This window comes from Microbulbifer epialgicus, assembly GCF_041447265.1.
In the GTDB taxonomy this organism is placed as follows: domain Bacteria; phylum Pseudomonadota; class Gammaproteobacteria; order Pseudomonadales; family Cellvibrionaceae; genus Microbulbifer; species Microbulbifer epialgicus.
The window spans coordinates 57,672-173,014 of the sequence record NZ_JBGMEK010000004.1 but is presented as its reverse complement, the minus strand read 5'-3'; the positions used below and the strand labels follow the sequence as shown (position 1 = coordinate 173,014).

Here is a 115,343-nt window from a genome sequence, read left to right as displayed (position 1 = left end):
TGATGCAAATGTTCGCCGAAAATATGGGCGTGCGAGTGGTTCGCGCCGATGCGGAAGAGGACTTCCTATCGCGTCTGGCGGGCGTGGATGAACCCGAAGCCAAGCGCAAGATTATCGGTAATACCTTTATCGAGATTTTCGATCGCGAAGCTTCCAAGCTGCAGGATGTGAAGTTCCTGGCCCAAGGCACTATTTATCCGGATGTAATTGAATCCGCCGCAGCCAAAACGGGCAAAGCCCATGTGATTAAGTCTCACCACAATGTGGGTGGCCTACCGGAAGATATGCAGTTTGATCTGGTAGAACCACTGCGCGAATTGTTTAAGGATGAAGTGCGTAAGATCGGCCTGGAGCTGGGTCTGCCCTACGATATGGTGTACCGCCATCCCTTCCCGGGACCGGGCCTGGGAGTACGTATTCTCGGCGAGGTAAAGAGAGAGTACGCCGATATCCTGCGTGAAGCAGATGCGATCTTTATCGAGGAGCTACATAAAGCCGACTGGTATCACAAAACCAGTCAGGCGTTTGTGGTGTTCCTACCGGTGAAATCTGTTGGCGTGGTGGGTGATGGCCGTCGCTACGAATATGTGGTGGCACTGCGCGCAGTGGAAACCGTGGACTTTATGACTGCGCGATGGGCGCACCTGCCTTACGAGCTGATTGAGAAGGTCTCCAATCGTATTATCAATGAGATAGAGCATATCTCCCGTGTAGCCTACGATGTCTCCAGTAAACCGCCGGCTACTATTGAATGGGAATGAGTCATTATTTTCGCGACTCTGGTTGGGGTGCTTGTCACCCCAGCCCAACTTTTCCCCCGCCAAGCGTCCCACTTTCCACAGCAGTGTCTCTTCTTTCTGTTTCGATCATTTACTCCGGGTACTTTCCAAACAGGATTCGTTTTTTTCTGTAACTCGTTGTTTTTTTGAGTATTTCCAACTTTGGTTATTTTTTCTTCAGGTTGTCACAATGACGCAACCATGGGCCTTTGCGCCTCGTACTTCGCAGTTAATCACAGAGATATCCACAGATTCTGTGAGTAGAGACTTTTGGCGGGTAAAGGCTGTGGGGAAAGTGCAAGGTGCACGGTTTGGAGTTGGACAGCTAAGGTGCAGGTCTCCAATTCCAAAGGGGTGGGGGAGTTCCCCCACCCTGGCCAAATTAGAGTTGTCGCCGGAAACTGATTAAGGCAGCGGTGACCGCTACGTTCAGGCTCTCTACATCATTGTGCATGGGAATACGCAGTAACTCGTTACACTGCTCGGCCACAGTATCGCTGACGCCGCGTGTTTCATTGCCAAGAACAAAAATCGTGGGCATTTCCCCAGAGACCTCAGCCAGGGTCATAGCTGCATGGGAGGAGAGGCCGCAAACTCTTGCGCCAGCCTCACGAAAATCCGCCAGAGATTTTGCCAGGGTCTCGCAGCGCAGGATGGGGGTTTTAAACAGGGCTCCAGTGCTGGCTTTGATCACCAATGGATCAATCTGAGCACATCCTTTGCGTGGCAGGATAATACCGTCCATCCCACCGGCGCAGGCGGACCGGATAATCATGCCCAGGTTCTGCGGGTTGGTAATACCATCCAGAGCTAAGAGTTCGAAGGGCTTTTTTTCGCTGTTATTTTTATATTGGCGAAGAAATGCTTCACAGGTGCCGTAGTGGGGCAGGGCCAGGTCAAGTGCCACTCCCTGGTCCTGGCGTGAGTTCTTGGATATTCGTGAGAGCCCTTTGCGGTCCCAATGGGCGATTTCTACCTGGCGTTCCTCGGCCAGAGCTTCCATGCGGCTGATTAACTGGTCACGGCGATTACTACTCGCCAAATGTAATTTGTGCACAGGTAGGCTGGGGTCTTCCAGCGCTTCGAGTACCGGCTTGCGCCCGTAAATGGTCAGAAGGCTGTCGTAGAAGGCTCTTTTTTTCAGGTACTCAGAGGAGTCTTTCACCGCATCGGCTCACTCAGTAATTCGATCAATCTGGCCGCGCTCTCATCTGATAACTGGCCGCGTCGCGCCAACTCTACACAGGCCAGGCCCAATTGGCGATAGTGATGTGCCAGTTGCGAGTCCACCGAGGCCAGGCTTTCGGCCTGGGTGGCAACAGTTTCCAGGTCACCCCGCGCAATAGGGCCTGTTAAGGATTTCTCAGGGCCCAGAGTCATATTGTTCTGGGCAGTTTGCAGCACGATGGGTTCGAGAAGCTTAAGGGCGCTGTGGCGATCAATGCCGGCTGCGGCGAAACTGCGCAGACTGAGATCCATCAGTGCGGTAAGGTAATTGGAGGCAATTACTGAGCCCGCATGGTATAGAGATTTGCGCTGTGACTCGATGGTGAGTGTCTCACAGCCGATGGCTCTGAATGCACTATCCAGCGCAGCTATCGCGAAACTGTCTCCTTCCAATGCTACGCTGCTTCCGGACAAGGTGGAGAGGGAGCGCAGCGGTTCTGCGAAGCTATGAACCGGATGGGCACTGGCGATGGAGGCCGGACGCAGAACTTCTAATACTTGTGAACTGAGCGCGCCGCTGCAATGAAAAGCGATAATACCCTCGCGCTGTGCCAGTTTGTCGGCAAGGCGCTCGGCAGCCGCCGCGATCTCGCTATCAATGCAGGAAATCAGCCAATAATCGGCGTCGGCCATGGATTCAATGGTGCAGGAAGCCTGCCCCGCACCGATAAACTCAACCGCTGCAATCGCACTGTCGAGGTTGCGATTATAAATAGATTGAGCCCGGAAAAGTCCTGCCTCCTGCCACAGGCGCCCGAGGGTCTTCCCCAGGCGACCTGCACCAATGATATTGAGTGTCTTCATCAGTTACCGGCAAGGCAATCGAGGTAGGCTTTAACCGCATTTTCCAGGCCCATCGCAATGGCATCTACGGTCATTGCATGGCCGATGGACACTTCCTGCAGCCCAGGCAGGGTACGGTAGCGAGGCAGGTTGACCAGGTTGAGGTCGTGGCCCGCGTTAACGCCGAGGCCAAGTTGGCGCGCGTGCTCGGCGGCGGCGCAGTGGCTGGCAAAGATATCGTCCAGCTCTGGACTCTGTCTAGCTACGGCTTCGGCGTAGGGGCCGGTGTAAAGCTCAATACGGTCGGCGCCAATGTCCCTGGCCAGGCTGATCTGCTCCAGGTCGGGTTCCATAAACAGACTGACGCGAATTCGAGCGTTCTTCAATTTTGCAATCTGTGGGACCAGGCGCGGTCCGTCGAGTTTGAGGTTAAAGCCGTGGTCTGAAGTCAGCTGGTCAGTGCTATCCGGGACCAGAGTACATTGATCGGGTTGATTTTCCAGGGCGAGTTCCACCAGACCGGGATAGTCTCCCATGGGGGCGGCGAAGGGGTTGCCCTCAACATTGAACTCTACATCTTGCCGCTCCCGGCACAGGGAGGCCAGCTCACGCACGTCGCCGGGGCGGATGTGGCGCTGGTCAGGGCGTGGATGCACGGTAATGCCCTGAGCACCTGCATCCAGGCAGGTGCGACCGTGAGCAATAACATCCGGAAAATTTCCCTCGCGGGAATTGCGGATCAGGGCAATTTTGTTGAGATTTACGCTGAGAGCGATCACTGTTTATTCTCCCTTGCTGTTGTTGGCCACAGTTTCATCACCGCCACTGACTCGTTTGGCGTTGAGGATACGGATGGGGATGTTGGGGGCACTCGGGTGTTGACGATAGAGGCCACGTGGCTTCTCAACCATTTTTTCAACGACATCCATCCCCTCTATGACTTTGCCAAAGACGGCATAGCCGGGCTTGTCTTCTTTAGCATCGAGCCGGGTGTTATCCACAAGGTTGATGAAAAACTGCGAGGTGGCGCTGTCGGGGTCATTGGTCCTGGCCATAGAAAGAGTGCCGCGCAGATTTTGCAGCCCATTGGTGGACTCGTTGATGATGGCGTCGCGGGTTTCTTTTTTCTGAAAGTCGAATGTAAAGCCACCCCCTTGTACTACAAAGCCCGGCACGATTCGGTGGAAAATGATTCCATTATAAAAACCGCTATCGGTATAGGCGAGGAAGTTTTCCACGGTGAGCGGGGCCTCTTTGGGGAAGAGTTCGATACGGATTACGCCTAAATCGGTCTTCAATTCCACCTGAGGATTTTTTGCCAGCGCGGGAAATGCAAAAGAAATAAAGAGCAGCAACACAAAAAGTTTACGCATCATCCTTGTCCTTTGAGTCTGTTGTAGAGAGTCGGACACCACGGCGTGCCCGCCCGAGTATGGGATGTGGGGCGATAGGGGGACGGTCAATGCCGCTCCCCTGGATCTTATAGTATGCGATTTCCGCGTCTGTCAGTGAGATCAGTTGGCCCACTCGGAATGGCGTTTTCGAGGACGGAGATGAGGCGCGAGCATTGCAAGAATGGCGCCGACGGCCACGGATAAGGCACCGTATAAATACCATTTGTGCGATTCACTGCCGGACAGGCGTTGAATCTCCGCTTCTGCCATAGTTTTTTCCTGTTTGAGCAGCTCATGCTGGTGCAGGAGTTTCTGGTGGCGCTCATTGAGGGACAGGGCGTCAGCTGACAGAGTTTTGAGAGCCTTCAACTCTGCGGCCAGTTCCTCTGATTGCTGTTGAGCTGCGCTCAGGGAGCTGGTCAATTGGCCGTTCTCCTCCTCCAGGCGACGGACCTCTCCGCCGAGATTACCTTCCATTTTTTCAAAGCGAGCTAAGTTAGCTTCGGCTGTTGCCAGTCTGAGTTTTGCCACTGGTTCGGAAACCAGATATTGGCGTCTTACCCAGCCCTCAGTGCCTCCCGGTGTACGCACACGTGTCCATCCTTCGGACGCAGCATCCTCCAGAATCGTAAGTTCGGTGCCACTGGGCAGACCCCGGTGGAGAATACGAAACCCATTACCCTTACCTGAGCGCATGGGTACGTGCAGCTGGTCGGTGATATATCGGGTTTCCGCACTTACTGAAAAGGGCGCCACATTGAGCAGTGTCGCGGCAAGCAGGCTCGTCATTAATTTTTTCATGGTCATACAGCTTCTGTTTTTTGTATTGTTATCAAGGCAGTACTAATTTAAATGGCTTGACAGTCACAGATGCGTAGACCCCGGCTTCGATATATGGGTCGCTGTCGGCCCAGGCTTTTGCATCTTCCAGAGAGGGAAACTCTGCAATAACCAGGCTGCCGCTGAAGCCGATTTCGCCGGGGTCTTCGCTGTCCACTGCCGGGTGTGGACCGGCGGCCAGAAGGCGGCCTTCATCTTTCAGGCGGCTGAGTCTGGCCAGGTGATCGGCGCGTGCTTTTTTGCGCAAAGGGAGACTATCGCTAACATCTTCACTGATGATTGCGTACCACATTGTGAATCTTGCTCTTGTTGGTTTGATAGAAAAGCTTGTTATTGGGCGACCATTACTTCTTCCAGCTTCAGCCCGGTGAGTTTGCCGATGCGGGAAAACAGGAAGAAGAGTGCCGCCATCAGGATCAGCGCTGACGGTACCGCGATAACCAGGTATCCATATGCGGTCATTTCGCCAAGCTCTGTTGTGTAGGCTTCAGTGCCAGGAGGACTTTTTACAATCATCTTGGCGAGAATGTAATTGAGCGTTGAGGAAAAGAAAAAAGAGCCTGCAACAATCCAGGATGTCTGTTGCAGGGTTCTGTCAAACGCTGGTTGATTGCCATTAGACTGCAGGGTCTTGGCAATTTTTGCAGTATCGAGTATCTGATCGTTATACAGCAGGGTCTTTACCAGGGGCCAGCGCGAATAGGTGGAGCCGATAACGGCAAGGCCGAGCAGGCCGGGGATGGCGGCCTCCTTGATGGCGATGTACTGGGGGTCCAGCTCCAGCAGGCTGATACCGCCGGTGAGCAGGATGCCGATGATGCCCAGTGCGGAAAAGAAGTTGACCTTGCCGAGGCGCATAAGATCGCGCAGTCCATAGCCCAACGGAAATGCCAGGGCCACTACTATGGCCCAGGTGGCGCCCAGCCACTGATCACCAGAGAGTTTTGTCATTATCAGAGTGGGGATAATGACATTGAAAGCTAAATTGCTGAGCAGCCCTTCTTTTTTGGGCTTCTCATTGTTTGGCAGGGTCGAATTCGTTTCGCTCATACTCAATTCCGGTGATAATGCCCGCTGAAGCTGTCTGGGAGGTCGTATAACGATGCCTTCCATCACAAAAAGACTTCCGCACTGACAAAACTGCTGTCAGACTCCGGCCCTTTATTGTCGCCATAAGCTGACTACTGGTCCGGGGCCTATCCCTGAAAACGCCGGATGCCGATGAGACAGTTATGCCGGCAAATTGTTCCTAAATGACGGATACCGTGTCGATATCCGTTGCCAAGCTGAGTGAGAGCCGCTGTTGAGAGCCCTGTCAGAAGACTTGAATACAGACCTTGTTGACTTGCACAGCCACAGTACCGCATCCGATGGTATTTTAAGTCCTGCGCAGCTGGTGTCGAGGGCGAAATTCCAGGGTGTGACGCTGATGGCACTCACCGACCACGATACCGTCGATGGTTTGGCGGAGGCGCAGGAAGCCGGTGACCGCCTGGACATGACCGTGATAGCAGGCATCGAATTTTCCAGTCGCTGGGGACGCCGTCCGGTACATATTGTGGGGCTGAATATAGATCCGACGTCGAAATCACTGAATGAGGCTATTAGCCAGCGCATGGAGTTGCGTTGTGAGCGCGCTGAACGTATTGCTGAGCGTTTGCATCAGCGGGGATTCACCGGCGCCCTGGAAGGGGGGCGCGGTATTGCTGGGGACTCGGTATTGGGGCGCCCCCATTTTGCCCGCTGGATGGTCGAGGCGGGCCATGTCGAAGATACGGGACGCGCCTTCAAGCGTTACCTGGGGAGCGGAAAGATTGGGGATGTGCGCGTAGAGTGGCCGCAGATGGCGAAAACAATTGAGACCATTCATGCAGCCGGTGGAAGTGCGGTGCTTGCCCATCCACTTAAATACGGCCTATCCCGTACCCAGTTGCTGCGCCTGTTGCAAGAATTCCTAGGTTGCGGTGGTGATGCGGTGGAGTTACTTTGCGGTCGCCAAAACCCAGTGCAGACCCGGGAGCTAAGAACATTAATGGTTTCGGCTACAGGGGGAATAAATGGCACTCTGCCACCCTGTTCCCTGGGGAGTGACTTCCACCAACCTGAGCAGCTTTGGCGCGAGCTGGGTTGCGTACGCCTGCCAGAAGACGTCGAGCCGGTGTGGAATCTGTGGCACACTCTGCACCGGGATCAGCCCGGTCATATTTTGATGGCTTAATCCAGCATCCATTTTCTGGGGCGTAGGAAGTGCTGTCGAGCGGAGATCCCCTGCGGGCCTGCCAATGCCCGTAAAGAGGTTTCAATTCATTAAAGGCTTGGGGGGCTTTTGTGGCGCAGTTTTTTCAGATTCATCCGGATAATCCTCAAGGGCGCCTGATTGCGCAGGCTGCAGACATCGTAAACGCAGGGGGGGTTATTGTTTATCCTACAGATTCCGCCTATGCCATTGGTTGTCGCTTGGGAGAAAAGCTGGCGGTGGAGCGTATTCGCGCACTGCGGCAGCTGGATAAACAGCACAATTTTACCTTAATGTGCCGGGACCTATCGGAATTGGCCACCTATGCCAAGGTGGATAACCAGATGTTCCGCCTCCTCAAGAACCACACGCCAGGCTCCTATACATTTATTATGCCGGCCACTGCAGAAGTGCCGCGACGCCTGATCCACCCGAAGCGAAAAACTATCGGTATTCGGGTACCCGACAATAAGGTGGCCCTGGCCTTGATTGAAGCGGCAGGAGAGCCCTTGATGAGCTGCAGTTTGATCATGCCGGGAGATGTGCAGCCCCTTACTGACCCCTACGATATCCGCGATACCCTTGAGCACCAAGTGGAACTGGTAATCGATGGGGGATTCTGCGGTATGGAGCCTACCACCGTGGTCGACCTTACTGGTGATGAGCCCAAGCTGATTCGCCAGGGCTGCGGAGCGACTGACGAAATTCTGGGCTGAATAGTGCCGCGCTAGTGTATAATCGCGCGTTTGCACTTTCGAGGGGCGGGCAGGGTGTCCAGTGAAGAATTACTAGCCGAGGTGGAAGAGCAGGTGCTTGCCGAAGTTGCGGCGAGTGAGGGCGACTCTGCTGAGGCTCCCCCGGAGACCGCGCAAATTCAGGCAGGCGATACGGAAGAGGCGCCTGTAGCACTGGTGTTGGGGGAAGCTTTTACCGACCTTCCCCCCGATCTATTTATTCCGCCTGATGCGCTGGAAGTCATTCTGGAGGCCTTCGAAGGACCTTTGGACCTGCTTTTATATCTGATTCGTCGCCAGAATTTGGATATTCTCGAAATTAACGTATCGGACATCACTCGCCAGTATATGGCTTACGTAGAGATGATGACGTCGATACGATTTGAGCTGGCGGCCGAGTATCTGGTGATGGCGGCCATGCTTGCCGAGATCAAGTCGCGTATGCTGCTGCCACGACCTCCGGAAGCTGAAGAGGAGGAGGGTGAGGACCCCCGTGCCGCACTGATTCGTCGCCTGCAGGAGTATGAGCGCTTCAAAACCGCGGCGGAGGATCTCGATGAAATTCCGCGCATGGGGCGCGATATTCACCAAGCCAATGCTGAGGGCCCCGACCGCAGTATCACCCGTCCCGACCCGGATGTAGAACTCAAAGAAGTTCTGGTCGCCTTGGCGGATGTGCTGCGTCGTGCAGATATGTTTGAAAGCCACCAGGTTGAACGAGAGAAGCTGTCTACCCGCGAGCGGATGACCCAGGTGCTGGACCAGATTCGTCACGGCCAGTTTGTGCCCTTCGTCAGCTTATTTACTGTTGAGGAAGGCCGGCTCGGTGTGGTGGTTACCTTCCTTGCGGTAATGGAGTTGGTAAAAGAGTCTCTGGTCGAGTTGGTGCAGAATGAGGCTTTCGGCCCTATTCATGTGCGAACCGCTGGCCAGGATGATGATGCTGGTCGTAGTGATGACCAGAGTGAACAGAGCTTGGAGGTTGATAGTGGCGCAGAGCTGGAAATGGGCGAGATGCTTCCCGCTGACGAAGAATTATCGACGGCAGAGATAATCGGACTACCAACAGAAGAATTAGTGGACGCGTAAATAGTGGCGCGCGTCGGATAAATTTCCGTGAAAGTATCAGAGTTAGAAATTAGAAGATGACAATCGCTCCGGAATTGCTGCGCAGAATTGTAGAGGGCGCCCTGCTGGCGGCCGGACAGCCTCTCAGTGAAGAAAAGTTGTTGTCGCTGCTTGACGAAGAGGAGCAGCCCTCCAAGACAACCCTGAGAGATATTCTTGAAGCTATAGCGCAAGATTGTGCGGGGCGCGGTTTCGAACTCAAGAAAGTGGGCACAGGCTGGCGATTCCAGGTACCCGAGGACTTGGCACCTTGGGTGAATCGCTTGTGGGAGGAAAAGGCGCAGAGATATTCGCGCGCGACCCTGGAAACCTTGGCGATTATTGCCTATCGCCAACCGGTTACCCGCGGCGATATTGAAGAAATTCGCGGTGTTGCGGTGAGTTCGCAGATTGTCAAAACTCTGCTTGAGCGCGGTTGGATCAAGGTAGTTGGCCATCGTGATGTGCCTGGTAAACCATCGCTGTATGCGACAACGCGGGAATTTCTGGATTACTTTAACCTAAGCTCCCTGGACGATTTGCCAACCCTGGCTGAGATTCGCGATATAGAGAGCCTCAACAAGATCCTCGAAGCGGAGGGGTTGTCCCCAGAGGAGATTGCCACGGCAGAGACTGATAGCGCAGGTAATGAGTTGTCGCAAATTAGCGGTGAGGTTTCCGCAGAAAGTGGAGAGCTGGAAGCCCAGGAGGATTCTGAAGAAGAAGTTGTTGATATTGTTGCTGAGGAGTCAGTGGGCGATATTGATAGCGAGCCTGAATATATTGATGAAGATGTGCGAGTTGAAGCGCTAGTAGAGGAAATTGTCGCAGAAACGGATGCTCCTGTTGAAGAAGTTGAACTACAGGAGCCAGTGGCGCGGGATGAAATTGATGAAGAAATAGCAGTTGGCGATCTGGATGATGCGGTGGAGGCCGCAGCATCTCTGGTAGCGATGGAGGTAGAGCGGGACCAGGAAGAAGAGGCGTCAGGGGATTTGAATGCTGTTGATACAGAGGCACCTAGCGCAGACCCGCAAGTAGAAAAGAGTGAGACTGAACAGGTGATGGAGGCGCATAGCACAGCCCCGATAGCGGCAACACTGCCGCCAAGCAGCCTGTTTGGCGATAACGACACAGCGAGCGAGTCCGGCTCAGGAGAGCGGGCCGAAGACAGTGCTGACGTCGATGAAGATTCCCAAGATGTAGTGCAAGTGGAAAATACCACCCCATGAGTGATGGCACCTCGCCAGCAGGCGAAAAATTGCAGAAGGTATTGGCGCGCAGTGGCCTTGGTTCACGGCGCGAGATGGAGCGCGCGATCGATGCTGGCCGCGTGACGATAAACGGAAAAGTGGCGGAGCTCGGAGAGCGGGTAACGGATCACGACCAAATCGAATTTGATGGCCGGCGCCTGCCCTCGACGGAAGGTAATCGCTGCCGGGTCATACTTTATAACAAGCCGGTCGGTGAAATTTGCTCACGCCACGACCCTGAGGGGCGGCCGACTGTCTATGATCGCCTGCCAAGGCTGAAGACCGGACGCTGGATTTCTGTGGGGCGCTTGGATTTCAATACCAGTGGCCTGCTGCTGTTTACCAATAGTGGTGAGTTGGCCAACAAATTGATGCATCCTTCCTCAGTGATCGATCGCGAGTATCTGGTGCGTATCCAGGGCGAGGTGGACGATGAGATGAAAAAACGCCTGGTTAAAGGAGTGTTGCTGGATGATGGTCCGGCGCGCTTTACCGATATTGTCGAGAGCGGTGGTGAGGGCAGAAACCGCTGGTTTTATTGTGTCGTTATGGAAGGGCGCAACCGCGAAGTACGACGCCTATGGGAGTCCCAGGGCGTGCGTGTGAGCCGCCTCAAGAGAGTGCGTTACGGCAGTGTATTTATTCCCTCCCACGTGCGCGTGGGTCAGTGGATTGAGATGGAACCCCGCGAAATTGATGATCTGTGTGTTACCGCCGGCCTCCCCAAGCTTGGCCAGCGCCCCCTGACTCAGGGGGAAAAGCAGACTCTGGAGCGCCAGCGCCGCAAATTGCGCAAGTCGCCAGTGCCGGCACAGCGCCGTGACAAACCTTGAATTGCATTGAGAAGGCCCGCGGTCAGCGGGCTTTTTTATTGGGAGGCTGTCATTTCGATGCAGGCTCAAGCTATGGTTCATTCTCCGGTGTTTCCCCAGCCTCTTCCTGCTGTTGATTTTGCATTTCTGACTGCACACCCTGTGGACCGCCCCCCATGGCGTCGTCCACATCCGAGGGAATATCCGAGACGGAATCGGTGGTGTCGTTACTTTCCTGGCTGGCGGCTTCTGATGTGTCTTTTTTGCCCGTATTGTCGCTGGACTCCAGGAGGTTCTTGAGTTTTGTCAGTCCCTGCTCGTAGGACTCGCCCACCATTTTTTTCACAGCCAGGCCCATCCAGCGCTCCCGCGGGCCGCCACCGGTATCGCTATTGAAGCCCCAGGTGATCTGGGTGCCATCTCCCTCCGGTAGCAGCTTGAATTCGGCCTCCGCTGTGCTGCCGTCACCGAAAGCCAGCTTGGTGCGAACCATAGAGTTTGGCGTGCTGGCGATAATAGTTTGACTACCGCTCCCCTCCTTGGAATTTTCACCACGCCAACTCATTTCGGCACCCACTCCCTCTTCTGGTCCACTGTATTTGTATTGCATTGATGGGTCGATATTCCGCCAGGGGGACCAGCTGTTGAATTTGTGAAAGTTGTTGACGTAGGGAAAGACGGCCTGGGGCGGTTTGTCGATATAGATGCTGCGCTCGAGGGTTACTTCGCGAGGGAATAGATATCCGGCGAGTAGTAACAATACCAAAAAGATCAGGATATAGATGATCCAGCGCATAGCGGGTTCCTTTGCTATTGGCGGGCACACAGCCGCGATCGCCAGCAACCCACTGGCGATAGACTGGTTATAGCAGTTTTTACGCCGCTTAATCGTCGGCTATATGTAGAAGTGGCAGTTTAATCTCGACACATAGGCCCGCACCGGCACTATTGCGTGCCGTGATACTGCCTCCGTGGTGCAGTAAGGTCCGCTGGGCGATAGCCAGTCCCAGGCCAAAGCCACCGCTCTCACGGGTTCGTGCGCTGTCTGTGCGGTAGAAGGGGCGGAATATGGCACCCAGCTCATCCTCATCCACCCCAGTCCCCGAGTCGATTACTGAGATGCAGCAGGAGTCCCCGGTTTCCCTCACAAGCACCCGCACAAGCCCGCCCGAGGGACTGTACTTAATGGCGTTACGCAGGATATTTTCCAGTGCTGCAGTGAGAGAGCTTCCGCGCGTGGCTACGAGTAATTCCTCGCCATTGGTACTCACGTCGAAGCTCAGGCCTTTTTCTTCAGCTTCGTTGTGCAGGTCGTCCATTAATGCTGAGAGCAAGCTGTTTAGCTCGACGACATCATCCAATGGGCGCTGTTCTTGACTACTGACTGGGAGGGATAATACATCGGCAATGATATCTTCCAGGTAATCGGCGGCCTTGCCGATCTTGTCAAGCTCAGTGTCAAGAGCGGCCACTTGCTTCTGGCGGGCAATGGCTAAGGCTACCTGAAGTCGTGCTAGTGGTGAGCGCAATTCGTGCGATACGTCTTTGATTAAGCGGCGCTGTTCGGACATGGACTCCTGCAGTTGTGCGGTCATAGAATCAAAATCCAGTGCCAGGTCGGTCAGTTCATCGTTGCGGGTGCGCAGACTGGGGGCAACCCGATAGTCTAATTCGCCGGCGGCTACTCGTTGGGTGGCGGCCCGAAGTTGCTCCAGGGGGCGGCTCAGATAGCTGGCCAGCCAGTAGCAGGCGACGCCAGAGGCGATCATGGAGAGCAGTAGCATGGGCCAGAAATTGCGCCACAGGAAGCGCAGCAGCAGCCCCTCTTTACTGTCTCCGGCTACCAGGGCGATGCGTAGGGGGTCGCCGGTACGCATTGGCAGAAAGAAGCCCACAGTGGGTTTGTTATCCACCAGCATGTGCGCCTCGCGATTGCGGTAATCCAGGCTGTTGATCAGTGGTTCCATACCGGCGGGAATCGGGCGGCCCATCAGGTCATTACCCAGGTGGTCTACTGCGTAGACCCGCCGTTGTACCTTCCTTGGGGCTCTCTCAAGCCAGTGTTGGAACTGCTCGGGTCCATGGCGGCGGGCAATACGCATATTGCGCATTACTTCGCGGAATAGTGCGGGTCCCTCCCAGCGCTCCTCCTGGCGGGGGTCACCGAATTCGCCAAAGTGAGTAATGTAGATGGCGGCAACCACCATGACCATGGCGGTAATCCATGCGCCAAAAAACATTTTCCAGAAGAGGCTGCGCATTGCAGGAACTACCTATTGCTTGCCCTGGGTGAGCATATAACCGGCGCCACGGATATTGATAATCAAATCGCGACTGGCGCCCTTGTCTGCGAGCTTCTTACGGATATTGCTGACATGCACGTCAATTGAGCGATCATAGGGCATCAGCTTGCGCCCCAGCGCACTTTCGGTCAGGACCTCTTTGCCCACCACATCTCCGGCGTGCTGCACCAACACCTTTAGAACGGAAAACTCGGCGCCAGTGAGGGATAGGGGCTGTTCGCTCCAGTAAGCCTGGTGCTCAGCGGGCAGCAGTCGCAGTTGGCCACTATTGAGACTGTCGTCACTTTCCTCCATCTCGACCCGGCCACGGCGCAGTATTGCGCGCAAGCGCGCAGCTAGTTCCCGTGGGTTGCAGGGTTTGGGCAGGTAGTCATCGGCCCCCATCTCCAGGCCAACAATGCGGTCAACCGTATCACCTTTGGCGGTAAGCATAATGACTGGTAGTGATCGACTGCTGGGAGAGGCCTCCTCGCGCAGTTTGCGCAGAACGTCAAAACCGCTGTGCACTGGTAGCATCACATCCAGCACCAGAGCGTCAAAGCATTGGCTCTGGGCCAGTTCCAGCCCGCGGCCGCCATCGTTGGCCGCGGTTACCTCAAACCCCTCGCCGGTGAGAAATTCTTTTAGCAGGTCGGTCAGTTCAGTATCGTCGTCGATCAGAAGGATTCGGCTCATGGCGTTCACTCAGTTACTGTTGGGCCATTATATGCAAAGTGCTGGCGCTAGATATCGCCGCCCAATGGGCTTTTTACCGTTCTTAACAAATGTTTACCGCGGTTTGCCCCTGTTTACACTGGCCAGACTTATTATGAAATCACTGTATGTAAACGAGAGGATGGAGCGATGAAGAACTGGAAACTGGCAGTAGGTAGTCTGGCCTTGGCAGGTGTTTTGGCCTTCCCCGCAGCGAGCATGGCATTTGGCGGGAGTGAGGACCACCATAAGCGCGGCTTTGAGCACATGGCCCGTGAACTACAGCTGACTGAGGGGCAGAAAGCCCAGCTAAAAGCCAATCGCGATGGTACCCGTGAGGCGAGTAAAGTTCAGCGTGAACGGCTAAATGAACTGCGTAAGCAGATCCATTCTGCCATCGAATCCGGCGCTGACCAAGCCAACCTGGACCAGCTAGGTGTCGAATTGGGCAGGCTGAAAGTACAGCAGATGCAGAATCACTACCAGATGCGCCAGCAGTTCGAGGCGATCCTCACCGATGAGCAGAAAGCTAAGCTTGAAGAACTGAAGGCAGAACGCAAAGAGCGCCGGATGAAGTGGCGCGAGCAGCGCCGTGAACGTCGATCTTCAGACTCCTGACCCCCCAGCCATAGACTCCTTGTGCGATCCGCCGGGCGTACCCTTCCCAGAGGCCCGGTAGGTTCAATACCCCTTGCCCCCATTTCGGGGGCCTTTTTTGTCCCCTTTTCCCATCTTTCCTGACTCCGCTTGCCGCATCCAGCCATTGCTGGGAGAATACGCCGCCTCGCAAATAGGTATCTAGTGTGGCCCGGTAAGGGCGGAGAGGAATGACTGTGAGCAAAATCGGCTTGTTTTATGGCAGTGACGAAGGTAACACCGAATCCATAGCCCTGCGCATCCGCGCCCGCCTGGGCGAGGAGAGGGTCGACCTGTTTGATATTGCCGATGTCACCCAGCTGGATATCGCCAATTACCAGCAGCTCATTTTCGGTATTCCCACCTGGGACTTCGGTCAGATCCAATCCGACTGGGAGGAGTTCTGGGAGGACGTGCAGGAAATCGATTTCAGCGGCAAGACTGTGGCCCTTTTCGGCTTGGGCGACCAGTTCGGCTACGGCGATTACTTCCTCGATGCTATGGGCATGTTGCACGATGTGATTGTCGGGCGAGGAGCGACCATTGTCGGTTTCTGGTCTACTGAAGGCTATGAATTTGAGGCCTCAAAAGCGGAAATTGAGCGCGAGGGCAAGTTTATGGGCCTCGCTATTGATGAGGACCAACAGGAAGAGTTGACTGGCGAGCGTCTTAACCTCTGGTGCAAACAGATAGCCGACGAGTTTAACCTTGAAGGCGGTGCCGCCAGTGTCGTTGAGCTGGATGACTAAATCTTCATGCCACAGACGATCCCCTTTAAAGAGTTCTGGCCCTGGTTGGCCGAGCATCCCAACTGCATTCTCCGGGCCGGCACTCCAGAGAGCGTCGTTTACGATGATGATGACTACTACTGGCGCTTTGCAGAGGAGGATACCCGCACACTGCTTGTACAAGTGATGCGCGGCAAGCGCCCGGTAGCGGAATTTTTTATCGAGCCCTCACATATTGCTTCTGTACAAGTGGGCCCAGGGGAGAGGGGCGAGTTTAACTTCGACCTGATGACAGAAATCCACGGGCAGATGCAGGTCATTTATTATTTTGTACTGTCACATGGCTTAGACGAGCCAGTGAGTCCCGTCGAGGAGCCCCCCCAGGCTTCAGGGCAGCTTCATTAAAAGGTCGTTTCTTTGTGAAAGCACCAGTTGATAGCTCAACTGGTGCTGGAAAATCTGGGGTGGTATTAGCTTATTACTGGTTTACAGCTGGCTGTTTTTCTACTGACCCAACACCGATGTGCTTATCAAGAAAAGCTAGCAGTTCTGTATAAAGTCTCATATTGTTTTCCTCGCTATAAAACCCGTGCCCTTCATTGGCGACAATAAGGCTTTTTGCAGGCTTCCCTTCTTTTTCAAGTTTTTCTAATAGCTCCTCGGCATGTTCAATGGGGGCTCGTTCATCAAGCCTGCCATGTATGATAAATAAGGGAATATTGAGTTTGTCAGTATTGTGGATTGGGGAGTTTTCCTTAAGGAAGTTCTTATCTTTACTCAGCTCCCTTTTAAGGTAGGCTAGCCCCCTATCGCGACGCTTGATGTCCCCCTTCTTGTACATCATCTCCAGATTATAAACACCCACATAGCCTGCGGCACACTTATACAAGCCTGGGTATCTGATCGGATTCATTAGGGCGGAGTAGCCCCCAAAGCTGGCACCGTAAATACAAACTCTCTCTGGGTCTGCATAGCCTTTTTCTATTGCCCAGTGAACGGCGTCGGCTATGTCCTTTTGAATTTTTCCTCCCCACTCTCGTTCTCCAGCAGTATAAAAGTGGTCGCCGTAGCCTGTTGAACCGCGAAAGTTAACCTGAAGGACTAAGTAGCCATTCTGGGAGAGTATCTGAGCTTTCTGGTTGTATTTCCAATAATCACGAGAATGGGGGCCTCCATGTGGTATGACTACCATTGGGAGTTTCTCTTTTGAGTTTTTAGGAAAGGTTAGATAAGTGCCTATCCGGAATTCATCTTCTGAAATGAAGAAGTCAGCCAGCATGGGGTTTAATTCAAGTGGATCTAACCATTTAGAGGAAGAGGCAATAAAATCAATCTTTTTTGTTTTTATGTCAACTAAAAAGTAATCCCCAGGAAGCCGGTCACCGTAAACCTCCAAGATTCCTTTGGTGCCATCCGAGGTGAAACTGGTAAACCTGACTCTATACCCTTCGAAAGCTTTCTTGATGCCGCGAAAATAAGCTGCAAAGCCATTGCCTTCATCAAAAAAATGTTCGGTAGGGTAGGTAGGGTGTAGGTATACACCTATTGGCTTTTTGTCAGGGCTATAAATAATGCCGTTAATGTCAGTGATTTCATGACTAAATACATTAGTTAGGTTGTTTGTTTCTGGATTGAGTTTTACTAGTTGCTCTGTTTTCTGGGGGCGGTCAATCACAAAGTAAAATTCATTGTTGTCATGGTCTATTCCAACCGGTCTACCCTGGGCTAGAGTTTTATCTTCTATTCTAGTCCAGCCATCCTCTGCTTTCTTGTAGAGCTGATAATTATTGTTTTTATCTGTTCCTGTAGCAAAAGACAGATTACCTCTTCTATCTGTGTAGGCTCTTCCAGAGGCCTGCGGAAGCCCGGCGACTTTTTTCTTTACACCACTGTAAATGTTAATCCTCAGAACTTCTCCCGCAGTTTCCCGATCCCTTACCCAAGGAGTAGTGGATACTAGGATTTCATTCTTTTTGTGAGGAAGGGGGTCTATTATCGTGGCGTGAGCATTTGTTGATTTGGCTTTAGGGATGCGAGTTCCCAGCTGTCTTTCACCTGCTAAGTATCCAAATATATTTTTCCCGCGTTTTCCATCGTAATTGATAGCCCAAAGATTACCATAGGATACTGGGCTTTCTAGGGCACCTCTACGAGACCATATCTCTGCAACAACTCTTTCATCATTTGCCCAGTAGAAATTGCCTACTTCCATATCTCCCCATAAATTCAAAACACCGGTTATGTCAAGTGGGTTGAGTGACATGAAAACAAGTACTCTCTTGCCCTTGTGCAGTCTTTTGACCGCAATGTGAGTGCCAGCAGGTGATATTTTTATTTCTTGGATATTTCTATGGCGTACCAAATCTGAAAGAGGCACTTGAGTACCAAAGGCCTGAGAAGTCCAAAAGAAAACTAAAAATACAATTAACTTGTGCATTAGTACTGTTCCTGTTATTCAGCAAACTAATTATGCGCTACGATGTTAGCTAAAGAAACTAGTCGGGCGGACTCTTGGATCCCGCCCGTAGCTAAAAATACAGGAAGTACAATTTAGTTACTTACTAAGTCCTCACTCTCCCGCTCAGACTTATGCTGATCAAACCAGTACAAAATAGAAGCCACTTTCGCAATCATCTGGCTGGGTCTTGCGGCAATACTGTGAGAGGCGCCTGGAATTCGTACCATTGCAGCTTCCACATCGTTCAACTTCAGTGCCTGGTAAAACTGCTCTGTTTCGGACATCGGTGTGCGGTAGTCCTCCTCTCCGGTAAGCAGCATAGTTGGCGTAGTGACATTGCCCACATAAGTCAGCGGTGAGCGGCGGCGATATTCCTCCGGTTTTTCCCAAGGCATGCCTGAGAACCAGTATTTGGTAAAGAACCTGGAGTAATCTGCAGTTAAAACGAAGCTCTCCCAGTTGATTACCGGTTTGGCAACTACTGCTGCGCGGAATCGGTCAGTTTTGCCGATAATCCAGGCCGTCAGGGTGCCGCCGCCGCTGCCGCCGGTAACGAATAATTGCCCCTCATCAATATAACCCTGGTCGATTACTGCATCGACGCCGGCCATTAAATCGTCATAATCCTGGCTCGGGTAATTGTGATGAATCAGGTTGGCAAATTCATGCCCGTAGCTAGTGGAGCCCCGTGGGTTTGTGTAGAGAACTACATAGCCGGCGGCGGCAAAAAGTTGCACCTCGGCGGCAAACCGGGGGCCATAGTTAGAGAAGGGCCCGCCGTGAATTTCCAACAGCAAGGGATATTTTTTCTTCGGGTCGAAGTTAGGCGGGTAGGCGACCCAGCCCTGTATATCGCGGCCATCAAAACTGGACTTGTAATTGATCTCCTCCACGCGGGCCATATTGCGCAGCGGCATCACATCGTTATTGAGGCTGGTCAGCGCTTTTACTTTGCCATTGTGGGCCAAAGCCAGCTCTGCCGGATGTTGCGGATTGGTTTGCGTGTAAGCAATAGCTCCGCGCTTGGATGCGGCAAAGTTAGTGCCAGAGTAGGGTCGCCCCAGCGATAGACCTCCGGCATCACTGACTACTACAGTGTCACTGCCACCAATTTTTTTAATGGCAATTTTTGTGGAGCCTTGGTCGTCGTAGCTATAGGCGATGCGCTTGCTATCGCCGAGCCAGTAGAAGTTGGAAATACTGCGGTCTTTGGCGGTTTGCACTTTGCGGGACTCGCCGCTGTCGAGGTCAATGATACGCAGGTTGTGCTGCTGGTAGCCGAGCCGTTGATCCTCAAACCCCAGGTAGGCCAGCTTTTTGCCATCGGGTGACATCTGTGGATGATGATCGGGTCCGAACCTTTCGGTGATTTGCTCAATGTTGCCATCCTTGAGATCCACTCTATAGATTTCAGAGTTCATCAACTCGATCTCATGATCGGGGTGGCGGTTTGCGGAAAAGTAAACGGCGTCGTTGTTTTTACTCCAGGCGAGACTGCTGCCGTGATCGAACTCACCGCTGGTGAGCTGGCGCGGCGTACCGCCCTCACGGGGGATCACAAATACCTGGGTGTGCCCCTGCTTGAGATAACCCATGCCGTCCGCACGATAAATGCTATTGTCGATAAACTGGGGTTGTTTTGCCCACTCGGCACCTTCGGGAGCACCGGGTAGTTCAACCGGTAGCGGTTTACTCTCTGGCACAAACATGGTGAACGCAATTTGTTTGCCGTCTCGCGACCACTGGATATTTGAAGGGGATTTGGGCAGGTGGGAGATCTGCAGATTTTGGCCGTTGTCGAGCCACAATAGATGGATCTGCGGGCTGCCGCTACGAGAACTGATAAAGGCGATTGTTTTACCGTCCGGGGATAGGCGCGGTGAATAATCAGAGTAATCCCCTGAGGTCAGTGGGCGGTGGTCCTTGCCATCGGCGCTGATTCGCCACAGGTTTGCCCGTTTGTTATCCGCCATTTTGTTCATGGAGTTGCGGACGTAGTAAATACTCTTTCCGTCGTTACTGAACTGGGGGTCGCTGGCATACTCGAGATTAAATACATCCTCATAGCTAAAGTTGGTGGATTGCTCTTCAGCGAGCGCAGGGCTGGCGATCAATATCGCCGCGGCTATTTTCAATAGTCTGTTCATTATCTGCGGGCTCCTCCTTTTTGTTATCGGGAAGAGCATACCGCAGAGGCAATCGGGTAGGAGGCCGATAAGCCGATCCGTGTATTTAGCGGGACAGTCCGTGTAATTAATAAATTATTATCGTACCGGACTGTAAATACAGCTTAGCAGTTCCCTAAGTACTTCCCGGTAGATATCCTTAAGTATATCCAAATGGTCGGCTTCGACCCTCTCATCAACTTTGTGAATAGTGGCATTGACCGGTCCCAGCTCCACCACCTGCGCTCCTGTCGGGGCGATAAAGCGGCCGTCGGAAGTGCCCCCTGCTGTCGACAATTCCGTTTCTTTCCCGGTGATTTTTTGGATTGCCCGCCCTACAGCGTGCACTAATGGGCCCTCGGTTGTGAGGAAGGGGAGCCCGGACAAATTGAAATTCGCCTCATATTTTAGTTTGTGTTTATCCAGGATTGCGCGGGCACGGGCCTCCAGTTCTTCGGCGGTGGATTCCGTAGAGAAGCGCCAATTACACAGCAGATCCACTTCACCGGGAATCACATTGGTTGCTCCGGTTCCCCCATTGATATTGGAAACCTGGAAGCTGGTGGCAGGAAAAAATTGGTTACCACTATCCCACTCTTCTGCAGCTAGTTCGGCCAGTGCCGGGGCTAGGTTGTGAATTGGGTTTTCCGCCAGGTGTGGATAGGCTACATGCCCCTGTACACCGAAGACTTTTAACTCAAGGCCCAGGGAGCCGCGTCTTCCGTTTTTGATAATGTCGCCGACGCGCTTACTGCTGGAGGGTTCACCGACAATACAGCAGTCAATTTTTTCTCCCTGTTCCTCGAGCCATTCAACGACTTTGACTGTGCCGTTGGTCGCCGGTCCTTCCTCGTCGCTGGTGATCAAAAAGGCGATACGACCACTGTGATCAGGATGCTGATGGATAAACTCCTCGCAGGCCACCACCATTGCGGCGAGGGAGCCCTTCATATCGGCCGCGCCGCGACCATACAAAAATCCATCGCGAATTTGTGGTTCGAAGGGTGGGCTGCTCCAGTTTTCCTCCGGCCCACTCGGCACTACATCGGTGTGGCCAGCGAAGGCGAGCAGAGGGCCTTCCCTTTGCCCATTGCGCACCGCCCAAAAATTATCGGTATCGCCACGGCGCAGCTTTGTCATCTTGAAACCGACTTTTTCCAGTCGCTCAATCATCAGGTCCATGCAGCCCGCATCTTCGGGGGTTACGGAGCGGTGGCGGATGAGGTCAAAGGCCAGTTGCAATGTGGGGGTCACAGAATAATCCTTTTAGTCGATAAGGTGCGCTGTTATCGGAATTTATGCAGGCGAAGAGTGGGCGGGGCCGGGGCCCCGCAGAGTCAGGTTTTAATTGCTGTGCAGGGCTGCATTCAATTCAATAGCACTCTTATTGGTCAGGCATTCAACGGCGCCATTGGTGGAATTTCTACGAAACAGCAGGTTAGATTTTCCGGCCAGATCGCGGGCTTTGATATGCTCGACAAGATTGCCGCTGCCGTCCAGCAGGGCCACTTTGGTCCCGGCAGTGATATAGAGGCCCGCTTCCACGGTGCAACGGTCTCCCAGGGGAATACCGATACCGGCATTGGCTCCCAGCAGGCAGTTGTCGCCCACGGAAATAACTATGTTTCCACCGCCGGAAAGGGTACCCATGGTGGAGCTGCTACCACCCAGATCGGAGCCAGCGCCGACAAATACGCCTGCCGAGATACGGCCCTCGATCATACCTGGGCCCTCGGTGCCCGCATTAAAGTTAACGAAGCCCTCGTGCATGATAGTAGTACCTTCGCCGAGATAGGCGCCGAGACGCACGCGCGCGGTGTGGGCGATGCGCACTCCCGTAGGTACCACGTAGTTGGTCATCTTGGGGAACTTGTCGATGCAGGAAACTTCCAGGTGCTCTCCTTTTAAGCGCGCTTCCAATTGTCGCTGCGGCAGTTCCTCCAGATCGATGGCTCCCTGGTTGGTCCAGGCCACATTGGCTAATTTACCGAAGATGCCATCGAGATTAGTTTCGTGGGGTTTTACCAGGCGGTGAGAGAGTAGATGCAGTTTCAAGTAGGCTTCGGGAAGCGATTGTGGTGCCTGGTCAGTGGAGAGCACTACCGCCGCCAGAGGTCGCTGGGTGATAGTAAATTGTTGTAGGATATCTGCTTGCTCGTTGGCACCCAGCTGACGCAATTTCTTCTCCAGGGGATGCAGTTGGGCTGGGTCCAGAGAAAGGCTGTAATTGCCCTCGCCGATGTTCAGGGTTTCCTTGATTGCAGCGGCTACACCCGTATCGGGCTTAAACAGCGGCCTGGGGTAGTAGACTTCCAGCCATTCCCCCTTATTGTTGCAGGTACCTACGCCAAATCCAATACTGTAAATATCGCTCATACTTTCCTCCTAATTGGATTAGCTAGCGAGTTGGGCGAACTCGGCCTCTTTAAAACCGAAATGGGTGTTGTTGTTGCTGGTGGTTACCGGGCGTTTGATCAGGGTTGGAGTTTTGCTGGCTAGCGCTAGGGCGGTGTCATTATTCATGCCGCTTTTCTGGTCGTCGGTAAGTGCTCGCCAGCTGGTGGAACGGCGGTTTAGCACTTCCTGCCAGCCGAAATTTTCCAGCCAGTCTTTAAGGGGTACATTGTCCATTCCGTCTTCTCGGAAATCGTGAAATTGATAATCAACCCCATTTTTTTCCAGCCATTTACGGGCTTTCTTTACGGTGTCGCAGTTTTTAATTCCGTACAGAGTAATCACAGTTACGCCTTTTTGGTTTTCTTGGGATTTTTGCGGTTGGGATAACAAGTAGTGCAGATTTCGCATACGGTGCCATCACAGCCTCGTGCGGAACAGTATTCCCGGCCGTAGAAAATAATCTGCAAATGTAATTTATTCCACTTTTCCTTGGGAAACAGCCGCTTCAGGTCTTTTTCAGTTTGGGTAACATTTTTTCCGCTAGTGAGTCCCCAGCGCTGGGCTAGTCGGTGAATATGGGTATCCACCGGAAATGCCGGATGTCCAAATGCTTGTGACATTACCACACTGGCGGTTTTATGGCCGACGCCGGGCAGGGTTTCCAGCGCAGCCATATTTTCAGGTACGGCGCTGTGGTATTCATTGACCAGAATTTGTGACAGTTTACTGATGGCCTTGGATTTCTGCGGGGACAGGCCACAGGGGCGGATGACCTCCTGGATTTTTTCCACCTGTACCTGTGCCATGCCTACCGGGTTGTCTGCCAGCAACCAGAGTGCGGGCGTTACCTGGTTGACGCGCTCATCGGTGCACTGTGCCGAAAGCAATACGGCCACCAGTAGTGTGTAAGGGTCTTTGTGGTCAAGGGGAACCGGAGTTTCCGGGTAGAGTTCATCCAGGCGCTGCAGAATAAAATCCACTCGCTCCTGCTTTAGTAAGTTTTTTACTGCCATTCTTTGTTGTGCCTGGGGCTCCGGGATGTATTTTTTGTGTCTGAGTGTTTGTACTAGCTGCAAAAGGTTTTGATGCGCCGAGCGGCTTCCACGCATTCCTCAAGCGTCGCTACCAGGGCCATGCGTACGTATTCACTTCCCGGGTTTAAGCGCTCATTTTCGCGTGCGAGGAAGGCGCCTGGCAAAACGGTAATGTTCTGCTGGCAAAATAGCTCGCGGGCAAAACTCTCTCCATGACCGACGCGCGGCCACAGGTAAAAGCTTGCCTGGGGGTAACCCACTTCGAGGCAACCATCGAGAATATCAAGTACCGCATCAAATTTCTGTCGATAGAGTGTACGGTTTTGTCTTACATGCTCTTCATCCTGCCAGGCTGCGATGGACGCATGCTGGTTTGGCAGAGGCATAGCGCAGCCGTGGTAAGTGCGGTAGAGCAGAAATTTATCCAGTAGCTGCGCGTCACCGGCTACAAATCCCGAGCGGAGGCCGGGCAGGTTTGAGCGTTTGGAAAGGCTGTGAAATACCACACAGCGGCGATAATCGTTGCGGCCGAGATCTTTGCATGCCTGTAGTAATCCGGCGGGTGGTGATGCTGCATTGAAATAGAGTTCTGAGTAGCATTCATCTGAGGCGATAGTGAAATCGTAGCGATCAGCAAGCTGGATCAGTTGCTGTAAATCTGTTACTTCCAACAGCGCGCCAGTCGGGTTTCCCGGTGAGCAGATATACAGCAGTTCGCATTGTTGCCACACTGACTCGTGGATGGAGGTATAGTCGGGTTTGAAGCCGTCGGCCTTCACACAATTGATAAAATATGGCTGAGCACCGGCAAGCAGTGTTGCGCCTTCATAGATCTGGTAAAAGGGGTTAGGCATAAGCACTTTACTGCCCGGTGTCACTATGGCTTGGGCAAAAGCGAATAGTGCCTCGCGGGTACCGTTTACTGGTAGCACCTGAGTTTCCGCACATAGCTGCTTGAGGTGGAAGCGTTTGCGCAGCCATTCTGCGATTGCCACACGCAGTGATACCAGTCCCTTTGTGAGCGGGTAGGAGGAAAGCTTGTCCAGGTGTTGAACCAGCTCACTGCGGACAAAACTAGGTGGAGCATGCTTCGGCTCGCCAATGGAGAGAGCAATATGCGGTTTGTCCGCTGCCTTCAGGCCCTCTTTCAGAGCTTGCAGTTTAGCGAATGGGTAGGGCTGCAACTTGTCCAGGTTGGGGTTCATAGCAGTCTTATCCGCTCCCTCAATAGTTATTATTGCGGCGTGGTGTGGTCGTCCAGTTCCCGGCAGATGGCTTCTTCGAGTGAGCGATTGATCTCGCTGTCACAGAGAGGCCGCCCCTCGGCATCGGTAATATGGAAAATGTCTTCCACTCGCTCACCGAGCGTGGAAATTTTAGCGTTGTGCAGGCGCAGGTCGTGGGCGATAAAAATACGCGCGATGCGCGCCAGCAGGCCGGGCCTGTCGGCACTGGTTATCTCCAGGGTGCTATACAGGTCGCCGGGCTCGGCAGATAGGTGCGCTTGGCTCTCCAGTTCAAACATCTTTAGGCGACGAGGGGTGCGCCGTTGGATCACTTTGGAGTAGTCCTCCACCAGGGCCAGCTCCTCCTGCAAGGTAAGTCGAATTTGCTGTAGTCGCTGCGGTTCGTCAAGTAGAGGTTGGCCGGACTCGTCCAGCACGTAGAAGGTGTCCAGGGTGTAGCCTGAGGCGGAGTTATAAAGGCGGGCGTCATGCACGCTCAGGTTGAGCATATCGAGTCCGGTCACGGCGGCGGCAAAAACATTGGCTCGATCGGGGGTATATACGAATACTTGGGTGGCTCCGTCGTGTTCACCGGGGCCCGAGTTGCGGGTCAGCACCAAGGTGTCGCTTTGCTCCAAGGGGGCATTGCTGTGCAGCTCGTGGATAGCGGCAGTGTGCCAGGTAATGTTGTCGGCACTCTCGCGTACAAAATAGTCCTCGCCCATCTGCGCCCAGATATTAATGACCGAGGCTTCGGGCAGCCCCATTGCCCGTAGCTTTTCAAGGGCAAGACTGCGGGTTTCCTCGATAATTTCCTCCCTGTCTATGGGGTTCTCCAGGCCGCGGCGCAGGGCATGCTGGGTGGCTTGGTAGAGTTGGCGCATCAGGCTGGCGCGCCAGCTGTTCCACAGCTCTGGATTGGTGGCATTAATATCGGCCACCGTGAGGGCGTAAAGGTAGTCAAGGTGCTCGCGGTCACCGACTTCGCGGGCGAAAGCGTGCACTACTTCGGGGTCGCTGATGTCCTGCTTCTGGGATACCTGGCTCATCAATAAGTGTTTTTCCACCAGCCAGCAAACCAGTCGTCGGTCGCGGGCGGGCAGTCGATGTCTTTGGCAGAACTCAGCCGCATCCACCACCCCCAATTTGGAGTGGTCGCCGCCGCGGCCCTTGGCGATATCGTGGTAGAGACCGGCGATATACAGCAGCTCTGGCTGGCGCATGCGCCCGAGGACGTCCGCGGCGAGGGGAAACTTCTCCCGCGCCTCTGGGCTGCGAAAGCCGCGCATGTTGCGCACTACCTGCAAGGTGTGGGCGTCCACGGTGTAGATGTGGAACAGGTCGTGCTGCATCTGGCCGGTAACCCGGCCGAACTCCGGCAGGTAGCGGCCGAGAATACCGTAGCGGGTCATGCGCGATAACTGGGTGGAGAGCCCGCGCGGGGAGCGTAGCAGCTGCATAAACAGCTCGCTGTTGGCAGAATTCGCGCGGAAGTCCTCATCGATCAAGTGGCGCTGTTCGCGTATCAGGCGAATGGTGGAGGCACGCACTCGGGCGATTTTCGGATTCCTCGCCATCAATACAAAGATTTCCAGCAGAGCAGAGGGGTGCTTGGTAAAAACCTGGGAGTGAACAACTTCAATCGCACCGCCACGCAGATGGAAGCGTTTGTTGATAGGGGTGATGGACCCTTTTCCGCTGGACCGGAGAATTGCCTCGCCGAGGAATTGAAGCAGTACGTCATTGAGCTCGCGCAGGGCCATAACCGTACGGTAGTAGTTATGCATGAACTGCTCGACGGCCAGGTGGGTGTCGCTATCTTCGTAGCCAAACTGCTTGGCTAGCTCCCTCTGGTAGTCGAATAGTAGGCGCTCCTCGGCACGCCCGGCGAGTAAGTGCAAGCCGTAGCGCACCCGCCACAGGAAGCTCTCACCGGATTGGAGGATGGCAAACTCCTCCTCGGTGAAAAAAGCCTTGCCTTGTAGCTGCTTTAGAGTGCGTACTTTAAAAAAGTACTTGGCGACCCAGGCGATAGTTTGGATATCGCGCAACCCGCCGGGGGAGTTTTTGATATTGGGCTCGAGAATATACTCCGCCGCCTGTTGGCGGTTGTGGCGTTCCTCCTGCTCAGTAATTTTTGCGTGAAAAAACGCTTCTGTCGTCCACAGCTTGTCCCGCTCCATACGGGCAACCAATTGCTCTCCGGGTGCGGTATCCCCCACTACTGTGCGGGATTCGGTGAGGTTGGTGACTACGGTAATATCCCGCGCGGCCAATTCTAGGCAGTCTTCGACACTGCGCACTGAGTGACCGATATCCAGGCCAAGGTCCCAGAGAAAGGCGACAAACCGCTCAATGTTTTCGATGGTCTCCGTGCTGGCACTTTCATCTGTGAGAATTAGCAAGTCAATGTCTGAGTGAGGGTGGAGTTCGCTGCGGCCGTAACCGCCGACTGCGAGCAGCCCCGTACCTGGCAGCCATTTATATTGGTGCCAGGCATAATGCAGTAGGCAATCCACAAACAGAGCCCGCTCGTGCACCAGTGTGCCCACATCCTCCCCCTCGCGAAACCGCTCGGCCATCTGGTATTCGGCTGCGCCTACGGCATCTTTGAAAATCTGCAGGGGAGGTTTTTTATTGTCCGCAAGGGCCTGGCGAAACCGGTTCTGGTCAAAGAAAAACAGAGGGCGTTCAAAGTAGGGGGTGTTGGCCAGTTGCATGGGTGGGGTCCGTTTGACTGTGACCCGCCGCGCAGGCGGCAGGCCACTGCATTTTTACTTTGAGTCGGGCGGGGGGCGAGGGGTTAAAACTGCTCCTCACTACGCGCGGTCAGTACTTCAACTCCATCGCTGGTGACGGCCATGGTGTGCTCCCACTGTGCCGATAGTCGGCGATCTTTGGTGATTGCAGTCCAGCCGTCGCCGAGAACGCGAGTGGCGGCTTTGCCGGCGTTGATCATCGGCTCAATGGTAAAGGTCATGCCCTCCTGCAGCACTTCGCCGGTTCCAGGCTGGCCGTAGTGCAGAATTTGAGGCTCCTCATGGAATACATCGCCGATACCGTGACCACAGAAGTCGCGCACTACGGTGTAGTAGTTTTTCTCGGCATGTTGCTGAATCACGTGGCCAATATCGCCGAGGGTAGTGCCGGGGCGCACAATCTCAATAGCTTTGTACATGCACTCCTGAGTTACCCGCACCAGTCGCTCGGCGTGTGCGGCAGGCTTGCCAACAAAGAACATCTTGCTGGTATCTCCAAACCAGCCGTCCTTGATCACGGTGACATCAATATTAATAATATCGCCTTTTTTCAGCACTTTACTCTCGGAGGGTATGCCATGGCAGACCACTTCATTGACAGATGTGCAGATGGATTTTGGGAAACCGCGGTAGCCGAGGCATGCGGGAATGGCCTTTTGCACGTTAACAATGTGCTCGTGGCAGCGCCGGTCGAGTTCTTCCGTAGTGACACCGGGAACGACATGCTCGCCAATCATCTCCAGGACCTCTGCGGCGAGGCGGCCTGCGATACGCATCTTGGCAATCTGTTCCGGGGTCTTAATGGCTGAAGTCATGCGTGTCCTTAAGTCAGTAGTTGAAGGCGGGCTGCGCCCACCGCGGCGCGATATTGTAGCGGATTGCCGGCGGCTGGGCATAGTTCGCCGGCACGGGGTGTTGCGCGCTTCGGACACGGCCCCTGTACGCGCCAAATTTTCGACTGTCCTTCACTCGGGTGCGGGATTGTGGTATAAAGCGCGCCGCTCCGGGATGCTCCCGGGGTAAAAATGCCGCACACGCATCGACACATGTGTCTGGGTGCCTCGGAAGGGGTTGACGCATGGGATGTGTGGAGGATTAACCCGTATATTTAGAGGTTTATTATGCCGCAAGTAAGCATGCGCGATATGCTGCAGGCTGGTGTTCACTTTGGCCACCAGACTCGCTACTGGAACCCGAAGATGGGTCAATACATCTTTGGTGCCCGCAACAAAATTCATATCATCAACCTGGAGCACACTGTACCGGCTTTCAACGAAGCTCTGCAGGTGATCAAGGGGATGGCCGCTCAAAAGAAAAAGATTCTGTTCGTTGGCACCAAGCGCGCCGCACAGAAATCTATCAAAGAGCAGGCTGAGCGCTGTGGCCAGCCATATGTCAGCAACCGCTGGCTGGGTGGTATGCTCACCAACTACAAAACCATCCGCGCTTCCATCAAGCGTTTCCGCGATCTGGAAGTTCAGTCCCAGGACGGCACTTTCGAGAAGCTGACCAAGAAAGAAGCCCTGATGCGTACTCGCACCATGGATAAGCTCGAGCGCTCCATCGGTGGTATCAAGGATATGGGCGGCCTGCCCGATGCGATCTTCGTAATCGATGTTGAGCACGAGCGCATTGCTATCCAGGAAGCCAACAAACTCGGCATTCCGGTAATTGGTGTTGTTGATACCAACAGCGACCCGATTGGTGTTGACTATGTGATCCCCGGTAACGACGACGCTATTCGCGCGATCAAACTGTACACTACTGTTGTAGCCGATGCGGTTCTCGCCGGTGCAGCTGAAGCTGGCAGCGCAGTGAATAAAGACGAGTACGTCGAAGCTAGCGATGACGAAGCTGCTGCAGAGTAATTTGCAGGGCGAAGTGGTGTAACCCAATAGCGTTACATTGCGAACTCAAAAAGGGGCCCAAATTACGGCCCCTTTTTTCTAATTTTTAGTGATAGAACCCCGAGGAAAGAATCATGGCGATTACCGCGTCTATGGTAAAAGAACTGCGCGAGCGCACCGGCCTGCCAATGATGGAGTGTAAGAAAGCACTCACCGCAGCGGATGGCGATATTGAGAAAGCGATCGAAGATCTGCGCAAAGCCTCCGGCCTGAAGGCTGCCAAGAAAGCTGGCCGTACCGCTGCCGACGGTGTTGTTGCCGCTAAAGTTGCTGAAGATGGTAGCTTCGGAGTACTGGTTGAAGTGAATTCTGAGACTGACTTCGTTGCCCGTGACGATAATTTCCAAGCATTTGTTGCCAAGGTTGTGGATAAGGCATTTGCTGAGCGCCAGCAAGATGTTGCTGCCCTGATGGAAGGTGAGCTGGAAGCCGCTCGTGAAGCCCTGGTTCAGAAGATTGGTGAGAATATCGGCGTTCGTCGTATCGAACTGGTTGAGGCTCCAGTTGTGGGTGCCTATGTGCACTCCAACAACCGTATTGCCGCGATGGTAGCCCTGAGCGGCGGTGATGTTGAGCTGGCGAAAGATGTTGCTATGCATGTTACCGCGGTAAATCCTCAGGTAAACAAGCCTGAAGATATGCCTGCTGATGTCCTGGAAAAAGAAAAAGACATCATCAAAGCTCAGCCTGATATGGAAGGCAAACCGGCCGAAATCGTCGAGAAAATGATGGGTGGTCGCATCAAGAAGTTCCTGAAAGAGAACAGCCTGGTAGAGCAGCCGTTTGTTAAGAACCCGGACGTGAGCATTGGCAAGCTGGTTAAAGATGCCGGTGCCGACGTAGCTTCTTTCATTCGTTTTGAAGTGGGCGAAGGTATCGAGAAAGAAGAGGTTGATTTCGCAGCGGAAGTTGCCGCTCAGGTTAAGTCCTCTTCCTAATCGAAAATCACGGGTACCTATTAGTGCTCGTAGTGCTCGTTCACAGTGGGGTGCTTCTGCCGGGTTCTCAGTTGATCCCGGTGGAGCACCCCTCTGTGTAAATGACTGAAATTGTTGTAATGTTCGGCGGCAATATACTTGGCCACTAAACAGGTACATTTGAGAGGACCGAAGCATGCCCGGTATTAAGGACCGCAAATATAAAAGAATTCTGCTGAAGCTCAGCGGTGAAGAGCTGATGGGGGATCAGGGTTTTGGTATCAGCCCCAAGGTGCTGGACAAGATGGCTCTGGAAATTGGTCAGCTTGTGGGTATCGGTGTCCAGGTGGGCTTGGTTGTGGGCGGAGGCAACCTGTTTCGCGGTGCGGCCTTGAGCGCTGCGGGCCTCGATAGGGTAACCGGTGATCATATGGGGATGCTGGCCACGGTAATGAATGCCCTGGCCCTGCGCGACGCTCTGGAGAGGTCCAATATCTCCTCGCGGGTGATGTCCTCAATCCAGATGAGCGGTATCGTAGACCACTATGACCGCCGTGCGGCAATTCGCTATCTGGAGCGGGGTGAGGTGCTGATTTTTGCTGCGGGAACTGGCAACCCGTTTTTTACTACAGACTCTGCGGCCTGTTTGCGCGGGATTGAAATTGAAGCTGAGCTGGTATTGAAGGCCACAAAAGTGGATGGTGTTTACTCGGCTGACCCAGTATTGGACCCGAGTGCGACCCGCTATGACCAGCTCACCTACGACGAGGTTTTGGATAAGAAGCTGGGTGTAATGGACTTAACCGCAATCTGCCTCTGCCGGGAGCACAACATGCCCGTGCGGGTGTTCCGCATGGATAAGACCGGGGCGCTGCTCAATATTGTCGTGGGCGGTGAGGAAGGCACGCTAATCGAAGAGGAAGTGAAATCGTGATTGAAGATATCAAAAAAGACGCTAAGACCCGCATGGGCAAGGCGCTCGACGCACTGGCTGGTAATTTTAATAAAATCCGTACCGGTCGCGCGCACCCGAGTATTCTCGACGGTATCCAGGTTTCCTATTACGGCTCTGATACCCCTTTGTCACAGGTGGCCAACGTTACTGTAGAAGATGCGCGGACTTTATCGGTAACTCCCTGGGAGAAGAATCTGGTTCCGGATATCGAGAAGGCAATCATGAAGTCCGACCTGGGTCTGAACCCCAGCACTGCGGGTGCGGTTATTCGCATTCCGATGCCGATGCTGACCGAAGAGACTCGAAAAAACTTTATTCGTCAGGCTCGCGGCGAGGCTGAGACTGCGCGTGTATCTATCCGCAATATTCGTCGTGACTCTTTGGCCGAAGTGAAGTCTCTGGTAAAGGACAAAGAAATCTCCGAGGATGATGAACGCCGCGCTGGCGATGAGATCCAGAAGATTACGGATCAGTTTGTTGCGGATGTCGATAAATCGCTCGCAGCTAAAGAAAAAGATCTGATGGAAATTTAATGATCACCGGTGGTACCGAGCTGAGTAGTCCCAGGCACATCGCCATAATTATGGATGGCAATGGTCGCTGGGCCGCTCGCAAGGGGCTCTCCCCTTCTGCAGGCCATAAAGCCGGGGTTGAGCGAATACGCGACCTCCTTTCTGCATGCAGAAGTCGTGGGGTTGAAGTCCTGACACTGTTTGCCTTCTCCAGTGAGAACTGGCAGCGGCCGCCCAAAGAAGTGGAGCTTTTAATGAGTTTGTTCCACTCCTACCTGCGCAAAGAGGCTCGTCGTATGTGCGACGAAGGCGTGCGCCTACGAGTAATTGGGCGTCGTGATCGTTTTTCACCCCGATTGCAACGTGCAATCGCAGAAGCAGAAGAGATTACCCGGTTGGGTCAGCAGGGCGACTTAGTTATTGCTGCGGATTACGGTGGGCGCTGGGATATCACTCAGGCGGCGCGCCAGCTTGCCGAGCAGGTAGTCAATGGCGAACGCTCAATTGACTCTATCGATGAAGAATCACTCGATAGCCATATTCAGCTCGCTGATTTGCCGCCGGTAGATCTGCTGATAAGATCCAGCGGTGAGCAACGTATTAGTAATTTTATTCTATGGCAGGCCGCCTACAGTGAGCTCTTTTTTACAGATACACTGTGGCCTGATTTTGATGAGGCTGCACTTGATGTAGCTATTGCAGCATTTCAGCAGCGGGATCGCCGCTTTGGCGGCCGAGCTGCTGGGGGTGACGCGGCTGCGCAGGCCTGAATGATATCGGGCCAAATGCGCGGCCATTTTTTTGCCTGCGCAAAGTTTTTGGGAATACTACACCAGGGTGTTTCAGTCTACTCAGTGAGGGCGGGCTGGGGTGCGGGTCCAGATGAAAGGGGTTTTCGGTGCTAAAACAAAGAATAATTACTGCGCTGGTATTGCTGGTACTGTTTGCTGGTGTGCTATTTTTCCTCCCGATTCAGTGGTACACACTGGCTTTTGTCGCTGTGGTACTGCTGGGCGGTTGGGAGTGGGCGAATCTCTCTAATCTCAATCGCGCCCTGCGTTTTGTTTTTCTCGCATTACTGGGTGGCACCCTTGTGGCGACAGCCCAGTATGTATTTTCCATGGATTTCGGTTCGCCAGATATAGATCGTGCACGACAAATACTAGCGGTTGCCTGTGGTTGGTGGGCGCTCGCCTTCCTCTGGGTGCAGAGCTATCCTGCCAGTGCCATGCTTTGGGGAAATCGCTGGGTGCGGGGTGTAGTAGGTTTGCTCGTATTAGTACCCAGCTGGCTGTCCTTGGTAATTTTGCGCGGGCTCGATCACGGCGCATGGTTGGTGCTTTATGTGGTAGCCATTGTGGTGGCCGCGGATGTGGGTGCTTATTTCGTTGGGCGTAAATATGGCAAGCGTAAACTTGCCCGTGAGGTGAGCCCTGGGAAGTCATGGGAGGGCTTTTTTGGAGGCTTGGGAGCCTGCTTTATCCTCGCACTGGCAACTTCTTTCCTGTTTGAGTTGCCTCTTAAAAATACCATACTCTTTACTTTTGGTGTCCTGGTTACTGCCCTTGCCTCAGTTATCGGTGATCTGCTGGAGAGCATGTTCAAGCGACACAGGGGAGTGAAGGATAGTAGTCATATTCTGCCGGGCCACGGAGGGGTTATGGATAGGCTCGATAGTCTGTCAGCGGCTCTGCCGGTGTTCACCATGGCTGCGCTCGCCAGTGAGCTGCCCAAGTACCTGTAACTTGCCCTATTTGATAAATATTCCGGTGCTACCTCGTTACTCCAGCCGTTATAGAGCGGCAGTGAGGTGGTGGCACTATAGGTTTCCCCTGGTATAACGAGCACCTATGCAAGGTAATTCTCCGCAAGCTGTAACAGTTCTCGGCTCCACCGGCTCAATTGGTGTCAGCACACTCGATGTGCTTGCTCGCCATCCCCAGAAGTACACTGTTTTCGCGCTGACCGCCAATGAGCGTGTTGCTGAGTTGGCCCAGCAGTGCCGCAGGTTCAATCCCCGCTATGCTGTCGTCGCCAGTGAGGCGGGGGCGAAGGAGCTGCGCGAGTTGCTAGCGGGAGAAGTGTCCACTGAAATCTTGCAGGGCGTCGAGGGGCTTTGTCATGTGGCCTCAACCGACGAGGTGGGTGCTGTGATGGCGGCCATTGTCGGAGCGGCCGGTTTGCGGCCAACACTAGCAGCAGTGGAGGCGGGTAAGAAGATACTGCTCGCCAACAAGGAGGCATTGGTGATGGCTGGCCCGCTATTTCTTCGGGCTCTCCGTGTTAGCGGAGCGCAACTATTGCCTATCGACAGTGAGCACAATGCCATCTTCCAATGCCTGCCTTATCCTTGCGGGGGCTTGGAAGAGGTGGGTGTGGAGAGGATCTTGCTCACTGGCTCTGGAGGCCCTTTTCGCACGCGCGAAACCGGGGATCTGCACAAGGTGACTCCCGATGAGGCTTGTGCGCACCCCAACTGGTCCATGGGGAGAAAGATCTCTGTGGACTCAGCCACCATGATGAACAAGGGGCTCGAGTTTATCGAGGCCTGCTACCTGTTCAACGCGCGCCCCGAGCAAATTGAGGTGGTGGTGCACCCGCAAAGTATTATTCACTCTATGGTTCAGTACCGGGATGGCTCCTTACTGGCGCAGATGGGCAACCCCGACATGCGCACTCCAATTGCACATGCACTGGCGTTTCCTTCACGCATTGATGCCGGCGTGCCCGCTTTGGATTTGATCGCCCAGGGTAGGCTCGATTTTGAGGCCCCTGACCACCAGCGCTTCCCTTGCCTGCGCTTGGCTCGCGAAGCAATTGATGTGGGGGGCAGTGCGCCAACTGTATTGAATGCGGCAAATGAAATCGCCGTCGAGGCGTTTTTACAGGGGCGGCTTGCGTTTACTAGTATTGCAGCTGCGATAGAAAAAGTAATGAATAGTGCCCCAACCGTTGAACTGACAGGGCTGGAGGCAGTCGAAGCCATTGATCTCAATGCGCGAGAGCTGGCCCAGCAGGCTGTTGGGGCCCTTTAGTCATTCAGCTCGGCGTATAATGCCGAGGTTTGCGCATGAAAAGAGACTGTAACTGAGTATGGACCTGATTCAGACGGTAATCTGGGCCTTGGTAGCCCTCGGAGTACTGGTATCCTTCCACGAGTTTGGACACTTCCTCGTAGCACGTCTCTGTGGAGTCAAGGTGCTGCGTTTTTCTGTGGGTTTTGGGCGCCGGCTTATATCCCGTTATGATCGCCACGGCACCGAATTTACCATTTCGGCCATCCCTCTTGGCGGTTACGTCAAAATGCTCGATGAGCGCGAAGGGGAGGTCGCTGATAGCGAGCTGGGTCAGGCGTTCAACCGTAAAAGTGTTTGGGCACGCATTGCGATTGCTGCGGCCGGCCCGGTAGCCAACTTCCTGCTGGCGATTGTGCTGTTCTGGGTGGTATTCATGGGGGGCACAGCGGGGCCGGTGCCCATCGTAGATGCCGTGAAACCGGGTAGCATCGCCGAAGCGGCTGGGCTTGAGTCCGGCCAGGAAATTATCGCTGTAGATGGGGAATCTACCCCGACTTGGCAGGCCCTGAACTGGCGCCTGGCTAACCGGCTTGGCGAAAGTGGCACTATTGAGTTTTCTGTGCGCTACCCGAATTCCAATCTTGAATACCATATGGCTGCGGATATCAACCGCTGGCTGTCGGGTCAGGAAGTACCCGACCCCCTGGGTGAGATTGGGTTGGAACTCTGGACGCCACCTGCAAGCATGAAACTCTATCATGTGGCAGAGGGCAGTGCGGCAGGCGCTGCGGGTCTGCGCGCGGGTGACACTATCACTGGAACAGATGGGCGGGTTTTTTCCGGATGGAAGGAATGGAGCGAGTATGTTCGTGCCCGCGCTGGTGTGCCTTTAGAAGTGGAGGTAGAGCGTCAGGGGCAGCATTTGACAATTCCGGTCACTCCAGCCGAAGTGACGCTTGATAGCGGTGAGCGAGTTGGACAGATTGGTGTGCGGCCTGTCTCAGAGTCCTGGCCAGATGATCGGGTGCGGGTTTTCCACTACGGGGTTGTGGGTGCACTTTCCAAAGGGTTACAGGAGACCTGGGATAAGACCCTGTTCACCCTGAATAGCTTGAAGAAATTGATATTTGGTCAACTTTCAACCAAAAACTTGAGTGGACCAATCACCATTGCTAAAGTGGCGGGTACTTCCGCAGAGGCGGGATGGCAGTCTTTCCTGTCACTTCTTGCGCTGCTCAGTATCAGTCTCGGTGTACTCAATCTGCTACCCATTCCGGTACTCGATGGCGGCCATCTTCTCTACTACGGTATTGAAGCGATCAAAGGATCCCCTGTGTCAGAGAGGGTTCAGGTGATCGGGTTGCAGGTAGGTATGGCTCTGGTGCTCTGTATTATGGGGCTGGCCTTATATAACGATATTTTGCGCTTGTAATTTGATTAAGAATTCCAGTTCTACGGAGTGTGAACGGGAAGTTGTGCTGGGGTAAGTGGCACTCAATAAGGTGCTGTAATTCCTAGATTACGGGTAAAGAGACCTGGAAATAGTAGATGCAAGATTTCCTGAAAGTGGCCCTCCTTGGCCTAGTGCTACCACTGAGTGCTTTAGCACAGTCGTTCGTGGTCAACGATATCCGTGTGGAAGGATTGCAACGCGTCTCTGCAGGCACAGTTTTCTCAGCGCTTCCGCTTCGGGTCGGCGATGAAGTCGAAACTGTGGAAATTCAGAGTGCAACCCGTGCGCTGTTCCATACCGGTTATTTTGAGGACATCCAGATCGGCCGGGAAAATGGCGTTCTGGTTGTTACCGTACGGGAGCGACCAGCCATATCCAAGATTGAGATAACCGGAAACAAGGCGATTGCCACCGAGGATCTCTTGAAAGGTATGGAGGAAAACGGTCTCGCCGAAGGGCAAATCTTCAAGCGTGCGACTCTTGAAGGACTGGCTCAGGAACTTGAGCGCCAGTATGTGGCGCAGGGCCGCTACGGTGCCAATGTTAAGACAGAGGTCAAGGAGTTGCCGCGCAATCAGGTTGAGCTGCGGGTTGATGTTGATGAAGGGTCTGTTGCAGCGATTAAGCACATCAACATTGTTGGAAACCGGGCTTTTTCCGATGAAGAACTTGAGGAGATTTTTGAACTGCAAACTACCGGCTGGCTTTCCTGGCTGCGTAGGGACGACAAGTATTCCCGTGAGAAGCTCACTGGTGACCTGGAGCGTCTGGAGTCCTATTACCTCGATCGCGGGTTTCTTGACTTTCAAATTGCCTCCACCCAGGTATCTCTGAGCCCGAACAAGCAAAGCGTTTTCATCACTGTAAATGTGAATGAGGGGGGTGTTTACACCATTAGTGAGGTTGGCCTTGCTGGTGACCCGGTAGTGCCTGAAGAGGAAATCAAACGCTTGTTGCTAATGCGTGAGGGGCAGACATTCTCTCAGGTGAGGATGACAACAACTTCCGACTATATTACCAAGCGGCTGGGTAATGAGGGTTACACTTTTGCCGAAGTGAGCGGCATTCCAGAAGCCAATAAAGAAGAGAATACAGTAAAAATTACTTTCTTTATTAACCCGGGAAAGCGCGTGTATGTGCGCCGTATCAGTTTCCGCGGAAATACTCGTACCGCAGACGAAGTTTTGCGACGTGAGTTGCGCCAGATGGAATCGGCCTCGGCTTCTGCCGCTCGTATTGAACAATCCAAAGTACGTCTCGAGCGCCTTGGGTACCTCAAGGTGGTGGAAGTTAAAACCATCAAGGTGCCTGCCTCAGATCGGATTGATGTCGAGTACAAACCCTCCGACTCTGGGGGAACGGGGCACCAATAAGGTGCTGTAACTTCTGGATTGCGAATAAAAAGACCTGGAATTAGTAGATGAAAGATTTCCTGAAAGCGGCCTCCCTCGGCCTGGTGCTGCCACTGAGTGCTTTGGCACAGTCGTTCGTGGTCAACGATATCCGCGTGGAAGGATTGCAACGCGTCTCTGCAGGCACAGTTTTCTCGGCGCTTCCGCTCCGGGTCGGCGATGAAGTCGAAACCGTGGAAATCCAGAGCGCAACCCGTGCACTGTTTCGTACCGGTTATTTTGAGGACATCCAGATCGGCCGTGAAAATGGCGTTCTGGTTGTTACCGTACGGGAGCGGCCAGCCATATCCAAGATTGAGATAACCGGAAACAAGGCGATCGCAACCGAAGATCTGCTGAAGGGTATGGAGGAAAACGGTCTCGCCGAAGGGCAGATCTTCAAACGTGCGACTCTTGAAGGCCTGGCCCAGGAACTTGAGCGCCAGTATGTGGCCCAGGGACGCTACGGCGCCAGTGTGAAGACAGAGGTCAAGGAGTTACCGCGCAATCAGGTTGAGCTGCGGGTTATTGTTGATGAAGGGTCTGTCGCTGCGATTAAGCATATCAATATTGTTGGAAACCGGGCTTTTTCCGATGAAGAACTCGGGGAGATTTTTGAGCTGCAAACTACCGGGTGGCTCTCTTGGCTGCGCAGTGATGATAAGTACTCCCGTGAGAAGCTCACTGGTGATCTGGAGCGTTTGGAGTCCTATTATCTCGATCGCGGATATCTTGATTTCCAGATTGATTCTACCCAGGTATCTCTGAGCCCGGACAAACAGAGCGTTTTCATTACTGTGAACGTGATTGAGGGGGACGTTTATACTGTTAGTGAGGTGGACCTTGCTGGCGACCCGGTAGTGCCTGAAGAGGAAGTCAAGCGCCTGTTGTTAGTGCGTGAAGGGCAGACGTTCTCCCAGGTGAGGATGACAATGACCTCCGACTATATTACCAAGCGACTGGGTAATGAAGGTTACACTTTTGCCGAAGTGAACGGTATCCCAGAAGCCAATAAAGAAGAGAAAACAGTAAAAATAACCTTCTTTATCAACCCGGGAAAGCGCGCCTATGTGCGCCGTATCAGTTTTCGCGGAAACACTCGTACCGCGGACGAAGTTTTGCGCCGCGAGTTGCGCCAGATGGAATCGGCCTCGGCCTCTTCCGCTCGTATAGAACAGTCCAAAGTGCGTCTCGAACGCTTGGGTTACTTCAAAGGGGTGGAGGTTGAAACCACCGAGGTACCCGGAACCTCCGATCAGATTGATGTCGAGTACACGGTAGAGGAACAGCCCTCCGGCTCTATTGGTGGCACCATCGGTTGGGCCCAGAGCAGCGGTCTTGTGCTGGGCGGTAATATCCAGGAGAACAACTGGCTGGGTACCGGTAAGTCGGTGGGGATCGGGGTTAATGTTTCAACTTATCAGACAGCTCTAAACTTTTCTTATCTTGACCCGTACTTTACCCCAGACGGTGTCAGCCGCGGTTTTAACGTTTTTTACCGGGAAAATGATTACTCTGAAGTCAATCTGTCTGACTACAATACTACGACATATGGTGGCGGGGTGAACTTTGGTTATCCCGTTTCTGAAATTTCACGTGTGGGTTTGAATGTTGGTTTTAGCCACCTGGAACTGTCAGCTTCAAGTAGTTCCGTTCAGGAAATTACTTCCACACCCATGCCGGCCGGCTTAACCGGAGTGATAACCGAAGCTGAGGCAGATCAAATAGTTGAAGCTCTGAACGCTGGTGAAGAAGATAATCTTGCAATGCCATTAACGGATGGCCTCTTTAGCGCAGATGGTTTTATAGATCGTCATGGTGACGCGTTTAATAATTTGAGCCTGACTGCCTCTTATGCACGTTCAACGCTTAACCGAGGTATCTTAGCGACACGCGGGTCCTCTCAGAATGTTTCTGCAGAGTTCACTGTGCCGGGTAGCGACCTTGAATATTATAAGTTTATTTATACAGGCCAATACTTCCGTCCGCTTACCAAGAGCCTAACTTTGCGTTTACGTACGCGACTGGGCTATGGCGATGGATATGGCAATCTGGACCAATTGCCCTTCTTTGAGAATTTTTACGCGGGCGGGTTTGGTTCGGTCCGTGGATTTGAGCGTAACACCCTAGGACCGCGTTCGACTCCGGCTGCAGGCTTCCAGTCGTATTCTTACACCGATGCAGATGGAGTTACTGAAACCGGCGCTCCTCCTTGTGCAACGGAAAATGGGCAGGTTACACAAAAGTGTTATTTAATAAACGATGATGGTACTTTGGCTACAAGTTCGTTCGGTGATGCCGACCCATTCGGTGGCAATATCTTAATCGAAGGAAGTGCTGAAGTTATTTTCCCGCTGCCTTTTATTAAGGATCAGCGTTCCCTGCAATCGGCTTTCTTTGTCGATGCGGGTAATGTTTTTGATACCAGTTGCGACGAAACCCAGATCAACTGTTACGATGTGGATTTCGGTAAGATGAATGTTTCAGCGGGTATAGGCCTGACTTGGGTAACCGGCTTTGGGCCGCTGACGTTCAGCTTGGCGAAAGCTCTGAAGAAAAATGAGGATGATGATGTGGAAGTGTTCCAATTTACTCTGGGTAATAGCTTCTGATCTCATTGATAACGTCATATTATGCGCGGACTAGGCGCAACTAAAATAAAATCAATTGGAGAAACCAAAGTGCTTAAGAATGTAAAGGTTATCGCAGTTCTGCTTGCCAGTATGACCATGTCTGGTGCTGCACTGGCCCAGACCAAGGTTGCGGTATTTAACTTGCAGGCTGCGATCATGAGCACCGATGTAGCCAAGACCAAGGTGAATTCCCTAAAAACCAGTTCTGAATATTCCAAGTTACAAAGCAGCGCGGAATCAATTCGCTCCGAGCTGCAAAAAATGGCAGAGGATGCGCAGAAAAACAGTGTGACCTGGTCTGATGAGCAGAAGACTGAGTACCAGCGCAAAATGAACTTTCAACGTTCAGATTTTGAGACCACCGTTAAAAAGCTGCGCGCTATGGAGGCTCAGGTGGGGCAGGAAATTCAAGCCTCTTTGGGACCCAAGGCCAAGACAGCACTGGAAGCCATTATCAAAGAACAAAAACTGGATTTGGTTCTGGATGCCTCTACTGCCTACTTTGCAAATCCTCAGGTCGACCTGACCGAATCTGTCGTAAAGCGTATGAACGCTGATAAGTAATCGATAGTTCTATAATGAGAGACCATTTGTCCCTGACCCAGCTCGCACAGGAGCTGGGTGCTGAATTGCGTTTGGCGCCTGGTGTAGAGCCGGCCCGGAAAATCAACGGCCTTAGTACTTTGCAGGATGCTAATACAGAGCATCTGACCTTTTTGGCAAATCCCAACTATCGCCGCTTCCTGAAGGCCACTAGTGCTGGTGCGGTACTAGTTACAAAGGAATTTGTAGATGAATGCCCTGTGTCCACGTTATGTGTGGATAACCCTTACCTGGCTTTTGCCCGGGCGAGTGCTTTGTTCAACACTGCGCCGAAGGCTGAGGCCGGTATTCACCCCGCGGCAGTAGTCCACCCAGAGGCTGAGATAGGCCCTGGCGTCAGTGTGGCCGCCGGTGCAGTTGTGGAGGCATTTGCAAAAATTGGCCCGCGCGCGGTAGTAGGAGCCAACTGTTTTGTGGGTGAGGGTAGCACTCTCGGCGAGGGTAGCTGCCTGCATGCTGGTGCAATTGTTCATCACGGCTGTCGTATCGGTAGCGATTGTATTATTCATAGCCAGGTCGTAGTTGGTGCCGATGGCTTCGGGTTTGCTCCCCATAAGGGGGAGTGGATTAAGATCTACCAGCTAGGTGGAGTTGAGATCGGCGATCAGGTTGAGATTGGAGCGAATACCTGCGTAGATCGCGGTGCACTGGGTGACACAGTGATTGGCCGCGGAGTCAAGATCGACAATCTGGTTCAAATCGCGCACAATGTGCGGATTGGTGACTACTCAGCCATTGCCGCGTGTACCGGTATTGCCGGTAGCGCCATTATTGGCAAACATTGTGCCTTGGGCGGTAGTTCGCGAATTGCTGGCCATGTGACCATTGCCGACGGTTGTCAGGTTACCGCCAATACTTTTGTGACCAAGTCTATTGAAAACTCGGGCAACTACTCCGGCGGCTTACCTTTTTCTGATAGCCAGTCGTGGCGCCGCAATGCCGTGCGCTTTAGCCAGTTGGATAAAATGGCACGCAAGTTGAAAAGCTTGGAAAAACAGTTGGAAGAGTTCTCCTGTCGTAACGGCAAGGACGAATGAGCCGACTGATACTGAATTAATCAAATTTGTTTTTGTTGTCTTCGGGGCGTTTAACGCCCCGAAGTGGTTTCTGGGGGCATTTGGAATGATGGATGTATGTGAAATTCGTGAGTACCTGCCGCATCGCTATCCATTTTTGTTAGTAGACCGGATTGTGGAACTCGAAGAAGGGAAGTATATCAAGGGTTATAAAAATATTTCTGTGAACGAAGAGGTCTTTAACGGTCACTTTCCACAGATGCCGATTTTTCCCGGTGTTATGATTGTTGAAGCTATGGCGCAAGTCTCTGGAATCCTTGGCTTTAAGACTTTTGGCAAAAAACCTGAGGATGGCTATTTATACCTGTTTGGTGGTGTGGACAAAGCGCGCTTTAAGCGCCAGGTAATCCCTGGAGACCGGTTGGATCTTGAATCCGAGGCTGTATCTGTGCGTCGCAACATTTGGAAGTTCTCCTGTAAGGCCAGTGTGGATGGTGAGCTGGCAGCTTCAGCGGAACTCCTGTGCGCAGTAAAGAAGGTGTAGTTTTCGTTAGCCGAAAGATTTGATTTTAGGCGCGTTTTCGACAAGTTACCTGTTTTGCTATTTATTTGATGTTGTAGTGCCTGAATTGTCACTACCTGAGGAGCGGTTTCCAGAATGCAAACAAATGTCCACCCCACAGCTATTGTCGATCCGACGGCAGTTATCGGTTCCGGGGTGAGTGTTGGAGCCTATTCCATTATTGGGGCTGGTGTCGAAGTTGGTGATGGTTGTGATATTTCTTCGCATGTGGTCTTAAGTGGGCCAACCAAGCTGGGAAAGAATAACCGGATCTACCAATTCGCTTCTGTCGGCCAGGATACACCGGATAAGAAGTACCAAGGTGAAGAGACGACCCTGGTAATCGGGGATAACAACGTGATTCGCGAGGGCGTCACTATTCACCGAGGTACAGTCCAGGACCGGGGAGAGACCACGATAGGCAATGACAACCTGATCATGGCTTATGCACATATTGGGCACGATAGTGTTGTAGGTAACCATACTATCCTGGTCAACAATGTGGGTCTTGCCGGTCATGTGATCGTCAAAGATTGGGCGATTCTCAGCGGCTACAGCCTAGTACACCAATACTGTACTATTGGCGAGCATGCTTTCCTGGGGATGGGTGCTGCTATCAGCAAAGATGTTCCTGCGTATGTCATGGTAGCTGGGAACCCAGCAGAGGCCAAAACCATTAATGCAGAGGGATTGCGTCGCCGTGGCTTTTCCCGTGAGGATATCTCGTTGATTAATAAAGCCTACAAGACAGTTTACAGGCGCGGTCTCACTTTGCAGGAGGCTCTGCAAGCCCTGGCGGAGTTGCGTGAGCAGTCCCCGGCTGTCCAGCCATGGATAGATTCCTTACAACTCTCTTCCCGCGGTATCGTCCGCTAAGCACAATTTCTTTCGGGAGTGCTAGTTTTATGTACCTCCCGAATTAGTCTTTACGCGATTTATTCGATTTGCACAAAAAAGGGTGCTTCCGCTCAGGAGGGAGGGGGGTTAGGCATGTCAGAAAATAATAAGCTAGTCCGTATTGGAATTGTTGTTGGTGAGGCTTCGGGAGATATTCTTGGTGCAAGCCTTATACAGGCACTGCAAAAACGCCTGCCTGGAGCGCGATTTGAAGGTATTGCCGGTCCGCGCATGCTTGCCCTGGGAGTGGAATCCCTGTTTCCTATGGAACGTCTCTCAGTGATGGGCTTGGTTGAACCTCTAAAGCGCTTACCGGAACTACTGAAGATTCGCCGCTCATTACGTCAGCATTTTGTCGAAAGCCCACCAGACCTGTTTATTGGTATCGATGCTCCGGATTTTAATTTATCCCTGGAGGAGTCATTGAAGGCAGAGGGCATCCGTACTATGCATTATGTCAGCCCCTCAGTGTGGGCTTGGCGTCGCGGACGGATAAAAAAAATCGCACGTGCGGTAGATCATATGCTCACCCTTTTACCCTTCGAGGCGAATTTTTATCGGGAGCACCAAGTGCCAGTATCATTTGTAGGGCACCCTCTTGCAGATGATATTCCCCTGCAGATCAATAGCGCCTCGGCGCGTAAAGAGCTTGGGTTTGAAGCAGGGGAAAGGGTAATCGCTTTACTGCCAGGTAGTCGCGGGGGGGAGGTGCGCCTGTTAGGCCCCTTATTTTTGCAGACGGCTAGCTGGTGTCACCAGCGCAATGCTGATCTCAAATTCGTGCTGCCGGCAGCCAATGACCAACGTTTTGTTGAGTTAAAAAAGCAATTGGAGGATTTTCCAGGCCTCCCGGTAACTTTATTAAAAGGCGATTCCCATAAAGCGTTGAGTGCGGCAGATTGTGTGCTTATTGCCTCGGGCACGGCAACATTAGAAACAATGCTGCTGAAAAAGCCCATGGTAGTCGCTTATAAGCTGGGTAGGATTTCCTATGCCATTGTTTCCCGTATGCTGCATACACCCTGGGTTTCTCTGCCCAATTTGCTGGCACAGAGGGAGCTGGTTCCGGAAATCCTACAGAGCGATGCCACAGCTGAAAATTTGGGGGCTGCCTTAATGCGTTATTTTGAAGACCCTTTGCTGGGGGATCAGTTACAGCGGGAGTTCGATGATCTCCATCAGCAGCTACGTCGCAATGCCTCCGAGCGTGCCGCGGATGCTGTGTGTGGCTTGCTGAAGGAAAATGGGAGTCGTTCATGAGTAGTAAAAAAGTGTTGCCACCATACGTATGCACCTATCAGGGAGATTTACTTGCAGGTGTTGATGAGGTAGGGCGAGGTCCCTTGGCGGGGGATGTTGTTGCTGCTGCAGTTATTTTGGATCCTGCAAGGCCAATAGAGGGGTTGGCAGATTCAAAAAAACTGAGTGAAAAAAAGAGAGAGCTACTATTCGATGAGATCTGTGAAAATGCGCAGAGCTATTCTATTGCCCGCGCTACGGTACAGGAAATTGACCAGGTTAATATTCTGCAGGCGAGTCTCTTAGCAATGGGACGAGCGGTAAAGCAGCTATCTGTCCAGCCAGAGTTTGTCCTGGTAGATGGCAATAAAAAACCGGAGTGGTCCTATCCCTGCGATACAGTAGTGAAAGGCGATAGTCGGGTCGCAGCGATTGCTGCCGCCTCTATCCTTGCAAAAGTGACACGGGATCGCGAGATGCTGGAGCTGGATGCAGAGTACCCGGGGTATGGCCTGGCCGGGCACAAGGGTTACCCAACGAAGGCTCACATACGCGCCTTACAAGAGCTTGGGCCAAGTTCTATTCACAGGGTGAGCTTTGCCCCAGTAAAACGACTGTTAGTGGATTTTGCCTGAATTAAGTAGCCCGCATCTAGATGTTGCCACTCAGCGATCCATTTTCTTGATGCGGGCCTTGGTAATCATCTTGTCGGATACTTCTTCGATTTCCACTAGGAAATTCAGAATATAGAGACTGATATTGCCGTCTGGAATGCTTTCCAGGTGCTCCATGGCCAAGCCATTGAAGGTCTTGGGGCCATCGGTGGGAAGATCCCAGCCCAGGGTGCGGTTGATATCCCGAATGGATGTGCCGCCCTCAATCATATACCAGCCATCGCCAACGGCGATGATCTCTTCATCCTCACTTGGTACTGGGCTCGCGGTAAAGTCGCCGACGATTTCCTCTAGTAAGTCCTCCAGGGTGACGATGCCCATCACTTCCCCGTACTCATCCACTACCAGGCCCATTCTGCGCTTGGTTTTTTGGAAGTTCATTAACAGGGTGGGAAGCGGGGTGGCCTCTGGCACGAAATAGGGTTCATCAGTAAAGGATTTGAGGCGCTCAGCGGTGAGCTTGTCGGGACCGTCTCGCAAAATCTGTGCAGCGCGGCGCAAGTGCAGTATGCCAACAACCTTATTAATATCACCTCTATAGACAGGCAGGCGGGTAAAGCTGCTCTCCGCCAATTGCTGGAGGATTTCCTTGGCGCTGTTATCCAGGTCTACTCCCATCACCTCATTACGAGGGATCATAATGTCTTCAACTGTCGCCTGATCCAGGTCCAGCACATTCAGGAGCATGCCTTTGTGCTTGCTAGGTATCAGGGCGCCGGACTCAAACACTACAGTTCTGAGTTCCTCAGGAGCCAAGTGCTCTGCTTCGCTGCCAGCAGTTGTTTCGACCCCGACAAGGCGAGCGAGCCCATTTGAAATGCTGCCTACTAGCAGAACTAGTGGAGTGAGTAACCACTGAAGTGGGCGCAAAACCAGGGAAGCGGGAAATGCAATTTTTTCCGGGTGTAGTGCGGCAATAGTTTTGGGGGTCACCTCGGCAAAAATCAGGATAACGATGGTGAGTGCTGCAGTTGCGTAAAATACACCTGCATCTCCGTAGAGCTTGGTAAACACTACTCCGGCAATAACTGATGCAAGGATATTTACCAGATTGTTGCCGATAAGGATAACGCCGATCAGTTTGTCGGGCCGGGCCAATAGTTCCATTGCGCGCTTGGCTCCGCGGTGGCCGCTTTTGGCCTGATGTCGCAAGCGATAGCGGTTTAACGCCATCATGCTGGTTTCGGAGCTGGAAAAGAAAGCCGATATAACAATCAGCAGAGCCAGCAGGCTAAATAGCAGGCCCGGGGGCATCTCGTTCAAGGGAGAACTCTTTTTATTTGGGAGCGGAGATATTGGAACAGAATAAAGACCTCCGCAAGTTTTCTGGTCACTTTTAGGCTATTTACTCAGTTGTGTTACCCACGCTGCAGAATTACTTCCATTACCAGCTTGCTGCCAAAGTAGGCCAGCATCAAGGCTGCAAAAGCACTCAGCGTCCAGCGGACAGCGGTATTGCCACGCCAGCCCCACTGCCAGTGCCCCCATAGAAGGATACTGTAGAGTACCCAGGCAACAATGGAGAGTACTGTTTTATGGAGTGGGCCCTGTTCAAAGAGGCTACCTACGAATATAAACCCGGTGATCAGTGAAGCGGTTAGAAGCAGTTGGCCAAAAGCAACCAGACCGAATAGCAGTGATTCCATACTCTGTAGTGGCGGTAGCAGGCGAGTTGCGCCCACAGGCCTATGGTTGTGCAGTTGCTGGTTCAGATAAAACAGGTAAATAGCCTGTAAAGTTGCCAGGGTCAGTAGGGAGTAAGCGGATATTGACAGTAGCGCGTGAATGGCAATACCGGCAGGAAGTTGCTGGTGTGGTTCGACGGAGCCCCAGGTGTGTGATGCCGCGAACTCTGTGAGTGCTCCTACCGGGGCAAAGATAAGGACTAGTAGGGTCAGTGGACGCCCTGCGGCCAGAATTAACAGCAGTAGGTTTACTACCCAGGCAATCAGAGACAGCATTGCCAGCAAGTCAAAGCGGTAGCCTGCGGGTGAGAAAAGGATGTGTACCAAGGATATTGCGTGTGTGGCCAGAGCACCTGCGAGCAGGCCCAGAAGAAGTTTGTTATCCGGCTGCTGCCCGCGGGTGAGGGCCCTGGCCGCGACTGCGGTTGTGGCGATATAGAGAGCGATGGCCGTCCAGTGGGCGAATGCCGCCATTGAGTAGATCCGTATCTTTTATTGCAATAGAAGAAGAGTGTGTCACAGGCCGCTGGAACAGGGAAGTTTTTGCGATATTTCGGCTGTGAGGATACCTGAGCTATACTGCCGCGCCTCAGTATGGGAGTTAGATGCGGCTTCCCACAAATTTCGAGGCCCTCGGCACTGAGGTCCAATCCGCAATCGGAGAAATCGAGACGAATTTATGTTCGATAACCTGAGTGACCGCTTATCGGCGGCCCTAAAAAAAGTCACCGGCAAGGCACGCCTGACCGATGACAATATCCGCGACACCCTGCGCGAGGTGCGCAAGGCTCTGCTTGAGGCGGATGTCGCCCTGCCAGTGGTTAAGGCTTTTGTGCAGCAGGTGCGCACGGCAGCTGTCGGGCAGAAGGTTAGCAAGGCTCTGAATCCGGGGCAGCAGTTCGTCAAGATTGTTCAGGATGAGCTGGTAAAAGTGATGGGAGCGGCTGCCGAGCCTCTCAATCTCGCCGTCCAGCCACCCGCAGTTATCCTGATGGCAGGCTTGCAGGGCGCCGGTAAAACCACCAGTGTTGCCAAGCTAGCCAAGTACTTGCAGGAGCGGGAAAAGAAAAAGGTAATGGTGGTGAGTGCGGATGTGTACCGCCCAGCCGCAATCAAGCAGTTGGAGACTCTGGCGGGTGAAGTGGGTGCATTGTTTCACCCCTCGGAGGCTGAGCAGAAACCTTTGGATATCGCTAAGGGTGCTGTTGATGCTGCGCGCAAGCAGTTCGCCGATGTGCTTATTGTCGATACAGCCGGCCGTCTACATATTGACAGCCAATTAATGGACGAAATTCGCGAGCTACACAGTGAGCTAAATCCAGCGGAAACCCTGTTCGTGATCGATGCCATGATCGGTCAGGATGCAGTGAATACTGCTAGCGCCTTTAATGAAGCCCTGCCGCTGACCGGGGTTATCCTGACTAAAGCCGATGGCGATGCCCGCGGTGGTGCAGCGCTGTCTGTGCGTCATGTGACTGGCAAGCCGATCAAGTTTATCGGTGTCGGTGAAAAAACTGACGCTCTGGAAACCTTTCACCCAGATCGAATTGCCTCCCGTATTTTAGGGATGGGCGATATTCTGTCTCTGATTGAAGAGGCCGAGCAAAAGATCGATAAGGAGAAGGCTGAAAAGCTGGTTAAAAAAGTCCAGAAGGGTAAGGGCTTTGATCTTGAGGATCTTCGCGATCAGTTACAGCAAATGCAGAATATGGGTGGTTTTGGCTCATTGCTGGAGAAAATGCCGGGCATGGGGGGCGTTGCGCAGGCGGCCCAGCAGGCTGATATGGGCAAAGAGTTCAAGCGAATGGACGCGATCATTTCCTCGATGACCCCTGCCGAGCGCCGTAACCCGGAGCTGCTTAACGGTTCGCGTAAGCGACGCATTGTGGCCGGTTCCGGTACCCAGTTACAGGATTTGAATCGCCTGCTCAAACAGCATAAGCAGATGGGCAAAATGATGAAGAAGCTCAAGGGCGGTGGTATGGGCAAAATGATGCGTGGCCTCGGCGGCATGCCTGGTATGGGTGGCGGTATGCCTGGAGGTATGGGCGGCATGGGTGGTCTGCCTGGTGGTTTGCCCCCTGGATTTAAGAAGAAATAGTACCTTTTGGGCCGTTGTAGCGGCCCGATGAATCGCTATACAAATCCCCGGCGGTACATTAGAATACGCCGCCTTTCGCTGGGTGAGCTGCCGGCGAAGTTGTATAGGTGGCTGCTCAACACAGCCATCCAGTATTTGAATCTACAGGAAAGTTACATGGTAACCATTCGTTTGGCTCGTGGCGGCGCTAAAAAGCGTCCGTTCTATCACCTGACCGTAACCGACAGCCGCAATTCTCGCGACGGTCGTTTCATTGAGCGTGTTGGCTTCTTCAACCCGGTTGCTCGTGGCCAGGAAGAGCGTCTGCGTATCGATCGTGAGCGCGTTGACTTTTGGCTGGGCCGCGGCGCACAGGTTTCTGACCGCGTCAGCAAGCTGCTGAAAGAATCCGCTTAATTTGCGCGTAAGTGGTGCGCCTGTGACGAATAGCGGTGAAAACTCCGATCAATTGGTCACTGTTGGGCGCGTGACTACCGTTTATGGTGTGCGCGGCTGGGTCAAGGTTCACTCCTATACCGAGCCGATGGACAACATCCTGCAATTCCCCAAGTGGTGGTTGCGGGGGCCGAAAGGCTGGGAAGCCCTGGAAATCGACGCTGGCAAGCGACATGGAAAGGGGTTGATCGTACATGTGAAAGGCATGGATGACCGCGATTTGGCGGCTCAACTTTGCCAGCGTGATATTGCTGTTGCGCGTGATCTTATGCCGGAACTGGGGCAGGGCGAGTACTACTGGCACCAGCTCGAAGGTTTGCGGGTTATCAGCCGTTTTAACGGCGGAGAGCACGACTTTGGTGTTGTCGCACGCATGATGGAAACTGGTGCCAACGATGTGTTGGTGGTACGCGGAGGTGATGATAAGCGCGAGCGCTTGATTCCCTATTTACCAGACCAGTTTATTGCAGATATTGACCTGGAAGCCGGTGTAATTACCGTCGACTGGGACCCGGCTTTTTAAGGCGTTGGAGCGATGACAAAAAGAATCGCTCTGGTAAGCATTTTTCCGGAAATGTTTGCCGCACTGACCGAGTATGGTGTCAGCGGTCGGGCTGTGAAAGATGGCCTGTTGGAAGTACGCTGCTGGAACCCTCGGGAGTTCACCAGTGATAAACACCGCACTGTGGATGATCGCCCTTATGGTGGTGGTCCCGGAATGGTGATGATGGCTGAGCCCCTTTGCCAGGCTTTACAGGCTGCTCGCAGCTGGGCTGGTGAGGATGGTGATGCTGTACGCAGTATCTATCTGTCTCCGCAAGGGCGGCAACTGGATCAGCGCGGGGTCGAAGACCTTTCCGAAGCTGGTAATCTGGTTCTGCTGGCCGGGCGCTATGAGGGGATAGATGAGCGTATTGTCGAATCAATGATCGACGAAGAGTGGTCTATTGGTGACTATGTCCTTAGCGGTGGCGAATTGGCTGCTATGGTGATGGTGGATGCGATTACCCGCCTGATTCCCGGTGCTCTAGGACATGATCAGTCTGCAGTTGAGGACTCTTTTTCCTCGGGGCTGCTGGACTGTCCCCACTACACCCGGCCAGAGCAGTATCGGGGCGTAGCGGTGCCGGAAGTGTTGCTTTCGGGCAACCATGAAAGAATACGCCGTTGGCGCCTCAAGCAGGCACTGGCGCGCACACAACAGCGCCGCCCAGACCTTTTGGAAGGGGTGGAGCTGAATAAGGAGCAGAAGCAATTGCTGGAGGAAATCCAGCAGGAGCAGAAGCCCTAAAAAATTGATGCCGGATTCGCCGGGAGGCGGGAGTAGTTCGGTGAACTAGCTGAGAAGCTACACAAACTCTATTTGGGAGCAAATCCAAATGACTAACAAAATTATCCAGCAGCTGGAGCAGGAACAGCTGAAGAGCGAAGTACCTCCCTTCGCACCGGGCGACACCGTAATCGTTCAGGTAAAAGTAAAAGAGGGTAACCGCGAGCGTCTGCAGGCGTTTGAAGGTGTGGTAATCGGTAAGCGTAACCGTGGCCTGAACTCCTCTTTCACCGTGCGTAAAATCTCCCATGGCGTTGGTGTAGAGCGTACTTTCCAAACTCACAGCCCGCTGGTTGACAGCATCAAGGTGAAGCGTCGTGGTGACGTGCGTCAGGCTAAGTTGTACTACCTGCGCAACCTGACTGGTAAAGCGGCGCGTATCAAAGAGAAGCTTAACTAAGTACTTCTCTAGCAGCTCACAAAAAAAGCCGGGTTCAATCCCGGCTTTTTTGTTTATAAATTCCCTGTGAATTTTTCTCGACTAGCTAGTCTCTTTCGTTTCCGGCAGCCGTACTATTACCGAGAACTCCTAATTTGAGCTGGCTTTTCTTGTCGCATAGCCCCCCCCTTAGTGTGATATTTCTCTTGAGCCCATTCGCTGACTATTGGATGGTTTACGCTTGTCTGGCTCACAACCCGGACATTTGAGCGTAGTCCCCCGTGCCCGAATATGTTAAAACGCGCCATTAGAGTCTAAAGCGGTAAACAGCTGCCATACTGGCTGGAACTGTAAGTCGACGCTTGAGTCGAAGCCCATTAGGAATTTAAGGAGCAATCGGTAATGACGCTAATCAAGAAGCCGCTGGCGCTGGCTGGTGCACTGCTCAGCCTGTTGGGGCCTGCTGCCCTGGCGGAAGTCGATGCGAATGTTGCAAAGACCATTAAGACCCGCCTGGAAGCTGGCAACCCCAAAGCTACCTACGGCGAGGTGCGTGAGAGTCCGATCAAGGGCCTCTATGAGGTGGAGGTAGATGGTGGTAACAATACGCTGTTTGTTTCGGAGGATGGCAACTACTTTGTCTTTGGAGACCTGTATCAGGTTAAGAGTGGTGGAGGGCTTGCTAACCTGTCCGAGACGCGCAGAGCGGGGCACCGGACCAAGGTAATGGAATCTCTGAATGTCGAGGATATGATTGTATTCTCGCCAAAGGGTGAGACCAAAGCGCATATTTATGTCTTTACCGATGTGGACTGTGGTTATTGCCGCAAGTTGCACCAGGATGTGCCCGAGTTGAATAAGCGCGGTATCGAGGTGCGTTACTTGGCCTTCCCCCGCGCGGGTCTACAGTCTTTAGGTTATCGAAAGCTCGCTACAGCTTGGTGTGCAGAGGACAGCAACAAGACGCTGACTGCACTGAAAAACCGGGAAAATGTGCCTCTTAAAGTTTGTGATAATAATCCAGTGGCGGCCCAGTACAAATTGGGCAATGAGGCTATTGATGTGCGCGGCACGCCAACTATCGTAATGGAGAATGGCAATGTGGTGCCGGGCTACTTGCCGCCAGCTTCTCTGGTAGAAGCACTGGGTATTTAACTCACACCCGGCTGACTGAAGCCGGCAGCGGTTGTGCTGCCGGCAACTTTTCTCAGGCCGGGCTCTTCAGAGACACCTTTCTGGGCTGGGTCATATTTTCCGGAGCCAGAATATCGTTAAGCTCCTCCTCGCTTAATAGCCCTTCCTCAAGAATCAACTGTTTTACGCTCGCGCCGGTGGTTAGTGCCTGTTTGGCAATGCGCGTTGCATTCTCATAGCCAATAAATGGGTTTACCGCAGTGATCAGGCCAATGCTGTTTTCCACCATCTGCAGGCAATGTTCTTCATTGGCAGTGATGCCGTTGACGCAGCGTTGCGCCAGGGTTTCCATAGCCTGGGTCATCAAGCGCATCGACTGAAGCAGGTTAAAGGCGATTACCGGCTCCATAACATTCAGCTGTAGCTGGCCGGACTCCGCCGCCAGGGTAATAGTCAGGTCGTTGCCAATTACCTGGTAGGCTACCTGGTTAACGACCTCGGGGATCACCGGGTTGACCTTGCCGGGCATAATCGATGAGCCGGGCTGCATCGGCGGCAGGTTTATCTCATTGAGGCCGGCGCGTGGACCACTGGAGAGCAGGCGCAGGTCGCTACAGATTTTTGAGATTTTTACCGCGATACGCTTCATCACGCCGGAAAACATTACGAAAGCACCCATGTCTGAGGTTGCTTCGACCAGATTTTCCGCGCAGACAAAATCAATGCCAGAAATTTCCGAAAGGGCTGAAACAACTAACTGGCGATATTCAGGGTCAGTATTGATGCCTGTGCCAATTGCGGTACCACCCATATTGATCTCTGTAAACAGTGCTACCAGTTCTTTAACCCTGGCGACATCTTCGCGGACGGTTGCGGCAAAGGCGGCAAATTCCTGCCCCAGAGTCATGGGGACAGCATCTTGCAGCTGGGTACGCCCCATTTTTATAACCTGAGCGAATTCTTCGGCCTTTTTATCGAATTCGACACAGAGAACCTCCATAGACTGTACCAAATCGTTGTAGCTAAGCAGTACGGCCAGGTTGATGGAGGTTGGGTAAACATCGTTAGTGGACTGTGACAGGTTTACGTGGTTGTTAGGGTGGGCTTTTTGGTATTCGCCTTTACTATGCCCCAACAGCTCCAGTGCGCGATTAGCTATAACTTCATTGGCATTCATATTGGTGGAGGTGCCGGCCCCCCCCTGAATCATGTCCACAAGAAACTGGTCGTGCAGTTTGCCGTCGATAATTTCATCACAGGCGCCCGCAATGGCTGTTTGCAGGTTGTTTTCAAGATAGCCCAGTTCCCGGTTGGCCTGTGCCGCAGCCTTTTTGACCATCGCCAGGGCTTTTACCAGGTTGGGGAAGTGATTCACGGTAATTCCCGTTATCTGGAAATTTTCCAGGGCGCGCAGTGTCTGGATGCCAAAATAAACATCTGCAGGCACTTCACGCTCCCCCAGCAGGTCGCGCTCAACTCGTGTTGCGCTGCCGGCGCTGAATACGGGCATGGGTTTTAGTGTATGGAAATCATTGGTCATATTGATTCCTGTTTTCTCTTTATCTGCATGTGGGCGAGCGCGTAGAGAGCAAGGTTTACTTTGCTCTGAGGTTCGCCTTTTTGTTGCGGTAAATTGACCCCTTAAGTGAAAAGGGGCTTTGTTGTTTAAAGTGGGGTGGCAAAAAAATTCTGCGGGCCTTCAGTAGTTGAGGTCTGGATGTTTTCACGGATATTCGGGTTGATTTCACCTGAGTCCGGACCAAAAACGCCGCAAAGCTTCAATGCATTTTTAATACTGATATTTCGTCCAAGGGACTCCAAAACCACTTTGGTGCAGACGGGTTCCCGTCTGTCATTGGCGGAAGCACCAAGCTTGAGGCCTGATAAATAACTGACGCGGCTCTTATAGGTTGGGTAGAGAATAGTTTGTGCTATCTCATTTCGTGTCAGGGCTTCGTAACCAATCAGGAATATGCGCTCAGAAAGAAAAAAGAGCATTCCCTTATAGCGGGATTTGTACCATTCCTCCCTGTTCGGATAGCGCATACGCTCAAAGCGCTGGAAGTAATAGCCATCTCCATCGGACTCTATATGTAGCAGGCTGCGAACAATATGATCCGGAAAGGTCATGGAGTAGTGATACTCAAAATAGAAGCCCAGGTACTTATCCGCCCGGCCCTGGGATTCACGCATGAGAATGTCGATATCCGGACTGTATGGGCGTATTGCTTCTTTTGTACTTGAGGGTGTGCTGCGTACACGAACAATCTGATCAAACTGTTCATGAGGCATCATAATTTCGTGAGGCTCAACCCCAAAAAAATGGCAGATTTTATTGAGAGTGTACTGCGAAGGTTGGGTATGACCATTCAGATATTTATTAAATTGCGCCCGATTAACCTCCATACGCCTGCACACTTCGGCGATTGAGCGGTAGAAACTGCACAAAAGGCGCAAGTTTTGTGAGAAGTCGTTACTCATCGATTATCTGCTTCTGGTTCCAATGCCCGGAAAATCCTTCCCAATATTTTGTTAACCACTCCCTGGGTATGCTGATTTCGTACTCTATTTAACTGGGAGTACACTCTCCACACAGTGAAGTTTCCATCAGTTCTTTGATTTTATCGATTGGATAGCCCATAGCTAATAAGTGATTTAACTTGGCAAAACAAGCTTCGCTGGTCATATCCAATCCACCAATAACACCTGCGCGTAATAAGGCAGAGCCCGCTGCATACTTGCCTAGGTCTACTACATTTTCGAGGCACTGGGATACGGCTACACAAATAATGCCCAACTCCGTAGCTTTCTCCAGTTGTGAGGTAAAGGCACAGTCATCGGTGGGTGCATTACCGGTACCATAGGTCTCTATCACCAGGCCTCGCGGGCGATGTTCAATGACCTTACTGAGGAAGAGGGAGGAAATGCCGGGGAAAAGCTTTATTAGTACAACATCGCCATCAGCGGATTCCGGGATTTGGAATTGTGTAGCATCACCGGGTTCCAGTAGGGCGTTGCGATCAATGTTGATCTGAATGCCCACTTCACCAAGGCATGGATAGTTCGGACTGGTAAAGGCATCCAGTGAGCCTGAACTCACTTTAACAGCGCGGTTACCTCGCAACAGTTTGCCGTTGAAGTAGAGACAGATCTCCTTGATTTCATCGGAACCACTGAGCAAAAGGGCGGCAATCAGGTTATTGTAAGCATCACTTCGCATCTCCCTCAGGGGAATCTGCGAGCCGGTAACCAGTACTGGTTTGGCCAGGCCCTGAAGCGCAAAAGAGAGTGCGGATGCGGTATAGGCCATGGTGTCGGTACCGTGCAATACGACAAAGCCGGAGTACTGGCTATAGTTGTCGCGTATCAGGGTGGCAATACGATACCAGTCCCGAGGCTGCATATTAGCGCTATCCAGCAGTGGGTCGAGAGCCTGAAAGTCATAGCTTGGGAGCTGGCCAATGGCATCTTGTAAAAGGCGTTCTAGAGCGCCTTCCAAATCGGCATCCGGGATGTAGCCGGACTCGCTTCGACGCATACCCAGGGTTCCGCCAGTGTACAGGATAAGAGTTTTTTTCATTACTCGACCGCTATCTGAGTCAGTTTTCAGGGCGCCCATTTTTCTGGAAAAGGCGCGGTATATGCAATTTCGCAGGTTGTTGGCACCTGATGCTAGTAGATGCTTATATAGCATCTACTGAGGATGGTATCTGTTTCAAGAAGTGTTTTACGGTGACAGAAGTGTCAAATGCCCTTATTTGAGGATGCCTAAAGCCGGTGCGCAATTTAATTGGATTTATTACGTATCTCTCGGTAAGGTTGTCGATCTTTTGTCGACTTTGTTGATATTTATTGCGCTGTGCCCCGGAGTGATATTTTAGTGTGTTTATGTTGGGCCGGGAGTAAATGCGCGGAGGGAATTTGTGAGCGCAACAATTGAAGAAACTGCAGGGGCGGCAGATCAGGTGGTTGCTGAAAAACCGCAGCGTGCAGTGAGAATTGGTGTGTGCGGCCTGGGCACAGTGGGTGGTGGGACGATCAATGTCCTGGCACGCAATGCGGAGGAAGTGGCCGCACGCTGTGGGCGCCCGGTGGCTATTGAGCAGGTAGGGGCGCGCCGGGATAACCCGGACTGTGATACCAGCCGACTGAATGTAACGCGGGAAATTTTCGATGTTGCAAACAATCCCGATGTCGACATTCTGGTGGAGTTAATCGGTGGCACTACTGTGGCCCGTGAGTTGGTATTAACAGCCATAGAGAATGGCAAGCATGTTGTTACTGCTAACAAAGCGCTGATAGCTGAGCATGGCAATGAACTGTTTGAGTTAGCTGCCAGCAAAGGGGTAACTATTGCCTATGAGGCTGCCGTGGCTGGGGGTATTCCAATTATAAAATCCTTGCGCGAGGGGTTGGTCGGCAACCGGATTCAGTGGCTCGCGGGTATTATCAACGGCACGGGTAACTATATTCTTACCGAAATGCGCGATAAGGGCCGAAGCTTCGCTGAGGCGCTGTCCCAGGCGCAAGCGCTCGGCTACGCGGAGGCCGATCCCACTTTCGATGTGGAAGGTATTGATGCAGCGCACAAGCTGGTGATTATGGCTTCACTGGCATTCACTATGCCGCTTGCTTTCGACAAGGTGTATACCGAGGGCATCAGCCGCATCTCCAGCGAAGACATCCGCTATGCCGATGAACTCGGCTATAGAATCAAGCACTTGGGTATTGCCCGTCGTACAGATCAAGGGGTGGAGCTGCGAGTACATCCGACACTGATCCCCCAGCGTCGCCTGATTGCCAACGTAAATGGGGTTATGAATGCGGTCCTTGTGAATGGTGATGCGGTTGGGCCGACCCTGTATTACGGGGCTGGCGCTGGCGCAGAGGCTACAGCTTCGGCTGTGATTGCCGATATTGTTGATGTTGCGCGTACTCTCGATGCCAGGCCAGACCAACGGGTGCCCGCTGCCGGGGTGGCACTTACCGAACAGGGAGATACCCAGGTGCTGTCGGAAGAAGAGGTGGTTACCAGCTATTATCTGCGCATATCTGCCCATGATAAGCCCGGTGTTATGTCTAAGGTGGCCACTATTTGCAGTGATCAAGGTATTAGTATTGAGGCCTTGATTCAGCACGAGCCTTCGGAAGGCGAGGAGCTGGTGCCGGTGGTGATCCTGACCAGCCGTGCCAGAGAGGCCTGCCTGCGCGAAGCAGTCGCACAGATTGAAGCCCTGGATACAGTTGAGGGTGATGTGGTGCGAATTCGCGTGGAAAGCCTTGGCTGACCCTTACCTTTGTCGCTTATTTGGCGCTCCTCTTAATGGGAGCATTGCCAGTTTTCTGTAAATCCCGCTAAGTTTGAGAGCGAATTAACACTGTGAAATTTATCAGCACCCGCGGCCGAGCGCCGTCTCTCTCCTTTGCCGATACCGTTCTCACTGGGCTTGCCAGCGATGGCGGCCTCTATGTGCCAGAGTCCCTGCCGCAGTTTTCCCGTGAAGATATCGTTGCTATGGTGGCAATGGATTATGAACAGCTGGCTTTTACGATTATTTGGCCGTTTGTGAGTGAAGACCTGAGTGAGCCAGAGCTGAAGGATATTATCGGACGCTCCTATAGTCAGGGGCTGGGCAAGTTTCGCCACAGAGCCGTAGCGCCTTTAGTGCAGACCGATACCAATGAGTGGATATTGGAGCTTTTCCACGGACCGACCTTAGCCTTTAAGGACTTTGCCCTGCAGTTCCTTGGTCAGCTATTTGACCATTTACTGAAAAAGCGCGGTGAGCGGGTAGTTGTGATGGGGGCTACCTCTGGGGATACCGGATCGGCGGCGATTGAGGGCTGCCGCCATTGCGACAATATCGATATTTTTATTCTGCACCCCCACAACCGAGTCTCTGAGGTGCAACGCCGGCAGATGACCACTGTGCTCTCGGACAATGTGTTCAATATTGCTATGGAAGGCAATTTTGATGATTGCCAGAACATGGTGAAAACCAGCTTTGCCGACCAGTCATTTTTGCCTGAAGGACGCCGCTTGGTAGCGGTGAATTCCATTAATTGGGCGCGCATCATGGCACAGATCGTCTACTACTTTTACGCGGCTTTGCGGCTAGGGGCGCCCCATAAAACGGTGAATTTTTCGGTACCCACCGGCAATTTTGGCGATATTTTTGCCGGTTACCTGGCGAAGCGGATGGGATTACCTATCGACCAATTGGTGATCGCCACCAATGCCAACGATATTCTGCACCGCTGCATCAGCGGTAATGATCATACCGCCAAGCCGCTGGTACACAGCTTGTCACCCAGTATGGATATTATGGTGTCTAGTAATTTCGAGAGGTTGCTGTTCGACCTCTACGAGCGTGATGGCGCTGCGGTGGCAGAGTTGTTAGCGGACCGCAGTGCACCTATGCACTTGAGTGAACGGGCCTTGACGCGAGCGAGGGAGGTATTTTCCAGCTATCGGGTCGATGATGCGCGCACAGTGGAAGTGATCCGCGAGCAATTTACAGCCTCCGGCTATCTGCTCGATCCCCATACCGCGATTGGTGTCGAAGCGGCGCGCCGGGTGCGCCGCTCTGCTGAGCAGCCAATGGTTTGCTTATCCACTGCACACCCGGCAAAATTCCCCGATGCTGTGGCGCAGGCACTGCCACAAACTGAAATTCCCTTGCCGGCACATATGCAGGACCTCTGGCAGCGCGACGAGCGACTTAAAGTGCTGCCCAATGACCTGTTCAAAGTGCATGACTATATGGCAACCATGCTCTCCAGTGGGGGTTAACTGCCGATTGATTGGCCCTGTGTGCCGGATAATAAATAGCTGAGAGAGAATGAGTACAAGAATTCAGCGACGGCCAGTGGATCTTTCCACTGGCCGTTTTGCTTCCGAGACTCCCAAAATTTTACAGAGAGTACTACTGGGGCGCGGTATCGTCAGTGAGGATGCTCTGGACCACAGCCTTTCCAAGTTGCAGCAACCTCAGTCAATGCGTGGCCTGGATACTGCGGTGACGCTGCTAGTGGAGGCCTTGCGAGCTCAGCAGAAGATTTTGATCGTCGGGGACTTCGATGCCGACGGTGCCACCAGCAGCACTCTCGCCGTACTGGCGTTGGGGGCCATGGGAGCGCCGGGTGTGGATTTCCTGGTGCCGAACCGCTTTGATTTTGGTTACGGTCTCACCCCGGAAATCGTAGAGGTGGCCAAAGATTACGCCCCGGATATGCTGATCACCGTGGATAACGGCATCAGCAGTATCAATGGAGTGGCAGCAGCTAAGGCGGCGGGGATGACGGTGATCGTAACCGATCACCACCTGCCGGGCAGCGAGCTGCCAGATGCTGATGCCATCGTCAATCCAAACCAGCCGGGCTGTGATTTTCCCAGCAAGAATCTCGCCGGTGTGGGGGTGATTTTCTATCTGTTGAGTCGCCTGCGCAGTGCTCTGCAGGAGTGCGGTTGGTTTGAACAGAGTGGCATAGCCCCGCCGAATATGGCTGAGTATCTCGATTTGGTAGCTCTCGGCACTGTGGCGGACCTAGTGCCGCTGGATCATAACAACCGTATTCTGGTGCACCAGGGTATCGCCCGTATCCGTTCCGGCCGTTGCCGACCCGGGATTTCGGCGCTGCTGGAAGTGGCGGGGCGCGGTCAGCGAAGGCTTTCCACTACAGATATCGGTTTTACCCTGGGGCCGCGGATCAATGCTGCCGGGCGCCTGGATGATATTGGTACCGGCATCCGCTGCCTACTGACCCGGGATCCCAGTGAGGCCCGAGAATTGGCGGGGGAGCTGGATATGCTCAACCGGGACCGCAAGGCGATAGAGCAGGGTATGCAGCGGGAAGCTCTGGCGGCGTTGGAAAAATTACAGCTCGAGGGGGAAATCCCCTGGAGTTTGTGCCTCTACGATGCCAATTGGCACCAGGGAGTGGTGGGGATCCTGGCCAGCCGTATCAAGGAAAAATTCCACCGTCCGGTGATTGCCTTTGCAGAAGGGGATAACGGGCTGGTGAAAGGCTCTGCGCGCTCCATTCCCGGTTTACATATCCGCGATGCCCTGAGCGACGTGGCCGCAGCCAATCCTGAGTTGATCAGTAAATTCGGTGGTCATGCCATGGCTGCAGGCTTGAGCTTGCCGGCGGAGCATCTCAATGCCTTTCGTGTCGAGTTTGAGCGAGTGGTGCGCAAGCGCCTGGATGAAAATCAATTGCAGGCTGTGATCGACTCCGATGGTGAATTGGATATTGCAGATTACACCCTGCAAACTGCAGCCTTGTTGCGCGCCTGCGCCCCCTGGGGCCAGGCGTTTCCCGAGCCGGTCTTCGATGGAGAATTTCTGCTGCTGCAACAGCGAATCGTTGGCGAGCGCCACCTAAAAATGATGGTTGCCCCGCCGCAGGCTCCGCAACTGACACTGGATGCCATCGCCTTTAATGTGGACACAGATCAATGGCCGCAGGCTGCCCAAAGAGTGCGTTTGGCCTACAAGTTGGATGTAAATGAATTTCGCGGGCGGGAATCCCTACAGTTAATGGTGAACCTGCTGGAGGCGGTATAAGAGTCACCTTTTCAAAAATCGCGAAGTGCGGGGAGCGTACTCGCGACTGTGCAAAAAAAAAAGTAGTTGGAAGTAGAAGAAGTGAAACGGAAACAAGTCCAGGCTGAAATCCTGTTGTTATTGGCTGCCCTGTTCTGGGGTATCGCCTTTGTGCCGCAAAAGATAGCCATGGCGGATATTGAGCCGCTGGCATTTAACGCATGGCGCTTTATTCTCGGTGGCCTGATTTTGGTGCCGATCGTTTATTGGTTATCTTCCCGCAGAGACGCCCAGCCCGGTGAAGTGGGCGGCAAGCACGGTAATCATCGTTGGAAGGCCTGTTTGCCCGGCGGTGCTGTGCTCGGTTTCTGGCTGTTTCTCGGTGCGGCGCTGCAGCAGGTGAGCCTGCTCTACACAACTGCAGGTCGAGCCGGATTTATTACCGGTTTCTACCTGCTATTGGTGCCGGTGATCGGTTTGTCCCTCGGGCATAAAACTAATCGCTGGACTTGGATGGGTATTGCTCTTGCCCTGTTCGGCCTCTATTGGCTGGCAGATTTTAGTGAAGAGTCGCAACTAATCGGCGACTTAATGGTGTTCGCCAGTGCCTTTGTGTTCGCTATACAGGTATTGTCGGCCGATCACCTGGTGAAGCGCTACGATGCGCTGCGCCTCGCCTGCATCCAGTTCCTGGTATGTGGCTTGTTATCAGCCCTGGCGTCACTCTTCACCGAAGAGGCTACAATACAGTCGGCTGTGGATGCAGCCTGGCCCATTGCCTATATGATGATTTTTTCAACCGCACTGGCCTTTACTTTCCAATTGCTGGCCCAGCGCCACGCGGCGCCTTCCCACGCTACGGTGATTATGAGTTTGGAGGCGGTGTTCGCCCTGACCGCGGGCTGGCTATTCCTCAATGAAGTGTTGAACGCCCCTGAGCTGGTCGGGTGTGGTCTTATGTTGGCCGGAATGCTTGTTAGCCATTACGGTAACCACAGCGGTACCCATCACTAGGAAATAAAATGGAATTGTCTGTACTCGCGCTTCTTGTCCCAACCAGCTTTTTTGCCTCGGTAACACCGGGATTGTGCATGATGTTGGCACTCAGCCTGGGAATTACACTGGGAGTGCGTCATACGCTATGGATGATGATTGGCGAGCTGGTGGGAGTAGCCCTAGTGGCTTTGGCTGCTGTGCTTGGGGCTGCAGTGCTGATGGCGCAGTACCCGACAGTATTTCAGGTTTTCAAATACTGTGGTGGTGCTTATCTAGCCTGGATGGGCGTGCAAATGTGGCGCTCGCGAGGGCAATTGGTCGCCATTGATGACGGAGGCCGGGGGGCTATGCGTGTACGGCCTTCGCCTAAAGCGTTGATGGTACAGGGGTTTGTCACCGCTGTGGCCAATCCCAAAGGGTGGGCTTTTTTCATTGCCCTATTGCCACCCTTTATTAACCAGAGTAAACCACTGGCGCCGCAACTCTCGGTACTGCTAGCTACCATACTGCTGTTGGAAACCCTGTGTTTGCTGATTTACGCTGGAGGTGGTCAGGCACTCAGTCGCCTGCTGGAACGTGCTGAGAATGTGCGCCTGATCGATCGTATCTCCGGTACATTGATGTTGCTGGTGGGAGTCTGGCTGGCACTGTCCTGAGTTGGACTGTCACCGTTTTATGGAGGAAGTTCGATGGTAAAAAAAATGCTATCTGCGCTGCTTACATTGACCCTGGTAGTGGCCGTGGCAGCTTGCGGCGGTGCCAAGGAGGAGCAGGCAATGGAAAATCAGGTTGAAAATACCCCTGGGCCTACCCAACCGGAGGTAACACCAAGCGCGCCCGCACCGAGGCCGGGGGAGTTGGTTTGGGTCTATCGCAAAAGTGGCCGTAAGCAGTGTGAGGGCGGTGGTATGACACTGCAACAGAGTTTGGCCAAGTTGCGAGAGAATGGCATTGCGGTGCAGGAATCCCGCTGTGGCGTGCGTACTGACCGGATGTACCCAGCAGTGTGTGGCGCCCCCACGGGGGATATACTGCTGCACTTGATAGGAATGGACGCTTTAGATGCGGCATTGGAGCTGGGTTACGACCCCGCCGAGCAGATGCAATACCAGTTTTCCGCATGCCGCGATAACAGTGCTTAGTGCTTAGCGAAAAAGTGCTTGCTGCTGTTAATCATTGTTGTTGGAATCGTTTAGGTATTAGCAGTGAATATATCCCAGGCAGCCCGCAGCTCCGGTCTCAGCAGTAAAGCTCTGCGTCACTACGAAGCGATTGGTTTATTGGTTCCCGGCCGTGGGGTGAATGGTTACCGCCAATACAGTGCAAGTGATGTGGAAACCCTGCGTTTTATCCAGAGGGCCCGTGTCAGCGGTTTTTCTACCGGGGAAGTGCGGGTTTTACTGGAGTTGCGTGACACCCCCGACAGGCGCAGCCGGGAAACCAAGCTGCTGGTCAGTGAAAAGCTGTCCCAACTGGAAGAGCAACTCCGAGACCTACTCGAAATGCGTGCAACCCTATTGGCACTTGTTGAAAGTTGCGCTGGCAACGACTCACCTGAGTGTGCAATCCTTGACCAGTTATCCGGTCAGTTTCCAGGTTAGGTTACTCAGTCGATTTCCCTGTGCCAGTTGACTGGCAGGACCCCCACGCGCTGCGGTAGAATGCGCGCCGCTTTTTATTTTGTCCGGACACCGAAAGTTCATGGAAATCAATCCCCTCCTCAATCAATTAAAAGACCTCGAAGAGCGCACCGACGTTCTTAGGGGGTATCTTTGACTACGCCAGCAAGAAAGAGCGCCTTACAGAAGTAGAGCTGGAGCTGGCCGAGCCGAGCGTTTGGGACGACCCCAACCGCGCGCAGGAACTGGGGCGCGAACGCTCCTCCTTGGAAACGGTGGTTAATACCATCGAAAACCTCGACTCCGGCATTGCCGATTGCCGCGAACTGCTGGAAATGGCTGTCGAGGAAAATGATGAAGATTCCGTAGGGGAGGTCTCTGCTGAGATCGAAGGTCTCCAGCAGCAGTTGGGGGTATTGGAATTCCGCCGTATGTTCTCCGGCGAGAACGATGAGAACAATGCCTATCTGGATATTCAGGCCGGCTCCGGTGGTACCGAGGCCCAGGACTGGGCGGAAATGATCTTGCGTATGTACCTGCGCTGGGGTGAAGCCCACGGCTTCAAGGCCACCCTGGAAGAGGTTTCCGCAGGTGAAGTTGCCGGCATCAAGAGTGCCACCGTACATTTTGCCGGCGACCACGCTTTTGGCTGGCTGCGCACAGAAACCGGCGTACATCGCTTGGTGCGCAAGTCGCCGTTTGATTCGGGTAACCGCCGTCACACTTCTTTCAGCTCAGTATTTGTCTCGCCGGAAATCGATGACAATATCGAGATTGAGATCGATAAATCCCAGGTGCGTGAAGACACCTACCGCGCGTCTGGCGCTGGTGGTCAGCACGTGAATAAAACCGATTCTGCCGTGCGTTTGACCCACACAGAGTCCGGCATCGTCGTGCAGTGCCAGAGCGAGCGCTCCCAGCACCAGAACCGCGATAAAGCCTGGAAAATGCTGCGCGCAAAAATGTACGAGCAGGAAATGCTCAAGCGCAACGCCGAGAAGCAGGCCATGGAAGACAGCAAGGCGGACATCGGTTGGGGCAGCCAGATCCGCTCCTACGTGTTGGACGACCAGCGTATCAAGGACCTGCGCACCAATGTCCAGACCAGCAACTGCCAGGCAGTACTGGACGGAGACCTGGACCAATTTATCGAAGCCAGCCTCAAAGCCGGCCTTTGATTTAGGTCTCCACTCTCACCGCGCCCCTCGTCGATGAGGGGCTATATCAATCACAAAACTGATAGATCACCATGACTGATATCCAGCAAGACGAAAACAAACTGATCGCCGAGCGCCGCACCAAGCTTTCCGCTCTGCGCGAGAAGGGCAATGCTTTCCCCAACAGTTTTCGCCGCGAGAACCTCGCTGCCGACCTGCAAGCAGAGTTCGGCGATAAACAGAAAGAGGAGCTGGAAGAACTGGGTAAACGGGCGTGTGTAGCGGGGCGAATCCTGGCTAAACGCGGACCCTTTATGGTGATCCAGGATGTGTCTGACCGCATCCAGCTGTACGCCGATAAAGCGGCACAAAAAGATATTAAAGAGCGCTTCGGTGCCTGGGATATCGGCGATATCGTCGGCGTAAAGGGCGCTTTGCACAAATCCGGTAAGGGCGATCTCTACGTAAATTGTGAAGAGTACAGCCTGCTGACCAAAGCGCTGCGCCCGCTGCCGGAAAAATTTCATGGTATCGCCGATCAGGAAATGCGTTACCGTCAGCGCTACGTGGACCTGATCGCCACGCCGGAGGCCCGCGAAGTGTTCCGCGTGCGCTCCAAAGTTATCGAGTACATACGCGATTTCCTCAACGGCCAGCAGTTTATGGAAGTGGAAACTCCCATGCTGCAGGTCATTCCCGGTGGTGCCAGCGCGCGTCCGTTCGTCACCCACCACAATGCGCTGGATATCGATATGTACCTGCGTATTGCCCCGGAGCTGTACCTGAAACGTCTGGTGGTGGGTGGTTTTGAGCGGGTTTACGAAATCAACCGTAACTTCCGCAACGAGGGCCTGTCCACGCGCCACAATCCCGAGTTCACCATGCTTGAGTTCTACCAGGCGTACGCGGACTATAACGACCTAATGGATCTCACCGAGAAGATGCTGCGCGGTATCTGTGAAGATGTTCTGGGCTCCACCACTGTGGAGTACCAGGACAGCAGCTACGACTTCTCCAAGCCGTTCGCGCGTTTGTCTGTGTTCGACTCCATCCTGCACTACAATCCGGAACTGATCGCGGCCGATATCGACAATATCGAATCCGCTCGTACCGTTGCAGAGAAACTGGATATCCCGCTGAAAGACAGCTGGGGCCTGGGCAAGGTACAGATCGAGATCTTTGAGAAGACCGTAGAGCACCGTCTCGACCAGCCGACCTTTATCACCGAGTACCCAACCGAAGTATCTCCGTTGGCCCGTCGCAATGATGACAATCCGTTTGTCACCGACCGCTTTGAATTCTTCGTTGGCGGCCGCGAGATTGCCAATGGTTTCTCCGAGCTGAACGACGCCGAAGACCAGGCTGAGCGTTTTAAGGCTCAGGTGGCGGAGAAAGATGCTGGTGACGACGAAGCTATGCACTACGATGCAGACTATATCCGCGCGCTGGAATACGGCCTGCCGCCCACCGCTGGTGAAGGTATCGGTATCGACCGCCTGGTAATGCTGTTTACCAACTCTCCGTCTATCCGTGACGTGCTTTTGTTCCCGCATATGCGCCCGGAAGCGAATGATTGAGCGACAATGACTTAGCACCGCGCGCTGGTTTCAGCGCGCTTGATCGCCGGGCTAATTAGTAGCACGGCGGCACTTCTCGTAGTGCCATTCCCTGAACCGGCTATTCCTATGCCGAAATCTAAGTTTCTCTGATGTTAAATGCCGCTCCAGTGCTATGGGGTTAGGCGTAGCCATCTATTCTTGAATGATTAGCCAGTGCGCAGGAGCCGCAGAATCAGGCCTTCACAGATGGCTCAGAGAGGAGCAAACTGGATGGCAAGGAAAGGTGTAGCGAAAATACTCTTGTGCTTGGTAATGCTACTGTCTAACTGTGTGTTATTGGCTCAGACAGAGCCTGATAATCATCCCTCCAAGCCGGAAGAGCCTGGGAGCCACTCAGCTGCTCGAGATACAGCTTCACTAGTTGCAAGCGATTGGCGTATTGCCATTACTCCTTACTTGTTTTTACCCCTGCGTACCAAGGGGCAGTCGACGGTGGCCGGTACCACGGTAGATGTGGATCTAAATTTAAAGAAAACCCTTGAGCTGTTAAATGTTGCTTTTTCTGCGCGACTGGAAGCCTGGAGAGGGCGTTTCGGCCTCGTCTCAGATCTCTACTACGTAAATCTCAGGTTAAAAGAGGGCGCTACGATTCGCCCACCACGTAACCCAGATTTGAACATTGATATCAACATTGATGTTGATGCGGATACCCGCCAGGGCTGGGTTGCTGTCTTTGGTGTTTATCGTTTACTGGAAGGGCGCTTCCCCCATAGTGGACGTCGCTATTTCTGGGATATTGGTGTTGGCGCGCGCTGGAACCGTATCAAGCAGGAAGTGGAAGCGAGGGTGGGAGTTGATATTGCCCGGATGCCAACAGTGAGCAACCGTCTAGGAGGGCGGGATAGTTGGTGGGAGCCCACCGTGGGCACCAGGGTGGGGGTTGCGGTGAGTGACTGCCTGATGCTGGGAGCGCGAACTGAAATTGGTGGTTTTGGCGCTGGCGGCGATGATTTACAGTGGAATCTGTTGATTGGATTGGATTGGCGTGCTTGGGAAACCACATCCCTGCGTTTTGGCTATCAGTACTACAGTATTGATTATTCAAGCAGACTTTCAGACGGGAAGTTTGCCTACGATATTGACCAACATGGGCCTTATATTGCGGTCACATGGCGCTGGTAAACATTAACATTTTGTTTCCCGTTGTTGAAAGGGCTTCATAAACTTAAAACTTCTATTAGAAGTGGTTCTTCAGTCCGCATCCCTATAATGTATGGAACTGGGACATATTCTGCCACTAGCCTATTAAATGCTTAATTTTAATCTCGTTTAAGAGTAGGATTTCCTTGGTGAATCTTTACTTTTATGAAAATGGGCGCTGATCGAGAAAGCTAGCGCGCTTTTAGTAGTTTTTTTATGGAGGGCGACAGTGAGTGAGTTGCCCTGGTGTGAGATTAATGATTCAATGTTTCGAAAAAGGTGGGTCGATAAAAGTATTTAACATTTGGGTTGTTTGGGACTTTGGTGGGGCAGTACCTGCCGTATATGAGTGTAGCTTTTTTGCGTCTCTTGTTTTCTTGTAATTTTTTTACTTTACCAATAGTTGTTTTTGATGGTTTTGGAACGGTGGTTATAATATTTTTAACTTAATCCCGTTGACATCCTTGTTGTGGAAAGATAAAAATCAAACCGTCAAATAATTAACCCGCAATAAGGAAATTGTGGTGGCAGGATTATTTCGCCAGCAAGTTATTGAAAGACAAGTAAACGGCCTGCACGGTGAGATTTTGCTCCTGCCGCGGTTTTCGCACACCATTATTTTGATATTGCTGTTAACTTGGGTAGTTATCGTCTTCATCTGGCTGTCCATAAGCAGTTATGCCCGCAAAGAGAGTGTATCTGGTTGGCTAGAGCCGACTTCGGGACTTGTACGAGTTTATGCTGAACGCTCGGGTATTATTAAGCAGATTCTAGTACGAGAAGGTGAGCGTGTAATTAAGGACCAACCGTTATTTGTGGTGAACGGTGATCGTATATTGGCTGATGGGAAAAATCTCGAGTCTTTATTGTTGACGGAGTACGAGAGTCAAAAAAAGTTAGTCAATATGCAGTTGGAGCGTGGTGACAATATTTATCGTCAACAATTATATGATATTGATCAGCGTATTGGCGCCAGTAGGGCGGACTTGGGACTGCTCGAAAAGCAGATTGAATTGCAAGCGAGACATTATGCATTGGTGGCGGAGCAGGTAGAGCGATATCGCCTTCTAGAGCAAGATGGACATATTTCTTCGTCAGAGCTGGATGTGGTAGTTGCCCAAGAGTTAGAGCTGTATATTGATCGCCAGGAGCTCGCGCGAAGCCGAGTCAATTTGCGCAATCAGATTGAGCAGCTCGAAAGAAACCGTCTACTGGTTCCTGAAGAATACGCCAATAGTAGTGATCAGTTGCGTGTGCGTTTGTCGGATCTTGCTCAGCAGATAGCCAAACTGCATGGCCAGCGGGCCTATATCGTGAAGGCTTCACGCACGGGGGTGGTCAGCAATCTGCTGGCGACTGAGGGGCAGCAGACACAATCCCATATTCCGGTTTTATCCCTGGTACCGGAGGGGCACGCGCTCACAGCACAGTTGCTGGTATCAGTGCGCTCTGCGGGTTTTCTCAGTGCAGGCCAGTCAGTGAAAATACGCTACGATGCTTTTCCCTACCAGAAATTTGGTCTCTATTCTGGCACTTTGATGGAAGTGTCCGACACTGTACTTCTACCCGATGAGTTGCATCATGTACCGATTGTAGTGAACGAGCCAGTTTTCAAGGTGACCGCCGAGTTGGCTGCGTCATCTGTCAATGCTTATGGGAGGCAGTTTCCTCTCAAGCCTGGTATGACATTGTCTGCCGATGTGGAGTTATCGGAGCGAAGCTTACTGGAGTGGCTACTCGAGCCTATTTATAGTTTGAAGGGGCGGCTGTAATGGAACCCAGTGCCCAGTCGTTGGTTAATCATGAGCGGCCGGAAACTCACCTGAACTTTTCCTCACGTCGCCATTTACCGGTAATTTTGCAGACAGAGGCAGCTGAGTGTGGGTTGGTATGCTTGGCGATGATTGCTGGATTTCATGGTTATGATACCGACCTTACCAGTCTGCGTCGCCGCTTTCATATTTCCAGCCACGGAACCAATCTCAAGACCCTGGTGGATATGGCCGGTCGTTTGTGCTTGGCCGGTCGTGGGTTACGGCTGGAAATTGAGGATCTGGAAGAATTGCAACTTCCCTGTGTATTGCACTGGGATATGAATCATTTTGTAGTACTAAAATCCGTGCATCGCAATAGGATCACCATTCATGATCCCGCCGTAGGGGAGCGGGTGCTGGCACTGGAGGATTTTGCTCAGCACTTTACTGGGGTCGCGCTGGAATTATTGCCAACGAGTGAATTTAAGCCGGGGGAGGATCGTCAGTACCTTAATCTCCGTCATTTCTGGTCGGGTATTCGTGGGCTAAAGCGTAGTCTGGGTCAGGTACTGGTATTGGCATTGTTGTTGCAATTATTTGCTGTGGTAGCGCCTTTCTATATGCAAACAGTGGTGGATGATGTAATCCTGCGAAGCGATGACAACCTGCTGCTGGTATTGGCTCTAGGCTTTGGTTTGTTATTGGTGATACAGGCCGGTACTAATGCCTTAAGGGAGTGGGTGATCCTGCATGTCTCCAGTCGACTCAATGTGCAAATGGCTGCGAACCTTTTTCGCCATCTTATTCGTTTGCCGATGAGTTATTTCTCCACCCGCCATATGGGTGATGTAGTCTCTCGGTTTGGTTCCCTGAATAAAGTGCGAGAGCTACTTACCACCGGTCTGGTAGCTGCGGTAGTGGACGGAATAATGGGGGTGGTCACACTTGCTGCCATGTTCTTTTACGATGCGAAATTAACTTTGATTGTTCTACTGGCGGTAGCACTCTATGCCATCCTGCGATTACTGTTATATCGCCCGTTGCGACTTTTAACTGAGGAGGAAATTGTTGCCCAGGCAAAACATGACTCGCACTTTATGGAATCGGTGCGTGCCATCCAGACGATAAAATTATTTCAGCGTGAAAATGATCGTCAGAGCCAGTGGCATAATCGCCTCATTGATACCATTAACAAGGAAATTCGTATCACCCGCTGGAATATAGGTTACAGCACTGCTAATCGTCTGTTGTTTGGCTTGGAAAATCTGCTGGTGATTTATTTTGCGGCGATTGCAGTAATGGAGAATATTATTACTGTCGGTATGCTCTATGCCTTTATGAGCTACAAAAACCGCTTTGTTCAGTCCATGGATACATTAATTGCAAAGTGGATAGAGCTGAAAATGCTTGGCTTACACTTGGATCGTTTGTCTGATATTGTATTTACAAAGGCCGAGGTATCCGGTGGCTCTGCTGGCCGATCAACAGATATTGATCAGATTGAGCCCCTGCAAGGTAAAATTGAAGTGTGCAATCTCAGCTTTCAATATGGAGAGGCGGAGGCTCCAGCTTTTCAGAATTTGAGTTTCACTATAGAGCCTGGCGAGACGGTTGCCATTGTTGGCCCTAGCGGTTGTGGTAAGACAACCTTGTTGAAGTGCCTTATGGGTTTATTGGAGCCTACGGAGGGGAGTATTTTTATTGATGGTCAGCCCTTAAAGCAGCTAAATCACTACCGCAGCCAGATTGCTGGTGTTATGCAAGACGATCAATTACTCGCAGGTACTATTAGTGACAATATCGCCTATTTTGAGTCAAAGGTGGATACTCAGAATATTATCCGCTGCGCACAGGTGGCCTGTATTCATGAAGAAATAATACGTATGCCAATGCAGTACAATACCCTTGTTGGAGATATGGGTGCCAGCCTCAGTGGCGGACAAAAGCAAAGAATTATGCTGGCGCGCGCGCTTTACCGTGCTCCACGTATCCTGTTCATGGATGAAGCAACCAGCCACCTGGATGTGGTGGGTGAGTCCCTGGTCAACGACCACATTAAGCGGCTCGCTATAACCCGGGTTCTGGTTGCCCATAGACCGGAGACGGTCAAATCCGCAGGGAGGCGGATTGATTTATCCAGTGCATTTTCTGGAGGTGCATAACCTAGCGGAACTATCTCTAATTTAATTATAGGAATTTAGTTATGAAAGAGTTAACTGTTAAAGAGATGCAAGAGGTAAATGGCGGTCTTATTAAAAAAATCCTTGAGCTTATCAAAGAGGTTGTAAATAGGGATGGTAATAATGTTGTTACCAGTGAAAATATAGATACCTAATGTGTTCTTCTAGGGAAATTATTAACCCGGTAAGCTAATAAGTTAACGGGATAATGCGGCACAAGGATGTGCCGTTGTCGACCACTGGTCAGCATGGATTCTTTATTGTGGCTCCCTTGCACTGATATTTATTGATGTAATAGGGGTTGCTGGCAATCAAATTTCGTTAACGAACTCGTAACCCCTATTCAGTGTCCAGATGCAGGCAATGGCTGCGCATATAGCAGAAATTGAGTAGCGGAGGCGGAGTTCCGTGGATTTATGCCACCGTCGTGCCAAGTGAATTATTGGCCAAACGGTGATAACAATCAATGTTTGTCCCACTTCTACTTCCAGGTTAAATGCCAGCAGACTCTGCCAGATATTTGGAGAATTTATCTTGAGTATTTCGTGAAGCACGAAGGAAAAACCAAGCCCATGTAGAAGCCCGAGCATACAGATCCCGAGAAAAATCGTATGCTTACTCCCGCTACTATCCAGAGTGCTCTTACGGGTGGCTAGCAAAGCAATATAAATAATGGAAATGGCTATCCCTAATTCAATCAAGGGGGTAAACCAGGAGGCGGTTGGTATCATTCCAAAAAAAACGGCAGTCAGACTTATGCTATGGCCGATAGTAAAGCCGGTGGCGCGCCACAAAAGTAGTGGTAATGTAAAGGCGCCCAGAGTAAGACAAAGTACGAAAAGTACATGATCTATCCCCTCCAAGATATGGGTTACACCCTCTCTGAGAAAAATTTTTATCGCATCTAGATTTGAGTGTGTGATTATTAGTGGGTTCTGCAGTAACCCGCGGGAACGGAAAACCTGAGTTTTCCCTGGGCGGTAATCCAGGATTAAGTTTGCAGTATTTTTCTGATCGGGAAGTCCTGGAGCGAGAGAGCTGGAAATCGAGTACTGCTCCAATGACTCGCCCAGTGGGTAAAAGAGTTGAATATCTACTAATGTATCTCCAACGTAGAGAGGCTTTTGATGTATTTAAGAAGAATAAGAGGCTAGGGAGGATGCCGGACGAGCTTCATTTAAAGCGGCAAAGCCGGGTTCCAAACCGATCGCGTATAATCGGACTCCCTTCACATGACCCTGTATCGCCTGGCGCCCAATAGGTGTGTGGCACCTTATGCCATTAAACCGAGTCCATTGATGTTAGAATCTACTTTCTTGAAATCTACGTAGTGGACCAGCCTACCCTACTCCAGCGAATTGCTAGTGTATGGGGCGGGTGGAGGCAGTTTTCCTGTATAAGGATCTGTAGATTGCCGGGTCTTGTTGGCTAGTAGGTAGGGGAGGGGTAACCTCATATAGAGATTGATACCGGCGGCGGTGTGTTCTATGTGTATAATTCGTACATTTAAGTTGAGCAGTAAGTGTGCTTCGCTATAAGGGATAGCAGTAAATAGGGTAAATGCAAGAGTGAGGGTTAAGAAGCGAAAAATGGAATAAAAGCAAATTTCATGGTAATTTTTACTCTATTTGATTTAGCGTACGGAAAGGGGGGTGAATGCGGAAATTTTCCAGTAGTTGTTTGACTGGATAATTTCAATACTTGCACGCATTTTTCTTGGTTTCTGCTCCACATGCCCCCAACTGTAGTCTTCAATAACGGCCTGCCATCTACTAATGAGTCTGAATGCTCTATCTCCATTAACGAGAACTTGATCGGCATGTTCGATTTCCAGATTGCTAATAGACTTCATTGAGCCCAGGCTGCCACTGACGGTTAATGGTTGGTAAATCTGGGAAAGGTTGATAATGGTATTTTCAAATGTATCGCCACTGATAAGCTTGGCAAGCTGGATTTCCAGCTCTTCAGCTTGCGGCTCCTCATAAGCAGCGGCTAAACGCACCAAGAGTGTTTCGGTTATTTTACCTAGCTCTTTTTTGTTAATGGTTCCGGGCAGGGGGATGCGCAACTCTCCGGGAAGTGCGTAGTAGATAACTCCCGCACCGATAAGCACAATGCCGTAAAACAAAATAGGGTGTTTGTTTTTGGTCTCTACTTTCTTGGTTCGCAATGTCAGTATAAAGAAAATACCAAGGCAAAAGGAGAATAGGACTGCCATTGGGATTATGGCGCTAGGGGTCTCTATTGGAACGGGATCACTGTTGGGCGCGCGATAGTCATATAAATAGTTGTGCCACTGGATATCGGGGAAGTCAGGTACAACATGTGTGGGGAAGGGGCCGGCTGGATCCTGGATAAGAGTAGGTACCGAATTTATGGATTTGGTAAAAATATTCCAATCGATAGTGACGTTTTGAGGCAGCCCTTTGATGTGAAATGTCTCCCGGTAACCAATAAACAGCGAGCCAATCTCTATCGATTCGCCTTCAGTTATTTCTGCGTAGCCTTTGTTGTTAGCCTTAAGGAATACGGTTTCGGTTCTAATTGGTTGGGATTTCTCTTTGTCGATCGTGGTGGGGTTTTTATTTTTCAAGTATTCCAGTGTGGTACGGCGAAGAAATTCCCGTTTTTCTGCGGTCAATGGTTGCCAGGCATCGAATTTTTTTTGGGTCCATTGTAGTAGATCCCTTGGGCGCAACAGTATTTCGTGGCGAACTTGGCGGGGTTCCACATAGAGAAAGGATCTCAATGGATATCGGTTGTGACGGCTAATATTCTGATTGTCAAAACGGGTATTCCAAGGGTCTTTCCAGTCTATTTTGAGAGATTCAGGTTGAGATAAGTAGTGAAAGCTACTTACCGGGGTGCTCCCGTGTCGGCTGGTAAAGCCTATCGTGACTGAAGCTACCCCATCGTTATCTAGCGGAGGGTGAATCTCCAGACGTTTTACCCCTTGAATTGGATAGGCTACGCTAGCCAGTAATATTAATTTGTCGCTTGGCAGGTCTGGCATTCTAATTCCTGTACGAGGATCAATTTTCCCAGCAAAGGGAGAGTTCCTGGGTTTTCTTTCTGCGATGCGAATAGAAATTATAGTGGGTTTGACTTCTCCCTTTGGTGAATGCACTTTGAGGGCTATATCACCGTGATTTTTAGCAGCTAATGCCAGCTCATAGATGCTTTTTGCAGGGGGGATTTTTGGCCAGAATTTTGCGGCATCCTCAGTGGATATTTCTAAGGTTATTTGCAGTTGCTCGTCTTCAATTTCAATTTCAGCAATATTCGGTGCGGTTTCCGCGCCGGTGAGGCTGATAAAGTCAGCATAGGTGAAAGGGGTAATCAAAGCATAGAAAAATATTCCCAGTAGAGCCTTAATTGCCTTTATGAATCCTGCTTTTGATAGTTTAATTTTTATCATTTTGGTTGGGGGTTGAGGTTGTGAAATTTTCCGGAAACAGAAGTTAAATTGAATGGGATTAGTCGGGTGGCTCTAAATCAGTACCAAAAGCCTCATTGACTTTTGGTATATTTGGTCGATTAATTTTTGGTAAATGACCTTGCCATCGGAGATAAAGGGTGTGAATCCGATTTTGTTAGCTGGGTCCGCCGACAACTTTTTTGTGAGAGAAGGTAGAGGCCAGGCATCCTCATTGACCACAGCCATTCTGGTGACAATGTCATTCTTGGTGATATTCCAAACCATATAGTCAGTGGCCAATGATAGAGGCCCTAGGTAGGTGGAACGTATTTGTTTCAAGACCTCCGGTGCCGTATCGAAGTCAATATAGAAATGGTAAGCCACCGCCAGCTTCGGCTTAATTGTGCTCATGACTTTGCCAAACATTGTAGGGGCGGTATGAACCTGAGTGCCGACATTTACTGCGTCCACCGGAGGGAAGTGCATCTTGGTTACTAGCTGGATTGGTGAAATAAAATACTCGTGAATTGCTAGGTCGGAGTCTTTGGTGTATTCGAGCCACCATTTGTTTGGGTAAGTGTCGCTGGAAAAGGCGAATTTGAGTCCGTTCCACTCAAGGATGTAGCTGACAGGTCCATCTAGTGCATGTACAGCGGGAATAGAGCGAATAGTTACCCCATTTTCCTGATGGATAACCTGATTGATCCCTTTGTAATCAAATTCATTAACTTCAATCTTCAGACCTTTGGTATTTATATTGCCCTGACGCGACGCCCAATCCCAGGCGAGATATTTCTTCATGTGTTCAACGGCATAGGCTGTGCCCCATTCTGGCTTGGTACTATTAGGGCCCCAGACCCGTAGTTTTACTTGCCGGTTACTGATGGCTCCACCTACCCATAATGCGTCCAGGTCGCCAATATGATCGCTGTGCAGATGGCCGATAAATACTTTATCCAATTTGTCGAAAGGTATTCGCAATACAGATAATTGTTCCACCGAGCCAGTGCCAATATCAAATATAAATTTATCACCATTTCCCAGTTCGACCAGAAAACAGGCTGCGGCCTGTTTAGGGTGTGGTGATGGCATACCAGTGCCGCACGCAGTGACACGCATTTCATCGTCTTTTAATTCTTCTGTGCCGGGAAAATAGACATCGCGAATGACGGATGTCGTATTTTTTGGAGGGGTACCTTGTGCCCAGGCGTATCCGATTTCGAAAAGCGCGAGTATATATATCGTGATTAGCAAGTAACACTTGGAATAGCGAGTGACTGGCATGGTTTATCTATTTATTTGCTGGGAGTTTTAGGTTAAGTTTGGCGGCGGCAATTTGGATGTAACCAAGGGGAGCTTAGTCGAAGGTGTTGATACAAGTCTTCACTGTGGCGCATAAATCTAGCGCATACTAGATTTGATTGAATAACTAGTCCTTAGTCGAGCAATATCAGATGATTGGGAAGTTCATTTTTCACTGAAGTAGTGGGGGCCACCTCTTTTAATAGTTCTCCACATTGTGCAATACACATTAGAAGGGCTTCACCAGCCTTGCCTTTTTTTATCTCTCGGATAAAACTTTCGATAATAATCTGCCAGTTATCGTTGGTAATATGTTGGGCCAATCCGCGATCGGCTAGTATTTCCACATAGTGTTCTGCCTCGCACACAAAAATTAACAGGCCCAAGCGGTCTTTAGTCGTGTGTAATTCCTGTTCCAGAAATTGCCGCCGCGCCAGATTTGATGCACGCCAGTATTTTATTTTTTTGGGGACCAGTTTCATAGTGAGCGGTCGCCAGCGAAAAAAAATCGCCAGTGCAATAAAAATTAACCATTGCAGTACAAATGCCTGCTGGAAACTGATCCACCAGGGCAGGAATTGTAGTAGGGGGGAAAATAGAATTGCCAGGAAGGCGGCCCATAGGGTGGATATATACAGATAGTTGTCCGCTTCTCGCGCGACGATCGCCATTATCTCAGCATCAGTGTGGGATTCAACTTTCTTGATTGCCTCGGCCACTTGGCGTTGATAACTATTGCTGAGCATCACCATCCTCCTGAAGCGCCGCCGCCGCCAAAGCCCCCGCCGCCACCGCTAAATCCACCACCGGAGCTGCCGCCAGCACGGCCACCACCAGAATGGCCTCTGCCAAAGCCACCGGTGCCATAATAGCCTCCAAAGCGACCTCGTTTATAGGCGCGTCCATGCACTGGGGAGCTGAGTACCGATGTGCCGAACAGGTGCAGCATAACCAATATCAGGAACAGGCCAGCTAGAAATGCTAGACGCCGATCTTTTTTACTCTCCACTGGCTCGGCCACATACTCATTCTTAGTGGCTGCGATAATGGATTGCACGCCAGCGTTAATCCCCCCGGCAATATCGCCGCTTCGAAATTCCGGCAGAACTTTGGTTTGGATAATATTGGCGGCAAGGGCATCGGTCAGGACACCTTCAAGACCGTAGCCAACCTCAATACGGACCTTTCGTTCTTTAGGCGCTACCAAAAATAATATCCCGTTGTTCTTGTCCTTTTGGCCTAACTTCCAGTGGCGGGCCAGTTGATTAGCGTACTCTTCAATAGTGATACCCTGCAGTTCCGGCAGTGTTGCGACCACCAGCTGATTGCTGCTCTCCGATTCATATTTCTGGATCTGTTCAGTCAGTTGGTACTGCTCATCTGCAGGGAGTAATTTGGCCCTGTCCACCACCCGCCCAGATAGAGGCGGGAGCTGAATATCCGCCCACAACACTGCGGGTAAAAGCAGTGCCATGACGGCGGGGATGGCGAGAGCGAGACGAATCATGGAATAGTCGTGGCCGGGCTATTGAAAGTTTACCTCCGGGGCTTTCTCTGCCCCTTCACTGGTAGCCTCGAAAGTCTCACGCAGCGGCATATCCCGGTACAGGATTGCGTGCCAGATACGACCGGGAAAAGTGCGAATTTCCCGGTTGTAGCGCTGCACGGCTTGGATATAATCCCGCCGCGCCACACTGATGCGGTTCTCGGTGCCCTCTAATTGAGATTGTAGGCTGAGGAAGTTTTGATTTGCCTTGAGGCCTGGGTAGCGTTCCACCACCAGCATCAATCGGGCTAGGGCGCTGGTTAGTTGGGACTGGGCAGCTTCAAACTGTTGGAGCTTGGCTGGGTCGTTGAGCAGGTTGCTGTCCAACTGCATGGAACTGACTTTGGCACGGGCCTCTGTAACGGCCTGCAGCGTTTCCCGTTCGTGTCCTGCATAGGCTTGTACGGTTTTTACCAGGTTGGGCACCAAATCTGCACGGCGCTGGTATTGGTTTTCCACTTGGGCCCAGGTTGCCTTTACCTGTTCGTCGTATGTGGGAATATTATTGACACCGCAGCCGCCGAGAAGGGTTGCCAGAAGGCATAGCAAGGTGCAATGCCGGATCGGTAAGCTGCTGCCAGTAGGATAGGTCATGCGGAATATCCATATTCTCTCGTGAACCAACCAAGAATAGTCCGCCTTATCCACAGTGCTTAGGGTGGCATAGAGATGGAGCCGAAATGGCACTAAAAGCAACAATTTTTAAAGCCAGAGTACAAATTGCCGATATGGATCGGGACTACTATGCTGAGCACCAGCTGACTTTGGCGCGTCACCCGTCGGAAACGGATGAACGGTTGATGGTACGCTTGCTAGCCTTTGCCCACAATGCTGCAGACTCGTTAGAGTTCACCCGAGGGTTGTCTTCTGATACGGAGGCCGACCTCTGGCAGATAAGCCTTAGTGGTGAAATTGACCTCTGGATAGAAGTGGGCCTTCCCACTGAGGAGCGTCTGCGCAAGGCCTGCAACCGAGCTGAGCGGGTTCTGGTGTACAGTTACGGGCGGCGCACAGCACCGGTATGGTGGCAGAAAATACAGAGCCAGCTCACACGTTTCGAGAACCTCGAGGTTTATCATTTGGCTGCCGATACCACAGAAAAGATGGCGGCGATGGCTGAGCGCAATATGGATATCAGTATCACTATTCAGGATGGCCATATTTGGCTGGTTGATGATAATAGCAATACGGAGATTACTCCGGAAATCTGGAAATAGGAGCAGAAAACTTAATGCCTTCTTTTGACATTGTATCTGAGGTGGATAAGCACCAGTTAAATAATGCGGTAGACCAGGTAAATCGCACAGTAACTAATCGCTTTGACTTCAAGGGCGTGGATGCGGAAGTTGAGATGAGTGAATTCTCACTAGTGGTTCGCGCTGAGGTAGACATGCAAGTTGACCAGATGGTGGACATGCTGCGTGGGGCCCTGATCAAGTGTGATATTGATCCGCTAGCCATGGATGTTGGCGAAAAAGAGCAGTCCGGCAAACAGGTCAAGGTTGGGGTGACCCTGAAAAATGGTCTCGACAAAGAACTCTCAAAAAAAATCGTTAAGATGATCAAAGACGAGAAGCTCAAGGTGCAGGCGGCTATTCAGGGTGATCAGGTGCGGGTTACCGGCAAAAAACGTGATGACTTGCAGCAGGTAATCGCTTTGCTCCGCGGCAAGGAGCTGGAGCAGCCACTGCAGTTCAATAACTTTCGTGATTGATTGGTTTTTTAGTGATTAAACATTCTCTCTTCAGTTTTGTATGCATGTTCCTTTCGCCATTAGTGATGGCAGCAGAAATTAGTCCGGCCAAATTACTGGCCAGCTATTGGGTGGATAACAGTGCGGGCCTGGATATTTCCGGTTTAAGCTTTTGCGCTGACAATCTGCTGGCGGTTTCCGATAAGAATTCTGGAGAGGTTTATTCGCTACAGTTCCAGGGTAGGGGGGCAGATCTGGTGTCCTATCTCCAGCTGAGTGGGCTGGGTGTGCCGGAGCGTGACGAGCCTGAGAGCCTTTGGATGGCCTTTAAAGAACTCTTCCGTCCTGCGGATGAGTTGGATTTTGAAGGGGTGAGCTGTGATGGAAACACCATCTACCTTGTGAGCGAGCACTATAACCGCATTGTCGTTGTGGATGACCAGGGCGGCGCGAACTGGCAGAAGCACCCTTGGTCAGCTATTGCGAAATCACAAGGCTATTTGCAAAAAACCAATGCTTCTAGCGAGGGCTTGGTAAAGGCTGGCGATACCTTCTGGGTGGCTATGGAGCGCGAACCTCGTGGCTTGCTAAAGTTGAGTCCAAGTGGAAAGGTGAGGTTGTTTACTATACCGCCGGTGGCTGGTTTAGATTTTAGCGGCCGCTCTAAAGACCTGACCGGGCTGGATTATTACGATGGCGCTCTCTTTACTCTGGAGCGCAACGCCCATGCGGTGTGTCGCAGAGTCCTACCAAGCTTAAAAGCGGAATGGTGCCTGGATTATCGCGCACTGGAGGAATCCCCAGATCGAGTATATGAAGAGACTCGATACGGTAAGGGAGAAGGATTGGCGGTCAACGAGCAGGGCATTTTCGTGGTGCTCGATAACAATAATGTAGGCCGTGCCCAGGCCCCGGAGGATAAGCGCGCATTGTTACTACACTTAGCTTTCCCCGATCATTCTCAATAGGTATTTGATAGATTAATGGGAGATCATTGCGCCGTTGGAGACATTAGTTGTCTTTCGCCGTGTGATATGTACTACTGGGCCAGAAGGAAAGAGTACACTGTACTCTAGACGCGCTGTGAAGACATCCCTATAAGCTCCTAATCGACATCCACGCCTTGTTTGCGCCCGGGTACCAAGATCTATCATGGCCAATCCCTGATCACCATTATTCCCAGTATTATTAGTACTATAGTGATGAGGCTTGAGTAACCTCCAAAGTATCAATTTTCGATATCAATGTATGTATTGTCGACAAGAGCCGGGGCAACTATGCTGAACAGCAGGTGATTTTTAACATTGCCTTATATTTTCGGTTTTTTTTGGGGGCTAAAGAGGGAGGTCCCCGGTATTAAAACCTCATAAGTCAGATTGCTCCCCACAGTTTAATAACTTCCATGACGAGCTGGATTCACCGTGACTAAGTGTATTTTCTTTGGGGTTACTGGAATACTGCTGTCATCTATAGCGTTGGCAACTGAAATTATTCCCGCCAAGAAAGTGATGCATTACTGGGTGGATGGTAGTGCGGGATTGAGTCTTTCCGGTTTGAGTTTTTGTGACGGCAAACTGCTTACGGTTTCCGATAAGGAATCTGAAGAAGTCTATACGATTAAGTTGGAGGGAATGCGCGCTAAGCTGGAGCCCTATTTAAAACTTTCAGGACTGAGGGTCCCGAAGAAAGATAAACCTAAAAATTTTTGGCATTTTATTTTGGATTTAACTCGCCCGGCAGCTGCAATGGATTTTGAGGGAATCAGCTGCACAGATAATACTATATATATACTGAGCGAGCGTTACAATCGTATTGCCGAAGTGGATAGGGAGGGCAAGGGCCGCTGGCTGGAGAATTTATGGTCAACTACGGCCAGGGCCCAGGGTTACATGCAAGGATATAACCTCTCCGGTGTGGGGTTAGTAAAAGTTGGTGATGATTTTTGGGTGGCTTTGGAGCGCGATCCTCGTGGCTTGGTAAAGCTGGGACCAAAAGGGAGTGTGCAGACCTATACACCGCCGCCAGTTACAGGGTTGGACTTTCGTGGAGAATCCGAAAATCTAGCGGGTCTCGATTATTATGACGGAGCCCTGTTTACCTTGGAACCCAATGCCTACGCAGTGTGTCGAAGGGAGTTGCCAAGCCTCAAAGCGGAGTGGTGTCTTGATTACCGAGCATTTGAGGAGTCGTCTGAGCTTGAGTACGAAGCGACCCAGATTGGGGGTAAGGGCGATGGGCTTGTCGTTGGAGAGCAGGGCATTTTTATTGTGTTCGATAACGACAATATTAGCCGAGCTCAAGACCCTCAAGACCGCCGTGCGCTATTGCTGCACTTGTCCCTGCCAGAGGATGACCAATAGGTGGCAGGGAAGAAATTACCGGCGCTGCTTGAGGAGGTGCGCGCCTGTCGCCTGTGTGAGGAGCACCTGCCATTGGGACCTAACCCGGTTCTGCGTGCAGCAGAGTCAGCGCGTTTGCTGATCGTAGGCCAAGCACCGGGTACCAAGGTCCACGCAACCAGTATTCCCTGGAATGACCCCTCTGGTGACCGCCTTCGCGACTGGCTGTCGATCGATAGGCAAACCTTCTACGATGAATCCGAGATCGCCATTATCCCCATGGGCTTTTGCTATCCCGGTCGAGGCAAAGGTGGAGACTTACCTCCGCGCCCTGAATGCGCTGCCACCTGGCACAAGCGTCTGCTGGCACAGCTGCCCAACTTGCAACTTACTCTGTTAGTGGGACAATACGCCCAGCGTTACTATTTGCCGCATTGGTATGGCAGTATCACGGAGAATGTGCGCCACTACCGCGACGCCCTGCCGGCCCGCTACTTCCCTTTACCACACCCCAGTCCGCGCAATACCCTATGGTTGCGCCGCAGGCCCTGGTTTGAGGAAGAGGTGGTGCCGGAACTGAGAAGACAAGTACAGAAAATACTCAAGGTTTAACCATGCCGGTTCCGGATAATATCAAGATTCACCCCTCCTGGTACGATGTATTGGAAGAGGAGTTCAACCAGCCCTATATGGCTCAATTGCGTCAGTTCTTACGGGGAGAAAAAGAGGCCGGCAAGCGGATTTACCCAGCCGGCGGGCAAATTTTCAATGCTTTTAACTCGACACCCTTTGACCAGGTAAAAGTGGTGATTCTGGGGCAGGACCCCTATCATGGCCCCGGCCAAGCCCACGGCCTCTGCTTTTCCGTGATGCCCGGTGTGCGTATCCCGCCATCGCTGCAGAATATCTATAAGGAACTGTATTCAGATATGGGTATTGTTCCCGCCCACCACGGTTGCCTACAGCCCTGGGCAGAGCAGGGTGTGCTGCTGCTCAACGCCACCCTGACTGTAGAAGACAGTAAGGCCGGCGCTCACCAGGGCCGCGGTTGGGAGCAGTTTACCGATGCCGCTATCCATAAACTGGCAGAGCAGCGTGAAGGTCTTGTGTTTGTTCTGTGGGGCAGCTATGCACAAAAGAAAGGCGGTTTTATCGATCGCAACAAACACCTGGTGCTACGCGCACCCCATCCATCCCCTCTCTCTGCTCATCGTGGCTTTTTTGGTACCCGGCCTTTTTCTCAGGTCAACCACTGGTTGCAGCAGCGCGGCAAAAAACCGATTGAGTGGGCATTGCCTGAGGTGAGCAGGCTGGAGAGGGTTGCGGTAGAGCTTTAATAGTAACCGTAATTTCTCTAATTTTTATAAAAAGGTTCTTAGGTTTGGAGTTTTATGGGGCTTGGCCGTGATTCCAGAAATATTGTGAAGCTTTAGCAGTTATCCTGCGCGCTTTGAATTAAAATACCTCAATAAATTGCCGATAAGCGCGATTTATTGAGGTGGTCATTAAATTGCACCTCAAGATGGTTTGGGCAGTTCATATACATCTCTACTTAACCCGTCATTAAATTTTCGCCGTCCGGTTTTATTCCCTCCAAGTTTCTTAACCACAGAGTGTGCGGCAATATTTTCATCATTCATATAGGTTTCAACTTTTACCCATTTAAATTTGTTATATGCATGTAGCAAAGTGGCTTTGGAGGCCTCTGTGGCAATACCTTGCCCGCGGGCCTCAGGTATCACCCACCATGTAAGCTCTTTCGGCCAGTCTTTCCCTTGCCAGAACCCACAGGTCCCAACATAGCTGTTATCCGACTTTAACTGGATTGCCCAGACACCAAAACCTAGTAAGTGCCACGATCCAAGATCGGCTTTTAATCTAGACCAAACCCGCTCTCTGTCTATTGGGCCACCATACATTCTGGATGCTTCTAAATCTGTGTAAAAACGCTCATAAACATCAAAGCAGTTACTATTAGGAGGGGTTAATCTGAGTCGCTCTGTTTCTATTGTAGGTATCATATTCTTCTGGCTGGATTAGTGCTCGTCATGCAGCGAGTAATTTGTGTGAGTACAGGTCAATGAATAACTGATTTTCCCAATGCTTTTAGGGGTTGGGTGGGTGGCCTAGAGGGTCTCTATTGCAGCATACTACTGGGTCAGAAGGAAAGAATACACTGCACTCGAGACTAGCGGTGAATACATCCCTGTAAGCTCGTAATCGGCATCCATGCCTCATACGGTCCCGTGCACAGTGTATTCTTTCCTTCCCCCCCCCCCCTTTTTTTTTAGTATGTTTTCAACAGTTTTAGCGCTAATTTAGATTCCGGTCTTAATGCGTAGTCGTATGTCTGAGGTGGTTGCTCCAAGCCCGAATTGGGTTGGGTCCAGATTTTAGAAGCGCCGTGAAGGCTTCCTCATAAAGAAGCTGAGCGTAATTTATTAAGTGGTCACCAACTTTACCTGAAAGCTTGAGTTGAGCCTGATTTCTTCTGGTTTCGCTGGAGGCTCTGCCTTAGCTAGGAAATATAATATTCCTGACTAATAAAAGACACAGATTGAAGTGGAATTTTTGCCTTGATGAGTGTTCTTTTTAGTTTTTTTGTACAATTAAGTAGGCGTGCAGTTCAGGATATTGATCGTATTCAAGGTGCCTGCAAATACACCCTAAATTAAGCGATAAACTAAGGAAGCCATTTGTTCCCAGAGTCGAATAGTAGAGCTCTGGCCCCATGGCGTTATTGGTATGTTCACTTTTTCCATCTGTGCCGCCGAAGGAGAAAATTAACACCCCTCCTGCATTAAGACTAGTAGCCAATTTTTCCAGCACTTCCACTTGTTTTTTTAGCGGTATATGCCAAATGCTATCCCAGGCGGTAATAAAATCATATTTTCCTGGAATATCCCATTTGCATATATCTTGGTGGTGAAAGAGGATATTCGGGTGGCGACTTTTGGCTAGGTGTATCATTTCTTTAGAGATATCGACACCTTCGGGAGTAAAGCCTTCATTTTGAAGTAGATCTATAAATCGTCCGGTGCAGCCGCAGCCAACATCAAGTGCCTTGCCTCTACTTTTCACAAACGTTAGCGCAAGTTTGTGCTGATCAATGCCATTTTCTCTGTTGAATTCCTCGCCTTCCCATAGATAAGTGAGTTTATCGTATGCTTTTCCAATCTCTTTTGGATTCATAGTTGCTAAGCCAATCGGCACCGAAATGAATGACGCTTTAAGGCATCCCTTGAGCTGAATTGATCAAAAAATCGATACCCGCAAGTGTGTAAGCTGTTATGGTTTGCCCTGGTTATCCAGGGGAGAGCCACTTGCCAGCCTGAATTCTAGATGTTTATGGAGAAATATAGTCTGCCTATTTTTCGCACTAATATCAATTTTAGCGACGGATTTCTGTCCAGTCCCATCAGGGTGGCTGTACACAAGCTCGCAATGCTGATGAGGTTGGGGTGTGTTATCAGCAGTTTGTCCACCATTATTATTTCTATACTTATGCCAGAATACAGAAAGGTCTATATGTGCTCCAGCGTCGAGGGTGTAATTTTACTGGCATTGTTGAGCCTGAAGCTCATTGATCTAAGGCTTCCAGAAATCAGCAGCCCCCTTAGGCAGCTCAGAAAGTAATTTGTCAAAATGTAATTCGTCAATGTGCCTCCTTAAAGCTTGCGCCACGTCTTGTATCGCTGTGTCTGTGGAGAAATTGTGGTTAGCCCTTAACATTCGTACCTCTTTTGTCATTGCCTCCCTGCTTTCAAATTTTTTCTTTTCTTCATTAATGTTCCAATCAGTTATAAAAAGGGCTCTTAGACAAATAGGAAGGGCATTTGCAAAAGCAATCCCTTCCTCAGTGGACAGTCTTCGACGAAAAACCTGGAAAACACTTTGTGTCATCGTATAGGTAACATGGGTGCTCCAAAGATTTGCAGTATCCCTTGCATCCACAAGGTAATCGTAAAATTTTGCTGATGCACGACCATATTCAGAAGGTACTGGCATATGTTTTGATCTCCGTAGCGTATTACTACTGGGTCAGAAGGAAAGAATAACTGCACTCGAGACGCACCGTGAATACATCCCTATAAGATCATAATCGTCATCTGTGCCTCATACGGTCCCGAGCGCAGTGTATTCTTTCCTTCTACCTTTTTGGTAAGTTTAAGGTTGTGACAGGGCTAGCTACTTATTTTCTTGGCATCGCATGTCAGCAGATACAATCTTTGACTAATTTTTAGCTTGGTTAACCTGTTGTGGTGTATCACTTGGCAGAGCTGGCCATTTTTGAGTCCTTTCAGTTCAAAACTGTACATCTGGTGCTGGTATTGTGCACTGCCTTTATCAGAGTTTCTTTCCCAGCTTAATCAGTCACGCTTAAGATCGAGAGAAGATAATGATATAAACAGCACCATTGAAAAGGTGCTTACCAAACTTTATTCCAGGCTGGATTTTACCATGGGGATAACTAATTTAGCTAAAATGGGAGTGTTTTAATCCGTAATTGATCGGCTTCTGTTGGGTTTTTCCAGATGAAAGAGTTTTCTATGAAGTTGTTTTTGTGGGACGGCCAGAAGAGTTATTCAACATTTGAAACTTCCTGCCAGTAAAGGAATATTGGCGACATTAGAGTTGATAAAATTGCTCCAAGTGTTGATTTTATTATCTTCTTTAGTATGGTCTGCATATAGCATTGGTATGCCGGCCATCGTGGTGGCTATTATCCTAACTGCTATCTCTGAGGCGATTCTACATTGCCCTATTCAAAATGCTTTTCAATATCAGCCTGCTATATGCATTTTGCACAGTCGTTAAAACATAAATATCCGTTATTGGCGCCTTGTATTTTAAAGGTTTCCTGGATGTTTAATTGCTTTCCCAGAAGTATCAGTTGCTGCGACCGAAGTTTGCCGTTTGGCGCCATTATATGTTATCGAGGTGGTCAAATGGGGGAGGGTATAATTGAGAAATTGAGGGGGCGTTAAAGAGTCAAAAGGCCTCTTATGCGGTTTTGGGTGGGGTAATGGAGAGCTTTTTCTTTTATGCAGGAGGGAAAGAAAAGGGTGGCAATAAAAGCCACCCTTTGGGAATCGCTGCAACTTCCGTCAAGCTAGCGGATCAGCATCCGCATCATAGGGAAGTTCCTGAATCTCCAGAGTGCGACCGTCTTTCAAGTGAAGATTTTCACCGGCGGCGACTTTGGCAATGGTAAGTACGGCGAGCAACTCTATGCCGTCTTTGCTGTGACAGGCTTCTACCAGATTGCCGATACTTTGCATTCCATCTCCAAAGATTTCCAGACCACTGATTGGCAGATCGCCTCCTGTACATTTTGCGCGGTAGAGTCGGCGTTTTGTGGCGCCGCGGAATTGCATACGAGCGACTACTTCCTGGCCGGTGTAGCAGCCTTTCTTAAAACTGACGCCGCCGAGCAAGTGCATATTGGTCATCTGTGGGATAAACATTTCGGAGGTGGCGGCATCAATCTGGGGAATGCCGGCTTCTATCTGCAACTTTTGCCAGAGGTCGTAGCCGGTTGCTTCGCACTCCGGGGAAAGAACTTGCCAGAGTTGCTGCACTTTGGTGGGGGGTACCAGTAGGGCGAGTTGGTATTTATTGACCGCCTGGGCAATACAGCGCTCGCCACCGAAATCAAAAGTGATAACCTCGCCGGGGGAGGGCGTTTCGAAGCCAAGCAGCTGTGAAGCTTTTTGTGCGACATCTTGGCCTTGCAAGCCCAGCCAATGGCTGTCGTCGCTGATATTTATTAACTCTGCCTTAAAAAATACAGCGTATTTGGCCAACGCTTGTTGGGCGATCGTTGCCAGGTCGCTGGGGAGGCGGAAAATAAATTCACTTTGGGACAGTTTTAGGGCGCTGAATGCACTGATCATACGGCCCTTGGGGTTGCAGTGTGCGCCCAGGGTGCTGTGTCCGTCCGGTAGGTTCACCAAGTCGCAGGTGAGCTGGCCCTGTAAGAATTTCTGGCTGTCAGGGCCAGTGATCGAAACCGCGCCTAGGGGGCCGAGGTCGATCAGGTGCAATCCCTCTGGATCATCGGTACTGGTAAGGGGGAAGTGGGCTTTGCCGCCCTCCCAAATGGCGCCTTCGCTGCTGAGAAAATCCTGCCACTGTTGTTGTTCCATAGTGCTGCCACCTCCGGTTATTCTGGGACACTAATTGGGGGTTAGCGTGTCTTTTTCAAGTTTGCCCGGTCAGCGGGTATACTGTGCCCTTTAACTTGGTTGGAAAAGAAGTATGGATCGCAACCGTTTGTTTTGGGCCAGTCGCCGCGGCATGTTGGAGCTGGATCTGGTGTTGCTGCCGTTTCTGGAGAATGTCTACGAAACCTTGGAGCCCGAGGATCAGCAGCGCTATATCCGGCTATTGGATGAGCAGGATCAAGACTTGTTTGCCTGGTTCCTGCGTCGCGAAGATCCGGCCGATCCGGACCTTCAGCGTATAGTGCAGATCATTCGTGACAACACCGGCCTGCAGCAATAGTCCTCCTCCCCAGTACTTTGAGCGCAGCGCCCGCCTGAGCTGTGTCGTTGCGCCGTCTCCCGCCCTCCTTTTTCTATTGTTTTTGGCTGTTTTACAGGCGGCTCTTCTCCTTTGGCTTTGCGAGTTACCTTCCTGGTTGTTTTGGGTTTTATTGGTTTTTGTTCTGGCGTTCGCATGTTGGGAAACACGCCATCTGGGCCGTATGGTGGGGACATTATCCACTCGTGAGCACCGTTGGTTGTGGCGGGAGGTGGGGGAAAGAGAGCGGGAATTTGAGTTCTGTGGGGAGTTAGTATTGTGGCGTTGGTTACTGGTGATCAATGGGCGGGATTTGCAAGGTCAGCGCTTGCGACTGGTATTGTTGCGGGACGCACTCAATGCGGATGACTGGCGCCAGTTGCAGACGGCGCTGCGATTCTCCCGCTAGGGTGAACCACAGTCCGAGAGCCATCTGTACGCTTAAATAAACTGCCGTTGATTGGCGAAGTTCTCCGGTACCAGCACTGTATCCATGGCTAATTCCCGCAGATTGGGATAGTCGAGGGAATAGTGGAGGCCGCGACTCTCGCGGCGATCCAGAGCCGAGCGGATAATCAGTTCGGAAACCAGGGCCAGGTTGCGTAATTCCACCAGGTCGTTGGTGATACGGTAGTTGGCGTAAAATTCACGAATTTCTCGTTGCAGCAATTTCACTCGATGCTGGGCGCGCAGCAGGCGCTTGCGTGTGCGCACGATACCGACGTAATCCCACATAAAACGGCGTAATTCGTCCCAGTTGTGCGAAATCACAACATCTTCGTCGGAGTCTGTCACCCGTGAGGCATCCCAGTCCGGTGCCCGACGTGGTGCCTGCACAGAGTCGAGGTGTTCCTCGATATGCAGTGCAGCGGAGCGGGCGTATACCAGACATTCCAGTAGAGAGTTGCTGGCCAAGCGGTTGGCGCCGTGTAGGCCGGTAAAGGTGGTCTCGCCGATGGCATACAATTGGTCCAGGTCGGTGCGGCCGTGGTGGTCCACCATAATTCCGCCACAGGTGTAATGGGCGGCGGGTACCACTGGAATCGGCTCGCGGGTGATATCGATGCCGTATTTGAGGCAGTTACTATAAACCGTGGGGAAGTGCTCGCGCACAAATTCGGGGTCTTTGTGCGAGATATCCAGGTACAGGCAATCCGCACCGAGGCGCTTCATTTCATGGTCAATTGCGCGGGCGACGATATCTCGGGGCGCTAGCTCACCGCGCCTGTCGAAGCGCCCCATAAAGCGGCTGCCATCGGGCAGCTTGAGTTGCGCACCTTCGCCACGCAGGGCTTCAGTGATAAGGAAGGCCTTGGCTTTGGGGTGGTACAGGCAGGTAGGGTGGAACTGGTTGAATTCCATATTGGCAACCCGGCAGCCGGCGCGCCAGGCCATGGCAATGCCGTCGCCACTGGCACCATCGGGATTACTGGTATACAGGTAGGCTTTACTGGCGCCCCCTGTTGCGAGCACTACGGCTTTGGCCTGGAGAAGCTCCACCTCTTCAGTATTCTTGTTTAATACATAGGCACCGGCACAGCGAAAACGGCCTTTCTCTGGGGCTGGCTGGCGGATAAGGTCGATAGCGACGTGGTGTTCAAAGCAGTCGATATTGGGGCTGTTGAGTACCTTCACCAGCAGGGTACTGTGCACGGCTTTGCCGGTGGCGTCGGCGCTGTGAATGATTCGGCGGTGGCTGTGCCCACCTTCTTTTGTCAGGTGGAAGTCCTCCCCCTCACGGGTAAAGTCCACCCCCTGATCAATTAGCCAGCGGATGGCCGCGGTGCTCTCTTCCACCGTGAAGCGCACAGAGGATGGGTGGCAGAGTCCTGCACCCGCGTCTAATGTGTCTGCAATGTGCGACTCCACCGAATCCATTTCATCCAGCACTCCGGCGATGCCACCCTGGGCGAACCAGGTAGAGCCATCCTGCAGTCGCTGCTTGGAGAGCAGGGCTACGCGATACTTAGCCGAGAGATGCAGGGCTAGGGTGAGGCCGGCGGCACCGCTGCCGATTACGAGGATGTCGTAGTTTGCCTGGGCATTCATAGATTTCATTTATCTTTTTGGGTCGCGTAGTATAGCGCCTCCTGATTATTCGTCGATTTGACGTGGAACTTATGTCCTATTGTCAGTGTCATCAACACAGTAAAAGAAACGCCTGCGCCGGCAGCCCCTTAATAAATAAATGTGGCGCCCGCGGTGTGGCTGGATATGGGAGTTGGGGATGACAGCGCATCAGGCGTCAATGAGTGACCGTGAGCTGGTAGAGCGGGTTCAAAAGGGAGATAAACGCGCTTTCGACCTGTTAGTACTCAAGTATCAGCACAAAATTGTTGCTGTAGTCAGTAGGTTTATCAAGGACCACAGTGAGGTACAGGATGTAACTCAGGAGGCTTTCATTAAGGCCTACAGGGCGCTCGCCAATTTCCGTGGTGACAGCGCCTTCTACACATGGATGTACCGAATTGCGATTAACACCGCTAAAAATCATTTGGTTTCCCGCAGCCGACGGCCGCCTTCTTCAGATGTGGATCTGGAGGATGCCGAATTTTATTCTGGGGCCGATCTGTTGCGGGATAATGAGACACCTGAGAACCAGATGTTTCGCGACCAACTGGAACGTGCTGTTCATCGCGCCATTCGCGCACTGCCAGAGGACCTGCGCTCAGCGGTTACGCTGCGTGAGCTTGAGGGGTTGAGCTACGAGGAGATCGCGGAGGTAATGGGATGCCCTGTGGGAACGGTGCGCTCTAGAATATTTCGCGCAAGGGAAGCGATTGACCGGACAGTCCAGGCCGTGATGGCTGGCGAGCCGGAAACACTGGGTGACAGAGGCTAATTTTGCGGAAAATTTTCCCTTTGGGGGAAACCAACCGCCGAGAGCCCGGTCATAACTCATACCAATTATGGTGCGTGTGGGCACCGAATAAATGATTGCACAAGAGGGTTAACCCCTATGTCCCACGGGAATCATCAGGAACGTCTCAACGAGTCGCTCTCGGCACTTATGGATGGTGAAGTCAGCGAACTGGAGCTGCAACGGCTGTTAAAGGCCTCTGCTGCTTCTGAAGAGTTGGGTGAGCGCTGGTCACGCTACCAACTGGCCGCGAGTGTTATGCGCCGCGAGCAGGTCGCACCAGTTGACAGCGGCTTGGCCGCGAGCATCTCTGCGGCGATTGATCTCGAAGAGCCCCTTTCCAAAACGGGAAATGGTGGCGCTGTAGCAGGCAAGGGGTTGGTTAACAGCCGCTGGTGGCGCCCACTTTCACGCGGTGCTGTCGCAGCTACGGTAGCTTTCGCCGCAATTCTTGGGGTTCAGCAGATTACCGATACCCAGCAGAGCACTGTGCAGGGTATTGAGCAAGTGGCGGAAATAGAGCGCCCGGCACAGCCGGTAGCGCAGTCGGCACCACAGCCATCCGGTTTTTATGTGCCGGCGCCCTCTACCCGCTCAGTAAGTACTGCAACGCCGCGCTTTGTACCTGAGCAGCGCTCTGGTGTCGTCGGGCAGGCGGTTATTCAGCAAGCGCCTACGCCGGAGCTAATGCGCCATTTAAACCGCGTGATGATTCAACACTCTGAACAGGCCGCGCATGTCGGCAGCCAGGGTATGGTGCCCTTTGCCCGCGCAACCTATGGCGAACAGGTTGGAATGTAGTGTGACGAAAGTCGTATTTAGGGGGAGTCTTATCAGTAACAGAATTCCAAAGGCCGGCAGCCTGCTGGTGGCTTCCTCTTTTTTGCTGACATCCTTGTCATTTGCGCAGGGGGTTGCCAGTGTTGACCCTAATACCCCCAATACCGTCAATCTCGATATGGCCAGTACCCCGGTGGCAAGCCCAGCAGTGCCGGGCGCCTCTGCTGGACCTAACGCTGTGATTTCAGGTGCTGCGGTGGCCAATTCGACAGCGTCGAGTATGGCGGAGCCCGCTATCGCTGAACCAGTCTCAGCTGTTTCCAGTACGTTGCTTGGGTCCAATGCCGCGAGTGGTAAGAGTATTGGCAATGAGGTTGAGCAGTGGCTGAATAAACTTGCCAGGGCAGTGAGTGAACTGGAGTACAGTGGCTTGGTGACCTTTGAGCACGCAGGCATGCTCGAGACTCTCCAAGTAGTTCACGCTGTGCGCGATGGTGAGCAGGTCGAGAGGGTTCGCTACTTGAGCGGAGAACCACGGGAATTGATCAGCCACGGCAGCGGGGGCAATTGTGAATACGGTGCTTCCCCCAGTGCCAGAACTACCCTGTGGAATGCAGTGGGTCAGCAGCAGGTGCAGCGAGCTTACCAGTTTATCTTGCGCGGTGAGGAGCGAATCGCAGATCGGGATGCTGTAGTTATTGAAGCCAGGCCCCGCGACCGCTATCGCCTCGGGCTTGTCGTCAGTCTCGATCGGGAGACGGGCCTGCCCTTAAAAACCATGTTGGTAAGTACCCAGGGGCGGGTGTTAGAGCGCTATCAGTTTGTACAGTTGGACCTGTCGCCGGTAAAAGACTCGGCACTGGAGGCTGTTTCCAATAATGCGCGGCGCATCGATAATCGCAGTACTTGTGAAGCGTCGCAGAGCCGCTGGCAGGTGCGTTGGTTGCCCGATGGTTTCAAGGTGGTTTCGGTAAAACCTCTTTCCGATGGCGATATGATGGTGTTCAGTGATGGGCTCGGTGTGTTCACTGTATTTGTCCAGCGCCTCGGTCCTGAGTTGGAAGATTTCAAAGGCCGTGCGATTCGCGGTGCCACCGTCGCCTATATGGATCGTATGGAAGTCAAGGGTGTTGCCTACACGGTGACAGTCGTGGGAGAAATCCCCGATGCTACAGCCCGCAGGGTAGCTAGTTCCATCGTAGAAAAAGGCTGAGCGACTTGCTGGAAGAGCGCGGCCGTATCGTGGCTATAGAATCCAATGCTGTCTGGGTGGAAACTATCCAGCGCAGTGCCTGCAATGGCTGTGAGACCAAGTCCGCTTGCGGTACAGGATTGCTTGGTGACTTCTTTTCTTCCTCCACAAGAGTGCGGGTGACGCTGAACGGCTTCCCCGCTGATAAAATCTCCCTCAATGATATTGCGGTTATTGGTATCGCCGAAAATGCCCTGAGCAGTAGTGCTCTGCTGGTTTACTTGGTTCCATTGGTTTCTCTGGTGCTGGTGGCTTTGCTGGGAGACTATTTGTTCGCTGAAATAGGCGCTGTACTCGGTGCATTGGTTGGCCTTGTAGCTGGCGCTTGCGGCGTGTGCTGGTACAGCCGCCGTCAATCCTCAAACTCCATTTACACCCCCATTCTCCTGCGTATTGAGCCTGGCAGTGGGCACTCCTAACCTAAACTGAAATCTCTAAAACTGATTGGAGATTCCTTATGCTGGCCCGCTGCTACGCTGAGCGCTGGCCCTTACGTACAGCGTTTGTAATTTCCCGTGGTTCCCGCACAGAAGCTGAAGTAGTGGTGGTGGAGGTCAAATGGGATGGCGTCGTTGGTATCGGCGAATGTACGCCCTACAAACGTTATGGTGAGAGCCCGGATTCAGTTATTCGAAAGCTCAAGCCGCTGCTATCAGAGTTGGCTGCTGGGGTGGGTCGGGATGAACTACAGGAGCGCCTCCCCGCAGGAGCTGCACGCAATGCCCTGGATTGTGCACTTGTGGATTGGGAGCGGAAATATCGAGGTGAGGAATTTTCCGGTCCCGACTCATTGCCTACCGTGCAAACTTTGGTGATCGATAGCCCCGACGCTATGGCAGAAGCTGCCAGTATCGCTATAGCCGAGGGTGTGGAAGTTTTAAAGCTAAAGTTGGACAACCTGCAGGTGAATGAGAGAGTGGCGGCTGTCCGCGCCGCTGCACCTGGCGCCCAGTTGGTGATTGACGCCAATGAGGCGTGGGAAGCGGATGGCCTGGTCCAGCGCTGTGAACAGCTGGCAGAGTTAGGGGTAGCCATGCTGGAGCAACCCCTACCTGCAAGGGGCGATGAATTTCTGGAGACTTTTCCCCATCCACTGCCGATCTGTGCCGACGAGAGCTGCCATACCCGGGTGGACCTACCGCGCCTGGCGGGGCGCTATGAGATGGTGAATATCAAACTGGATAAGACAGGTGGGATCACAGAGGCGGAAGCTCTGGCAGATGAGGCCTCTGCGCAGGGGTTTGAGCTGATGCTCGGCTGTATGCTCTGTACTTCACGTGCTATCCGTGCTGCCTGGTCCCTTGGGCCCCGGGCGCGTTACTTGGACCTAGATGGCCCCACCTGGTTGGCTAGGGATGTGCAACCGCCTTTACGGTTTGGTGCAGGTCGGGTTTACTGGTCGTAGGTGAGAAGGTCAATTAGTATGGTTAGGTAGTCCTCGCTAGCAGCGTCGACGGATATCGGCGGAAACTCTACAGTGATGCAAGGCAGGTTCTGCTCGGCGCACCAGGTGCCGAAGGAGCCAGGGGTCTGGTAGCCGATTTCCTCAATCAGCGGTAATTCCAGGCCTTTGGCCAGCCATGCTCCCAGGTCTGTCCTCTCCGGGTCTTCCACGCACCCGAGCGGCTCGTGTATGGATACTGTCCAGTCGGGGTCAAGTTTGGCAATCAGCTGACACAGTGCCGATGTTTCGCTTTCCGAAGCGGGATTGTTCCCGGTACTGAGCTTTACATCGCGGGCATCGGCAGAGCTGTTCCAGCGATATACATTGCCGCCGCCATCCCAGTTTTTTGTGGCAAAGTTGCGGTTGAGGTCCACTCCGTGGGCATTACAGCGGGTACCCAGTTGGCAGCCGTCGGGGTTTACCGCCAGTATTACATGGTGCTTGAGGTGCCCCGCTGCCAGCGCGCGCAGAGCGCAGGAGAGGGCTACTACCGCCGCCACCTCATCTCCATGGGTGCCGGCCATTACCAAGCCGTGTTTATGACCGGATTGTGCGGGAAAGTAAAAAAGAGGGGCGCCCAGTGTACTGTGACCATACAGTTCCCTGGGGAGGTGGAATTGGCCGCGCTCAGGGCGTGGACGCAGTTTGGACATCGCTGGCCCTTTACACAGATTTACACACGGTGGTAGAACTTTCGTGGCCACATTGCCACTAAGTCGTTAGAAAATGTCCCCAAAGGGGCCGGTACACCAAGGCAAGCCCTGGAAGGGACTCAAATTCCAATGGTTTCATATTAGAAGGGATGACTAGGGGTAACAAACCTATGGTTAAACGCTGTACACAATATCTAATAGTATTTTGTCTTTTAGTCTCCGGTGCTGTTAGTGCCCGCGGGCTGCCTGAACTTACTGAACTGATTGAGGAAAATTCGCCTGCGGTAGTCAAGATCAATACTGTCGATCGCAGTCGCATGGCGCGTGGGAATAATCCGCCTCAGTATCAACAGGAAATTCCCGATATTTTCCGTCATCTGCTCGAACCGCGTCAGCGTCAGCAGCGTCCGGTGGCCAGCATGGGTTCCGGCTTTATCATCTCCGAAGATGGCTATATCGTGACCAATAATCACGTGGTCAATGGCGCTGACCAGGTGAAAGTCACTCTTACTGACCGCCGCGAATATGAAGCCGAAGTGATCGGTAAAGATGAGCGCTCAGATCTCGCACTGCTAAAGATTGATGCGGAAGACCTGTCCGCAGTGCGTTGGGGGGACTCCGAAGAGTTACAAGTCGGTGAGTGGGTGGTCGCTATCGGCTCACCATTTGGTCTCGATTATTCTGCCAGTGCCGGCATCGTCAGTGCCATGGGACGCAGCATCCCCAATGAGAGCCGTGAGAACTATGTACCTTTTATCCAGACTGATGTGGCCATTAACCCGGGTAACTCCGGTGGGCCGCTGTTTAATCTCGATGGCGAAGTAATCGGGATCAACTCACAAATTTATACCCGCAGCGGCGGTTCTATCGGTCTGTCTTTCGCGATCCCGGCAAGTTTGGCCCAGGACGTGGTAGCGCAATTGAAAGAGAAGGGGCGGGTGGATCGCGGCTGGCTCGGTGTGGGTATCCGCAATGTGGATCGGGATATGGCTGAAGCCATGGGGCTCGGTAAGCCCTCTGGCGCTCTGGTAGAACAGGTGAGCCCTGGAACACCGGCTGCGGAAGCTGGGATCATGCCCGGTGACATTATCACCCGCTTCGATGGCCGCAAGATTGGCGTACACGGTGACCTTCCCCACGTAGTCGGTCAAATTCGCCCTGGAACCGAGGTCCCCGTAGATCTGATGCGCAAGGGGAAATCCCAGAGGCTGAAAGTGATTGTCGGTGCTCTGCCGGGTTCCGATGGTGAGCCCACCCAAGCTGCAAGTCGCCCGGCTTCCAGTATTGGTGGGCGCCTGGGCGTAGTCGTGGAGGAGATTCCCGACGGGATGAAGCAGCGCTGGAATGTGGATACCGGCGTGCTGGTCAAGCAGGTAGTTCCAGGCAAGCCCGGCGCCAAAGCGGGCCTGCGTAGCGGCGATATCATCGCCCAACTGGGATTTGAGGAAGTGGCGGACATGAAAGACTACAAGTCTGTGGTCAAGGAGCTCCCTAAAGACGAGCTGCTGCCAATTCGTTTCTTCCGTGCGGGCCAGTCAACTTTCCGCACAATTAAGATCGAAAGCTAAGTACACGAGGCAAATGGTGGCCCAAAGGGTCACCTGCCTCTCACCTCTGTCCATGAGTTCTGTTAGACTTGCGCCACACAGTTGGCACGACTGCCAGCTAATCGTTTGATTTTTCAAGGGTTTTTATTCCGCAGTGGCAACAGATCTCTCTCATATCCGCAATTTCTCCATTATTGCCCATATCGACCACGGGAAATCTACCCTGGCTGACCGCTTTATTCAGGACTGCGGGGGCCTCTCCGATCGGGAGATGGCTGAGCAAGTGTTGGACAGCATGGAGCTGGAGCGGGAGCGCGGTATTACCATCAAGGCGCAGAGCGTAACGCTCGATTACACGGCGCGAGATGGTAAGACCTACCAGCTGAATTTTATTGATACCCCCGGACACGTGGACTTCTCCTACGAAGTATCGCGCTCCCTGGCAGCCTGTGAGGGTGCACTTCTGGTTGTGGATGCAGCGCAGGGTGTAGAGGCGCAGTCTGTCGCTAACTGCTACACCGCTATTGAGCAGGGGCTCGAGGTTATCCCGGTTTTGAACAAGATGGACCTGCCCCAGGCAGACCCTGATAAGGTTGCCGAGGAGATTGAGGACATCATTGGTATTGATGCTGCAGAAGCTACACGCTGTAGTGCCAAGTCCGGCCTGGGTGTAGAAGATGTTCTCGAAGATCTGGTGCGCCTGGTTCCACCGCCGGAAGGTGATGTGGATGCTCCTCTGCAGGCGTTGATTATCGACTCCTGGTTTGATAGCTACTTGGGCGTTGTATCCCTGGTGCGCGTGGTGCAGGGCAGCCTGAAAACCAAAGATAAAATCGTTACCAAGTCTATCGGTCGAGCCCATGTGGTGGACAGTGTCGGCATCTTCACACCAAAACGCCATGAGACCGGAGTATTGCGCGCCGGTGAGGTAGGCTTTGTTGTCGCAGGTATTAAAGATATTCATGGCGCGCCGGTGGGTGACACACTGACCCACGCCAAGGGTGCAGAAGAGATCGAAATGCTGCCTGGCTTCCAAAAGGTCAAACCACAGGTGTATGCGGGCCTATTCCCGGTCAGCTCCGATGATTATGAAGCATTTCGTGATGCTCTGGAGAAGCTCTCCCTGAACGATGCCTCCCTGTTCTATGAGCCGGAAACCTCCGATGCGCTCGGTTTTGGATTCCGTTGCGGCTTCCTCGGTATGTTGCATATGGAAATTATCCAAGAGCGACTGGAGCGGGAATACGACCTGGACTTGATAACCACCGCCCCCACTGTGGTATATGAGGTGCAGCAGAGCGACGGCGAGGTAGTGATGGTTGATAATCCATCGCGCTTGCCGGATCTTGGCAATATTGAGGAGATGCGTGAGCCCATTGCAGATGTGAATATCCTGGTGCCGCAGGAATACCTGGGCAATGTGATTACCCTCTGCGTGGAGAAGCGTGGAATCCAGAAAGATATGCAGTACGTGGGTTCTCAAGTGTCCTTGCGCTACGAATTGCCGATGAGTGAAGTGGTAATGGACTTCTTCGACCGCCTCAAGTCTGTGAGCCGTGGCTTTGCGTCCCTGGACTACGGTTTTGTGCGCTTTGAAGCAGCAAAACTTGTGCGCCTGGACATCCTAATTAACGGCGACCGCGTTGATGCCCTAGCTTTGATTGTTCACCGCGAAAATGCCCAGCAAAAGGGGCGTGCCATGGCGGAGAAAATGAAAGAGCTGATCCCCCGTCAGATGTTTGATGTAGCAATCCAGGCGGCTATCGGTGGTCAAGTGGTGGCGCGCACTACAGTTAAAGCCCTGCGCAAGAATGTAACTGCAAAATGTTATGGTGGTGACGTTACCCGTAAGAAAAAGCTGCTGGAGAAGCAAAAAGCGGGTAAGCGCCGGATGAAACAGCTCGGCCGTGTGGAAGTGCCTCAGGAGGCTTTCCTGGCTGTACTGAAAGTGGATCAATAGCGGGCACCGACCCGCTATTGGGATAAAGGATAATAGAGATTTGTAATGGATATTAACTTACCCCTGATTCTGCTGTGGTTGGTTGTGATCAGTGGTGGAATCTGGCTGGTGGACAGCCTGCTTTTCGCCCGTCGCCGCAAAAAGGAAGCGGGCAACAATCAGGAAGATCCGGTTGTTGTTGAATACGCCAAATCGTTTTTTCCGATTCTGGCCATCGTTTTTGTATTGCGTTCTTTTATCGTCGAGCCTTTCCAGATTCCATCTGCCTCCATGGTCCCCACTCTGCAGATCGGTGACTTTATTCTGGTTAACAAGTACGAATACGGACTGCGTTTGCCAGTGTCGCGTACTAAGGTGGTGGATATCGGCGAGCCTCAGCGCGGTGATGTGATGGTGTTTTTTCCACCTCACATGAACGATACCTATTTTATCAAGCGGGTAATCGGCCTGCCTGGTGATAAGATTGAATTGAAAAACAATGTACTTTATGTAAATGGCGAACTGGCACCCCAGGAATTGATTCAGGCGATTCCGCCGGTTAACCCGCAGGTTGAAATCTTGTGGGAGAACCTCTACGGCCAGCGCCACCTGATGGCCAAGAATGTGCGTCCCGGCGAGTACGGTAACTTCAGTGGCACCGTACCGGAGGGCCACTACTTCATGATGGGGGACAACCGGGATAACAGTCTCGATAGCCGCGCTTGGGGATTTGTGCCCGAACGCGATGTGGTGGGCAAGGCATTCGCCATCTGGATGCATTGGGACAAGTTGCTCAGTTTGCCCAGCTTTAAACGTGTAGGCTCCATCCAATAATGAGAACTGGCCGGCACTATGCCGGTGATAAGGATTGAGGGCAAAGTTATGGGTAATACTATTCAGGTTTCATTTAAACACCAACGCGGTATGAGCTACTGGGGCTGGTTGTTGGTTATTGCGGTATTGGGTTTTACCCTTACTTGTGTATCGAAAATGGCGCCGGCATACGTGGATGCGCGCTACGTGAACGAAGCGCTGAAAACCCTGAGTGAAAACCCGGACCTGGAAAATATGACGGCGGGCCAGATTAAAAAAGAGATGGGGCGCTTCTTCCTGGTCAACAATGTGCGCGGTAAACCAACAGAGGCATTACAGGTGGTTCGCGGAGCGAAGGGTACTGTGGTCAGTATCGATTACGAGTTGCGCCAACCGCTGATTTATAACGTGGATGTCGTGATGAAATTTAATAAGCAGCTCAATACGGCCAAGCCAGAGCTCTGCTGTGATCCGCTGGTAGATCTGGAGCAATTCCGCAAACGTGACTGATCTTTTACTGGAACGCCTGTGCAGGCGCCTCGGCTATAAGTTTGAACAAGGAGAGCTGTTGGAGCTGGCGCTCACACACAGGTCCCATGGTAGCCGTAACAATGAGCGCCTGGAGTTCCTCGGCGATTCGATCCTTGGTTTTACTATTGGGGCCGCGCTATACGAGCAGTTTCCCGGGGGCCGGGAAGGGCAGTTGAGTCGCCTGCGTGCCCAGCTTGTCAGCGGTGAGACCCTGGCGAAGCTGGCGCGTGAGTTGGAAATTGGCGACTGCCTGCGCCTCGGTGAAGGGGAGATGAAAAGTGGCGGTTTTCGCCGGGCCTCTATTCTCGCCGATGCGGTGGAGGCGCTGATTGGCGCAATCTATTTGGATGCAGGTCTGGAGGCTGCCCGGGCCAGGGTTCTGGAGTGGTTTGCCCCGCGCCTGCAAGCCCTGTCCCTGGAGACGATGAAGGACCCCAAGACCCGCCTGCAGGAGTGGCTACAGGCGCGCAAGAAACCATTGCCTGAATACTCTGTGGTAGACGTATCTGGCGCGGAGCACGCCCAACACTTTATTGTTGAATGCCGGGTCAGTGGTTTGGCAGAGCCGGTGCGCGGAGAGGCCAGCAGCCGTCGCGCTGCAGAAAAAACTGCCGCGGTGGAAGCCTACAGGCGCCTTACTGGCCAGGACTAACTTTACACTATGAGCGAAGGCGGCCCGCCGTCTGCCTCGAACAGAAAGGCCTCCAGCAAGTGGGGGGCCGACCCGGTTCCGGGCCTCCCGGACACCTCCAAACCTTTCGGAGAACTTTCTTGAGCGAACAACCCTCTCGCTGCGGCTATGTCGCGATTGTCGGTCGCCCCAATGTGGGCAAATCCACGTTGCTGAATCATTTACTGGGGCAGAAACTGGCGATTACCTCACGCAAGCCCCAGACTACCCGCCACAATATGCTTGGTATTAAAACCGAGGGGCCCAACCAGATTATTTTCGTCGATACCCCGGGCCTGCACTCAGATCAGGAGAAGGCGATTAACCGCTATATGAATCGTGCGGCATCCAGCGCCGCGCGAGATGTGGATGTGGTTGTGTTTGTGGTCGAGCGCACTCGTTGGAGTGAGGGTGATCAATTGGTAGCGGATAAGCTGCGTGGCCTCAAGTGTCCATTGATCATTGCGGTGAATAAGGTGGACCAGCTGGAGGATAAGGGCGATCTGTTGCCACAGTTGCAGACACTGGCTGAGCAGCATCCGAAGGCGGAAATTGTGCCTATTTCGGCGCTGCGCAATGTCAATCTGGATACGCTGGAAGAAGTCATTCTTAAGCACCTGCCGGAAGATCAACACTTTTTCCCGGAAGATCAAGTCACCGATCGCAGCTCGCGCTTTCTCGCCGCTGAGATTGTGCGGGAGAAGATCATGCGCCAGTTGGGAGCCGAAGTGCCATATCAAGTGACTGTTGAAGTAGAAGAATTCTCTCAGGAAGGCAAGGTCCTGCATATTAGTGCGGCGATTCTGGTGGAAAGAGCCGGGCAGAAACGCATCATCATTGGTAACAAAGGCGAGCGCATCAAGCAGATCGGCAGCCAGGCCCGAGAGGATATGGAGCGCCTGTTTGACAGCAAGATCATGCTGAACCTCTGGGTTAAGGTGAAATCCGGTTGGTCTGATGATGAGCGGGCCTTGCGCAGTCTCGGTTACCGGGACGAGTAACCTGTCGTTGCCCGGTTGCTGATGCCATGAAAACACCACCGCCGGCGCAACCGGCATATATCCTGCATTCACGCCCCTATCGCGATTCCAGCCTCATCCTGGAGTTGTTCACGCCAGACTTCGGGCGAATCGGCTGTGTCGCCCGCGGTGCGCGGCGGGACAAACAGCGTCGCCAGCAGGCGCTACAGCCGTTTTCTCCCCTGCTGGTATCCCTGCTAGGCAGTGGATCACTAAAAACCCTGGGGCCGGTTGAAAATGCCGGTGCACCGCTTTGGCTGAAAGGGCGGGCTGTGTACGGAGGGCTCTATGCCAATGAGTTGATGGTGCGGCTTTTACCGGAAGGCGAGGCACACTATGCGCTGTTTGCCGCTTACCAGAGGTTGCTTAAAGCCTTGGCTGAGCTGAGGGGGGCTAAAAATGATGAGCTGGAAGGACCGTTGCGTAGCTTTGAATTACAACTGTTAACTGAGCTCGGCAGTTGCCCTCCGTTGGACCAGTGTGCCTACAGTCAGGCTGCGCTGTGTGTGGATGGCAGCTATCGGCTCGAACGGGAGCGGGGTTTCGTACCAGTGCATCGCCATCACGGGGCGGCAGCACGGAATGGAGAGTTTCTGGGGGCTGATTTGCTCGGCATAGTACAGGCACAGGAATCCGGTATTTGGTCCGACGAGCTGTTAATCCCGGCAAAGCGATTAACCCGGTTGTTATTGCGTACTGTGCTCGGGGATAAGCCGTTACAGAGTCGTGAATTGTTCAAGCAGGTTTATGGGAAATGATCGTCAGTATCGGTGCCGACATTTGTAATTACCAGCGTATAGAGTCCGCATGGCAGCGCCACGGAGAACGCTTTGTCGAGCGTATCCTGAGTGATGGCGAGCGCTGCGATTTTGCCGATCTGGCTGAAGCCAACCGCGCAGCGTACCTGTGCAAGCGCTTTGCTGCCAAGGAGGCGGTGGGCAAAGCATTAGGTACCGGTATCGGCGAAGGAATCTCCTGGCAGGATATCGAGGTGCGTAGGCGCAAGGGTGCAGCCCCTCAAGTGTTGCTGAGTGGAGCGGCACAGCAACGCGCCAGCACCATGGGTGTTGAAGTGATTCATCTGTCCCTCTCCGATGAGAAGGATGCAGCCCTGGCATTTGTCATTTTTGAGGCCCGCTAGGCCACTTCAAGTCCAAATAGCGCGTTCAAGTCCTGCTCCGAGGCCCAGTCCCGCAGGGCGCGAATCTCCCTTAGTACAGCATCCAGCTTGCGCCGGTCAATCTTTGCCGGCTCCTTGTCTTTCTTGGTGCGTAGCTCTTCCTGTAATACACAGGTGGCTTCGCGCAATCTGGAGACGCCACAATAGCAGCAGCCGCCGTGCATGCGGTGGGTCAACTCGAACATGCCTTGGAGGTCGCCGATATCCTGCAGCCGCTCCAGCTCGCGCTCGTCGGAAACCAGCCCATCCACCAGCATCTGCAACATATCCCGGGCCAACTTGGCATCGCCATTGGCGAGGGTCAGGCTCTCGCTGATATCAACCAGTCGCATCTGGTCGAGCTTCAGGTTTGCCACCATCTGGGGAGTGATGAGTTTGAGCCAGCGCTTGATCATATGGGATAACTGGGCCTCGCTGACCGGCTTGCTCAGGTAATCATCCAGTCCCGCGGACAGCAGTCGCGCTTTTTCTTCGGCGCCAGCGTGAGCAGTCAGCGCAATAATCGGTGTGCGCTTCCCGGTCTCCCTTTCGCGGATTCTGCGGGTGACCTCAATCCCATCCATACCGGGCATTTGAATATCCATAAAAACGAGATCGAAAGTGTTTTCTTGCCAATGTTGCAGGGCCTCCTCACCACTGGCGGCAATGACCACTTCCACGCTCTGGGCGCGCAAAAGCTCTCCAACGAGACGTCGGTTGGCGGCGTGATCATCGACTGCCAGAACCCGTGGAGGTGCGGGCCAGGGTAGGGCGGGCACGGCGCCACTACTGGATCGCGACTGGCTCTGTTGCGGTACAGCCCTTTTCAGGGCGCGTAACAGGTTCTCACGGGTAACCGGCTTGCCGAGGAAGGTTAGAGTGCGGGTGCGTAACTGCTCGTAGCAGCGACGCAACTCCGCCGGGGCGCCGAGGATGATCACTCGACATTGGTAGGCATCCACAAGGGACTGCACCTTGAGGCTAAAGCTGTCGAAGTCTCCCTTAGCGATGGCGGTATCGATAATCACTGCATCTGGCAGCGCATCGTGTCGCCACATCTGTTCGATGGCCGGCTGCAGAGTATCTGTATCGGTGAGCTCCACCGGCTCCATCTGCCACTGCTTGAGTAACTGCGCAACTTGGGAGCGGGTGAGTTCATTGGGGTCGGCTATCAATACACGGCAGTTGGGGAACATGACCCGCGGTGGGATACCGCGGTTGCGCTCCGGCACCAGGGACAGTTGCACCCAGCAGGTGCTGCCACCGTTTGCGGTTTCTTCCATTCCGGTGCTGCCGCGCATGCGCTCTACCAGGCTACGGGCAATAGACATACCCAGGCCGTTGGCACTGATCTGCTGAGTATGTTGTGGTATTTTGGCGTTGAGGATTTGTTGCAGTTCACGGCGGCTGGCGTCGTCGGTGCGATTGCCGAGATCGGTAACGCTGATTCGCAGAACCAATTCTGAGTCCTTACTACTCTGTACTGTGAGGCGTACCGGTATATTGCCGTTTTCTGAACTGCGCACTGCATTGCCCAACAAGTTTGTGAGTATTTGCTTGGTTCGCAGGGGATCGCCAACCAGGGTGGATGGCAGTTTTGCGTCGATTAAGGGTACCAGTTCCAGATGGTGCTCGTAGGCGTAGGGTGCAAGGATTTGTAGGGTCTCCTCGAGCAGTTGCCCCAGGTCCATGGGGATATGGTCGAGCACCAGATTGCCGGATTCAATGCGGGAGAAATCCAGGATATCATTAATAGTCGTGAGCAGATTTTCTGATGAGCGCAGTATAGTCTGCAGGTAGTCCTGTTGTAGTTCGTCGATTTCAGTTTTTAGCAGCAAGTTGGTGAAGCCAATAATGCCATTGAGTGGCGTGCGGATTTCATGGCTCGTGTTAGCCAGGAAGGTGGACTTGATGCGGCTCGCCTCCTGGGCTCTCTTGCGGGCCAGATCCAACTCAATATTTTGTTCTTCCATACTGTCGAGTGATTGCCGCAGATCGTCCATGCTTTGCAGCATGTTTGCTTTGTAGTCGCGCTGGTAATTGGAGAGCCCCTCGGCCATTTCGTTAATTTGCGTGGCTAACTTTGCGAGTTCGCGGTTTTCAATTTCGTGGGTGCGGCGATCAAATTCGCCACGGCCAATGGCCTGCAATACCTGCCCCATTCGCACCAAACTATGGGTAAAGCGTTCAGACAGGATTACTGACCAAGCTAATGCCGCCAGTGTGCAAATTATCAAGCCGACAAGCCCGACAAGTAGCACTTGGTAAGTGCCCACCAGGAAATAGGGACGGTGTAATTCAATACTGATCCAGCAGGTGGTGATTTCACCTTTCAAGGGCTGCAAAACCTGCAGGCTCTCATCATCCTCAAAAATAAATGATTCACGCTTTTTTAGCTGCTCACTGGTGATCGGAGAACGCGGGCGCGGGCCTGCACTGGCTAACAACCCCAACCCTGTTGTCAAGTCCAAAGGGCGTTTCTTACTCGCTTCGGTGGAGTAGATATGAACCGAGCGCACCATATCTTTTTCCAGCATGAGCGCCAGCAAGCTATTGCGTAGCCACTCCATACGCAGCTCAGTGGGGTGGCCGCCACTCATCTCGATCAGCTCGGCCAGTTGCTCTGCACTGGCTCGCCCGTGGCTGAGCAAGAGCTGGCGGCGATCATGCATCTGCTGGAGAGTGAAGACCAGAGCCAGAGTCATGGCCAGGATCAGCGCCGGGGCAACAGTAAAGCGAAACATGATTGAGCGCAGAGAGCGCAATTCTCCGGGTGCTGGCAAAGATTGAGCTGTTTTGTTCGGGGCCATGGTTATTGGAGGGCCTTGTGCGATTATTTTTCCCTCATTTTACCTGTATACATTGGGCTGCGCACGCCCATGCCTGGAAGTGAAGAAATAGTTTCTCTTCGGGAATGAGGTTGAGCAGAAATACGTAATAACCCGACTATATAGTTCACCTGCAGAGTTGGTATTTAGAGTTGCCAAGTCGATCAGGTACACTGTCCAGCCGCAATTTCTGTCTGGAACTCAACGCACTATGGACTACCCCACGATTGCTGACTGTGTAGGTAACACCCCCCTGATCAAATTGCAACGCTTGCCTGGTGGTACCAGTAATACGATTTTGCTCAAGCTCGAAGGGAATAATCCAGCTGGTTCCGTCAAGGACCGTCCGGCGCTTTCTATGATTAATCGGGCTGAGTCCAGGGGGCAGATCAAGCCGGGTGACACTCTGATTGAGGCAACTAGTGGCAATACTGGCATTGCCCTGGCTATGGCAGCAGCCATCAAAGGCTACCGCATGATTCTGATTATGCCGGACAGCGCTACAGCCGAGCGCAAGGCATCCATGACTGCCTATGGAGCAGAATTGATTCTGGTCAGCGCGGAAGCGGGGATGGAGGGTGCCCGCGATTTGGCCCTTAAAATGCAGAGCGAGGGCAAGGGCTTGGTGCTTAATCAGTTTGCCAATGCGGATAACCCTCTTGCTCACTATGAGGGCACTGGTCCTGAAATATGGCGGCAGACCGGGGGGCAGATCACACATTTTGTTTCTTCCATGGGCACAACAGGTACCATTATGGGTTGCGGCCGCTTTTTAAAAGAGCAGAACCCTGAGATCCAGGTTATTGGTTTACAGCCTACCGATGGTTCCAGTATTCCCGGGATTCGCCGTTGGCCACAGGCTTACCTACCGAAGATATTTATACCTGAGGAAGTTGATCTGGTTATCGATATGGATCAGAGCGAGGCCGAGGATATGACTCGCAGGTTGGCACGTGAAGAGGGGATTTTTTGTGGGGTTTCCTCTGGCGGCGCTGTGGCTGGTGCGCTACGGCTTTCCACCCAGGTGGAAAATGCTACTATCGTTGCGATTATTTGCGACCGGGGGGATCGTTATTTGTCCTCAGGGCTTTTCAATAATTAACAATGAGTTTTTTGGGTTGGCAAGACTTTTGTCAACCCCTGCGCACTGATTGGTTTTGTTGGTTTTTGTTATTCTTTAGTCCAGCTTATTTTGCCTTTGCGAGCAAAACTGAGTTTACTTTTCTTTACCCTGTTTCACTTTACCTCCTAAATCACTCATCCAGATCTTTGTACAATGTACGGATTTTTTCGTCTGGTGGTGCCTTCATACTTGCTCGGATTTAGTTGATTTTTATTTAATGGTTTATTGATCTGGTTCAAAAAATCCCATGATTTAGTCATTGCTAAAAAGTTGGGAGTGAAGAATACATTTCACTCGGAGCTGTATGAAGCATGAGGGCGGATTGCGAGAGTACACGACTATATTCACTACGTGTCGCGATAGGAGTGCATTAATTATTTTCGGCCCAGTAGTAAGTTTGTAGGTGACTCACCTTGAATTGTTGCCATCTCAACGGATTTGGATGACGGCCTGTCTTTTAAAACAAAATTATTATTGCAAGCTGTTTGTGTGCAAGAACTTGCCAGTTTTTATCCTGGATTTGATGTGTGGAGCTATTGTCTCAAATTTTTATGTGACTGATTGGCCAGTATGAGGGGCAATTTGCTGGCTACTTTTGCGCGGTGCCGGGTTCGGGTGGCAGTAAGTTGCTGAATTTCGCGCAGCTTATTGAAAAATATAAAGAAATTCGTGGACTTTGGTGTGTTCAAACCTATGATAGAAGCGCCCCTGTACGGGGAATTTGCGTAAATATTACCTGGTACCGCAGTTTGGTGAGTGGGTAACTAGTGCCAATAAGCTTCCAATTTCCTGTTTCGGCCCTATAAGCATGGTTCAAGTCAGAAAACATCATTCCTTCGGAGGTGAGAGCGAGCTCAATCTGGAATCGTGGCTTCGCCATATGCAAAAGTTGGCGGGTCTGGATGGCGCAGCCATAGTAACACTTCGTCGCGCTGCGGAGGTGAGTGCCGAAGCAGAACAGCGGGCCATAGAAGCGGAAAATATCTGGGCGGAAGGTGCTAGCAGTTTTGCTACCGGTCTGGAGATGGCAGAGATTCTTGCGGATTTGCAAATTGACTCCGAGGCGCTGGTTGCCGCCGTTCTTTACCGGGCTGTGCGGGAAAAGCGCTTACTTATAAAAAGTGTCGAGGAAGAATTTGGTTCAACAGTAGCCAAGTTGATCCGTGGTGTATTGCGTATGGCGGCAATTCGCAGCCGCAGCGCGGATACCGGTGATGAGCACAGGGGTGGAGCCGTAGAGGAGCACTCAGAGAATATCCGCCGCATGCTGGTGGCGCTTGTAGATGATGTACGAGTAGCTTTAATCAAGCTTGCGGAGCGTACCTGTGCAATTCGCGCGGCAAAGAATGCCGAACCGGCCAAGCGTACCCGGGTAGCGCGCGAGGTAGCCGATGTCTATGCACCACTGGCGCACCGACTGGGTATTGGCCATATCAAGTGGGAGCTGGAAGACCTCTCCTTTCGCTACCTGGAGCCGGAAGATTATAAGCAGATTGCGCGTTTACTGGATGAAAAGCGCCTGGCGCGGCAGAAGTATATCGACGAGGTACTTGAGCTGCTTCGGTCAGAATTGGCACTTGCGGATATTGAGGGGGATGTCTATGGCCGGGCGAAGCATATCTACAGTATCTGGCGCAAAATGCGCCGAAAAAATATTGGTTTCTCACAAGTGTACGATATCCGTGCTGTGCGCATATTGGTGCCCACGGTGCGGGATTGTTATGCAGTATTAGGGATAGTGCATAATTTGTGGCGTAACATCCCTAACGAGTTTGATGACTATATCGCCTCCCCCAAGGAGAACGGATATCGCTCCCTACACACCGCTGTGATTGGTCCAGAGCAGAAGGTACTGGAAGTACAGATCCGTACTTTTGCTATGCATGAGGAGGCCGAATATGGTGTTTGTGCACATTGGCGCTATAAGGGCACCGACCTGAAAACCGAAAGCCAGGACAGCTATGAGCAGAAAATTTCCTGGTTGCGCCAAGTACTCGATTGGCACGAGGAGGTGGGAGGCAACCCCCTGCAGGATGATCTGCAGACTGGTGAAGGGGATTCACGCATCTATGTGTTTACTCCGGACGGTCACGTAGTGGATCTCCCTCGCAAGGCTACGCCACTGGACTTCGCCTACAAAATTCACACCGAGATCGGTCATCGCTGTCGCGGTGCCAAGGTTGATGGGCGTATTGTGCCCCTGAACTACGAACTGCAAACTGCCAACCAGGTGGAGATTCTTACCGGCAAGCGCGAGGCGCCCAGTCGCGATTGGCTGTCTTCGGGGATGGGCTATATCAACACCCCGCGGGCACGCGCCAAAATTATTCACTGGTTCAAGCAGCAGGCGCGAGACCAGAATATTGCAGATGGTCGCAGTATTCTCGATGGTGAATTTAAGCAGTTGGCACTGAGCGATTTCAACTTTGAAAAGCTTGCAGCCAAACTGAATATGCATTCGCTTGATGATTTGTATGCAGCTGTGGGTGCCGGTGACATTGGCGTTGGCCAAGTGCTGAATACTGCCCAGCGTATGGTCAAGGTTGACAATGTCGAACGGGTGCCATCGCTCACAGCCCCGGTCGCCCGTGGCGAAGGCAAGGCGGATGTTTATATCGATGGTGTCGGCAATCTGCTCACTCATATCGCAGGTTGCTGTAACCCGGTGCCCGGTGACGAAATCATGGGGTATATCACCCTTGGTCGTGGAGTTTCTATTCACCGCAAGGACTGCGCAAATATGCTGCGCATGCAAACTGAGGAATCTGAGCGTGTGCTCCAGGTCAGTTGGGCGGAAAAGCCACGTCAACTCTACGCGGTGGAGATTGTAATTGGAGCCTATGATCGCCTAGGCCTGCTGCGCGACGTCACCGCGATGCTGGATAGCCAGAAGATCAATATTACAGCCATGCAAACCCACTCGAACAAGAATAAGCACACGGTAGAAATGGTCCTCAGTGCTGAGATCCACAATTTTGAAGAGTTAAGCTCGGTTCTGCATCGGATAAATCAGCTACCGAATGTGGCATATGCGAAGCGACGTATGCTGCGCTGAGAAAAGGGGATTAAATGCAATACCAATATACGTTGGAGGATTTGCTCCATCTGATGGCTCAGCTGCGCAACCCTGAAGGTGGTTGTCCTTGGGATCTGAAACAGACGTTTGCCAGTATAGTGCCCTCCACCATTGAAGAGGCTTACGAGGTTGCCGAGGCAATTGAGACTGAGGACTTCGAACATCTGCATGAGGAGCTTGGTGACCTGTTATTCCAGGTGATTTTTTATTCGCAGTTAGGTCGCGAGCAATGCTATTTCGATTTTCCCCGCATTGTGGATACCCTGGTGCGAAAGCTGGTGCGCCGCCACCCCCATGTGTTTCCCAGTGGAGAACTCCACGGGGAGAATGATTCCTCATCTGCGGGTGAAGCAGAGGTGAAACAGAATTGGGAGGCTATTAAGGCTGAAGAACGCAGTGCAAAGGGTGAAGCGGGGGCTTTGGCTGGGGTGACAGCAGGCCTACCTGCTCTGACACGTGCGGCCAAATTACAGAAACGGGCTTCCCAGGTGGGTTTCGACTGGCCAGATATCAATGGTGTATTGGACAAAATTGAAGAAGAGGTAGCGGAGTTGCGCGAGGCCGTTGCCAGCGGAGACCAGGAGCATGCTGGCGAGGAACTCGGAGATCTGTTGTTTTCCTGCGTGAATGCGGCCCGTCACTTGAAAGCCGACCCCGAAGCAGCCCTACGCTACTGCAATCGCAAGTTTGAGCGGCGCTTTGCTGCTGTGGAAATGGCGCTGTCCTCTGAGGGGCGGCGGCCCACTGATGCCAGTCTTGAGGAGCTGGATCAGCTCTGGGAGCAAGCAAAAATGGAGGAGGGGCGCGAACTTGATGGTTAACTCTAGTCGTGGACAGGTAGAACCTGGTGGGAATGGGGCGGGATCGGCTGTAATCTTGCCCAATTTGGGGTCTGCGTGTAAGGTAGCGCTCTTTTAGCGCGGCGGCTCTATTGGTGCGTCGACAGTTTTGGAGGCTAACTGAACATGCGAATTATTCTCTTGGGGGCGCCGGGGGCCGGCAAGGGCACTCAGGCACAATTCATAACAGAGAAGTTCGGCATTCCGCAGATCTCCACCGGCGATATGCTTCGCGCAGCGGTGAAAGCGGGTACTCCCCTTGGCTTGCAGGCAAAAGACATAATGGAGGCCGGCAAATTGGTTTCCGATGACCTGATTATAGCCCTGGTGAAGGAGCGTATTGCCCAAGCGGACTGTGCAAACGGATTCTTGTTTGACGGTTTTCCCCGCACCATCCCCCAGGCGCAGGCTTTACTGGATGCGGATGTTCCTATTGATCACGTACTGGAGATTGCCGTTGAAGACGAAGAAATCGTCAAGCGCCTCTCCGGCCGACGCGTCCACGAGGGCTCGGGTCGCGTCTATCACATCGAGTACAATCCGCCCAAGTCCGAGGGCCTGGATGATGTGACTGGAGAGGCCCTGATTCAGCGAAGTGATGATACCGAAGAGACCGTGCGCAAGCGCTTGGCTGTATATCATGAGCAGACTGCACCACTGGTTGGCTTCTACCGCGAACTGGAAGCCCGTTCTCCAGAAGCTTCTCCCAAATATACCAAAGTTATGGGTGTCGGCAGCATGGATGATATTCGCGAGAAGGTGTTCGAAGCCTTGGCTTGATCGCTTCGATGACGGTTTCTCTACAAAGCCTCCTTTTGGGGGCTTTTTTGTATCCGCTTAATAGCTCCTTTGTTGGTTTTTAGAAAAGCCTTTCACTTGTAGTTATTAGTTCAACCATTAAGATTGCCGGCAGGTTTTCTTGACAAAATTGTATTTCAGACGGGTCCACTTATGTCCACGGCGATAGTTTTGATGAATTTGGGCACTCCAGCGCAGCCGTCTGCGCCAGCGGTAAGAAGTTTTTTGAAGGAATTCCTCTCCGATCCCCGCGTTGTGGAAATACCCCGTCCATTGTGGCTGGCGATATTAAACGGCTTCATTTTGCCGTTTCGCCCTAAGCGCATTGCACCGGCTTATGAAGAAATTTGGAATCGTAGTGCCGATGGTGCAGGGGTTGAAGGATCACCACTTCTCTACTATACGCGCCGGCAAGCTGAGCTGTTACAAGAACAGCTGCGTAATAGCGGACGAGATATTGCGGTTGAATATGCGATGACCTACGGTGAGCCACGCCTGGATAAAGTGATTGCTGACCTACGTCAAAAAGACTACGAATCCTTTATTGTTTTTCCCTTGTATCCGCAGTACTCAGCTACAACAACCGCCGCAATTTATGATCAAGTGGCGCAGATTTTTCGTAAAAGTCGTGATATTCCGGATATTTCTTTGGTTCGGGACTATTACCATAACCCTCTCTATATTAAATCCCTTGCCAATTCGGTCAGGGAGCACTGGCAGGTTCACGGGCAAGCTGAAAAACTACTTCTGTCATTTCATGGTATTCCTAAGGCAAACGTTGATAAGGGGGACCCTTATTATCGACACTGCATGGAAACCGCACGTCTTTTGGCTGAAGCATTACAAATTAAGGAAAACCGGTGGCAAGTCACTTTCCAGTCCCGTTTTGGCAAGGCCGAGTGGCTGCAACCCTATACTGATAGAACGCTGATTGAGTGGGGCAAGAGCGGAGTAAAGAGTGTTGATGTTATTTGCCCAGCATTTTCAGCGGATTGCCTGGAGACTCTGGAAGAAATTTCGGTAGAGAATCGCGCTAATTTTATCGAGTCTGGAGGCGGTGACTATCGGTATATCCCCTCTCTCAATTTGCGAGAGGACCACATTAAGGCGCTCGCTGCAATTGTTGAAGACAAGTTACCTGGGACAAAATAATTTCCAACAGGGGCCGGAAAAATGGCTTTCGAGAGCCATTTGATAAGAAAAAGATACTTTTTTGCCGGAAAGTTTCTCATTTTTCGCTTTTTTACTTGCAATGCCGGGTATTTTTATTAACTTTGATAAAGTTGTATCGAAATAGGCGGTGCGGCGCTCTGCATAAGTAATAAAAACAGCCCGTTGCAGTTTTTATTCGATAGCAAACAGGCAATGCTGCCGGCACACTTTTGGATGTACTTCTTCTTTTTAGTGAGGAGACAAGGGATGGCAAGAGTAGTAAAAAAGAGTACGCGTGCGAAGAAAGCAACTGGTTCGACCGCAGCGTCGCCAGTGGTCTCGAAGGCGCAAAAGGCGGTAGATGCAGCGAGCAAGTCACTGGATGCACAGCTTGATCGTGTTGCAAAAGCGAAAGCGCGAGCACAAAAAAGTAACACTGCGGTGGCTAAGACTTCGTTAACCAATGCTAATAGTAAGGCGAAGGAATTGCGCGCCAAGCTGGCAATGGCTAAGATGGATCTTGCCAAAGCCAAGGCTATGGATGCTGTTCGTCTTGCCGAAGCTGCTGCCAAAGAAAAGGTGACCTCTCTAGCGGATAGCCTGTCTGCCAAGGCAGATAAAGACTTGGCTGCGGCACTAAAAGCGTTTGAGGCACGTTGGGTGAAGACGAGGGAGAAAAACCACGCCAAAAAAATCAAAGCCGCTGAAAAGAAGGCTGAGGCTAAAGTGAAGGCCGCAGCTAAGAAAGCTGCAGCCAAGGCCAAGGAGCTGGAGAAAAAAGCTGCTGCCAAGCTGAAGGCCGAAGCCAAGAAGGTGAAAAAAGCAGTAGCTAAAAAAAGCTCTACTGCGAAAAAAGCTGGTCGTCCTAAGAAGGCTGCCGCAGCTAAGCCGGCCAAGCGCGTAGGGCGGCCGAAGAAGGCAACTTCTGCAGCTAAGCCAGCGAAGAGAGTAGGGCGCCCCAAGAAAGCCACTGCAGCAGCGACAAAGAAAGCGCCCGCTCGTCGCGGTCGCCCACCTAAGGCCGGTGCCGCACGGCGCGGCCGCCCACCGAAAAAAGCGGCATAATGCTAGTCTGGCTATGACAGCTTCTTGTTGAGCCTTACTGGTTTTGATTAACCCCGGCATAAGCCGGGGTTTTCTGTTTAAAGCGTATCAGTAAAGTTACTAAAGAGGCGGAGGAGGAGAATACACGGCGCTCGGCTCTGTATGAGGTATGGATGCGGATTATGAGTGTACAGAAATGTATTCATAGCGTGTCGTGAAAGAAGTGTATTTTTACTTCCGAGCGGTAGTAATTTTGAGAATGAATGTCGTTGGTAATTCGGCTCGATTAAGCATTTACTAAAAAGGGGGAAGGAAAGAATACACTGCGCTCGGGACCGTATGAGGCATGGATGCCGATTACGAGCTTACAGGGATGTATTCACAGCGCGTTTCGAGTGCAGTGTATTCTTTCCTTCTGACCCAGCAGTAACTGCTCAATATCACAAGGTTAAGCCTATTCCCTGGGGAGATGCCAATCGCATCTGTATGCAGGCAGTCATTCGCTATCTTTATAATAAGTATTATCGGCAATGAAACTGATATCTTCAGGTCGAGTAGTTTCAGCTACTTTAGTTCCCATGAATGACCGCTTAAGCTTATAGCATAAACGATAGTAAGAAATAAAAATTTTTTAATTAATCAAGGCAATTTTAGAATAACATCCTTTAAAGGAAGGATAATTGTTTTAGAAGTTATTACCGGGTCGGAAGTAAAAATACACTTCTTTCACGACACGCTATGAATACATTTCTGTACACTCATAATCCGGATCCGTGCCTACTCTGAAGCCGAGCGCAGTGTACTTTGTTAATTTTTGCATTAAAGAATAAGCTGAATTTTTTTTGCAGTGCAGGGAAGTTCCTTGTATTACTTGACTCGGGCCCTACTTAATTGATTGTTTGTATAAACAGGCAAATATTTCCAGTGGGACCCAGATGGTAGCAGTAGTTAAAATACTGAAGATAATCTTGGGTTACTGGATTTAGGGTCGATGGTGCTAATGGGGCTTAGTTTAAGTGCCCTGCAGGAAAATGACCGTTAACTAATGTAGAGTTCTCTTCCCCTAGCTAAAAACCACCTGGTTCACACAGTAGTCAATGGCATTAAGGTGATTTCCAGCCTAACAGTGCTGGACTAATTTACATGACTCACCCTTGGGACCGTGTCACAATATACATTCTTCAGCTACCTGGTTTGAGATTGTTGTGAAGATTCTTGCCCTGGATACGACTTCCGGCGCCTGTTCTGTAGCACTCTACAGTGATGGCCAGACCACCGAGCGGTTTGTACAGGCGGAGCGTGACTATACCCGTCGTCTGTTGCCAATGGTTGACGAGGTCTTGGCTGATGTAGGGTTAACTCTGAAGGAGCTGGACGCCTTCGCGGTCAGCCGCGGACCCGGTTCATTCACCGGGTTGCGTATCGCGATCAGCTGTGTGCAGGGATTGGCTTTCTCTGTCGATAGACCCGTGGTACCGGTATCAAGTCTGGCTGCCTTGGCCTTGGGTGCCAGGCGTGCTCACCCGGAATGGAAGGATGCTCCCATAGTTTCAATGCTGGATGCGCGTATGCAGC

107 protein-coding genes and 2 pseudogenes (2 of these 109 cut by a window edge) are annotated in these 115,343 nt (G+C 52.2%); 72 read left to right on the top strand and 37 right to left on the bottom strand.

Annotated elements, in window-relative coordinates; translation table 11 throughout:
* A protein-coding gene (gene guaA, locus ACCI49_RS03825) for a glutamine-hydrolyzing GMP synthase (RefSeq protein WP_371837651.1) crosses the window boundary here: on the top strand, positions 1-761 show its 3' end. The gene continues 817 nt to the left of window position 1, outside the view; 761 of the gene's 1,578 nt are visible here — the last part of the coding sequence; its start codon lies beyond the left edge, outside the window; the stop codon is at positions 759-761.
* A 400-nt stretch (positions 762-1,161) separates the two neighbouring features.
* On the opposite strand, the gene rlmB is transcribed toward guaA, so the two are convergent.
* The 7 genes from rlmB to ACCI49_RS03790 form a co-directional block, all read right to left on the bottom strand.
* Positions 1,162-1,944 (bottom strand): 23S rRNA (guanosine(2251)-2'-O)-methyltransferase RlmB, encoded by a 783-nt coding sequence (gene rlmB, locus ACCI49_RS03820; RefSeq protein WP_371837650.1) that lies wholly within the window; start codon positions 1,942-1,944, stop codon positions 1,162-1,164.
* On the bottom strand, positions 1,941-2,810 hold the full coding sequence (locus tag ACCI49_RS03815) for a Rossmann-like and DUF2520 domain-containing protein (RefSeq protein WP_371837649.1): 870 nt from the start codon (positions 2,808-2,810) through the stop codon (positions 1,941-1,943). The genes rlmB and ACCI49_RS03815 overlap by 4 nt, the downstream gene beginning before the upstream one ends.
* The gene (locus tag ACCI49_RS03810; protein ID WP_371837648.1) at positions 2,810-3,568 is read right to left on the bottom strand and encodes a pyridoxine 5'-phosphate synthase; all 759 of its coding nucleotides are present in this window, start codon (positions 3,566-3,568) and stop codon (positions 2,810-2,812) included. Before ACCI49_RS03810 ends, ACCI49_RS03815 begins: the two co-directional genes overlap by 1 nt.
* Positions 3,569-3,571: 3 nt before the next feature.
* Complete coding sequence (locus tag ACCI49_RS03805; protein ID WP_371837647.1) at positions 3,572-4,165, bottom strand: peptidylprolyl isomerase; 594 nt, start codon at positions 4,163-4,165, stop codon at positions 3,572-3,574.
* 138 nt (positions 4,166-4,303) lie between these two features.
* The gene (locus ACCI49_RS03800) at positions 4,304-4,984 is read right to left on the bottom strand and encodes a TIGR04211 family SH3 domain-containing protein (protein ID WP_371837646.1); all 681 of its coding nucleotides are present in this window, start codon (positions 4,982-4,984) and stop codon (positions 4,304-4,306) included.
* A 31-nt stretch (positions 4,985-5,015) separates the two neighbouring features.
* Positions 5,016-5,315 (bottom strand): YciI family protein, encoded by a 300-nt coding sequence (locus ACCI49_RS03795; RefSeq protein ID WP_371837645.1) that lies wholly within the window; start codon positions 5,313-5,315, stop codon positions 5,016-5,018.
* 38 nt (positions 5,316-5,353) lie between these two features.
* The gene (locus ACCI49_RS03790) at positions 5,354-6,073 is read right to left on the bottom strand and encodes a VC0807 family protein (RefSeq protein ID WP_371837644.1); all 720 of its coding nucleotides are present in this window, start codon (positions 6,071-6,073) and stop codon (positions 5,354-5,356) included.
* Between the two features lie 253 nt (positions 6,074-6,326).
* Here ACCI49_RS03790 and ACCI49_RS03785 point away from each other — a divergent pair, with 253 nt between their 5' ends.
* From ACCI49_RS03785 to rluB, 5 genes and pseudogenes are all read left to right on the top strand, one after another.
* Complete coding sequence (locus ACCI49_RS03785; protein ID WP_371837643.1) at positions 6,327-7,241, top strand: PHP domain-containing protein; 915 nt, start codon at positions 6,327-6,329, stop codon at positions 7,239-7,241.
* A 110-nt stretch (positions 7,242-7,351) separates the two neighbouring features.
* Entirely contained in the window at positions 7,352-7,975 is a 624-nt protein-coding gene (locus tag ACCI49_RS03780) for an L-threonylcarbamoyladenylate synthase (RefSeq protein ID WP_371837642.1), read from the top strand.
* A gap of 156 nt (positions 7,976-8,131) precedes the next feature.
* A pseudogene (locus ACCI49_RS03775) lies at positions 8,132-8,926 on the top strand (segregation and condensation protein A); the annotation flags it as partial.
* A gap of 212 nt (positions 8,927-9,138) precedes the next feature.
* On the top strand, positions 9,139-10,332 hold the full coding sequence (gene scpB / locus ACCI49_RS03770; RefSeq protein ID WP_371837641.1) for an SMC-Scp complex subunit ScpB: 1,194 nt from the start codon (positions 9,139-9,141) through the stop codon (positions 10,330-10,332).
* Positions 10,329-11,186 carry a 23S rRNA pseudouridine(2605) synthase RluB gene (gene rluB, locus ACCI49_RS03765; protein ID WP_371837640.1) on the top strand — a complete coding sequence of 286 codons (858 nt, stop codon included), beginning with the start codon at positions 10,329-10,331 and terminating at the stop codon, positions 11,184-11,186. The genes scpB and rluB overlap by 4 nt, the downstream gene beginning before the upstream one ends.
* Positions 11,187-11,256: 70 nt before the next feature.
* On the opposite strand, the gene ACCI49_RS03760 is transcribed toward rluB, so the two are convergent.
* The 3 genes from ACCI49_RS03760 to ACCI49_RS03750 form a co-directional block, all read right to left on the bottom strand.
* Positions 11,257-11,961 (bottom strand): SRPBCC family protein, encoded by a 705-nt coding sequence (locus ACCI49_RS03760; RefSeq protein ID WP_371837639.1) that lies wholly within the window; start codon positions 11,959-11,961, stop codon positions 11,257-11,259.
* Between the two features lie 88 nt (positions 11,962-12,049).
* Positions 12,050-13,426 carry an ATP-binding protein gene (locus ACCI49_RS03755; protein ID WP_371837638.1) on the bottom strand — a complete coding sequence of 459 codons (1,377 nt, stop codon included), beginning with the start codon at positions 13,424-13,426 and terminating at the stop codon, positions 12,050-12,052.
* 12 nt (positions 13,427-13,438) lie between these two features.
* Entirely contained in the window at positions 13,439-14,143 is a 705-nt protein-coding gene (locus ACCI49_RS03750; protein ID WP_371837637.1) for a response regulator, read from the bottom strand.
* 168 nt (positions 14,144-14,311) lie between these two features.
* Here ACCI49_RS03750 and ACCI49_RS03745 point away from each other — a divergent pair, with 168 nt between their 5' ends.
* From ACCI49_RS03745 to ACCI49_RS03735, 3 genes are all read left to right on the top strand, one after another.
* Positions 14,312-14,779: a Spy/CpxP family protein refolding chaperone gene (locus ACCI49_RS03745; protein WP_371837636.1), complete on the top strand. Its 468-nt coding sequence runs from the start codon at positions 14,312-14,314 to the stop codon at positions 14,777-14,779.
* A 215-nt stretch (positions 14,780-14,994) separates the two neighbouring features.
* Positions 14,995-15,546 (top strand): flavodoxin, encoded by a 552-nt coding sequence (locus tag ACCI49_RS03740; protein WP_371837662.1) that lies wholly within the window; start codon positions 14,995-14,997, stop codon positions 15,544-15,546.
* Positions 15,547-15,552: 6 nt separating this feature from the next.
* The gene (locus tag ACCI49_RS03735) at positions 15,553-15,930 is read left to right on the top strand and encodes a hypothetical protein (protein WP_371837635.1); all 378 of its coding nucleotides are present in this window, start codon (positions 15,553-15,555) and stop codon (positions 15,928-15,930) included.
* 73 nt (positions 15,931-16,003) lie between these two features.
* On the opposite strand, the gene ACCI49_RS03730 is transcribed toward ACCI49_RS03735, so the two are convergent.
* The 9 genes from ACCI49_RS03730 to map form a co-directional block, all read right to left on the bottom strand.
* Positions 16,004-17,962 (bottom strand): alpha/beta hydrolase family protein, encoded by a 1,959-nt coding sequence (locus ACCI49_RS03730; protein WP_371837634.1) that lies wholly within the window; start codon positions 17,960-17,962, stop codon positions 16,004-16,006.
* Positions 17,963-18,075: 113 nt separating this feature from the next.
* Positions 18,076-20,130, bottom strand: coding sequence for a S9 family peptidase (locus ACCI49_RS03725; RefSeq protein ID WP_371837633.1), 2,055 nt, complete (start codon positions 20,128-20,130; stop codon positions 18,076-18,078).
* A gap of 117 nt (positions 20,131-20,247) precedes the next feature.
* Positions 20,248-21,402, bottom strand: coding sequence for a succinyl-diaminopimelate desuccinylase (gene dapE / locus ACCI49_RS03720; protein WP_371837632.1), 1,155 nt, complete (start codon positions 21,400-21,402; stop codon positions 20,248-20,250).
* A 90-nt stretch (positions 21,403-21,492) separates the two neighbouring features.
* Positions 21,493-22,524: a 2,3,4,5-tetrahydropyridine-2,6-dicarboxylate N-succinyltransferase gene (gene dapD / locus ACCI49_RS03715; RefSeq protein WP_371837631.1), complete on the bottom strand. Its 1,032-nt coding sequence runs from the start codon at positions 22,522-22,524 to the stop codon at positions 21,493-21,495.
* An 18-nt stretch (positions 22,525-22,542) separates the two neighbouring features.
* Positions 22,543-22,887: an ArsC family reductase gene (locus ACCI49_RS03710; RefSeq protein ID WP_371837630.1), complete on the bottom strand. Its 345-nt coding sequence runs from the start codon at positions 22,885-22,887 to the stop codon at positions 22,543-22,545.
* Between the two features lie 2 nt (positions 22,888-22,889).
* On the bottom strand, positions 22,890-23,558 hold the full coding sequence (gene nth, locus ACCI49_RS03705) for an endonuclease III (RefSeq protein ID WP_371837629.1): 669 nt from the start codon (positions 23,556-23,558) through the stop codon (positions 22,890-22,892).
* 53 nt (positions 23,559-23,611) lie between these two features.
* Positions 23,612-24,784 (bottom strand): succinyldiaminopimelate transaminase, encoded by a 1,173-nt coding sequence (dapC, locus tag ACCI49_RS03700; protein WP_371837628.1) that lies wholly within the window; start codon positions 24,782-24,784, stop codon positions 23,612-23,614.
* 29 nt (positions 24,785-24,813) lie between these two features.
* Entirely contained in the window at positions 24,814-27,525 is a 2,712-nt protein-coding gene (locus tag ACCI49_RS03695) for a [protein-PII] uridylyltransferase (RefSeq protein WP_371837627.1), read from the bottom strand.
* An 83-nt stretch (positions 27,526-27,608) separates the two neighbouring features.
* Positions 27,609-28,379: a type I methionyl aminopeptidase gene (gene map / locus ACCI49_RS03690; RefSeq protein WP_371837626.1), complete on the bottom strand. Its 771-nt coding sequence runs from the start codon at positions 28,377-28,379 to the stop codon at positions 27,609-27,611.
* A gap of 306 nt (positions 28,380-28,685) precedes the next feature.
* On the opposite strand from map, the gene rpsB reads away from it, so the two are divergent.
* The 16 genes and pseudogenes from rpsB (at position 28,686) to rnhB (ending at position 45,301) form a co-directional block, all read left to right on the top strand.
* Positions 28,686-29,432, top strand: coding sequence for a 30S ribosomal protein S2 (rpsB, locus tag ACCI49_RS03685; protein WP_371837625.1), 747 nt, complete (start codon positions 28,686-28,688; stop codon positions 29,430-29,432).
* Positions 29,433-29,545: 113 nt separating this feature from the next.
* Positions 29,546-30,409: a translation elongation factor Ts gene (tsf, locus tag ACCI49_RS03680; RefSeq protein ID WP_371837624.1), complete on the top strand. Its 864-nt coding sequence runs from the start codon at positions 29,546-29,548 to the stop codon at positions 30,407-30,409.
* A gap of 175 nt (positions 30,410-30,584) precedes the next feature.
* Entirely contained in the window at positions 30,585-31,322 is a 738-nt protein-coding gene (gene pyrH / locus ACCI49_RS03675) for a UMP kinase (RefSeq protein ID WP_371837623.1), read from the top strand.
* On the top strand, positions 31,319-31,876 hold the full coding sequence (gene frr / locus ACCI49_RS03670; protein ID WP_371837622.1) for a ribosome recycling factor: 558 nt from the start codon (positions 31,319-31,321) through the stop codon (positions 31,874-31,876). The genes pyrH and frr overlap by 4 nt, the downstream gene beginning before the upstream one ends.
* Complete coding sequence (uppS, locus tag ACCI49_RS03665; protein WP_371837621.1) at positions 31,876-32,625, top strand: polyprenyl diphosphate synthase; 750 nt, start codon at positions 31,876-31,878, stop codon at positions 32,623-32,625. Before frr ends, uppS begins: the two co-directional genes overlap by 1 nt.
* Positions 32,626-32,753: 128 nt before the next feature.
* Positions 32,754-33,599 carry a phosphatidate cytidylyltransferase gene (locus ACCI49_RS03660; RefSeq protein WP_371837620.1) on the top strand — a complete coding sequence of 282 codons (846 nt, stop codon included), beginning with the start codon at positions 32,754-32,756 and terminating at the stop codon, positions 33,597-33,599.
* A 106-nt stretch (positions 33,600-33,705) separates the two neighbouring features.
* Positions 33,706-34,890, top strand: coding sequence for a 1-deoxy-D-xylulose-5-phosphate reductoisomerase (gene ispC, locus ACCI49_RS03655; protein WP_371837619.1), 1,185 nt, complete (start codon positions 33,706-33,708; stop codon positions 34,888-34,890).
* A 58-nt stretch (positions 34,891-34,948) separates the two neighbouring features.
* Positions 34,949-36,304, top strand: coding sequence for an RIP metalloprotease RseP (gene rseP / locus ACCI49_RS03650; protein WP_371837618.1), 1,356 nt, complete (start codon positions 34,949-34,951; stop codon positions 36,302-36,304).
* 116 nt (positions 36,305-36,420) lie between these two features.
* A pseudogene (gene bamA / locus ACCI49_RS03645) lies at positions 36,421-37,686 on the top strand (outer membrane protein assembly factor BamA); the annotation flags it as partial.
* A gap of 59 nt (positions 37,687-37,745) precedes the next feature.
* Positions 37,746-40,328 (top strand): outer membrane protein assembly factor BamA, encoded by a 2,583-nt coding sequence (gene bamA, locus ACCI49_RS03640; protein ID WP_371837617.1) that lies wholly within the window; start codon positions 37,746-37,748, stop codon positions 40,326-40,328.
* A 69-nt stretch (positions 40,329-40,397) separates the two neighbouring features.
* Entirely contained in the window at positions 40,398-40,913 is a 516-nt protein-coding gene (locus ACCI49_RS03635) for an OmpH/Skp family outer membrane protein (RefSeq protein ID WP_371837616.1), read from the top strand.
* A gap of 14 nt (positions 40,914-40,927) precedes the next feature.
* Positions 40,928-41,989, top strand: a complete 1,062-nt coding sequence (gene lpxD, locus ACCI49_RS03630) for a UDP-3-O-(3-hydroxymyristoyl)glucosamine N-acyltransferase (RefSeq protein WP_371837615.1) — start codon at positions 40,928-40,930, stop codon at positions 41,987-41,989.
* Positions 41,990-42,074: 85 nt separating this feature from the next.
* Positions 42,075-42,512: a 3-hydroxyacyl-ACP dehydratase FabZ gene (gene fabZ / locus ACCI49_RS03625; protein ID WP_371837614.1), complete on the top strand. Its 438-nt coding sequence runs from the start codon at positions 42,075-42,077 to the stop codon at positions 42,510-42,512.
* A 114-nt stretch (positions 42,513-42,626) separates the two neighbouring features.
* Positions 42,627-43,406, top strand: coding sequence for an acyl-ACP--UDP-N-acetylglucosamine O-acyltransferase (gene lpxA / locus ACCI49_RS03620; RefSeq protein WP_371837613.1), 780 nt, complete (start codon positions 42,627-42,629; stop codon positions 43,404-43,406).
* A gap of 114 nt (positions 43,407-43,520) precedes the next feature.
* Entirely contained in the window at positions 43,521-44,687 is a 1,167-nt protein-coding gene (gene lpxB, locus ACCI49_RS03615; RefSeq protein ID WP_371837612.1) for a lipid-A-disaccharide synthase, read from the top strand.
* Complete coding sequence (gene rnhB / locus ACCI49_RS03610) at positions 44,684-45,301, top strand: ribonuclease HII (protein ID WP_371837611.1); 618 nt, start codon at positions 44,684-44,686, stop codon at positions 45,299-45,301. Before lpxB ends, rnhB begins: the two co-directional genes overlap by 4 nt.
* 30 nt (positions 45,302-45,331) lie before the next feature.
* Here the strand turns inward: rnhB and ACCI49_RS03605 are convergent, their stop codons facing one another.
* Complete coding sequence (locus ACCI49_RS03605) at positions 45,332-46,603, bottom strand: HlyC/CorC family transporter (RefSeq protein ID WP_371837610.1); 1,272 nt, start codon at positions 46,601-46,603, stop codon at positions 45,332-45,334.
* Between the two features lie 95 nt (positions 46,604-46,698).
* Positions 46,699-47,499, bottom strand: a complete 801-nt coding sequence (locus ACCI49_RS03600) for a cytochrome C assembly family protein (protein WP_371837609.1) — start codon at positions 47,497-47,499, stop codon at positions 46,699-46,701.
* Positions 47,500-47,704: 205 nt separating this feature from the next.
* Here ACCI49_RS03600 and ffh point away from each other — a divergent pair, with 205 nt between their 5' ends.
* The 6 genes from ffh to ACCI49_RS03570 all read left to right on the top strand — a co-directional run bounded on the left by ffh (position 47,705) and on the right by ACCI49_RS03570 (position 52,425).
* Positions 47,705-49,126 carry a signal recognition particle protein gene (gene ffh / locus ACCI49_RS03595; RefSeq protein WP_371837608.1) on the top strand — a complete coding sequence of 474 codons (1,422 nt, stop codon included), beginning with the start codon at positions 47,705-47,707 and terminating at the stop codon, positions 49,124-49,126.
* A gap of 156 nt (positions 49,127-49,282) precedes the next feature.
* A complete protein-coding gene (gene rpsP / locus ACCI49_RS03590) occupies positions 49,283-49,522 on the top strand; it encodes a 30S ribosomal protein S16 (protein WP_026305099.1) in 240 nt (79 codons plus the stop codon).
* A 22-nt stretch (positions 49,523-49,544) separates the two neighbouring features.
* On the top strand, positions 49,545-50,084 hold the full coding sequence (rimM, locus tag ACCI49_RS03585; protein WP_371837607.1) for a ribosome maturation factor RimM: 540 nt from the start codon (positions 49,545-49,547) through the stop codon (positions 50,082-50,084).
* Positions 50,085-50,096: 12 nt separating this feature from the next.
* Positions 50,097-50,852 (top strand): tRNA (guanosine(37)-N1)-methyltransferase TrmD, encoded by a 756-nt coding sequence (trmD, locus tag ACCI49_RS03580; protein WP_371837606.1) that lies wholly within the window; start codon positions 50,097-50,099, stop codon positions 50,850-50,852.
* Between the two features lie 82 nt (positions 50,853-50,934).
* Entirely contained in the window at positions 50,935-51,291 is a 357-nt protein-coding gene (gene rplS, locus ACCI49_RS03575) for a 50S ribosomal protein L19 (protein WP_281165165.1), read from the top strand.
* 381 nt (positions 51,292-51,672) lie between these two features.
* Positions 51,673-52,425 (top strand): DsbC family protein, encoded by a 753-nt coding sequence (locus ACCI49_RS03570; RefSeq protein WP_371837605.1) that lies wholly within the window; start codon positions 51,673-51,675, stop codon positions 52,423-52,425.
* A gap of 52 nt (positions 52,426-52,477) precedes the next feature.
* On the opposite strand, the gene aspA is transcribed toward ACCI49_RS03570, so the two are convergent.
* From aspA to ACCI49_RS03555, 3 genes are all read right to left on the bottom strand, one after another.
* A complete protein-coding gene (gene aspA / locus ACCI49_RS03565) occupies positions 52,478-53,944 on the bottom strand; it encodes an aspartate ammonia-lyase (RefSeq protein WP_371837604.1) in 1,467 nt (488 codons plus the stop codon).
* 125 nt (positions 53,945-54,069) lie between these two features.
* A complete protein-coding gene (locus ACCI49_RS03560) occupies positions 54,070-54,885 on the bottom strand; it encodes a helix-turn-helix domain-containing protein (protein ID WP_020413502.1) in 816 nt (271 codons plus the stop codon).
* 88 nt (positions 54,886-54,973) lie between these two features.
* Positions 54,974-55,984 carry an asparaginase gene (locus ACCI49_RS03555; protein ID WP_371837603.1) on the bottom strand — a complete coding sequence of 337 codons (1,011 nt, stop codon included), beginning with the start codon at positions 55,982-55,984 and terminating at the stop codon, positions 54,974-54,976.
* A gap of 385 nt (positions 55,985-56,369) precedes the next feature.
* On the opposite strand from ACCI49_RS03555, the gene ACCI49_RS03550 reads away from it, so the two are divergent.
* The 13 genes from ACCI49_RS03550 (at position 56,370) to ACCI49_RS03490 (ending at position 71,573) form a co-directional block, all read left to right on the top strand.
* Positions 56,370-57,692, top strand: coding sequence for a homoserine dehydrogenase (locus ACCI49_RS03550; RefSeq protein ID WP_371837661.1), 1,323 nt, complete (start codon positions 56,370-56,372; stop codon positions 57,690-57,692).
* Positions 57,693-57,784: 92 nt separating this feature from the next.
* Positions 57,785-59,197, top strand: a complete 1,413-nt coding sequence (gene thrC, locus ACCI49_RS03545) for a threonine synthase (RefSeq protein ID WP_371837602.1) — start codon at positions 57,785-57,787, stop codon at positions 59,195-59,197.
* A 49-nt stretch (positions 59,198-59,246) separates the two neighbouring features.
* Positions 59,247-60,974 (top strand): single-stranded-DNA-specific exonuclease RecJ, encoded by a 1,728-nt coding sequence (gene recJ / locus ACCI49_RS03540; protein ID WP_371837601.1) that lies wholly within the window; start codon positions 59,247-59,249, stop codon positions 60,972-60,974.
* Between the two features lie 81 nt (positions 60,975-61,055).
* Positions 61,056-61,967: a DMT family transporter gene (locus ACCI49_RS03535; protein WP_371837600.1), complete on the top strand. Its 912-nt coding sequence runs from the start codon at positions 61,056-61,058 to the stop codon at positions 61,965-61,967.
* Between the two features lie 8 nt (positions 61,968-61,975).
* Complete coding sequence (locus tag ACCI49_RS03530) at positions 61,976-62,605, top strand: LysE family translocator (protein ID WP_371837599.1); 630 nt, start codon at positions 61,976-61,978, stop codon at positions 62,603-62,605.
* Between the two features lie 33 nt (positions 62,606-62,638).
* The gene (locus ACCI49_RS03525) at positions 62,639-63,091 is read left to right on the top strand and encodes a hypothetical protein (RefSeq protein WP_371837598.1); all 453 of its coding nucleotides are present in this window, start codon (positions 62,639-62,641) and stop codon (positions 63,089-63,091) included.
* Positions 63,092-63,154: 63 nt separating this feature from the next.
* Positions 63,155-63,550: a MerR family transcriptional regulator gene (locus ACCI49_RS03520; protein WP_371837597.1), complete on the top strand. Its 396-nt coding sequence runs from the start codon at positions 63,155-63,157 to the stop codon at positions 63,548-63,550.
* A 100-nt stretch (positions 63,551-63,650) separates the two neighbouring features.
* A protein-coding gene (prfB, locus tag ACCI49_RS03515) for a peptide chain release factor 2 (RefSeq protein ID WP_371837596.1) occupies positions 63,651-64,746 on the top strand; the annotation gives its coding sequence in 2 pieces (ribosomal slippage) (positions 63,651-63,722 and positions 63,724-64,746; 1,095 coding nt in all).
* A 71-nt stretch (positions 64,747-64,817) separates the two neighbouring features.
* Positions 64,818-66,302, top strand: a complete 1,485-nt coding sequence (gene lysS / locus ACCI49_RS03510; protein WP_371837595.1) for a lysine--tRNA ligase — start codon at positions 64,818-64,820, stop codon at positions 66,300-66,302.
* A gap of 252 nt (positions 66,303-66,554) precedes the next feature.
* Positions 66,555-67,466, top strand: a complete 912-nt coding sequence (locus tag ACCI49_RS03505) for a hypothetical protein (protein WP_371837594.1) — start codon at positions 66,555-66,557, stop codon at positions 67,464-67,466.
* 542 nt (positions 67,467-68,008) lie between these two features.
* Positions 68,009-69,256, top strand: coding sequence for a beta-barrel domain-containing protein (locus ACCI49_RS03500; RefSeq protein ID WP_371837593.1), 1,248 nt, complete (start codon positions 68,009-68,011; stop codon positions 69,254-69,256).
* The gene (locus ACCI49_RS03495; RefSeq protein ID WP_371837592.1) at positions 69,256-71,400 is read left to right on the top strand and encodes a peptidase domain-containing ABC transporter; all 2,145 of its coding nucleotides are present in this window, start codon (positions 69,256-69,258) and stop codon (positions 71,398-71,400) included. Before ACCI49_RS03500 ends, ACCI49_RS03495 begins: the two co-directional genes overlap by 1 nt.
* A gap of 41 nt (positions 71,401-71,441) precedes the next feature.
* The gene (locus ACCI49_RS03490) at positions 71,442-71,573 is read left to right on the top strand and encodes a bacteriocin (protein ID WP_371837591.1); all 132 of its coding nucleotides are present in this window, start codon (positions 71,442-71,444) and stop codon (positions 71,571-71,573) included.
* A gap of 156 nt (positions 71,574-71,729) precedes the next feature.
* On the opposite strand, the gene ACCI49_RS03485 is transcribed toward ACCI49_RS03490, so the two are convergent.
* The 6 genes from ACCI49_RS03485 to ACCI49_RS03460 all read right to left on the bottom strand — a co-directional run bounded on the left by ACCI49_RS03485 (position 71,730) and on the right by ACCI49_RS03460 (position 78,278).
* A complete protein-coding gene (locus tag ACCI49_RS03485) occupies positions 71,730-72,479 on the bottom strand; it encodes a HupE/UreJ family protein (protein WP_371837590.1) in 750 nt (249 codons plus the stop codon).
* Positions 72,480-73,051: 572 nt separating this feature from the next.
* Complete coding sequence (locus ACCI49_RS03480; RefSeq protein WP_371837589.1) at positions 73,052-74,761, bottom strand: hypothetical protein; 1,710 nt, start codon at positions 74,759-74,761, stop codon at positions 73,052-73,054.
* A gap of 147 nt (positions 74,762-74,908) precedes the next feature.
* Complete coding sequence (gene gntH, locus ACCI49_RS03475; protein ID WP_371837588.1) at positions 74,909-76,120, bottom strand: guanitoxin biosynthesis MBL fold metallo-hydrolase GntH; 1,212 nt, start codon at positions 76,118-76,120, stop codon at positions 74,909-74,911.
* Positions 76,121-76,272: 152 nt separating this feature from the next.
* Entirely contained in the window at positions 76,273-76,884 is a 612-nt protein-coding gene (locus ACCI49_RS03470) for a TPM domain-containing protein (RefSeq protein WP_371837587.1), read from the bottom strand.
* Positions 76,884-77,645, bottom strand: a complete 762-nt coding sequence (locus ACCI49_RS03465) for a TPM domain-containing protein (RefSeq protein ID WP_371837586.1) — start codon at positions 77,643-77,645, stop codon at positions 76,884-76,886. Before ACCI49_RS03465 ends, ACCI49_RS03470 begins: the two co-directional genes overlap by 1 nt.
* Before the next feature lie 18 nt (positions 77,646-77,663).
* On the bottom strand, positions 77,664-78,278 hold the full coding sequence (locus ACCI49_RS03460; RefSeq protein WP_371837585.1) for a LemA family protein: 615 nt from the start codon (positions 78,276-78,278) through the stop codon (positions 77,664-77,666).
* 86 nt (positions 78,279-78,364) lie between these two features.
* Between ACCI49_RS03460 and ACCI49_RS03455 the strand changes: the two genes are divergently transcribed.
* The 6 genes from ACCI49_RS03455 (at position 78,365) to ung (ending at position 83,053) form a co-directional block, all read left to right on the top strand.
* Positions 78,365-78,901 (top strand): YaeQ family protein, encoded by a 537-nt coding sequence (locus ACCI49_RS03455; protein WP_371837584.1) that lies wholly within the window; start codon positions 78,365-78,367, stop codon positions 78,899-78,901.
* Positions 78,902-78,915: 14 nt separating this feature from the next.
* Positions 78,916-79,398 carry a YajQ family cyclic di-GMP-binding protein gene (locus ACCI49_RS03450; protein WP_371837583.1) on the top strand — a complete coding sequence of 161 codons (483 nt, stop codon included), beginning with the start codon at positions 78,916-78,918 and terminating at the stop codon, positions 79,396-79,398.
* Positions 79,399-79,409: 11 nt separating this feature from the next.
* On the top strand, positions 79,410-80,345 hold the full coding sequence (locus tag ACCI49_RS03445) for an esterase-like activity of phytase family protein (RefSeq protein ID WP_371837582.1): 936 nt from the start codon (positions 79,410-79,412) through the stop codon (positions 80,343-80,345).
* Positions 80,346-80,798: 453 nt separating this feature from the next.
* Positions 80,799-81,737 (top strand): esterase-like activity of phytase family protein, encoded by a 939-nt coding sequence (locus tag ACCI49_RS03440; RefSeq protein WP_371837581.1) that lies wholly within the window; start codon positions 80,799-80,801, stop codon positions 81,735-81,737.
* Entirely contained in the window at positions 81,738-82,328 is a 591-nt protein-coding gene (locus ACCI49_RS03435; protein WP_371837580.1) for a uracil-DNA glycosylase family protein, read from the top strand.
* Between the two features lie 2 nt (positions 82,329-82,330).
* Positions 82,331-83,053, top strand: coding sequence for a uracil-DNA glycosylase (gene ung / locus ACCI49_RS03430; protein WP_371837579.1), 723 nt, complete (start codon positions 82,331-82,333; stop codon positions 83,051-83,053).
* Positions 83,054-83,233: 180 nt separating this feature from the next.
* Here ung and ACCI49_RS03425 read toward each other — a convergent pair whose 3' ends face one another.
* The 4 genes from ACCI49_RS03425 to ygfZ all read right to left on the bottom strand — a co-directional run bounded on the left by ACCI49_RS03425 (position 83,234) and on the right by ygfZ (position 87,865).
* Positions 83,234-83,737 carry a GNAT family N-acetyltransferase gene (locus ACCI49_RS03425; RefSeq protein ID WP_371837578.1) on the bottom strand — a complete coding sequence of 168 codons (504 nt, stop codon included), beginning with the start codon at positions 83,735-83,737 and terminating at the stop codon, positions 83,234-83,236.
* 571 nt (positions 83,738-84,308) lie between these two features.
* Entirely contained in the window at positions 84,309-84,908 is a 600-nt protein-coding gene (locus ACCI49_RS03420; RefSeq protein WP_371837577.1) for a class I SAM-dependent methyltransferase, read from the bottom strand.
* Between the two features lie 396 nt (positions 84,909-85,304).
* On the bottom strand, positions 85,305-85,724 hold the full coding sequence (locus ACCI49_RS03415; protein ID WP_371837576.1) for a DUF2267 domain-containing protein: 420 nt from the start codon (positions 85,722-85,724) through the stop codon (positions 85,305-85,307).
* Positions 85,725-86,824: 1,100 nt separating this feature from the next.
* Entirely contained in the window at positions 86,825-87,865 is a 1,041-nt protein-coding gene (ygfZ, locus tag ACCI49_RS03410) for a CAF17-like 4Fe-4S cluster assembly/insertion protein YgfZ (protein WP_371837575.1), read from the bottom strand.
* 112 nt (positions 87,866-87,977) lie between these two features.
* On the opposite strand from ygfZ, the gene ACCI49_RS03405 reads away from it, so the two are divergent.
* Both ACCI49_RS03405 and ACCI49_RS03400 read left to right on the top strand, forming a co-directional pair.
* On the top strand, positions 87,978-88,223 hold the full coding sequence (locus ACCI49_RS03405) for an FAD assembly factor SdhE (RefSeq protein ID WP_371837574.1): 246 nt from the start codon (positions 87,978-87,980) through the stop codon (positions 88,221-88,223).
* The gene (locus ACCI49_RS03400; RefSeq protein ID WP_371837573.1) at positions 88,198-88,650 is read left to right on the top strand and encodes a protein YgfX; all 453 of its coding nucleotides are present in this window, start codon (positions 88,198-88,200) and stop codon (positions 88,648-88,650) included. Before ACCI49_RS03405 ends, ACCI49_RS03400 begins: the two co-directional genes overlap by 26 nt.
* 32 nt (positions 88,651-88,682) lie before the next feature.
* Here the strand turns inward: ACCI49_RS03400 and nadB are convergent, their stop codons facing one another.
* Positions 88,683-90,299 carry an L-aspartate oxidase gene (gene nadB / locus ACCI49_RS03395; protein ID WP_371837572.1) on the bottom strand — a complete coding sequence of 539 codons (1,617 nt, stop codon included), beginning with the start codon at positions 90,297-90,299 and terminating at the stop codon, positions 88,683-88,685.
* 169 nt (positions 90,300-90,468) lie between these two features.
* Between nadB and rpoE the strand changes: the two genes are divergently transcribed.
* From rpoE to ycjG, 5 genes are all read left to right on the top strand, one after another.
* Positions 90,469-91,083 (top strand): RNA polymerase sigma factor RpoE, encoded by a 615-nt coding sequence (rpoE, locus tag ACCI49_RS03390; RefSeq protein ID WP_371837571.1) that lies wholly within the window; start codon positions 90,469-90,471, stop codon positions 91,081-91,083.
* A gap of 117 nt (positions 91,084-91,200) precedes the next feature.
* On the top strand, positions 91,201-91,902 hold the full coding sequence (locus ACCI49_RS03385; RefSeq protein WP_371837570.1) for a sigma-E factor negative regulatory protein: 702 nt from the start codon (positions 91,201-91,203) through the stop codon (positions 91,900-91,902).
* Position 91,903: 1 nt separating this feature from the next.
* A complete protein-coding gene (locus ACCI49_RS03380) occupies positions 91,904-93,094 on the top strand; it encodes a MucB/RseB C-terminal domain-containing protein (protein ID WP_371837569.1) in 1,191 nt (396 codons plus the stop codon).
* 5 nt (positions 93,095-93,099) lie between these two features.
* Positions 93,100-93,552 carry a SoxR reducing system RseC family protein gene (locus ACCI49_RS03375; RefSeq protein ID WP_371837568.1) on the top strand — a complete coding sequence of 151 codons (453 nt, stop codon included), beginning with the start codon at positions 93,100-93,102 and terminating at the stop codon, positions 93,550-93,552.
* Positions 93,553-93,590: 38 nt separating this feature from the next.
* Entirely contained in the window at positions 93,591-94,538 is a 948-nt protein-coding gene (ycjG, locus tag ACCI49_RS03370) for an L-Ala-D/L-Glu epimerase (protein ID WP_371837567.1), read from the top strand.
* On the opposite strand, the gene mpaA is transcribed toward ycjG, so the two are convergent.
* Positions 94,526-95,230 (bottom strand): murein tripeptide amidase MpaA, encoded by a 705-nt coding sequence (gene mpaA / locus ACCI49_RS03365; RefSeq protein ID WP_371837566.1) that lies wholly within the window; start codon positions 95,228-95,230, stop codon positions 94,526-94,528. The genes ycjG and mpaA overlap by 13 nt on opposite strands.
* A gap of 170 nt (positions 95,231-95,400) precedes the next feature.
* Here mpaA and ACCI49_RS03360 point away from each other — a divergent pair, with 170 nt between their 5' ends.
* The 8 genes from ACCI49_RS03360 (at position 95,401) to acpS (ending at position 102,890) form a co-directional block, all read left to right on the top strand.
* The gene (locus tag ACCI49_RS03360; protein ID WP_371837565.1) at positions 95,401-96,798 is read left to right on the top strand and encodes a DegQ family serine endoprotease; all 1,398 of its coding nucleotides are present in this window, start codon (positions 95,401-95,403) and stop codon (positions 96,796-96,798) included.
* A gap of 133 nt (positions 96,799-96,931) precedes the next feature.
* Positions 96,932-98,737, top strand: a complete 1,806-nt coding sequence (gene lepA, locus ACCI49_RS03355; protein WP_371837564.1) for a translation elongation factor 4 — start codon at positions 96,932-96,934, stop codon at positions 98,735-98,737.
* 45 nt (positions 98,738-98,782) lie between these two features.
* The gene (lepB, locus tag ACCI49_RS03350; protein WP_371837563.1) at positions 98,783-99,550 is read left to right on the top strand and encodes a signal peptidase I; all 768 of its coding nucleotides are present in this window, start codon (positions 98,783-98,785) and stop codon (positions 99,548-99,550) included.
* Between the two features lie 48 nt (positions 99,551-99,598).
* Positions 99,599-100,039, top strand: a complete 441-nt coding sequence (locus ACCI49_RS03345) for a DUF4845 domain-containing protein (protein WP_371837562.1) — start codon at positions 99,599-99,601, stop codon at positions 100,037-100,039.
* Complete coding sequence (gene rnc, locus ACCI49_RS03340; RefSeq protein WP_371837561.1) at positions 100,032-100,712, top strand: ribonuclease III; 681 nt, start codon at positions 100,032-100,034, stop codon at positions 100,710-100,712. Before ACCI49_RS03345 ends, rnc begins: the two co-directional genes overlap by 8 nt.
* Before the next feature lie 119 nt (positions 100,713-100,831).
* On the top strand, positions 100,832-101,731 hold the full coding sequence (gene era, locus ACCI49_RS03335) for a GTPase Era (protein ID WP_371837560.1): 900 nt from the start codon (positions 100,832-100,834) through the stop codon (positions 101,729-101,731).
* A gap of 26 nt (positions 101,732-101,757) precedes the next feature.
* Positions 101,758-102,507 (top strand): DNA repair protein RecO, encoded by a 750-nt coding sequence (gene recO, locus ACCI49_RS03330; protein WP_371837559.1) that lies wholly within the window; start codon positions 101,758-101,760, stop codon positions 102,505-102,507.
* A complete protein-coding gene (gene acpS, locus ACCI49_RS03325; protein ID WP_371837558.1) occupies positions 102,504-102,890 on the top strand; it encodes a holo-ACP synthase in 387 nt (128 codons plus the stop codon). The genes recO and acpS overlap by 4 nt, the downstream gene beginning before the upstream one ends.
* Here acpS and ACCI49_RS03320 read toward each other — a convergent pair.
* Entirely contained in the window at positions 102,887-105,718 is a 2,832-nt protein-coding gene (locus ACCI49_RS03320; RefSeq protein WP_371837557.1) for a response regulator, read from the bottom strand. The genes acpS and ACCI49_RS03320 overlap by 4 nt on opposite strands.
* A 229-nt stretch (positions 105,719-105,947) precedes the next feature.
* Between ACCI49_RS03320 and cysM the strand changes: the two genes are divergently transcribed.
* The 7 genes from cysM to tsaB form a co-directional block, all read left to right on the top strand.
* Positions 105,948-106,838 carry a cysteine synthase CysM gene (gene cysM / locus ACCI49_RS03315; protein WP_371837556.1) on the top strand — a complete coding sequence of 297 codons (891 nt, stop codon included), beginning with the start codon at positions 105,948-105,950 and terminating at the stop codon, positions 106,836-106,838.
* 829 nt (positions 106,839-107,667) lie between these two features.
* Positions 107,668-109,914, top strand: coding sequence for a GTP diphosphokinase (relA, locus tag ACCI49_RS03310; RefSeq protein ID WP_371837555.1), 2,247 nt, complete (start codon positions 107,668-107,670; stop codon positions 109,912-109,914).
* Positions 109,915-109,928: 14 nt separating this feature from the next.
* On the top strand, positions 109,929-110,756 hold the full coding sequence (gene mazG / locus ACCI49_RS03305; protein WP_371837554.1) for a nucleoside triphosphate pyrophosphohydrolase: 828 nt from the start codon (positions 109,929-109,931) through the stop codon (positions 110,754-110,756).
* 144 nt (positions 110,757-110,900) lie between these two features.
* The gene (gene adk / locus ACCI49_RS03300; RefSeq protein WP_371837553.1) at positions 110,901-111,554 is read left to right on the top strand and encodes an adenylate kinase; all 654 of its coding nucleotides are present in this window, start codon (positions 110,901-110,903) and stop codon (positions 111,552-111,554) included.
* A 171-nt stretch (positions 111,555-111,725) separates the two neighbouring features.
* Positions 111,726-112,724 carry a ferrochelatase gene (hemH, locus tag ACCI49_RS03295; RefSeq protein WP_371837552.1) on the top strand — a complete coding sequence of 333 codons (999 nt, stop codon included), beginning with the start codon at positions 111,726-111,728 and terminating at the stop codon, positions 112,722-112,724.
* A gap of 267 nt (positions 112,725-112,991) precedes the next feature.
* Complete coding sequence (locus tag ACCI49_RS03290; protein ID WP_371837551.1) at positions 112,992-113,789, top strand: hypothetical protein; 798 nt, start codon at positions 112,992-112,994, stop codon at positions 113,787-113,789.
* Between the two features lie 1,184 nt (positions 113,790-114,973).
* Positions 114,974-115,343, top strand: the 5' portion of a protein-coding gene (gene tsaB, locus ACCI49_RS03285) for a tRNA (adenosine(37)-N6)-threonylcarbamoyltransferase complex dimerization subunit type 1 TsaB (protein WP_371837550.1). 332 nt of this gene lie beyond the right edge of the window; only the first 370 of its 702 coding nucleotides appear in the window; the start codon lies at positions 114,974-114,976; the stop codon falls past the right edge of the window.

Coding starts and splice junctions, on each gene's coding strand:
- ACCI49_RS03815 (WP_371837649.1), bottom strand. CDS start 2,810: ATGAAGACACTCAATATCATTGGTGCAGGTCGCCTGGGGAAGACCCTC.
- ACCI49_RS03805 (WP_371837647.1), bottom strand. CDS start 4,165: ATGATGCGTAAACTTTTTGTGTTGCTGCTCTTTATTTCTTTTGCATTT.
- ACCI49_RS03800 (WP_371837646.1), bottom strand. CDS start 4,984: ATGAAAAAATTAATGACGAGCCTGCTTGCCGCGACACTGCTCAATGTG.
- ACCI49_RS03795 (WP_371837645.1), bottom strand. CDS start 5,315: ATGTGGTACGCAATCATCAGTGAAGATGTTAGCGATAGTCTCCCTTTG.
- ACCI49_RS03790 (WP_371837644.1), bottom strand. CDS start 6,073: ATGAGCGAAACGAATTCGACCCTGCCAAACAATGAGAAGCCCAAAAAA.
- scpB (WP_371837641.1), top strand. CDS start 9,139: ATGACAATCGCTCCGGAATTGCTGCGCAGAATTGTAGAGGGCGCCCTG.
- rluB (WP_371837640.1), top strand. CDS start 10,329: ATGAGTGATGGCACCTCGCCAGCAGGCGAAAAATTGCAGAAGGTATTG.
- ACCI49_RS03760 (WP_371837639.1), bottom strand. CDS start 11,961: ATGCGCTGGATCATCTATATCCTGATCTTTTTGGTATTGTTACTACTC.
- ACCI49_RS03755 (WP_371837638.1), bottom strand. CDS start 13,426: ATGCGCAGCCTCTTCTGGAAAATGTTTTTTGGCGCATGGATTACCGCC.
- ACCI49_RS03750 (WP_371837637.1), bottom strand. CDS start 14,143: ATGAGCCGAATCCTTCTGATCGACGACGATACTGAACTGACCGACCTG.
- ACCI49_RS03745 (WP_371837636.1), top strand. CDS start 14,312: ATGAAGAACTGGAAACTGGCAGTAGGTAGTCTGGCCTTGGCAGGTGTT.
- ACCI49_RS03735 (WP_371837635.1), top strand. CDS start 15,553: ATGCCACAGACGATCCCCTTTAAAGAGTTCTGGCCCTGGTTGGCCGAG.
- ACCI49_RS03730 (WP_371837634.1), bottom strand. CDS start 17,962: ATGCACAAGTTAATTGTATTTTTAGTTTTCTTTTGGACTTCTCAGGCC.
- ACCI49_RS03725 (WP_371837633.1), bottom strand. CDS start 20,130: ATGAACAGACTATTGAAAATAGCCGCGGCGATATTGATCGCCAGCCCT.
- dapD (WP_371837631.1), bottom strand. CDS start 22,524: ATGAGCGATATTTACAGTATTGGATTTGGCGTAGGTACCTGCAACAAT.
- nth (WP_371837629.1), bottom strand. CDS start 23,558: ATGGCAGTAAAAAACTTACTAAAGCAGGAGCGAGTGGATTTTATTCTG.
- dapC (WP_371837628.1), bottom strand. CDS start 24,784: ATGAACCCCAACCTGGACAAGTTGCAGCCCTACCCATTCGCTAAACTG.
- ACCI49_RS03695 (WP_371837627.1), bottom strand. CDS start 27,525: ATGCAACTGGCCAACACCCCCTACTTTGAACGCCCTCTGTTTTTCTTT.
- map (WP_371837626.1), bottom strand. CDS start 28,379: ATGACTTCAGCCATTAAGACCCCGGAACAGATTGCCAAGATGCGTATC.
- rpsB (WP_371837625.1), top strand. CDS start 28,686: ATGCCGCAAGTAAGCATGCGCGATATGCTGCAGGCTGGTGTTCACTTT.
- tsf (WP_371837624.1), top strand. CDS start 29,546: ATGGCGATTACCGCGTCTATGGTAAAAGAACTGCGCGAGCGCACCGGC.
- pyrH (WP_371837623.1), top strand. CDS start 30,585: ATGCCCGGTATTAAGGACCGCAAATATAAAAGAATTCTGCTGAAGCTC.
- uppS (WP_371837621.1), top strand. CDS start 31,876: ATGATCACCGGTGGTACCGAGCTGAGTAGTCCCAGGCACATCGCCATA.
- ispC (WP_371837619.1), top strand. CDS start 33,706: ATGCAAGGTAATTCTCCGCAAGCTGTAACAGTTCTCGGCTCCACCGGC.
- rseP (WP_371837618.1), top strand. CDS start 34,949: ATGGACCTGATTCAGACGGTAATCTGGGCCTTGGTAGCCCTCGGAGTA.
- bamA (WP_371837617.1), top strand. CDS start 37,746: ATGAAAGATTTCCTGAAAGCGGCCTCCCTCGGCCTGGTGCTGCCACTG.
- lpxD (WP_371837615.1), top strand. CDS start 40,928: ATGAGAGACCATTTGTCCCTGACCCAGCTCGCACAGGAGCTGGGTGCT.
- fabZ (WP_371837614.1), top strand. CDS start 42,075: ATGATGGATGTATGTGAAATTCGTGAGTACCTGCCGCATCGCTATCCA.
- lpxA (WP_371837613.1), top strand. CDS start 42,627: ATGCAAACAAATGTCCACCCCACAGCTATTGTCGATCCGACGGCAGTT.
- lpxB (WP_371837612.1), top strand. CDS start 43,521: ATGTCAGAAAATAATAAGCTAGTCCGTATTGGAATTGTTGTTGGTGAG.
- rnhB (WP_371837611.1), top strand. CDS start 44,684: ATGAGTAGTAAAAAAGTGTTGCCACCATACGTATGCACCTATCAGGGA.
- ACCI49_RS03600 (WP_371837609.1), bottom strand. CDS start 47,499: ATGGCGGCATTCGCCCACTGGACGGCCATCGCTCTCTATATCGCCACA.
- ffh (WP_371837608.1), top strand. CDS start 47,705: ATGTTCGATAACCTGAGTGACCGCTTATCGGCGGCCCTAAAAAAAGTC.
- rpsP (WP_026305099.1), top strand. CDS start 49,283: ATGGTAACCATTCGTTTGGCTCGTGGCGGCGCTAAAAAGCGTCCGTTC.
- trmD (WP_371837606.1), top strand. CDS start 50,097: ATGACAAAAAGAATCGCTCTGGTAAGCATTTTTCCGGAAATGTTTGCC.
- ACCI49_RS03570 (WP_371837605.1), top strand. CDS start 51,673: ATGACGCTAATCAAGAAGCCGCTGGCGCTGGCTGGTGCACTGCTCAGC.
- aspA (WP_371837604.1), bottom strand. CDS start 53,944: ATGACCAATGATTTCCATACACTAAAACCCATGCCCGTATTCAGCGCC.
- ACCI49_RS03560 (WP_020413502.1), bottom strand. CDS start 54,885: ATGAGTAACGACTTCTCACAAAACTTGCGCCTTTTGTGCAGTTTCTAC.
- ACCI49_RS03555 (WP_371837603.1), bottom strand. CDS start 55,984: ATGAAAAAAACTCTTATCCTGTACACTGGCGGAACCCTGGGTATGCGT.
- recJ (WP_371837601.1), top strand. CDS start 59,247: ATGAGTACAAGAATTCAGCGACGGCCAGTGGATCTTTCCACTGGCCGT.
- ACCI49_RS03530 (WP_371837599.1), top strand. CDS start 61,976: ATGGAATTGTCTGTACTCGCGCTTCTTGTCCCAACCAGCTTTTTTGCC.
- ACCI49_RS03525 (WP_371837598.1), top strand. CDS start 62,639: ATGGTAAAAAAAATGCTATCTGCGCTGCTTACATTGACCCTGGTAGTG.
- lysS (WP_371837595.1), top strand. CDS start 64,818: ATGACTGATATCCAGCAAGACGAAAACAAACTGATCGCCGAGCGCCGC.
- ACCI49_RS03505 (WP_371837594.1), top strand. CDS start 66,555: ATGGCAAGGAAAGGTGTAGCGAAAATACTCTTGTGCTTGGTAATGCTA.
- ACCI49_RS03495 (WP_371837592.1), top strand. CDS start 69,256: ATGGAACCCAGTGCCCAGTCGTTGGTTAATCATGAGCGGCCGGAAACT.
- ACCI49_RS03490 (WP_371837591.1), top strand. CDS start 71,442: ATGAAAGAGTTAACTGTTAAAGAGATGCAAGAGGTAAATGGCGGTCTT.
- gntH (WP_371837588.1), bottom strand. CDS start 76,120: ATGCCAGTCACTCGCTATTCCAAGTGTTACTTGCTAATCACGATATAT.
- ACCI49_RS03470 (WP_371837587.1), bottom strand. CDS start 76,884: ATGCTCAGCAATAGTTATCAACGCCAAGTGGCCGAGGCAATCAAGAAA.
- ACCI49_RS03465 (WP_371837586.1), bottom strand. CDS start 77,645: ATGATTCGTCTCGCTCTCGCCATCCCCGCCGTCATGGCACTGCTTTTA.
- ACCI49_RS03460 (WP_371837585.1), bottom strand. CDS start 78,278: ATGACCTATCCTACTGGCAGCAGCTTACCGATCCGGCATTGCACCTTG.
- ACCI49_RS03455 (WP_371837584.1), top strand. CDS start 78,365: ATGGCACTAAAAGCAACAATTTTTAAAGCCAGAGTACAAATTGCCGAT.
- ACCI49_RS03450 (WP_371837583.1), top strand. CDS start 78,916: ATGCCTTCTTTTGACATTGTATCTGAGGTGGATAAGCACCAGTTAAAT.
- ung (WP_371837579.1), top strand. CDS start 82,331: ATGCCGGTTCCGGATAATATCAAGATTCACCCCTCCTGGTACGATGTA.
- ACCI49_RS03425 (WP_371837578.1), bottom strand. CDS start 83,737: ATGATACCTACAATAGAAACAGAGCGACTCAGATTAACCCCTCCTAAT.
- ACCI49_RS03420 (WP_371837577.1), bottom strand. CDS start 84,908: ATGAATCCAAAAGAGATTGGAAAAGCATACGATAAACTCACTTATCTA.
- ACCI49_RS03415 (WP_371837576.1), bottom strand. CDS start 85,724: ATGCCAGTACCTTCTGAATATGGTCGTGCATCAGCAAAATTTTACGAT.
- ygfZ (WP_371837575.1), bottom strand. CDS start 87,865: ATGGAACAACAACAGTGGCAGGATTTTCTCAGCAGCGAAGGCGCCATT.
- ACCI49_RS03405 (WP_371837574.1), top strand. CDS start 87,978: ATGGATCGCAACCGTTTGTTTTGGGCCAGTCGCCGCGGCATGTTGGAG.
- nadB (WP_371837572.1), bottom strand. CDS start 90,299: ATGAAATCTATGAATGCCCAGGCAAACTACGACATCCTCGTAATCGGC.
- rpoE (WP_371837571.1), top strand. CDS start 90,469: ATGACAGCGCATCAGGCGTCAATGAGTGACCGTGAGCTGGTAGAGCGG.
- ACCI49_RS03385 (WP_371837570.1), top strand. CDS start 91,201: ATGTCCCACGGGAATCATCAGGAACGTCTCAACGAGTCGCTCTCGGCA.
- ycjG (WP_371837567.1), top strand. CDS start 93,591: ATGCTGGCCCGCTGCTACGCTGAGCGCTGGCCCTTACGTACAGCGTTT.
- mpaA (WP_371837566.1), bottom strand. CDS start 95,230: ATGTCCAAACTGCGTCCACGCCCTGAGCGCGGCCAATTCCACCTCCCC.
- ACCI49_RS03360 (WP_371837565.1), top strand. CDS start 95,401: ATGGTTAAACGCTGTACACAATATCTAATAGTATTTTGTCTTTTAGTC.
- lepB (WP_371837563.1), top strand. CDS start 98,783: ATGGATATTAACTTACCCCTGATTCTGCTGTGGTTGGTTGTGATCAGT.
- ACCI49_RS03345 (WP_371837562.1), top strand. CDS start 99,599: ATGGGTAATACTATTCAGGTTTCATTTAAACACCAACGCGGTATGAGC.
- recO (WP_371837559.1), top strand. CDS start 101,758: ATGAAAACACCACCGCCGGCGCAACCGGCATATATCCTGCATTCACGC.
- acpS (WP_371837558.1), top strand. CDS start 102,504: ATGATCGTCAGTATCGGTGCCGACATTTGTAATTACCAGCGTATAGAG.
- ACCI49_RS03320 (WP_371837557.1), bottom strand. CDS start 105,718: ATGGCCCCGAACAAAACAGCTCAATCTTTGCCAGCACCCGGAGAATTG.
- cysM (WP_371837556.1), top strand. CDS start 105,948: ATGGACTACCCCACGATTGCTGACTGTGTAGGTAACACCCCCCTGATC.
- relA (WP_371837555.1), top strand. CDS start 107,668: ATGGTTCAAGTCAGAAAACATCATTCCTTCGGAGGTGAGAGCGAGCTC.
- mazG (WP_371837554.1), top strand. CDS start 109,929: ATGCAATACCAATATACGTTGGAGGATTTGCTCCATCTGATGGCTCAG.
- adk (WP_371837553.1), top strand. CDS start 110,901: ATGCGAATTATTCTCTTGGGGGCGCCGGGGGCCGGCAAGGGCACTCAG.
- hemH (WP_371837552.1), top strand. CDS start 111,726: ATGTCCACGGCGATAGTTTTGATGAATTTGGGCACTCCAGCGCAGCCG.
- ACCI49_RS03290 (WP_371837551.1), top strand. CDS start 112,992: ATGGCAAGAGTAGTAAAAAAGAGTACGCGTGCGAAGAAAGCAACTGGT.